This window comes from Streptomyces sp. NPDC002306 (genome assembly GCF_053593435.1).
In genome coordinates this window covers 112,405-226,288 of sequence record NZ_JBSFCK010000010.1, presented here as the reverse complement: position 1 = coordinate 226,288, position 113,884 = coordinate 112,405, and the positions used below count along the sequence as shown (strand labels likewise).

The 113,884-nt window shown below is 71.2% G+C and carries 101 protein-coding genes, 2 tRNA genes and 1 riboswitch (2 of these 104 running past the window's edge); of the genes, 60 read left to right on the top strand and 43 right to left on the bottom strand.

The features are described 5' to 3' along the window. The 7 genes from ACWCQK_RS21870 to moeZ all read left to right on the top strand — a co-directional run. Positions 1-766 carry the final stretch of a dipeptide ABC transporter ATP-binding protein gene (locus ACWCQK_RS21870; protein ID WP_451157240.1) on the top strand. The gene continues 1,154 nt to the left of window position 1, outside the view, so the window shows 766 of its 1,920 coding nt (coding positions 1,155-1,920); its start codon lies off the left edge, out of view; it ends in the stop codon at positions 764-766. 201 nt (positions 767-967) lie between these two features. Next, positions 968-2,761 (top strand): DUF3492 domain-containing protein, encoded by a 1,794-nt coding sequence (locus ACWCQK_RS21865; protein WP_451157238.1) that lies wholly within the window; start codon positions 968-970, stop codon positions 2,759-2,761. Next, on the top strand, positions 2,758-4,020 hold the full coding sequence (locus ACWCQK_RS21860; protein WP_451157237.1) for a hypothetical protein: 1,263 nt from the start codon (positions 2,758-2,760) through the stop codon (positions 4,018-4,020). Before ACWCQK_RS21865 ends, ACWCQK_RS21860 begins: the two co-directional genes overlap by 4 nt. Positions 4,021-4,152: 132 nt before the next feature. Beyond that, positions 4,153-4,332, top strand: coding sequence for a hypothetical protein (locus tag ACWCQK_RS21855; RefSeq protein ID WP_451157235.1), 180 nt, complete (start codon positions 4,153-4,155; stop codon positions 4,330-4,332). A 219-nt stretch (positions 4,333-4,551) separates the two neighbouring features. Continuing rightward, complete coding sequence (locus ACWCQK_RS21850) at positions 4,552-5,517, top strand: NAD-dependent epimerase/dehydratase family protein (RefSeq protein ID WP_451157233.1); 966 nt, start codon at positions 4,552-4,554, stop codon at positions 5,515-5,517. Continuing rightward, on the top strand, positions 5,505-6,254 hold the full coding sequence (locus ACWCQK_RS21845) for a spherulation-specific family 4 protein (RefSeq protein ID WP_451157231.1): 750 nt from the start codon (positions 5,505-5,507) through the stop codon (positions 6,252-6,254). The genes ACWCQK_RS21850 and ACWCQK_RS21845 overlap by 13 nt, the downstream gene beginning before the upstream one ends. A gap of 63 nt (positions 6,255-6,317) precedes the next feature. Further along, the gene (moeZ, locus tag ACWCQK_RS21840) at positions 6,318-7,496 is read left to right on the top strand and encodes an adenylyltransferase/sulfurtransferase MoeZ (protein ID WP_451157229.1); all 1,179 of its coding nucleotides are present in this window, start codon (positions 6,318-6,320) and stop codon (positions 7,494-7,496) included. A 131-nt stretch (positions 7,497-7,627) separates the two neighbouring features. On the opposite strand, the gene ACWCQK_RS21835 is transcribed toward moeZ, so the two are convergent. From ACWCQK_RS21835 to ACWCQK_RS21825, 3 genes are all read right to left on the bottom strand, one after another. Then, on the bottom strand, positions 7,628-9,184 hold the full coding sequence (locus ACWCQK_RS21835) for an alpha/beta fold hydrolase (RefSeq protein WP_451157227.1): 1,557 nt from the start codon (positions 9,182-9,184) through the stop codon (positions 7,628-7,630). Positions 9,185-9,321: 137 nt separating this feature from the next. Continuing rightward, positions 9,322-10,869 (bottom strand): alpha/beta hydrolase, encoded by a 1,548-nt coding sequence (locus ACWCQK_RS21830; RefSeq protein ID WP_451157225.1) that lies wholly within the window; start codon positions 10,867-10,869, stop codon positions 9,322-9,324. Between the two features lie 72 nt (positions 10,870-10,941). Beyond that, complete coding sequence (locus tag ACWCQK_RS21825) at positions 10,942-13,698, bottom strand: lysylphosphatidylglycerol synthase domain-containing protein (RefSeq protein ID WP_451157223.1); 2,757 nt, start codon at positions 13,696-13,698, stop codon at positions 10,942-10,944. Positions 13,699-13,885: 187 nt separating this feature from the next. On the opposite strand from ACWCQK_RS21825, the gene ACWCQK_RS21820 reads away from it, so the two are divergent. From ACWCQK_RS21820 to nudC, 5 genes are all read left to right on the top strand, one after another. Then, positions 13,886-14,272, top strand: coding sequence for an MGMT family protein (locus ACWCQK_RS21820; protein WP_451157221.1), 387 nt, complete (start codon positions 13,886-13,888; stop codon positions 14,270-14,272). Between the two features lie 419 nt (positions 14,273-14,691). Continuing rightward, on the top strand, positions 14,692-18,255 hold the full coding sequence (locus tag ACWCQK_RS21815; protein ID WP_451157219.1) for an ATP-dependent helicase: 3,564 nt from the start codon (positions 14,692-14,694) through the stop codon (positions 18,253-18,255). Positions 18,256-18,375: 120 nt separating this feature from the next. Then, a complete protein-coding gene (locus ACWCQK_RS21810; protein WP_451157218.1) occupies positions 18,376-22,047 on the top strand; it encodes a UvrD-helicase domain-containing protein in 3,672 nt (1,223 codons plus the stop codon). A gap of 10 nt (positions 22,048-22,057) precedes the next feature. Next, positions 22,058-23,461, top strand: coding sequence for a dipeptidase (locus ACWCQK_RS21805; protein WP_451157216.1), 1,404 nt, complete (start codon positions 22,058-22,060; stop codon positions 23,459-23,461). Positions 23,462-23,605: 144 nt separating this feature from the next. Then, a complete protein-coding gene (gene nudC, locus ACWCQK_RS21800) occupies positions 23,606-24,562 on the top strand; it encodes an NAD(+) diphosphatase (protein ID WP_451157214.1) in 957 nt (318 codons plus the stop codon). Positions 24,563-24,702: 140 nt separating this feature from the next. Here the strand turns inward: nudC and ACWCQK_RS21795 are convergent, their stop codons facing one another. After that, positions 24,703-24,945 (bottom strand): mycoredoxin, encoded by a 243-nt coding sequence (locus tag ACWCQK_RS21795; RefSeq protein ID WP_451157212.1) that lies wholly within the window; start codon positions 24,943-24,945, stop codon positions 24,703-24,705. 200 nt (positions 24,946-25,145) lie between these two features. Here ACWCQK_RS21795 and ACWCQK_RS21790 point away from each other — a divergent pair, with 200 nt between their 5' ends. The 5 genes from ACWCQK_RS21790 (at position 25,146) to ACWCQK_RS21770 (ending at position 29,072) form a co-directional block, all read left to right on the top strand. Beyond that, positions 25,146-27,344: an ATP-dependent DNA helicase UvrD2 gene (locus ACWCQK_RS21790; RefSeq protein ID WP_451157210.1), complete on the top strand. Its 2,199-nt coding sequence runs from the start codon at positions 25,146-25,148 to the stop codon at positions 27,342-27,344. A gap of 167 nt (positions 27,345-27,511) precedes the next feature. Continuing rightward, positions 27,512-27,847 (top strand): hypothetical protein, encoded by a 336-nt coding sequence (locus ACWCQK_RS21785; RefSeq protein WP_451157208.1) that lies wholly within the window; start codon positions 27,512-27,514, stop codon positions 27,845-27,847. A 178-nt stretch (positions 27,848-28,025) separates the two neighbouring features. Further along, the gene (locus tag ACWCQK_RS21780; protein WP_451157206.1) at positions 28,026-28,394 is read left to right on the top strand and encodes a WhiB family transcriptional regulator; all 369 of its coding nucleotides are present in this window, start codon (positions 28,026-28,028) and stop codon (positions 28,392-28,394) included. Next, positions 28,391-28,714 (top strand): hypothetical protein, encoded by a 324-nt coding sequence (locus ACWCQK_RS21775; RefSeq protein ID WP_385786101.1) that lies wholly within the window; start codon positions 28,391-28,393, stop codon positions 28,712-28,714. The genes ACWCQK_RS21780 and ACWCQK_RS21775 overlap by 4 nt, the downstream gene beginning before the upstream one ends. A gap of 136 nt (positions 28,715-28,850) precedes the next feature. Beyond that, positions 28,851-29,072, top strand: coding sequence for a hypothetical protein (locus ACWCQK_RS21770; RefSeq protein WP_451157203.1), 222 nt, complete (start codon positions 28,851-28,853; stop codon positions 29,070-29,072). 12 nt (positions 29,073-29,084) lie between these two features. Here the strand turns inward: ACWCQK_RS21770 and ACWCQK_RS21765 are convergent, their stop codons facing one another. Further along, positions 29,085-30,452: an ABC1 kinase family protein gene (locus ACWCQK_RS21765; protein WP_451157201.1), complete on the bottom strand. Its 1,368-nt coding sequence runs from the start codon at positions 30,450-30,452 to the stop codon at positions 29,085-29,087. Continuing rightward, positions 30,445-31,659: a ThiF family adenylyltransferase gene (locus ACWCQK_RS21760; protein WP_451157199.1), complete on the bottom strand. Its 1,215-nt coding sequence runs from the start codon at positions 31,657-31,659 to the stop codon at positions 30,445-30,447. Before ACWCQK_RS21760 ends, ACWCQK_RS21765 begins: the two co-directional genes overlap by 8 nt. Positions 31,660-31,919: 260 nt before the next feature. On the opposite strand from ACWCQK_RS21760, the gene ACWCQK_RS21755 reads away from it, so the two are divergent. The 4 genes from ACWCQK_RS21755 (at position 31,920) to ACWCQK_RS21740 (ending at position 35,797) form a co-directional block, all read left to right on the top strand. Then, entirely contained in the window at positions 31,920-32,516 is a 597-nt protein-coding gene (locus ACWCQK_RS21755) for a M48 metallopeptidase family protein (RefSeq protein WP_451157197.1), read from the top strand. Positions 32,517-32,654: 138 nt separating this feature from the next. After that, positions 32,655-34,331 (top strand): TerD family protein, encoded by a 1,677-nt coding sequence (locus tag ACWCQK_RS21750; protein WP_451157195.1) that lies wholly within the window; start codon positions 32,655-32,657, stop codon positions 34,329-34,331. An 11-nt stretch (positions 34,332-34,342) separates the two neighbouring features. Next, entirely contained in the window at positions 34,343-35,023 is a 681-nt protein-coding gene (locus tag ACWCQK_RS21745) for an AIM24 family protein (RefSeq protein ID WP_451157193.1), read from the top strand. 18 nt (positions 35,024-35,041) lie between these two features. Beyond that, positions 35,042-35,797 (top strand): AIM24 family protein, encoded by a 756-nt coding sequence (locus ACWCQK_RS21740; protein WP_451157191.1) that lies wholly within the window; start codon positions 35,042-35,044, stop codon positions 35,795-35,797. Between the two features lie 55 nt (positions 35,798-35,852). On the opposite strand, the gene ACWCQK_RS21735 is transcribed toward ACWCQK_RS21740, so the two are convergent. Then, positions 35,853-36,374 carry an NUDIX hydrolase gene (locus tag ACWCQK_RS21735; protein ID WP_451157189.1) on the bottom strand — a complete coding sequence of 174 codons (522 nt, stop codon included), beginning with the start codon at positions 36,372-36,374 and terminating at the stop codon, positions 35,853-35,855. After that, complete coding sequence (locus tag ACWCQK_RS21730; protein WP_451157188.1) at positions 36,371-37,816, bottom strand: zinc-dependent metalloprotease; 1,446 nt, start codon at positions 37,814-37,816, stop codon at positions 36,371-36,373. The genes ACWCQK_RS21735 and ACWCQK_RS21730 overlap by 4 nt, the downstream gene beginning before the upstream one ends. A 191-nt stretch (positions 37,817-38,007) precedes the next feature. Here ACWCQK_RS21730 and ACWCQK_RS21725 point away from each other — a divergent pair, with 191 nt between their 5' ends. The 4 genes from ACWCQK_RS21725 to ACWCQK_RS21710 all read left to right on the top strand — a co-directional run bounded on the left by ACWCQK_RS21725 (position 38,008) and on the right by ACWCQK_RS21710 (position 41,202). Then, positions 38,008-39,120 (top strand): SDR family oxidoreductase, encoded by a 1,113-nt coding sequence (locus ACWCQK_RS21725; protein ID WP_451157186.1) that lies wholly within the window; start codon positions 38,008-38,010, stop codon positions 39,118-39,120. A 190-nt stretch (positions 39,121-39,310) separates the two neighbouring features. Then, positions 39,311-39,772: a molybdenum cofactor biosynthesis protein MoaE gene (locus ACWCQK_RS21720; protein WP_451157184.1), complete on the top strand. Its 462-nt coding sequence runs from the start codon at positions 39,311-39,313 to the stop codon at positions 39,770-39,772. A 60-nt stretch (positions 39,773-39,832) separates the two neighbouring features. Continuing rightward, a complete protein-coding gene (locus ACWCQK_RS21715; protein WP_451157377.1) occupies positions 39,833-40,054 on the top strand; it encodes a hypothetical protein in 222 nt (73 codons plus the stop codon). 50 nt (positions 40,055-40,104) lie between these two features. Next, entirely contained in the window at positions 40,105-41,202 is a 1,098-nt protein-coding gene (locus tag ACWCQK_RS21710; RefSeq protein ID WP_451157182.1) for a YlbL family protein, read from the top strand. Positions 41,203-41,274: 72 nt separating this feature from the next. Here ACWCQK_RS21710 and ACWCQK_RS21705 read toward each other — a convergent pair whose 3' ends face one another. After that, complete coding sequence (locus tag ACWCQK_RS21705; RefSeq protein WP_451157180.1) at positions 41,275-41,817, bottom strand: PPA1309 family protein; 543 nt, start codon at positions 41,815-41,817, stop codon at positions 41,275-41,277. Positions 41,818-41,981: 164 nt separating this feature from the next. Between ACWCQK_RS21705 and ACWCQK_RS21700 the strand changes: the two genes are divergently transcribed. From ACWCQK_RS21700 to ACWCQK_RS21685, 4 genes are all read left to right on the top strand, one after another. Beyond that, on the top strand, positions 41,982-44,939 hold the full coding sequence (locus ACWCQK_RS21700) for a UPF0182 family membrane protein (RefSeq protein ID WP_451157370.1): 2,958 nt from the start codon (positions 41,982-41,984) through the stop codon (positions 44,937-44,939). Positions 44,940-45,015: 76 nt separating this feature from the next. Beyond that, positions 45,016-45,089, top strand: a tRNA-Met gene (locus ACWCQK_RS21695). Between the two features lie 206 nt (positions 45,090-45,295). Beyond that, a complete protein-coding gene (locus ACWCQK_RS21690) occupies positions 45,296-47,179 on the top strand; it encodes a sel1 repeat family protein (protein WP_451157178.1) in 1,884 nt (627 codons plus the stop codon). 399 nt (positions 47,180-47,578) lie between these two features. Then, positions 47,579-47,652, top strand: a tRNA-Met gene (locus tag ACWCQK_RS21685). Between the two features lie 160 nt (positions 47,653-47,812). Here ACWCQK_RS21685 and ACWCQK_RS21680 read toward each other — a convergent pair. Beyond that, on the bottom strand, positions 47,813-48,229 hold the full coding sequence (locus ACWCQK_RS21680; protein WP_451157176.1) for a Fur family transcriptional regulator: 417 nt from the start codon (positions 48,227-48,229) through the stop codon (positions 47,813-47,815). A gap of 145 nt (positions 48,230-48,374) precedes the next feature. Here ACWCQK_RS21680 and ACWCQK_RS21675 point away from each other — a divergent pair, with 145 nt between their 5' ends. Further along, positions 48,375-49,847, top strand: coding sequence for a catalase (locus ACWCQK_RS21675; protein ID WP_451157174.1), 1,473 nt, complete (start codon positions 48,375-48,377; stop codon positions 49,845-49,847). A 187-nt stretch (positions 49,848-50,034) separates the two neighbouring features. Here the strand turns inward: ACWCQK_RS21675 and ACWCQK_RS21670 are convergent, their stop codons facing one another. Both ACWCQK_RS21670 and hisN read right to left on the bottom strand, forming a co-directional pair. After that, positions 50,035-50,427: a CBS domain-containing protein gene (locus ACWCQK_RS21670; protein ID WP_451157172.1), complete on the bottom strand. Its 393-nt coding sequence runs from the start codon at positions 50,425-50,427 to the stop codon at positions 50,035-50,037. A 174-nt stretch (positions 50,428-50,601) separates the two neighbouring features. Then, positions 50,602-51,402 (bottom strand): histidinol-phosphatase, encoded by an 801-nt coding sequence (hisN, locus tag ACWCQK_RS21665; RefSeq protein ID WP_451157170.1) that lies wholly within the window; start codon positions 51,400-51,402, stop codon positions 50,602-50,604. Between the two features lie 188 nt (positions 51,403-51,590). On the opposite strand from hisN, the gene ACWCQK_RS21660 reads away from it, so the two are divergent. After that, entirely contained in the window at positions 51,591-52,205 is a 615-nt protein-coding gene (locus tag ACWCQK_RS21660; RefSeq protein WP_451157168.1) for a TetR/AcrR family transcriptional regulator, read from the top strand. A 4-nt stretch (positions 52,206-52,209) separates the two neighbouring features. Here the strand turns inward: ACWCQK_RS21660 and ACWCQK_RS21655 are convergent, their stop codons facing one another. From ACWCQK_RS21655 to ACWCQK_RS21640, 4 genes are all read right to left on the bottom strand, one after another. Then, a complete protein-coding gene (locus ACWCQK_RS21655) occupies positions 52,210-52,533 on the bottom strand; it encodes a DMT family transporter (RefSeq protein WP_451157166.1) in 324 nt (107 codons plus the stop codon). A gap of 308 nt (positions 52,534-52,841) precedes the next feature. Then, positions 52,842-53,855 carry a ribosome small subunit-dependent GTPase A gene (gene rsgA, locus ACWCQK_RS21650; protein WP_451157164.1) on the bottom strand — a complete coding sequence of 338 codons (1,014 nt, stop codon included), beginning with the start codon at positions 53,853-53,855 and terminating at the stop codon, positions 52,842-52,844. A 10-nt stretch (positions 53,856-53,865) separates the two neighbouring features. Further along, the gene (gene aroA, locus ACWCQK_RS21645; RefSeq protein ID WP_451157162.1) at positions 53,866-55,197 is read right to left on the bottom strand and encodes a 3-phosphoshikimate 1-carboxyvinyltransferase; all 1,332 of its coding nucleotides are present in this window, start codon (positions 55,195-55,197) and stop codon (positions 53,866-53,868) included. A gap of 135 nt (positions 55,198-55,332) precedes the next feature. Continuing rightward, a complete protein-coding gene (locus tag ACWCQK_RS21640; protein WP_451157160.1) occupies positions 55,333-56,055 on the bottom strand; it encodes a M50 family metallopeptidase in 723 nt (240 codons plus the stop codon). 49 nt (positions 56,056-56,104) lie between these two features. Between ACWCQK_RS21640 and ACWCQK_RS21635 the strand changes: the two genes are divergently transcribed. The 10 genes from ACWCQK_RS21635 (at position 56,105) to ACWCQK_RS21590 (ending at position 66,418) form a co-directional block, all read left to right on the top strand. After that, complete coding sequence (locus ACWCQK_RS21635; RefSeq protein ID WP_451157158.1) at positions 56,105-56,920, top strand: SOS response-associated peptidase; 816 nt, start codon at positions 56,105-56,107, stop codon at positions 56,918-56,920. A 13-nt stretch (positions 56,921-56,933) separates the two neighbouring features. Next, positions 56,934-57,587, top strand: a complete 654-nt coding sequence (locus ACWCQK_RS21630) for an alpha/beta hydrolase family protein (RefSeq protein ID WP_451157368.1) — start codon at positions 56,934-56,936, stop codon at positions 57,585-57,587. A gap of 310 nt (positions 57,588-57,897) precedes the next feature. Continuing rightward, complete coding sequence (gene sigR / locus ACWCQK_RS21625) at positions 57,898-58,581, top strand: RNA polymerase sigma factor SigR (protein ID WP_451157156.1); 684 nt, start codon at positions 57,898-57,900, stop codon at positions 58,579-58,581. After that, a complete protein-coding gene (gene rsrA / locus ACWCQK_RS21620) occupies positions 58,578-58,889 on the top strand; it encodes a mycothiol system anti-sigma-R factor (RefSeq protein WP_451157154.1) in 312 nt (103 codons plus the stop codon). The genes sigR and rsrA overlap by 4 nt, the downstream gene beginning before the upstream one ends. A 211-nt stretch (positions 58,890-59,100) precedes the next feature. Further along, positions 59,101-60,579, top strand: a complete 1,479-nt coding sequence (locus tag ACWCQK_RS21615; protein ID WP_451157152.1) for an HD-GYP domain-containing protein — start codon at positions 59,101-59,103, stop codon at positions 60,577-60,579. Positions 60,580-60,617: 38 nt separating this feature from the next. After that, positions 60,618-61,832, top strand: coding sequence for an HD-GYP domain-containing protein (locus ACWCQK_RS21610; protein ID WP_451157366.1), 1,215 nt, complete (start codon positions 60,618-60,620; stop codon positions 61,830-61,832). A 111-nt stretch (positions 61,833-61,943) separates the two neighbouring features. Continuing rightward, positions 61,944-62,924: a tetratricopeptide repeat protein gene (locus ACWCQK_RS21605; RefSeq protein WP_451157150.1), complete on the top strand. Its 981-nt coding sequence runs from the start codon at positions 61,944-61,946 to the stop codon at positions 62,922-62,924. A gap of 86 nt (positions 62,925-63,010) precedes the next feature. Continuing rightward, complete coding sequence (gene def / locus ACWCQK_RS21600; protein ID WP_451157148.1) at positions 63,011-63,661, top strand: peptide deformylase; 651 nt, start codon at positions 63,011-63,013, stop codon at positions 63,659-63,661. A gap of 274 nt (positions 63,662-63,935) precedes the next feature. Beyond that, the gene (gene cyc1, locus ACWCQK_RS21595; protein WP_451157146.1) at positions 63,936-65,051 is read left to right on the top strand and encodes an epi-isozizaene synthase; all 1,116 of its coding nucleotides are present in this window, start codon (positions 63,936-63,938) and stop codon (positions 65,049-65,051) included. Next, positions 65,048-66,418 (top strand): bifunctional albaflavenone monooxygenase/terpene synthase, encoded by a 1,371-nt coding sequence (locus ACWCQK_RS21590; RefSeq protein WP_451157144.1) that lies wholly within the window; start codon positions 65,048-65,050, stop codon positions 66,416-66,418. Before cyc1 ends, ACWCQK_RS21590 begins: the two co-directional genes overlap by 4 nt. A gap of 13 nt (positions 66,419-66,431) precedes the next feature. Here ACWCQK_RS21590 and ACWCQK_RS21585 read toward each other — a convergent pair whose 3' ends face one another. The 6 genes from ACWCQK_RS21585 to ACWCQK_RS21560 form a co-directional block, all read right to left on the bottom strand. Further along, positions 66,432-67,397 carry a GlxA family transcriptional regulator gene (locus tag ACWCQK_RS21585; protein ID WP_451157142.1) on the bottom strand — a complete coding sequence of 322 codons (966 nt, stop codon included), beginning with the start codon at positions 67,395-67,397 and terminating at the stop codon, positions 66,432-66,434. A 247-nt stretch (positions 67,398-67,644) separates the two neighbouring features. After that, positions 67,645-68,661, bottom strand: a complete 1,017-nt coding sequence (locus ACWCQK_RS21580; protein ID WP_451157140.1) for a ribonucleotide-diphosphate reductase subunit beta — start codon at positions 68,659-68,661, stop codon at positions 67,645-67,647. Then, a complete protein-coding gene (locus ACWCQK_RS21575; protein ID WP_451157138.1) occupies positions 68,661-71,021 on the bottom strand; it encodes a ribonucleoside-diphosphate reductase subunit alpha in 2,361 nt (786 codons plus the stop codon). The genes ACWCQK_RS21580 and ACWCQK_RS21575 overlap by 1 nt, the downstream gene beginning before the upstream one ends. A 126-nt stretch (positions 71,022-71,147) precedes the next feature. Next, positions 71,148-71,286, bottom strand: a riboswitch (cobalamin riboswitch). Positions 71,287-71,509: 223 nt separating this feature from the next. Continuing rightward, positions 71,510-73,120 carry a monocarboxylate uptake permease MctP gene (gene mctP / locus ACWCQK_RS21570; protein WP_451157136.1) on the bottom strand — a complete coding sequence of 537 codons (1,611 nt, stop codon included), beginning with the start codon at positions 73,118-73,120 and terminating at the stop codon, positions 71,510-71,512. Beyond that, a complete protein-coding gene (locus ACWCQK_RS21565) occupies positions 73,117-73,383 on the bottom strand; it encodes a DUF3311 domain-containing protein (protein ID WP_451157134.1) in 267 nt (88 codons plus the stop codon). Before ACWCQK_RS21565 ends, mctP begins: the two co-directional genes overlap by 4 nt. A gap of 118 nt (positions 73,384-73,501) precedes the next feature. Beyond that, positions 73,502-74,266, bottom strand: a complete 765-nt coding sequence (locus ACWCQK_RS21560) for a GntR family transcriptional regulator (protein ID WP_451157132.1) — start codon at positions 74,264-74,266, stop codon at positions 73,502-73,504. A gap of 420 nt (positions 74,267-74,686) precedes the next feature. On the opposite strand from ACWCQK_RS21560, the gene ACWCQK_RS21555 reads away from it, so the two are divergent. The 4 genes from ACWCQK_RS21555 to ACWCQK_RS21540 all read left to right on the top strand — a co-directional run bounded on the left by ACWCQK_RS21555 (position 74,687) and on the right by ACWCQK_RS21540 (position 79,375). After that, positions 74,687-75,967 carry an extracellular solute-binding protein gene (locus ACWCQK_RS21555; RefSeq protein ID WP_451157130.1) on the top strand — a complete coding sequence of 427 codons (1,281 nt, stop codon included), beginning with the start codon at positions 74,687-74,689 and terminating at the stop codon, positions 75,965-75,967. Between the two features lie 79 nt (positions 75,968-76,046). Beyond that, entirely contained in the window at positions 76,047-77,042 is a 996-nt protein-coding gene (locus tag ACWCQK_RS21550) for a carbohydrate ABC transporter permease (protein WP_451157128.1), read from the top strand. Beyond that, a complete protein-coding gene (locus ACWCQK_RS21545) occupies positions 77,039-77,869 on the top strand; it encodes a carbohydrate ABC transporter permease (protein ID WP_451157126.1) in 831 nt (276 codons plus the stop codon). Before ACWCQK_RS21550 ends, ACWCQK_RS21545 begins: the two co-directional genes overlap by 4 nt. A 9-nt stretch (positions 77,870-77,878) precedes the next feature. Continuing rightward, a complete protein-coding gene (locus tag ACWCQK_RS21540) occupies positions 77,879-79,375 on the top strand; it encodes a glycoside hydrolase family 3 protein (RefSeq protein WP_451157124.1) in 1,497 nt (498 codons plus the stop codon). A gap of 109 nt (positions 79,376-79,484) precedes the next feature. On the opposite strand, the gene nagB is transcribed toward ACWCQK_RS21540, so the two are convergent. Next, the gene (nagB, locus tag ACWCQK_RS21535; RefSeq protein ID WP_451157122.1) at positions 79,485-80,270 is read right to left on the bottom strand and encodes a glucosamine-6-phosphate deaminase; all 786 of its coding nucleotides are present in this window, start codon (positions 80,268-80,270) and stop codon (positions 79,485-79,487) included. 190 nt (positions 80,271-80,460) lie between these two features. On the opposite strand from nagB, the gene ACWCQK_RS21530 reads away from it, so the two are divergent. Together ACWCQK_RS21530 and ACWCQK_RS21525 are read left to right on the top strand one after the other, a co-directional pair. Then, on the top strand, positions 80,461-81,108 hold the full coding sequence (locus ACWCQK_RS21530) for a TetR/AcrR family transcriptional regulator (RefSeq protein WP_451157120.1): 648 nt from the start codon (positions 80,461-80,463) through the stop codon (positions 81,106-81,108). Positions 81,109-81,461: 353 nt separating this feature from the next. Further along, the gene (locus tag ACWCQK_RS21525) at positions 81,462-82,928 is read left to right on the top strand and encodes a sensor histidine kinase (RefSeq protein WP_451157364.1); all 1,467 of its coding nucleotides are present in this window, start codon (positions 81,462-81,464) and stop codon (positions 82,926-82,928) included. A 249-nt stretch (positions 82,929-83,177) separates the two neighbouring features. Here ACWCQK_RS21525 and ACWCQK_RS21520 read toward each other — a convergent pair whose 3' ends face one another. Then, positions 83,178-83,435 (bottom strand): WhiB family transcriptional regulator, encoded by a 258-nt coding sequence (locus tag ACWCQK_RS21520; RefSeq protein ID WP_006142322.1) that lies wholly within the window; start codon positions 83,433-83,435, stop codon positions 83,178-83,180. A gap of 319 nt (positions 83,436-83,754) precedes the next feature. Further along, positions 83,755-84,723, bottom strand: coding sequence for a diacylglycerol/lipid kinase family protein (locus ACWCQK_RS21515; protein WP_451157118.1), 969 nt, complete (start codon positions 84,721-84,723; stop codon positions 83,755-83,757). A 116-nt stretch (positions 84,724-84,839) separates the two neighbouring features. Here ACWCQK_RS21515 and ACWCQK_RS21510 point away from each other — a divergent pair, with 116 nt between their 5' ends. Further along, on the top strand, positions 84,840-85,340 hold the full coding sequence (locus ACWCQK_RS21510; RefSeq protein WP_451157116.1) for a hypothetical protein: 501 nt from the start codon (positions 84,840-84,842) through the stop codon (positions 85,338-85,340). Between the two features lie 3 nt (positions 85,341-85,343). Here the strand turns inward: ACWCQK_RS21510 and ACWCQK_RS21505 are convergent, their stop codons facing one another. From ACWCQK_RS21505 to ACWCQK_RS21495, 3 genes are all read right to left on the bottom strand, one after another. Next, positions 85,344-86,453 (bottom strand): RNA polymerase sigma factor SigF, encoded by a 1,110-nt coding sequence (locus tag ACWCQK_RS21505; protein WP_451157114.1) that lies wholly within the window; start codon positions 86,451-86,453, stop codon positions 85,344-85,346. Beyond that, positions 86,450-86,863: an ATP-binding protein gene (locus ACWCQK_RS21500; RefSeq protein WP_004925829.1), complete on the bottom strand. Its 414-nt coding sequence runs from the start codon at positions 86,861-86,863 to the stop codon at positions 86,450-86,452. Before ACWCQK_RS21500 ends, ACWCQK_RS21505 begins: the two co-directional genes overlap by 4 nt. A gap of 272 nt (positions 86,864-87,135) precedes the next feature. Continuing rightward, positions 87,136-87,396, bottom strand: coding sequence for a UBP-type zinc finger domain-containing protein (locus tag ACWCQK_RS21495; RefSeq protein WP_451157112.1), 261 nt, complete (start codon positions 87,394-87,396; stop codon positions 87,136-87,138). Between the two features lie 61 nt (positions 87,397-87,457). On the opposite strand from ACWCQK_RS21495, the gene ACWCQK_RS21490 reads away from it, so the two are divergent. Further along, on the top strand, positions 87,458-89,056 hold the full coding sequence (locus ACWCQK_RS21490) for a Na+/H+ antiporter (protein WP_451157110.1): 1,599 nt from the start codon (positions 87,458-87,460) through the stop codon (positions 89,054-89,056). A 9-nt stretch (positions 89,057-89,065) separates the two neighbouring features. Here the strand turns inward: ACWCQK_RS21490 and ACWCQK_RS21485 are convergent, their stop codons facing one another. Beyond that, positions 89,066-89,962, bottom strand: coding sequence for a 1-aminocyclopropane-1-carboxylate deaminase/D-cysteine desulfhydrase (locus tag ACWCQK_RS21485; RefSeq protein WP_451157108.1), 897 nt, complete (start codon positions 89,960-89,962; stop codon positions 89,066-89,068). Positions 89,963-90,235: 273 nt separating this feature from the next. On the opposite strand from ACWCQK_RS21485, the gene ACWCQK_RS21480 reads away from it, so the two are divergent. From ACWCQK_RS21480 to ACWCQK_RS21465, 4 genes are all read left to right on the top strand, one after another. Beyond that, complete coding sequence (locus ACWCQK_RS21480; RefSeq protein ID WP_451157106.1) at positions 90,236-91,642, top strand: family 2B encapsulin nanocompartment shell protein; 1,407 nt, start codon at positions 90,236-90,238, stop codon at positions 91,640-91,642. A gap of 112 nt (positions 91,643-91,754) precedes the next feature. Beyond that, positions 91,755-92,867 (top strand): family 2 encapsulin nanocompartment cargo protein polyprenyl transferase, encoded by a 1,113-nt coding sequence (locus tag ACWCQK_RS21475; RefSeq protein WP_451157104.1) that lies wholly within the window; start codon positions 91,755-91,757, stop codon positions 92,865-92,867. Positions 92,868-93,036: 169 nt separating this feature from the next. After that, the gene (locus ACWCQK_RS21470; protein ID WP_451157102.1) at positions 93,037-93,270 is read left to right on the top strand and encodes a hypothetical protein; all 234 of its coding nucleotides are present in this window, start codon (positions 93,037-93,039) and stop codon (positions 93,268-93,270) included. A gap of 45 nt (positions 93,271-93,315) precedes the next feature. After that, a complete protein-coding gene (locus tag ACWCQK_RS21465; RefSeq protein ID WP_451157100.1) occupies positions 93,316-93,648 on the top strand; it encodes a DUF952 domain-containing protein in 333 nt (110 codons plus the stop codon). Positions 93,649-93,712: 64 nt separating this feature from the next. Here ACWCQK_RS21465 and ACWCQK_RS21460 read toward each other — a convergent pair whose 3' ends face one another. The 4 genes from ACWCQK_RS21460 to sodN all read right to left on the bottom strand — a co-directional run bounded on the left by ACWCQK_RS21460 (position 93,713) and on the right by sodN (position 95,924). Then, complete coding sequence (locus ACWCQK_RS21460) at positions 93,713-94,459, bottom strand: VOC family protein (RefSeq protein ID WP_451157362.1); 747 nt, start codon at positions 94,457-94,459, stop codon at positions 93,713-93,715. A 41-nt stretch (positions 94,460-94,500) separates the two neighbouring features. Then, positions 94,501-94,917 (bottom strand): VOC family protein, encoded by a 417-nt coding sequence (locus ACWCQK_RS21455; RefSeq protein WP_451157098.1) that lies wholly within the window; start codon positions 94,915-94,917, stop codon positions 94,501-94,503. Positions 94,918-94,927: 10 nt separating this feature from the next. Further along, complete coding sequence (locus tag ACWCQK_RS21450) at positions 94,928-95,320, bottom strand: helix-turn-helix transcriptional regulator (protein WP_451157096.1); 393 nt, start codon at positions 95,318-95,320, stop codon at positions 94,928-94,930. Positions 95,321-95,528: 208 nt separating this feature from the next. After that, on the bottom strand, positions 95,529-95,924 hold the full coding sequence (gene sodN, locus ACWCQK_RS21445) for a superoxide dismutase, Ni (protein ID WP_020130742.1): 396 nt from the start codon (positions 95,922-95,924) through the stop codon (positions 95,529-95,531). A 145-nt stretch (positions 95,925-96,069) separates the two neighbouring features. Here sodN and sodX point away from each other — a divergent pair, with 145 nt between their 5' ends. Next, positions 96,070-96,504 (top strand): nickel-type superoxide dismutase maturation protease, encoded by a 435-nt coding sequence (gene sodX, locus ACWCQK_RS21440; protein WP_451157094.1) that lies wholly within the window; start codon positions 96,070-96,072, stop codon positions 96,502-96,504. On the opposite strand, the gene ACWCQK_RS21435 is transcribed toward sodX, so the two are convergent. After that, complete coding sequence (locus ACWCQK_RS21435) at positions 96,408-97,037, bottom strand: CGNR zinc finger domain-containing protein (RefSeq protein WP_451157092.1); 630 nt, start codon at positions 97,035-97,037, stop codon at positions 96,408-96,410. The genes sodX and ACWCQK_RS21435 overlap by 97 nt on opposite strands. A gap of 100 nt (positions 97,038-97,137) precedes the next feature. Between ACWCQK_RS21435 and ACWCQK_RS21430 the strand changes: the two genes are divergently transcribed. Beyond that, on the top strand, positions 97,138-97,908 hold the full coding sequence (locus tag ACWCQK_RS21430) for a class I SAM-dependent methyltransferase (protein WP_451157090.1): 771 nt from the start codon (positions 97,138-97,140) through the stop codon (positions 97,906-97,908). A 123-nt stretch (positions 97,909-98,031) separates the two neighbouring features. Here ACWCQK_RS21430 and ACWCQK_RS21425 read toward each other — a convergent pair whose 3' ends face one another. From ACWCQK_RS21425 to ACWCQK_RS21415, 3 genes are read right to left on the bottom strand one after another with little or no spacing between them, the layout of a single operon-like run. Then, positions 98,032-98,784: an amino acid ABC transporter ATP-binding protein gene (locus tag ACWCQK_RS21425; RefSeq protein WP_451157360.1), complete on the bottom strand. Its 753-nt coding sequence runs from the start codon at positions 98,782-98,784 to the stop codon at positions 98,032-98,034. Positions 98,785-98,834: 50 nt separating this feature from the next. Then, complete coding sequence (locus ACWCQK_RS21420) at positions 98,835-99,770, bottom strand: amino acid ABC transporter permease (RefSeq protein WP_451157088.1); 936 nt, start codon at positions 99,768-99,770, stop codon at positions 98,835-98,837. A 29-nt stretch (positions 99,771-99,799) separates the two neighbouring features. After that, the gene (locus tag ACWCQK_RS21415) at positions 99,800-100,762 is read right to left on the bottom strand and encodes an ABC transporter substrate-binding protein (RefSeq protein WP_451157086.1); all 963 of its coding nucleotides are present in this window, start codon (positions 100,760-100,762) and stop codon (positions 99,800-99,802) included. A gap of 560 nt (positions 100,763-101,322) precedes the next feature. On the opposite strand from ACWCQK_RS21415, the gene ACWCQK_RS21410 reads away from it, so the two are divergent. The 4 genes from ACWCQK_RS21410 (at position 101,323) to ACWCQK_RS21395 (ending at position 104,677) form a co-directional block, all read left to right on the top strand. Then, the gene (locus tag ACWCQK_RS21410; protein ID WP_451157084.1) at positions 101,323-102,546 is read left to right on the top strand and encodes an NAD(P)-dependent malic enzyme; all 1,224 of its coding nucleotides are present in this window, start codon (positions 101,323-101,325) and stop codon (positions 102,544-102,546) included. A 162-nt stretch (positions 102,547-102,708) separates the two neighbouring features. After that, the gene (locus tag ACWCQK_RS21405) at positions 102,709-103,674 is read left to right on the top strand and encodes a zinc-binding dehydrogenase (RefSeq protein ID WP_451157082.1); all 966 of its coding nucleotides are present in this window, start codon (positions 102,709-102,711) and stop codon (positions 103,672-103,674) included. 170 nt (positions 103,675-103,844) lie between these two features. Further along, the gene (locus ACWCQK_RS21400; protein ID WP_451157080.1) at positions 103,845-104,054 is read left to right on the top strand and encodes a helix-turn-helix domain-containing protein; all 210 of its coding nucleotides are present in this window, start codon (positions 103,845-103,847) and stop codon (positions 104,052-104,054) included. Continuing rightward, positions 104,054-104,677 carry a Clp protease N-terminal domain-containing protein gene (locus ACWCQK_RS21395; protein ID WP_451157078.1) on the top strand — a complete coding sequence of 208 codons (624 nt, stop codon included), beginning with the start codon at positions 104,054-104,056 and terminating at the stop codon, positions 104,675-104,677. The genes ACWCQK_RS21400 and ACWCQK_RS21395 overlap by 1 nt, the downstream gene beginning before the upstream one ends. A gap of 54 nt (positions 104,678-104,731) precedes the next feature. Here ACWCQK_RS21395 and ACWCQK_RS21390 read toward each other — a convergent pair whose 3' ends face one another. Beyond that, positions 104,732-105,817 (bottom strand): helix-turn-helix transcriptional regulator, encoded by a 1,086-nt coding sequence (locus ACWCQK_RS21390; RefSeq protein ID WP_451157076.1) that lies wholly within the window; start codon positions 105,815-105,817, stop codon positions 104,732-104,734. A gap of 1 nt (position 105,818) precedes the next feature. After that, complete coding sequence (locus tag ACWCQK_RS21385) at positions 105,819-106,778, bottom strand: DUF4097 family beta strand repeat-containing protein (RefSeq protein WP_451157074.1); 960 nt, start codon at positions 106,776-106,778, stop codon at positions 105,819-105,821. A gap of 251 nt (positions 106,779-107,029) precedes the next feature. On the opposite strand from ACWCQK_RS21385, the gene ACWCQK_RS21380 reads away from it, so the two are divergent. Then, entirely contained in the window at positions 107,030-107,881 is an 852-nt protein-coding gene (locus ACWCQK_RS21380; protein WP_451157072.1) for a hypothetical protein, read from the top strand. 194 nt (positions 107,882-108,075) lie between these two features. On the opposite strand, the gene ACWCQK_RS21375 is transcribed toward ACWCQK_RS21380, so the two are convergent. The 4 genes from ACWCQK_RS21375 to ACWCQK_RS21360 all read right to left on the bottom strand — a co-directional run. After that, positions 108,076-108,261, bottom strand: a complete 186-nt coding sequence (locus tag ACWCQK_RS21375) for a DUF6104 family protein (RefSeq protein ID WP_010061466.1) — start codon at positions 108,259-108,261, stop codon at positions 108,076-108,078. A 138-nt stretch (positions 108,262-108,399) separates the two neighbouring features. Further along, entirely contained in the window at positions 108,400-112,224 is a 3,825-nt protein-coding gene (locus tag ACWCQK_RS21370; protein ID WP_451157070.1) for a multifunctional oxoglutarate decarboxylase/oxoglutarate dehydrogenase thiamine pyrophosphate-binding subunit/dihydrolipoyllysine-residue succinyltransferase subunit, read from the bottom strand. A gap of 281 nt (positions 112,225-112,505) precedes the next feature. Then, positions 112,506-113,615 (bottom strand): HAMP domain-containing sensor histidine kinase, encoded by a 1,110-nt coding sequence (locus tag ACWCQK_RS21365; protein ID WP_451157068.1) that lies wholly within the window; start codon positions 113,613-113,615, stop codon positions 112,506-112,508. Further along, positions 113,612-113,884: the final stretch of a response regulator transcription factor gene (locus tag ACWCQK_RS21360; protein ID WP_451157066.1), read on the bottom strand. The gene runs 468 nt beyond the window's last position; the window shows 273 of its 741 coding nt (coding positions 469-741); its start codon lies beyond the right edge, outside the window; its stop codon occupies positions 113,612-113,614. Before ACWCQK_RS21360 ends, ACWCQK_RS21365 begins: the two co-directional genes overlap by 4 nt.

Here is a 113,884-nt window from a genome sequence, read left to right as displayed (position 1 = left end):
GAGGCGTGAGTTCGGGCGGGGGAAGCGGGTGTTCGCGGCCGTCGACGCCGTGTCGCTCACCCTCCACCGGGGCGAGACCCTCGGCATCGTGGGCGAGAGCGGCAGCGGCAAGACGACCCTGGGCCGGATGCTGGTCGGACTGCTGAAGCCGACAGCCGGTGAGATCCGGTACGCGGGCGCCGCGCACACCGGCGTGAACCCGGCCGTGCAGATGGTCTTCCAGGACCCCGCCTCCTCCCTCAACCCGCGCCGCAGCGTCGGCGAGTCGATCGCCGACCCGCTGCGGGCGCGCGGAGAACGGGACGAGAAGCGCATCCAGAAGCGCGTGGGTGAACTGCTGGAGCGCGTGGGGCTCGAAGGGGCGCACTACAACCGCTACCCGCACGAGTTCAGCGGCGGTCAGCGCCAGCGCGTGGGCATCGCGCGGGCGCTCGCGGCCGACCCGAGCGTCATCGTGTGCGACGAACCCGTCTCCGCGCTCGACGTCACCACCCAGGCCCAGGTCGTCGCCCTGCTCGGCGCGTTGCAGCGCGACCTCGGAATCGCCCTGGTCTTCGTCGCGCACGACCTCGCCGTGGTGCGCCAGGTCAGCGACCGGGTCGCGGTGATGCGCAACGGCCGGGTCGTCGAGACCGGCCCCGCCGAGCAGGTCTACGGCTCCCCGCGCGATCCGTACACCCGGCAGCTGCTGGCCGCCGTACCCGCCCTCGACCCGCAGGTCGCGGCCCGGCGCCGGGCCGCGAGACGGGAGCCGGCCCGCACCTGACACCGGCGTGACGTCGCGCGTCCGGATGATTCCCTAGCGCGACGGAACGCCACCCGCACGGGAAAGTTACGACCGTTCACCCCTTTTGGTGGCGCGATGGACAACCGTCCATCGCGCCACCGCCTTGTCCGCATACGTTCTTCCCGCTGTGAGCCGCCGGGTCGACGGCGGCTCCCCAGACGGGAGATCGGGGGTGCACTCGTGCGCATCGGACTGCTTACGGAGGGTGGCTATCCGTATGTGAGCGGTGACGCCAGGCTCTGGTGCGACCGGCTCGTGCGCGGGCTCGGGCAGCACGAGTTCGACATCTACGCGCTCAGTCGCACCGAGCGCCAGGAGGGCGAGGGCTGGATCGAGCTTCCGCCGCAGGTCGGCCGGGTGCGTACGGCGCCGCTGTGGAAAGCGGCGGACGACGGGGTGGTGTACGGGCGGCGCGCGCGCCGGCGGTTCGCCGAGTGCTACGGGGAACTCGTCTCCGCGTTATGCGCGGGCGGGCCCGGGGGAGCGGGCGGATCCGGAGGAGCGGGGGGCGCGCAGCCGCCGACGGGGGAGCCCTCCGGTGAGTCCGGGGAGATCTGCGCCTCAGAGGCGGACCGTTTCAGCAGTGCGCTGTACGGACTCGCCGAACTCGCCCGCGACCAGGGCGGCCTGGTGGGAGCGCTCCGCTCCGAGCGCGCAGTACGCGCTCTGGAGCGCGCCTGTCGTGCGCCCGGCGCGCTCCGCACGGCGCGCGAGGCGCGCGTACCCGATCTGCTCGCCGTCGCCGCGCACCTGGAACAGGCCCTGCGCCCCCTCTCGCTCGACTGGTACGGGGACGACGGGCTCGGCTCGGCCGACCTCTGCCACGCGGCGTCCGGCGGGGTGGCGGCCCTGCCCGGACTCGTCGCCCGGCACTTCTTCGGCGTGCCCCTGCTGGTCACCGAGTACGGGGTCCGGCTGCGCACCCACTATCTGGCCTCCGGCGCTGGCCCGACCGCCGGTGCCGCCCCCGCCGTACGGGCCCTGCTCGCCGCCTTCCACGGTCGCCTCGCCACCGAGGTCTACCGGCAGGCCGCGTGCGTCACCCCCGGCAACGCGCACGCCCGCCGCTGGCAGGAGCGCTGCGGCGCCGACCGCGACAAGCTCCGCACCGTCTACCCGGGCATGGAGGCCGCGCACTTCGCGGAGGTGGGGGAGGCACCCGAGTACACGGACCCCGACACGCTGGTGTGGGTCGGCCGGGTCGAACCGGCCAAGGACCTCGTGTCCCTGCTGCACGCCTTCGCCGAGGTCCGCAAGGAGGAACCGAAGACGCGCCTGCGTGTCGTCGGCTCCGCGGCCGGCGCCGAGGGCGAGGCGTATCTCGGCCACTGCAAGGCGCTGGCCGCGCAGCTCTTCCCCGACGAGGCGGACGGCCCGCACACCGTGGGCGACAACCCGGTGTCCTTCGAGGAGATCGGCGGCCCGGAGCTGCCGACGGCCGCGGAGGCGTACGCCTCGGGCACGGTGATCGTCCTGTCGAGCGTGGTCGAGGGCTTTCCCGTCAGCCTCGTCGAGGCCATGTTCTGCGGCCGGGCCACGGTGTCCACCGACGTCGGCGCGGTCGTCGAGGTCATCGGCGGCACCGGTCTCGTTGTGCCCCCGCGCAATCCACGGGCGCTCGCCGACGCGAGCGTGACACTGCTGCGCGATCCCGAGCGCCGGGCGCGCCTGGGCGCCGCGGCGCGCGCCCGGGCGCTCGAACTGTTCACCGTCGAGCAGAACATCACGGCATTTCACGGCATTTACCTGGAGATCGTCTCGCACTGCCCGGTCCATCGCGTCGTCCTCGACCGCTCGGGCGAGCCGATGCCGTTCGCCGTCCCCGCCGAGGCCCATGTGCCCGGCCGCTGGACAGGACCGCTCACCCGCGTCGCCGCCCGCGGCATCCCGGGCTGGGCGGCGGGACCACCGGTGCGGGCCACGGCGCCGACGACCGGGACGGTCGCGACGGTCGCGACGGAGGGGGCCCGATGAGCGGCCTCGGCGAACTGGACCTCCCCGGCCCGCCGGGCAGCCCCGCTCAGTGGGGCACGCAGTCGCAGGACTGGCTCGCGGGGGCGAGCGAGGCGGCGGCGGGTCAGGCGGCCGACCAGGCGGCCCGGCTCCCCGCCGACCGCACGACCGCGGCCTCCCGCCGGGGCGCGGCCGACCCCGTCAAGGCCCTGATGCACCGTCACCGTGAACTGTGCGAACGAGCCGTGGACCCCCTGGAGATCGCGGCTGGCCTGGAGGCGCACGGAGTCACCGACCGGACGGCGGTGCGCTTCCGCCACCGGGACGTCTTCTCACTCGCGGAGGAGATGTACGCGCGCGTCCCCCGCACCGGCGAGGAGCCGCCGCGCCCGGCAGCCCCCGTCACCACCACCACCCGGCCACGCGTGGACCGGGCCCTGCTCGCCCTGTTGCCCGGGGCCCTGTGCGCCGCCACCGTGGTCGGCCTGCGTCTCACCACGGGACGATCCCGCCTGTGCATCGCCGCCGTGGGCGTCCTCGCCCTCGCCCTCGGCCTGCGGGCCCTGCTCCGCCGCGGCCCGCTGAGCACCGGCCGCCGCACCGGCCCGCACCCCACCGGCACCGGCACCTGGACGTGGTGGCTCCTCGGCTACGCGGCGCTCGGCGACGGCCTGCTCCGCGGCGCCGTCGCCGGCGGTCCCGACGGCCTGCCGACCGGCCTCGCCGACGGCCCCTGGCCGCTCGCCGCGGCCCCCGTCCTGGCCCTCGCCCTGGGCTGCGCACCGGCCGTCTGGTCCGCCCACCTCCTCACCGCCCGCGCCCGCCGCAAACTGACGGCCAGCCGTGGCCTGGAGGAGTTCGCGGCCTCCGTGCAACCGCTGCTCCTCGGCACGTTCGCCCTGTTCCTGGGCGCGCTGACCGCACTGCTGGCCCTGAGCGCCGCGGCCCTGGGCGAGCCGGCCGGCTACGCCCAGGTCCTCACCCTCGGCGCGCTCCTGCTGCTCGCCCGCCTCCTCACCGTGCACGGCTTCACCCACGCCCCCGTGATCGCCCTCGGCGCCACGGCCCTGGGCGAAGCCGCCGCCGTGAGTGCCGTCTTCGCGGGCCGGCTCCCCGGCTGCGCCGTCCTGTCCGCCCCCGTCGACGCCCTGGTGGACACCTGGGGGCCCGGCAGCGTCCCCGCCCTCCTCTGCGGGGCGGCGGCCCTGGCCCTGCTGATCCACGCCACCCGCACCCTGACCCGCGCCTCGGCCCACGCCCGACCACAGGGCTCGCCGTGACCGGCCGTCCCCGCTCGGGCGCGCCCCCGCCCCCGACTTCGCCCCCGACTTCGACTCCGCCTCCGCGACGACGACCGGCGACGCGCGCTGCGGACCTCGTGACGACGACCGACGACCAGCGTCCCCGGCTCCGTGGCGACGACCGGCGGTGCGCGTCCCGACCCCGTGACGACGACCGGCGGCGCGCGCTCCGACTCCGTGGCGACGACCGGCGGTGTGCGTCCCGACCCCGTGACGACGCGTACCTCCGCCGTCGCCGCCACGACGACGTCCGTCGCGGACCCCATCACGACGTGCGTCCCCGGTCCGTGACGACGTGCGTCCGCGACCCCATGACCACCGGCGAGGCGCGCCCCTGGCGACCGGGTGCGCGCCGTACCCCCCGATCTGCCGTCCGCACTGGGAGAACCGGCCTGCGCGCCGGAGGCAACCGCATCACCCCCGCGAAGGAGAACACGAGATGACCACCTCCCGACCCGGAGCGTCCGGAGCCACCGGAACATCCGGAACGCACACCCCGGGAGCCGCGCGATGAGAGTCCTGCTGACCGGAGCCAACGGCTACCTCGGCCGCTTCGTCGCCGACCGGCTGCTCGCCGACCCGGCCGTCCAGCTCACCGCGCTCGGCCGCGGTGACGACGCCGACGTCCGCTTCGACCTCGCGTCCGGCAGCCCCGGCGCGCTCACCCGCTTCCTCGACGCGGTCCACCCCCAGGTCGTCGTCAACTGCGCCGGCGCCACCCGTGGCGGCGCCCGCGACCTCACCCGGCACAACACCGTCGCCGTCGCCACCGTCTGCGAGGCACTGCGCCGCAGCGGCTGCGGCGCCCGGCTGGTGCAGATCGGCTGCGGCGCCGAGTACGGCCCCAGCCAGCCCGGCTCCTCCACGGCCGAGGACGCCGTCCCGCGCCCCGGCGGCCCCTACGGCGTCAGCAAGCTCGCCGCCACCGAACTCGTCCTCGGCTCCGGCCTCGACGCCGTCGTCCTGCGGGTCTTCTCGCCCGCCGGACCCGGCACCCCCGCGGGCTCCCCGCTCGGCCGCCTCGCCGAGGCCATGCGCCGTGCCATGCAGTCCGGCGACGGCGAGCTCAAACTCGGCGGTCTCGGCGCCCAACGCGACTTCATCGACGTACGCGACGTGGCCCGTGCCGTCCACGCGGCCTCGCTGTCCGCCGCGCAGGGCGTCATCAACATCGGCTCGGGCCGCGCCGTGCGACTGCGGGACGCCGCCGCGATCCTCGCCCGCGTGGCCGGCTACAGCGGCAGCCTGCACGAACTCGACGGGCCGTCCGGCGGCCATCACCTGCGGGCGACCATCGGCCACCCGCGCACCGACCCGGACCACGCCGCCCCGGTCGCCTACCCGTACCCCGACGGCTGTGGCAGCTGGCAGCAGGCCGATGTGCGCACCGCGCGCGACCGGCTCGGCTGGCGGCCCCGCATCAACCTCGAAGAGTCCCTCGCCGACATCTGGATGGAGGCGGCGTGCCGCATCTGACCAGCTCGACGACCGGCACCGCGAGCACCGACGTCCGCACCGGCTTCGGCGTCCCGGGCTACGCCCACCCCCTCCTCGCGCCGACCGAGTGGGGCGAACTCACCCGTCCCGGAACACCCCTGGACTGGGTGGTCCTGAACGTCGCCGACGGCCCCGGCGTCCGCCCCGACCCGCACTGCCTGGAGGCGGCCGGCCGGGTGCGCAACGCGGGCGTGCGGGTCCTCGGCCACCTCGACACCGCCCACGGGACCCGCCCCTTCGCCGACGTGATCGCCGAAGCGCACCGCTATCGCGACTGGTACCGCGTCGACGGCTTCCTGCTGGACCGCTGCCCGAGCGAACGCACCGCGCTCCCCGGGGCGCGCCGCACGGTGGCCGCGCTGCGCGCCCTGCACGACGACATCCACATCGTCCTCGGCCACGGCACCCACCCGTATCCCGGCTACGCGGAGAACGCCGACCAACTCGTCACGTTCTCCGGCCCCTGGAGCGACTACCGCTGGTCGCAAGTGGCCGAGTGGACCGCCGACTATCCGCCCGAGCGCTTCTGCCACCTGGTGCACGGTGTCCCGCGCGGTCACCTCGACGAGGCGCTGCGCATCGCCCGCTGGCAGGGCGCCGCGACGATCTACTTCACCGACCGGACGGACCGCGGCGGCCGCGTCGACCCCTGGGAGACCCTGCCCGGCTACTGGGACGAGATCGTCTCGCGGGTCGGAACGGGTGTCTCGGAATGAAGAAGGCCGTGGCAGTGTTGCGAGGAGAACTACTGTAGTGATTGACCGACCAACGGAGTCCCCGTGTCGTTGCCACCCCTGGTCGAGCCGGCTGCCGAGCTCACCGTAGACGAGGTTCGCAGGTACTCCCGCCACCTGATCATCCCCGACGTCGGGATGGACGGGCAGAAGCGGCTGAAGAACGCCAAGGTGCTCTGTGTGGGCGCCGGCGGCCTGGGCTCGCCGGCGCTGATGTACCTGGCCGCGGCGGGCGTGGGCACGCTCGGCATCGTGGAGTTCGACGAGGTCGACGAGTCGAACCTGCAGCGGCAGATCATTCACAGCCAGGCGGACATCGGCCGCTCCAAGGCCGAGTCCGCACGCGACTCCGTCCTCGGCATCAATCCGTACGTGAACGTGGTCCTTCACGAGGAACGGCTCGAAGCCGAGAACGTGATGGACATCTTCAGCCAGTACGACCTGATCGTCGACGGCACGGACAACTTCGCCACCCGCTACCTGGTCAACGACGCCTGCGTGCTGCTGAACAAGCCGTACGTGTGGGGTTCGATCTACCGCTTCGACGGCCAGGCCTCCGTCTTCTGGTCCGAGCACGGGCCCTGCTACCGCTGCCTCTACCCGGAGCCCCCGCCGCCCGGCATGGTCCCCTCCTGCGCCGAGGGCGGCGTCCTCGGCGTGCTGTGCGCGTCCATCGGTTCCATCCAGGTCACCGAGGCGATCAAGGTCCTCACCGGCACCGGCGAACCGCTGGTCGGCCGCCTGATGATCTACGACGCCCTGGAGATGCAGTACCGCCAGGTCAAGGTCCGCAAGGACCCCGACTGCGCGGTCTGCGGCGACAACCCGACCGTCACCGAGCTCATCGACTACGAGGCCTTCTGCGGCGTCGTGTCCGAGGAGGCCCAGCAGGCGGCCGCCGGCTCGACGATCACTCCCAAGCAGCTCAAGGAGTGGATCGACGACGGCGAGAACATCGAGATCATCGACGTCCGCGAGATCAACGAGTACGAGATCGTCTCGATTCCCGGCGCCAAGCTGATCCCGAAGAACGAGTTCCTCATGGGCACCGCGCTGGAGTCCCTCCCGCAGGACAAGAAGATCGTCCTGCACTGCAAGACGGGCGTCCGCAGCGCGGAAGTCCTCGCCGTCCTAAAGTCCGCGGGCTTCGCGGACGCCGTGCACGTCGGCGGCGGCGTGATCGGCTGGGTCAACCAGATCGAACCGGACAAGCCGGTCTACTAGCCGCCGGTCCCACCGACCAGCAGGCGCAGGCCAGAGGAAGCCCACGGCCCCGACCCCGTCGGACGCCGTGGGCTTCGGCCGTCACCGCCCGACGTCGTGCCCGGGCCGACGAGCCGCCCCCGCGGCCCCCGTCACGAGCAGACCTTGCCGTCCTTCGGCACCGTCCCCCGCAGCAGGTACGCGTTGACCGTGGAGTCGACGCAGTCGCTTCCGCTGCCGTACGCCCCGTGCCCCTCGCCCTTCCAGGTGAGCACCACGCCGACGCCCTTGCCCAGTTCGTCCGCCATCCTGCGGGCACCCTCGTACGGGGTCGCGGGGTCGCCCGTGTTGCCGACCGTCAGGATCGGCGCCGCCCCGGGCGCGCTCACCTCCGGAGTGTCGTGCTGACCGGCCACCGGCCAGTCGTGGCACCAGCCGACCGTGTCCCAGCCGAGGAAGTCCCCGAACACGGGCGAGAGCCTCTCGAACTCCGGCAGGCGCTTCTTCGTCTCCTCCAGCGTGGGCCGCTGCTTGTCGTCCAGGCACGATATGACCCGCTGCGAGTGGGTCGTCGTGCCGTAGTGCCCGGAGCCGTCCCGCTCGTTGTAGCCGTCGGCGAGCGTCAGCAGCTCCGAGCCGTCACCCTGCTCCGCCTCCTTCAGGGCGCTGGTCAGGCTCGGCCAGCCGGCCTCGCTGTACAACGGCAGGACGATGCCGATGACCGCCAGCGTCTGCGTCAGCTCGCGCCCCGACGACGTGGGCAGCGGCTCGGCGTCGATCCGCTTCAACAGGTCGGCTATCTTCCGCGTGCCCTGCTTCGGGTCCTGGCCGGTGGACTTGAGGTAGTCGTTCAGCGCGCGCTGGAAGCCTCTCGTCTGGTTCTGGGCGTGTCCCACCGTGTCGGCGCTCGGGTCGACGACCGCGTCGAGGATCAGCCGCCCGACGTTCTGCGGGAACAAGTGGGCGTAGACGCCACCGAGTTCGGTGCCGTAGGAGATGCCGAAGTAGTGGAGCCTGTCGTCGCCGAGAACCTGGCGCATCAGGTCCATGTCCCGGGCGGTGTCGGTGGTCGACACGTGCGCCATCAGGTCTCCGGCGGCCTTCTGGCAGCCGCGGCCGAAGTCGGCGGCGTCCTGGAAGTACGCCTGTTCCTCGGCCGGGGTGTCGGGTGTCGCGTCGATCGCCTCGGCGGCCTGGATCTGCCGGTCACCGCGACAGCGCACGCCGCCGCTGGCGGAGACCCCGCGCGGGTCCCAGCTCACCAGGTCGTACCGCTCGCGCAGCACGGACACGGTGGACCCGTACGAGGGCATCATGGACACGCCCGAGCCGCCGGGGCCGCCGAAGTTGAACAGGAGCGAGCCGATGCGGTCCCCGCCGCGCGCCTTGGCCCGGATCATCGCCAGATCTGTCGTGCGCCCCTCGGGCTTCGCCCAGTCCAGCGGCGCCTCGAGCGTCGCGCACTGCCAGTCGCCGCCCGGTGCGGGGGAGTCGGCGGTCGCCTCGCACCGCCCCCAGTCGAGCTTCTGGTTCGTCAGCTTCGCGGGCAGCGCGGGCGCCGTGGCGGCGGCCCGGGGCGAGGACGCCGAAGGCTTCGCGCTGCCCGTCCCCTCGCCGTTCTTTCCGTTGTCGGACGACGAGCCGCCGCCACAGCCCGCCACCAGCAGTGCGGCCGCGCCCAGCGCCGTCCATCGTGCCCATCGCGCCATCCGAGTGTTCCCCCCTCGCAGGCCGTCCGCGTCGAGCAGCGGTTCGGCGGTCAGGCCATACTAGGCGGCGCGAGCCGAGCCCGCCGAGACCTGTGGATAACCGCCTGACCTGCTGCTTTGGCCGACCTGAGGGGGATTCAGGAGCACACGGTCCCGTCCTTCGGCACCTTCCCGTCCAGCAGGTAGCCGTTCACCGCGCTCTGCACGCACTTGTTCTTGCTGTCGTACGCGCCGTGCCCCTGCCCCTTGTACGTCAGCTCCACCCCGACACCCTTGCCCAGCGCGTCCACCATCTTCCGCGCGCCCTCGTACGGCGTGGCCGGGTCGCCGGTGTTGCCCACCACGAGGATCGGCGCCGCGCCGGGCGCGTGGACGTCGGGATGGTCGGCGGCGCCGGCCACCGCCCAGTCGGTGCAGCTCAGCATGCCCCAGGCCAGGAAATCGCCGAACAGCGGTGAGGCGGCCCGGAACTCGGGCACCTTCTCCAGCACGTGGTCCTCGGTGTAGCGGGGCTTGTCGTCGGCGCAGTTGATGGAGACGTTGGCCGCGACGATGTTGCTGTACTCGCCGTTCGCGCTGCGCCCGTTCAGCGAGTCGGACAGCAGCATCAGGATCCTGCCGTCACCGTCGTACGCCTCCTCCAGACCCTCGGTGAGGTACTGCCAGAAGTCCTTCGAGTACAGGGCCTGCGCGATGCCGTTGGTCGCGGCCGTCTGGGTCAGTTCGCGCGGAAGGATGCCGGGGATCGGCTTCTTGGAGAGGTCCCCGAGCAGGGTCGCGATGCGGTCCTTGACGTCCTCGGGTGTGTCGCCGACCGGGCAGTCCTCGACCTTGGAGGTGCAGTCCTCGGCGAAGTTGTCGAGGGCGAGCTGGAAACCCTTGGCCTGACCGAGCGCACCCTCCTCCGACGTCTGCGTCGGATCGACGACCCCGTCGAAGACGGCCCGTCCCACGTTCTTCGGGAACAAGTGGGCGTAGACACCGCCCAGTTCGGTGCCGTAGGAGATGCCGAAGTAGTGGAGCCTGGCGTCACCGAGGACGTGGCGCAGCAGGTCCATGTCGCGGGCCGCGTCGGTGGTGCGCACATGCGGCAGCATCTTCTTGGAGTTCTTCTCGCAGGCGGCGTTGAACTGCTTGGTGTTGCGCACGAACGCGGCCTGTTCGGTGGCGTCGCCGGGGATGGCGTCCTGCTGGAAGTAGTGGTCGAGCTGCTGGTCGTCCAGGCACTGCACGGGGGCGCTGCGGCCCACTCCGCGCGGGTCGAAGCTCACCAGGTCGTAGCGCGTGCGCAGGGCCCCGTAGTCCGTGGCGAAGGCGGGCAGTGTGCTGACGCCCGAGCCGCCGGGACCACCGAAGTTGAACACCAGCGACCCGATGCGCTTGTTCTTCGGACCGCTCGCCTTGGCCCGGATGAGCTCGATGCCGATGGTGGCGCCCTTGGGGTGGGCCCAGTCGAGGGGCGTTCTCATCGTGGCGCACTGCCACTCGGCGCCACCCGGAAGAGGTGACGGGGCCTCACCGCCGCCCTCCGCGGGGGACGGGGCCGGACAGTCCTTCCAGCCGAGCTTCTGGGCCGAGAGGTCCTCGTCCTTCGTGGAGTCGTCGCCGCAGCCCGCCAGCACTGAGGACAGCAGTACGGCGGTGGCGGTCAGGGCGGCGGCGCGCAGCCGGGAGGGGATGGGCATGATCCCATCGTGGGGTGGCGCGCGTCCGCGCGCGCGGGACACGGGCCGTACGAGGTACGGCTGTCCTACTTGTCAGAGCGCTCCCTTGCGCGACAGATGGTTGAAGGCCAGCCACCCCGGCAGCACCGGCAGCCACAGGGTGAGCAGCCGGAACAGCAGCACGGCGGGCGCGGCGACCTCCTTGGGCAGGCCCACGGCGATCAGACCGACCGTCAGCGTCGCCTCGACCGCGCCCACGCCGCCGGGCGTCGGCGCCGCGGACCCGAGCGCGTTGCCGGCCAGGAAGACGACGGCGACGCTGGCGATGCTGAGCGAGGTCGACTGGTCGCCGAAGGCGCGGATCGACGCGTCCAGGCACATCACGAAGCAGGCGGTCAGCAGCAGCATGCCGCCGATGCCGGTGATCAGCTTCTGCGGCCGTTGCAGCACGTCGAGCATGCGCGGCACGACACCCGCGAACAGCGACCTCACGCGCGTGACGACGAACTTGCGCAGGAACGGCACGGAGGTCACCACGAGCACGAGCACCGCCACCGTCAGCAGACCCGCGATGACCGTCCGGGACGGCGACAGCGACGGCGTCTTCTCGGTGCCGGTCAGATAGCCGAAGGACAGCAGCATCAGGATGTGGCAGCCCAGCCCGAACAACTGCGACGCGCCCACACTGGCCACCGCGAGCCCGGGACGCACGCCCGCGCGCTGGAGGAAGCGTGTGTTGAGGGCGACACCGCCCACCGCGGCCGGCGCCACGATCTTCACGAACGACCCGGCGACCTGCGCCCCCACGGTGCGTACGAACGGCACCCGTTCCGGCACGAAGCCGAGCAGGCTCATCGCCGCGGCGACGTAGCTGAGCGCCGAGAACAGCACCGCCGCGACGACCCAGCCCCACTGGGCGTTGGAGAACACGGTCGCGAACTCGATGTGGGTGAGCTGCGTCAGCAGGAAGTACGCGCCGATGGCACCGGCGATGAAGCTGATCAGGGTGCGCGGCCGGACCCGTTCCAGGCGGGCCGGCTCGACCGGCGCCTGCGGTCTGATCCGCAGCACCTGGTGCCGGATCTGGGTGAGCAGATCCTCTTCGCGCGCCTCCTCCACGGCCTCGTCGATGGCCCGCTTCTCGGCCCGCTGCTCCGCGCGTACGGCCTTCTTGCCCGGCTTGTCGGGTGCGGCGGCGGGCACGGCCTCGTCCTCGGCCGCCTCCAGGCGCGCCTGCTTGGCCTGCCGGGACGCCTCCAGGACCGCCTCGCGTTCGCGCTGCGCGCGCTCTCGGGCGAGCTTGCGCAGCGTCGCGCGCGTGGAGCGGGTCAGGGCGATGGGCTGGAGCATCGGCAGGCAGTCGGCGACGGCGTCGGGGCCGAGGACGCCCACCGCGGAGGCCACCGCGCGCTCCGCTCCCGCCCGCAGCCCCAGCGTCGTCACGAGCTGTGCGACATCCATGCGCAGCAGCAGGTCACCGGCCGCGATCTCGCCGCCGCGCAGATCGGTGAGGATCACCTTGCCGGAACGATCCACCAGAATCGCGTCGCCGGACAGCCGGCGGTGCGCGATGCGCCGGGACTGCAGCGCGTGCACCTGGCGCCAGGTGTTGTGCAGCAGTTCGTCGGTGATGTCCTCGTCGGCCAGCGAGTCGAGGGTGCGGCCGCCGGTGTGCTCGTAGACGAGCATCACGGCGTCGGGTCCGAGCTCGGAGGTCGCGATGAGCTTGGGGGCGTGGGCACCGGCCGCGATGGCCGCGTACGCGAGCAGCGCCTCCTGCTCCAGGGCCTGGCGCAGCGACTGGAGGCTGCTGCGGGTGGCGAAGCCGCGCAGCGTCAGGTTGCGCCAGGCACGGTAGAAGAAGCCCTGCGCCTGCTGCTCCCGGTCGACCACGGTGACGTCCAGTGGCGGACCGTCCTCCAGGGTGACGAAATAACGCCGTCCGCGGTCGCCGTTCTCCGATGTCTCGGAGGCGTCCTCACGGGCCGCACTCACGGGGTGGAAGCCGACGGTCCGCAGACCCGCCATCAGCGTCCGCCCGGTGGGTCTGACGTTCGGTGAGCCGACCGCGTACAGCGTGCCGTAGGCCACGGTCCAGCCGATCAGCACCGTCAGGATGATCGAGAAGGGGGTGGTGTAACCGGTGACCAGCATGGAGAACGCGTCGAGGAGCAGCACGATCCACAGCACGGAGCGCCAGCGGGGTCTGCGGGACATGCCGACGGCCGTCATGTAGGCGATGACGGGAGCGAGGTAGCCGTGCACCGGGTCGGTCAGAGCGTGGATGTCACCGGGGGACGGCTGGGTCAGCGCCTCCTGGATCGAGCCCGGGGCGGCTTTGGCGACCCACAGGTCGGTGGCGAGGGTCACTCCGTGGGCGAGGACCGCCGCGAGCACGCCGTCGGCGATGCGCAGCCCGTCCCGTTTGATCAGCCGTTCGATCGCGAAGGCGACCGGCACGAGCAGGATCGCGATGCTCGACGCCAGCCCCGCGATCTTGATCAGGAGATCGGGCGCCTGACCGGTGCCCTTGTTGATGTCCTGTTCGAGTCCGGAGGTCGTTCCGTGCGCGAACGCGGCGATCGCGAGCAGCACGGCCACGGCGAGCACGCCCACCAGCAGCCGCATCAGGTCCGACGGCCGGTGCACGCGCGCGGGGAGGAGTGGTTCGTCACCCTCGACCTCGTCGGCGTACACCTCCTCGGCGCAGTCCGAGGGCGGAGGGGGCGGCTTCCCGGCCGTCTTTCCGCCGTGGTCGGAGCCCTTGCCGGGCGCGTCGTCGGTGTCCGGGCGCGACGCAGCGTCAGAGGTACCCTCCGCGTCCTCGGGGTGTACACCCTGCTGCTTCATCGTCTCTTCTTGGTCTCGTATCACCGGTTCACCGCCCGCATGATGGTGGCATGCCCCACCGACACACGGGGGCATCAGGGTGCAAATGCGGGGGCGCACAGTCTGCCCCAAGCCTCGCCCCAGGGCGAGGGTCACGCACGGTCGCGGGGCCGTCGCGCTGTCGGTGGGGTGGGGCAGGATGGGGCGAATGAGCGAGCAGAGCCTTCCGGACGACGCCCACCCGGAGCACGGGGACGCGCTGCCGGAGTACGCCGAGCGGGTCCTGGACGTCGCCGAGCTGATCCCGCCGGGGCGCGTCATGACGTACGGGGACGTCGCCGAATGGCTGGACGAGGGCGGTCCGCGCCAGGTCGGCCGCGTGATGGCCCTCTACGGAGGAGCCGCCCCGTGGTGGCGTGTGGTGCGCGCCGACGGCGTCCTGCTGCCCGGTCACGAACTGCGGGCGATGGACCACTACCGCGCGGAGGGCACACCGCTGAAGGAGGCGAGCAGGGCCGCCGAGGGCCATGTGCCGCGCCTCGACATGAAGCGGGCGCGCTGGGACGGCGGCGAACGCACGGAGGGTCACACCTGACAGCTTCCGCCACCGTGCGGGCCGAGGGGAAACCTGTGGCCCGTACGGGGGAAACGGGGCACTGCCGTGGCATGCCGTACGTTCGTGGGTCGAGGGACGTGGACACGCGAGGCGGACGGGTCGCACGGGCCGGGCGGGTTGTACGCGCCGGGCGGGCACGAGCGGTGCGGGCCGTGCGGGTCGTACAGATCGTGCGGGTCGTGCCGGTCGTGTGGACCGTGCGGGAAGGAGGGGAAGCCCTGCTTCCGCGCCGTCGGTCGGCGTAGCGTCGGCTGCACTCGTCCCCCGCACCCCGCGGTCACCTTCCTTCCGTCTGCGGGCCGCCCGTGACCCGACGACCACCTCTACGACCACGACGACCGGCGCCCCGCGTCGGCAGCGACAGCCCCCCGTTACACCCACCAGGACCGGCGAACCACGTGAGCTCCGCTTTCTCCACCAGACGCCTCCCGCACCCCCAGGTGCGGGAGGGGAACAGTGGTGCTTACCGACTGGTGCGTACCCCGCCGGCCCGACCGGTCCCTCCTCGTCTGGACGCCGCACAGCGCGCCGTGGTTGACCACACGACCGGGCCGCTGCTCGTCCTCGCGGGTCCGGGCACCGGCAAGACCACCACCCTCGTCGAGTCCGTGGCGGCCCGTATCGACCAGGGCTGCGACCCGGCACGGATCCTGGTGCTCACGTTCAGCCGCAAGGCCGCCGTCGAACTGCGCGACCGCATGGCGCTGCGCACCGGCGCGGCCCACGCGCCGCAGGCGACCACCTTCCACTCGTTCTGCTACGCCCTGATCCGCGCCCACCAGGAAAGCGAACTCTTCGCGGAGCCGCTGCGCCTGCTGTCCGGCCCGGAGCAGGACGTCGCCGTCCGTGAACTGCTGGCCGGCCAGCTCGACCTGGAGCGTCTCGGCCTCGCCCATGTGCGCTGGCCGGACGAACTGCGCGCCTGCCTGACCACCCGGGGCTTCGCCGACGAGGTCCGCGCGGTCCTCGCCCGCAGCCGCGAGCTGGGGCTGGGCCCGGAGGCTCTCGCGGCCTTCGCCCGCCGCATCGGCCGACCCGACTGGCGGGCCGCGGCCGTGTTCCTCGCCGAGTACCTCGACGTCCTCGACCTCCAGGGCGTGCTCGACTACGCGGAACTGGTCCACCGCGCGGTGCTTCTCGCCCACCGTCCCGAGACCGCCCGCCGACTCGCCGCCCAGTACGACGCCGTCTTCGTCGACGAGTACCAGGACACCGATCCCGCCCAGGTGCGCCTGCTGCACGCCCTCGCCGGCGGTGGCCGCACCCTTGTCGCCTTCGGCGACCCCGATCAGTCGATCTACGCCTTCCGGGGCGCGGACCTGAACGGCATCCTCGACTTCCCCCAGGCCTTTCCCCGCTCCGACGGCCGCCCGGCCCCCGTCGAGGTCCTGCGCACCTCGCGCCGCTCGGGGAGCACCCTGCTGGCCGCTAGCAGGCTGCTGACCCGGCGTATGCCGCTGACCCGCCTCCCGGCGGAAAAGGTCCGGGCCCACCGCGAGCTCACCGCGGTCCACGACGGCGGGGCCGTCGAGGTGTTCACGTACCCGACGGCCGGAACCGAGCTGGACAACATCGCCGACATCCTCCGCAGGGCCCATCTGGAGGACGGTGTCCCGTGGGGCGAGATGGCGGTCCTGGTGCGTGCCGGGGCACGCGTCATCCCGTCCGTCCGCCGAGCCCTCACGGCCGCCGGCGTCCCGCTCGACATAGACGGCGACGACCTTCCGCTGCGACACGAACCTTCGGTGGCACCCCTGCTGACGGCGCTGCGCGCGGTGGCGACGGCGGAGGCCGGCGGACGCGGCGGAGACGGACGTACGGACACTCTTGAGGACCCGACGGCAGAGCCGGCGTCGGGGTCCGAGCCGGAACCGGAGTCCGAGCCGCAGTCGCAGTCGGACGCGGAACCGGCGTCCGAGCCGCAGCCTGGCTCGGAGCCGGAGCCGGAGCCGGAGCCGGAGCCGGAGCCGGAGCCGGAGCCGGAGCCGGAGCCGGAGCGGAACCCGAACCCGGATCCGGATCCGCAGCCTGAGTCCGATCCAGAGCCCCACACCGGACCTCAGCCCGTCGCCGACGCCTGCTGGCTCGGCACCGAAGTCGCGCTGACCCTGCTCACCTCCCCCCTCGCCGGCATGGACGCCGCCGACCTGCGCCGCCTCGGCCGCGCCCTGCGGGAGGAGGAGCGGGCGGCGGGCAACCCCGTGCCGCCTCCCTCCGACGAACTGCTCGCGCGTGCGCTCGCCGAGCCCGAGCGTCTGGTGGCGCACGACCCGGCGTACGCCCGCGGCGCCCAGCGCCTCGGCGCGCTGCTCAGGAAGGCGCGCGAGCGCCTCGCGGGCGGCGGCAGCGCCGAGGAGGCGCTGTGGGATCTGTGGGCGGGCACGCCGTGGCCCGGCCGCCTGGAGCGCTCCGCGCGGCGCGGCGGCGCGGCGGGCCGTAACGCCGATCGTGACCTCGACGCCGTGTGCGCGCTGTTCGCGACCGCCACGCGTGCGGAGCAGCGCACCGGAGGCCGGGGCGCGCTGAACTTCCTGGAGGAGATCGAGGCCGAGGACATCGCCGCCGACACGCTCACCCGCCGTGTCGTGCGCCCCGACGCCGTCCGCCTGATGACCGCGCATCGCTCCAAGGGCCTGCAATGGCGCCTGGTCGTCGTGGCCGGTGTCCAGGAGGGCCTGTGGCCCGATCTGCGCCGCCGCGGCTCCCTGCTGGAGGCCGACCGCATCGGCCGCGACGGACTCGCCGAACCGCTCATCCCGGGCGCCCTGCTCGCCGAGGAGCGACGCCTGTTCTACGTGGCCGCCACACGCGCGCGTGAACGCCTCGTCGTCACCGCCGTGAAGGCCCCCGCCGAGGACGGCGACCAGCCCTCCCGCTTCCTCACCGAACTCGGCGTGGAGCCCAGGGACGTCACCGGCCGCCCCCGCCGTCCGCTGTCGGTCGCCGCGCTCGTCGCCGAACTGCGCGCCACGACGGTCGACCCGCGCGTCTCGCAGGGTCTCAGGGAGGCCGCCGCCCGCAGGCTGGCCCGGCTCGCCGCGCTCGCCGACGAGGACGGCCGTCCGCTGGTGCCGTCCGCGCACCCCTACCGCTGGTGGGGCATGTTCGAGCCGACCGAGAGCAAGGTGCCGCTGCGCGACCGCGACCAGCCCGTCGTGCTGTCCGGCAGCGCCCTCGACCAGCTCGCCAACACCTGTTCCCTCCAGTGGTTCCTGGGCCGGGAGGTGAAGGCCGACACGCCCGCGACGGCCGCGCAGGGCTTCGGCAACGTCGTGCACGTCCTCGCCGACGAGGTCGCCTCCGGCCACACCCCGGCCGACCTCGCCGTCCTCATGGAGCGCCTCGACTCCGTGTGGAACGCGCTCGCCTTCGACGCGCCCTGGAAGTCGGCGCAGGAGAAGGAGAACGCGCGCGTGGCACTCGAACGCTTCCTGAAGTGGCACGTCATGGACCGCGCCGGGCGTACGTCCGTGGCGAGTGAGCGGGACTTCGACGTCACCCTCGGAGCGGGCGACTACGAAGTGCGCATCCGCGGCCAGATGGACCGCGTGGAGACCGACTCCGAGGGCCGCGCCTACGTCGTCGACTTCAAGACCGGCAAACAGGCACCCACCTCGGCCGAGGTGGCCCGCCATCCCCAGCTCGCCGTCTACCAGCTCGCCGTCCGCGAGGGCGCCGTCGACGACGCCTTCGACGGAGCGCGGCCCGAGGCGGCCGGCGCCGAACTCGTCCAGCTGCGGCAGGGCGCCGCGATGCGCGACGGCGGCGAGACCCTTCCCAAGGTGCAGGCGCAGCAGCCCCTGGACGGACCGGAGGGCGAATGGGTCGGCGACCTGCTGGCGACCGCCGCGGGCAAGGTCCTCGACGAACGGTTCACCCCGACCACGGGCCAGCACTGCACCCACTGCTCCTTCCGGGCCTCGTGCAGCGCGCGCCCCGAGGGGCGTCACGTGGTCGAGTGACCCGAGCGCCCGTCCGCGGCCGCTGTGACCCACCACACCACCGGTGCTGACCTGCTTCTCTTCCCTCCCCGAGCGGCGATCGGGCCCCCGCTGTCAGTGGCCACGGCTAGCCTCTCTGACGTGCCCGCCCGTATCACCGACCCCGAGCAGCTCAAAGAGCTCCTCGGCATCCCGTTCACCCCGGAGCAGACGGCTTGCATCACCGCACCGCCCGCCCCGCAGGTCATCGTGGCCGGAGCCGGTTCGGGGAAGACGACGGTGATGGCCGCCCGCGTGGTGTGGCTGGTCGGCACCGGCCAGGTCGCCCCCGAGCAGGTCCTCGGCCTGACCTTCACCAACAAGGCCGCCGGCGAACTCGCCGAACGCGTCCGCAAGGCACTGATCAAGGCAGGCGTCACCGATCCCGACGTCATCGACCCGGACAACCCCCCGGGCGAGCCCGTGATCTCCACCTACCACTCCTTCGCCGGCCGCCTCCTGACCGACCACGGTCTGCGCATCGGGCTCGAACCGACCGCGCGCCTCCTCGCCGACGCCACCCGCTACCAGCTCGCCGCGCGCGTGCTGCGCGAAGCCCCCGGCTCCTACCCGGCGCTCACCCGGTCCTTCGCCGATCTGGTCAGCGACCTCCTCACCCTCGACGGCGAACTCTCCGAACACCTCGTAGGGCCCGAGGACCTGCGCGCCTGGGACGCCGGCCTGCTGCGCGCCCTGGAGAACGCGAAACTCTCCAACGCCGAGCTGCGCAAGGTCCCCGAGACGGCCGCCGCCCGCCGCGAGCTCGCCGGCCTGGTCCTGCGCTACCGGACCGCCAAACGCGAGCGCGACCTGCTCGACTTCGGCGACCAGATCGCCCTCGCGGCGCGGCTCGCCCAGCTCCCCGAGGTGGGCCGCAGCCTGCGCGACGAGTTCCGTGTGGTGCTCCTCGACGAGTACCAGGACACCTCGGTCGCCCAGCGCATCCTCCTCGCGGGCCTGTTCGGCGGTGACACGGGCCACCCGGTGACCGCCGTCGGCGACCCCTGCCAGGCGATCTACGGCTGGCGCGGTGCCTCCGTCGCCAACCTCGACGACTTCCCCCAGCACTTCGCCCACACCGACGGCAGCCCCGCCACCCGCCAGTCACTCAGCGAGAACCGGCGCAGCGGCGGACGCCTCCTCGACCTCGCCAACGGACTCGCCGAACCCCTGCGCGCGATGCACGCGGGCGTGGAGGCGCTGCGCCCGGCACCCGGCGCCGAACGTGACGGCATCGTCCGCTGCGCCCTCCTGGACACGCACTCCGAGGAGATCGACTGGATCGCCGACTCCGTCGCCCACCTCGTACGGACCGGAACGGCACCCGGTGAGATCGCCGTCCTGTGCCGTACGGCCACCGACTTCGCCGAGATTCAGGGCGCCCTCGTCGCCCGGGACGTGCCCGTCGAGGTGGTCGGTCTCTCCGGACTGCTGCACCTGCCCGAGGTCGCGGACCTGGTGGCCGTCTGCGAGGTCCTCCAGGACCCCGGAGCCAACGCGTCGCTGGTCCGGCTGCTGACCGGTCCGCGCTGGCGCATCGGTCCACGCGACCTCGCCCTTCTCGGCCGCCGGGCCCGACTCCTCGTCTCGCACGCACGCGTGGACGCCGACGACGACCCCGACCGCAGGCTCGCCGAGGCCGTCGAGGGGGTCGACCCGTTCGAGGTGACCTCGCTCGCGGACGCCCTCGACACGTTCCTGGAGACGCCGCTGAACGGGGCGGGGGACGACGACGGGCTGCCCTTCTCGTCCGACGCGCGCGTGCGCTTCGCCCGGCTCGCCGCCGAACTGCGCGATCTGCGCCGCTCCCTGTCCGACCCGCTCATGGACGTCCTGCACCGCGTCCTCGCCGTCACCGGTCTGGAGGTGGAGCTGTCGGCGTCCCCGCACGCCCTGGCCGCCCGCCGCCGCGAGACCCTGTCGAACTTCCTCGACGTCGCCGCCTCCTTCGCCGCCGGGGACGGCGAGGCCGGCCTGCTGGCCTTCCTCGGCTTCCTGCGCACCGCCGCCCAGTACGAGAAGGGCCTCGACAACGCCCTCCCGGGCGGCGAGAACACCGTCAAGGTGCTCACCGCGCACCGGTCCAAGGGCCTGGAGTGGGACGTCGTCGTCGTCCCCGGTCTGGTCACGGGCACCTTCCCCAGCGCCCAGGGCCGTGAGAAGTGGACCGCCCAGGGCAAGGTGCTGCCGCATGAGCTGCGCGGCGACGCCGACACCCTGCCCGACATCGGGTCCTGGGACTCCCGCGGCATGAAGGCCTTCCACGAGGCCATGAAGGAACACCAGCACACGGAGGAACTCCGCCTCGGCTATGTCACCTTCACCCGCCCCCGCTCGCTGCTCCTCGGCTCCGGGCACTGGTGGGGCCCCACCCAGAAGAAGCCCCGCGGACCCTCCGACTTCCTGCGGGTCCTGTACGACCACTGCGTGGCAGGACACGGCGAGATCGAGGCATGGGCGGACGAGCCGGAGGAGGGCCAGGAGAACCCTGCCCTGCACCGGGCGGACGCCGACCAGGTGTGGCCCCTGCCCCTCGACGCCGACGCCCTGGCCCGCCGCCGCGCCGCCGCCGAGACGGTCCTCGCCCACCTGGAGACCCTCGCCTCCCACGAGGACGGCCACCCGTCGGCCGCGCACGCCCCCCACACCATCGACGACCCGGACTGGCCCCCGCCGCCGGAGGACGACGAACCCCCGTACGACGGGAACGACGGGGACGATGCCTTCGGCGAGACGGACCCCTTCGGCGAGAGCGATCCCTTCGGCGAAGGCGACGCCTTCGGCGAGAAGGACCCCTTCGACGACCGCACTCCCTTCGAATTCGACAACAGCACTCCCTTCGACGAGGAAGCCCCCGACCGCAAGCCGTCGAACCCGGACCGCCCGACACACCCGCACCGCCCCACGGTGCCGCACCAGGCCGCCGCCCCGGAGACCGCGCGGCCCGCGCACCCGCACCCGGGCGGCGCTCGCCCGCACCCCGCGCCGGCCGGGCACCGCCGGCTCCCCGAGCGCGACCGCACCCCCGAGGACGGCCCCCTCACACCGGAGGAGGCCCGTACCGTCGCCTCTTGGGACCGCGACCTCGGTGCCCTCACGGGTGAGCTCCTGCGCGCCCGGCAGAGCGTGCGGGACGTGCCGCTGCCCATGACGCTGACCGCCACCGAACTGCTGCGCCTCGCCGACGACCCGGACGGGTTCGCCCAGGAACTCGCGCGCCCCATGCCGCGCCCCCCGCAAGCGGCCGCGCGCCGGGGCACCCGTTTCCACGCCTGGGTGGAAGCGCGCTTCGAAGAGTTGACGTTGCCCATGCTGGAACCGGAGGAGCTGCCCGGCGGCGATGCCGAGATCGCCGACGAACGCGACCTCCAGGACCTCAAGGACGCCTTCGAGCGCACCGTGTACGCGCACCGCACGCCCTACCGCGTCGAGACCCCCGTCCAGGTCACCATCGGGGGGCGCTTGGTCCGGGGCCGCATCGACGCCGTCTACCGACACGACGACGGCGACGGGACGACGTACGAGATCGTCGACTGGAAGACCAGCCGCACCCGCACCGCCGACCCCCTCCAGCTGGCCCTGTACCGGCTGGCCTGGGCCGAGCAGCAGGGCGTTCCCCTGGACTCGGTCACGGCCGCGTTCCTGTACGTGCGCGACGGCGAGGTCGTACGGCCGGACGACCTGCCCGACCGGGCCGCACTGGAGCGGCTGCTGCCGGCGCAGGAGCCGTCGTGTGACGAACCGCCCAACGAGGATGTCACTGAGTGCCGATAGGCTCGTAAGCATGAGCCAGACCCCGGACAGCGCCGTCCGCACGTACATCGAGCACCACCGCGCAGCCTTCCTCGACTCACTCGCCGAATGGCTGCGCATCCCGTCCGTGTCGGCTCAGCCGGACCACGCACCCGATGTACGGCGCAGTGCCGACTGGCTCGCCGCCAAGCTCCAGGAGACCGGCTTCCCGACCGCCGAGGTCTGGGAGACGCCGGGCGCCCCGGCCGTCTACGCCGAGTGGCCCTCCGAGGATCCCGAGGCACCGACCGTCCTCGTCTACGGTCACCACGACGTGCAGCCCGCCGCCCGCGAGGACGGCTGGGACAGCGACCCCTTCGAGCCCGTCGTACGCGACGACCGGCTCTACGCGCGCGGGGCTGCCGACGACAAGGGCCAGGTGTTCTTCCACACACTCGGTGTCCGTGCCCACCTCGCGGCCACCGGCCGCACCAGCCCGGCCGTCCACCTCAAGCTGCTCATCGAGGGCGAGGAGGAGTCCGGGTCGCCGCACTTCCGTGCCCTCGTGGAGGAACACGCGGACCGGCTCGCCGCCGACGCCGTGATCGTCTCCGACACCGGCATGTGGGCCGAGGACACCCCCACCGTGTGCACCGGCATGCGCGGCCTCGCCGAGTGCGAGATCCAGTTGCACGGACCCGACCAGGACATCCACTCGGGCTCCTTCGGCGGCGCCGTGCCCAACCCGGCCACCGCTGTCGCCCGCCTGGTCGCCGCCCTGCACGACGAGCACGCACGCGTGGCGGTCCCCGGCTTCTACGACGGCATCGTCGAACTCACCGACCGCGAGCGGGAGCTCTTCGCCGAGCTGCCCTTCGACGAGCAGCAGTGGCTGAGCACCGCCAGGTCGCACGCCCTGCACGGCGAGGCGGGGCACACCACGCTGGAACGCATCTGGGCCCGCCCCACCGCCGAGGTCAACGGCATCGGCGGCGGCTACCAGGGCGCGGGCAGCAAGACGATCATCCCGTCCTCCGCGCTGGTGAAGCTCTCGTTCCGGCTGGTCGCGGGCCAGGACCCGGACCACATCGAGAAGGCCGTCCGCGGCTGGGTCGCCGAGCGGGTCCCGGCCGGTCTCCGGCACGAGATCACGTTCGGCGCGGCCACGCGCCCGTGTCTGACCCCGCTGGACCACCCGGCCCTGCGGTCCGTGGCGCGCGCCATGGGCCGTGCCTTCGACAAGCCCGTCCGCTTCACCCGCGAGGGCGGCTCAGGACCGGCCGCCGACCTTCAGGACGTCCTCGGCGCCCCCGTGCTGTTCCTGGGCATCTCCGTCCCGTCCGACGGCTGGCACGCCCCGAACGAGAAGGTCGAGCTCGATCTGCTCCTCAAGGGCGTCGAGACCAGTGCCTATCTCTGGAGCGACCTCGCCGAGAACTGGCGCCGTGCCCCCTGACCACCGCACACCGTCCGGAACGGCCCCGCGCGCGGGGCACACTGGAAGGACCGCCCCGTAGCGAAAGACCCCGCCGTACCCGGTCGCCTCTCGCCGTACGTCCCGCTGAACCACCCGCCGAAACGAACCGTTCCACCGGGGGAGATGGAAGCACCTGTGACCACCTGGACCGACCACACCGCCGACCGACCCATCTCGCTCACCGCGCCCAGCGGCATCGACCGCGCCGCTCACCACCGCCTCGACGAGGCGTGGCTGGCGGCGGCATGGAGCCACCCCACGACCCGCTGCTTCGTGGTCTCCGGCGGCCAGGTCCTCATCGACGAGACGTCCGACGGCCGGACCGAACTCGTCATGACGCCCTCCTTCGAGGCCCCGCTGACCGAGGCGCACCGCTATTTCCTGGGCACCGACGAGGACGGCGTCAGCTACTTCGCCCTCCAGAAGGACGCCCTGCCCGGCCGGATCGACCAGTCCGCGCGGCCCGCGGGCCTGCGGGAGGCGGGCCTGCTGCTCTCACCCCGTGACACGGGCCTGATGGTGCACGCGGTCGCCCTGGAGAACTGGCAGCGCCTGCACCGGTTCTGCTCCCGCTGCGGCGAGCGCACGATGATCGCCGCGGCCGGCCACATCCGCCGCTGCCCGGCCTGCGGCGCCGAGCACTACCCACGCACCGACCCCGCCGTGATCATGGCGGTCACCGACGAGGACGACCGCATCCTTCTCGGCCGCCAGGTCCACTGGCCCGAGGGCCGCTTCTCGACGCTGGCCGGCTTCGTGGAGCCCGGGGAGTCCATCGAGCAGTCCGTACGCCGCGAGGTCCAGGAGGAGGCCGGCATCACCGTCGGCCAGGTCGAGTACGTGGCCAGCCAGCCCTGGCCCTTCCCCTCCAGCCTCATGCTCGGCTTCATGGCGCACGCCACGTCGACGGAGATCGAGGTAGACGGTGACGAGATCCACGAGGCCCGCTGGTTCTCCCGCGACGAACTGACCGCCGCCTTCGAGTCCGGCGAGGTACTGCCCCCGTACGGCATCTCGATCGCGGCCCGTCTCATCGAGCTCTGGTACGGAAAGCCGCTGCCGACGCGCACCTTCGCGTGAGCCGGAGCACAACGGCGCGGCACAGGACGGAACGGAAGAGGGACAGCGCAGAAGAGGGACAGAGCGGGAGCGGGACGGAACAGAAGAGGGGCGGTCCCTGAGACATCTCAGGGACCGCCCCTCCGACAGCGGTGGAGCGACTACGCGCCGATCTTCTGCTTCACCTGCGCCAGCGACGGGTTCGTGAGAGTCGAACCGTCCGGGAACAGTACGGTCGGCACCGTCTGGTTTCCGCCATTCGCCTTCTCCACGAACGCGGCGGAGTCCGGGTCGTGCTCGATGTTGATCTCGTTGTACGTGATGCCCGCGCGGTCCATCTGGCCCTTCAGTCGCGTGCAGTAACCGCACCACGTGGTGCTGTACATCGTCACAGTGCCCGGCATGTCTCTCGTGCTCCTTCGCGTTCGGGGGACGGGTGTCGCAGGGGGTGAACGTACGTGAAAGGGCCGCCATTCCCGCCCGGCGGCCCGCGGCACGTGACGTCTGCCGCATCGGCGTGACGCCTGCCGCATTAGTACGACCGCGAGTGCCTTCCTGTGGACAACCGGCTCACCCGTCCCGGGCGACCTGGCAGCATGGCTGTGTGACAGCAGCAACGCACTCCACGCTCTTCCCGCGGGTACCGGACTCGGCCGACGCGGTGCTCGAAGGGCTCGACCCCGAGCAGCGCGAGGTGGCCACCGCCCTGCACGGTCCGGTGTGCGTACTGGCCGGTGCGGGCACGGGCAAGACCCGGGCCATCACCCATCGCATCGCCTTCGGGGTGCGCGCGGGCATCCTCCAGCCCTCCAGCGTGCTCGCCGTCACCTTCACCAACCGGGCCGCCGGAGAGATGCGCGGCCGACTGCGCCTCCTCGGTGCCGCCGGGGTCCAGGCCCGCACCTTCCACTCCGCCGCCCTGCGTCAGCTCCAGTACTTCTGGCCGAAAGCGATCGGTGGCTCCATGCCCCGGATCGTCGACCGCAAGGTCCAGCTCGTCGCCGAGGCGGCCGCCGCCTGCCGGATCCGTCTCGACCGGGGCGAGCTGCGGGACACCACCGCCGAGATCGAGTGGTCCAAGGTCACCCAGACCGTCCCCGCCGACTACGCCGCCGCGGCGGCCAAGGCCGGCCGTGAGGCCCCCCGCGACCCGGCCGAGATCGCCCAGCTCTACGCCGCCTACGAGGACCTCAAGCGCGACCGGTCCGTCATCGACTTCGAGGACGTCCTGCTGCTGACCGTCGCCGTCCTCCAGGACCGGCGCGATGTCGCCGAGCAGGTCCGCAGCCAGTACCAGCACTTCGTCGTCGACGAGTACCAGGACGTCAGCCCCCTCCAGCAGCGGCTGCTGGAGCTGTGGCTCGGCGACCGGGACAGCCTCTGCGTGGTCGGCGACGCCAGCCAGACGATCTACTCCTTCACCGGGGCGACCCCCGACCACCTCCTGGACTTCCGCATCCGTCACCCCGGCGCCACCGTCGTGAAACTGGTGCGCGACTACCGCTCCACACCCCAGGTCGTCCATCTCGCCAACGGCCTGCTCGCCCAGGCCCGTGGCCGTGCCGCCGACCACCGCCTCGAACTGATCTCGCAACGCGCCCCGGGCCCGGAACCCCTCTACACCGAGTACACCGACGAGCCCGCCGAGGCCGAGGGCGCCGCCCGCCGCATCCGCGACCTCGTCGCCGCCGGCGTCCCGGCGGGCGAGATCGCCGTCCTGTTCCGTACGAACTCCCAGTCGGAGACGTACGAACAGGCCCTCGCCGACGCCGGCGTGCCCTACCAGCTGCGTGGCGCCGAGCGGTTCTTCGACCGTCCCGAGGTCCGCAAGGCGGGCATCGCCCTGCGCGGCGCCGCCCGCTTCGGCGGCAACGACTCCCTCCTGGACGACGCCGTGGACCTGCCCTCGCAGGTGCGTGCCGTGCTGTCGGGCGAGGGCTGGAGCCCTCGGCCCCCGGCCGGCTCCGGCGCCGTCAGGGAGCGCTGGGAGTCGCTCGCCGCCCTGGTGAACCTCGCCCAGGACTTCGCCGCGGCCAAACCGGGCGCCAGCCTCGGCGACCTCGTCGCCGAACTCGACGAGCGCGCGAACACCCAGCACGCCCCCACGGTCCAAGGCGTCACCCTCGCCTCGCTGCACTCGGCCAAGGGCCTCGAGTGGGATGTCGTCTTCCTGGTCGGCGTCGCCGAGGGCATGATGCCGATCACCTACGCCAGAACCGACGAACAGATCGAGGAGGAGCGCCGGCTGCTCTACGTCGGCGTCACCCGCGCCCGCGAGCACCTGCACGTCTCCTGGGCGCTGTCCCGCTCGCCGGGCGGCCGCGCCAGCCGCCGCCCCAGCCGCTTCCTGGACGGGCTGCGTCCCGGCTCGGTCGCCACCGCCGGACGTACCGGCTCGGGCGGCGCGGGCGGCATCGAACGCGGCTTCACCATCGGGGGACAGACCGCCGTCCCGCGTCGCACCCAGCGCACCCCGGCGCGCTGCCGGGTCTGCGGGCGGACCCTGACCGACGCCGGCGAGATGAAACTGATGCGCTGTGAGGACTGTCCCTCGGACATGGATGAGGGACTCTACGAGCGGCTGCGCGAGTGGCGTGCGGTGCAGGCGGGCAACAGCGGACAGCCCGCGTTCTGCGTCTTCACCGACAAGACCCTGATGGCGATCGCCGAGGCCGCTCCCGACGAGCCGGGCGACCTGGCGCGGATCCCGGGCGTCGGGACGCGCAAGCTCAACCGCTACGGGGCCGACGTCCTGGCCATCTGCGCAGGCCGCGAGCCCGACGCGGCCGCCGACGGTGACTGATGCGAACTCGTCGAAAAAATAGTTTGCGCATGCCCCAGGGATCCCCATAGGTTCTTAGGCACGGGGACGGAGGCCTTCTCGAAGGCCCCGAATCCGTGCTGTACTTACATATCCGTCGGACTGGGCTCACCCCCGGTCCCCCAAGACGCCGAGAGGAGGCGATTCCAGTGATCAGCATCTACACCAGCTCCGCCAGCACCGTGAAAATGACCGATCCCGCGGTCGTCTCTCTGTGCATGCTCGGCGTCTCGAACCTCGGCACCGGTCTGTCCGGCATTTCCGCCGCCCGCCCGGCGTCCTCGTCCTCCCTGTCTCTCGCGGGTCTTCCCATCCGTGAGCGCAATGAGCGACCGACTCAGGCACTGGAAGCAGCAGTAGTGGAACAGGCCAAGGCCAAGGCCTATGCCTTTACCGCGACCGGTGCCGGATTCCGGAAGCAGACGACGCACCACCACCTGATGTGGGCCTTCCGTGGGCCAGAACCCTGGAGTGATCCAGCCTGATCGTCGATCAGGCCGGCGCCTTCAGGGCCGCGGAACCCCACCCGGGATCCGCGGCCCTTCTGTTTGTCCCCGAACGGGGGCGACGGTGCGAAGGGGCCTCGGGACAAGAAAAGAACCCGGTACCAAAGCCGACAGCCGGTCCCACCGGACCGGACCGACCAGACGAGGAAAACCAACCGTGCAACTCGAAGCGCACGCCCCGTCCGTACCGCCTTCCGACGCGATCCCCAAGCCCGGCCTCACGGAGGACTCCACCTTGACCCCGCTCACCGCGCTCACCGCGCTCGACGACGCCATCGAGAACCTCGGCGTTCCCGTCCCCTGCCGGTCCTACGACCCGGAGGTCTTCTTCGCCGAGTCGCCGGCGGACGTCGAATACGCCAAGTCCCTCTGCCGTACCTGCCCGCTGGTCGAGGCCTGCCTCGCCGGTGCCAAGGAGCGGCGTGAGCCCTGGGGTGTCTGGGGTGGCGAGCTGTTCGTCCAGGGTGTCGTCGTCGCCCGGAAGCGGCCGCGTGGCCGCCCGCGCAAGAACCCGGTCACGGCATGAACATCGCAGGAACGATCGATCGCCCCCTCACGAACGACCCCAAGAAGCAGGCCCCGATGAAGCCGTCCACCAGCGAGCCCACCGGCTCCGCGACTCCAGACTTCACCACCAGTGGCGCGAACGACTCGCGTCAGAACAGGACCCGAGAGATGCAACTCATTCCAGAAGCCTTGGCTCGTGCGCATATGCACGACCGGCTGCACGAGGCTGAGCGGGAACGCCGGGCCATGCGCCTGGTGACCGCTCGTCGGATGCAGCGCCGGGCCGAGCGCGCCTCGCTGCGCGCCCGCCGGGCGCTCGCCATGGCCGTCATGCAGTAACGGCATCCATCTGAAGTGCCGGCCTCCCGATCCCGGGAGGCGATGGTTCCCCGCGGGGGCCGGTCCGTGCGAACGGACCGGCCCCCGCGGTGCGTGGTGAGCGGGCATCCACCGGGTCCGGCGCTATCGTCACCGGGTGACGAGTCTTCCCGGAGGCAGTGACAAGGCGGGCGACAACGGCGGCCCCGCGACGGCGCCACGCCCCCTCGGGTGCGCGCGCTGTGGCAGACCGGCCGACGGAGCGCCGCCCACGTGGACCTGTTCCGTGGAGCACGGCAGCCGCCGGTACTTCTGCGACACCTGCTCCCGCGACCACCTCAGGGCGATCGAGGGGCGGCTGGACTCGGCCTGGTGGTGACGGGTGTGCCGCTCAGGCCTCCGCGACCGCCTCCCGCACCTCCTCCAGCTCCGGCATGAAACCCGGGAGCCACTCCTCCAGCTCCTGCCGCAGGCGCACCGTCGAGCCCAGCTGGCACAGGACGCCGATCGTGCTGAGGGTCACCCGGTGGATCAGGAGGTAGGCCGGCGGGAGGTTCAGCCGCTTGCCGAGCTGGTAGGCGGGGGACCGGGGGTCGGCGACACGGGCCGCCTGGCCGCGCATCCAACCGCGGGTGAAGGTGAACTCCTCGACCCTGGCCGGCTCGATGATCGGCAGGAGGTAGTCGAGGACGGCGTCGGGGTCCAGCTCTATGGAGTCCTTGACGAACCCCTCCGCGCACAGCAGTTCGTAGACGGCCTCGGCCTGGCCGTCGAGAGTCATCCGGAGCGAGTCGCCGATGGGCGTCGGCAGTCCTCCGGGGAGGCGGTCGACCGTGCCGAAGTCCAGGACGCCCAGGCGCCAGTCGTCCTCGCCGCCCGGACCGCCGGGCAGCAGACGGAAGTTGCCCGGGTGCGGGTCGGCGTGCAGCAGGCCGGTGCGGGCCGGACCGGAGAAGAGGAAACGGGCCAGCAGTTGGCCGGCGCGGTCGCGCTGGGCCCGCGTACCGTCGGCGATCACCTCGGACAGCGGGACTCCGTCGATCCACTCGGTGATCAGAACCTGGTCGCACTGGTGGACCACCGACGGCACCACCACGTCAGGGTCGCCCGCGAACTCCTCCGCGTGCGCCTGCTGGGCCTGCGCCTCCAGTCCGTAGTCCAGCTCCTCGGAGACACGGTCGCGGAGCTCGGTGATCAGGGGCTTGATGTCCATGCCGGGAATCAGGGGCCCCAACAGGCGGGCGAAGCGGCTGAGTTGGGTCAGATCGGAGAGCAGGGCCTCGCCCGCTCCGGGGTACTGCACCTTGACCGCGACCTCGCGGCCGTCGCGCCACACCGCCCGGTGCACCTGGCCGATCGAGGCCGCCGCGGACGGCTTGTCCTCGAACTCCGCGAACAGATCGGGCCAGTCCTCGCCGAGCCGCTCCCGCAGGACCGTGTGCACGGTCCGGGTCGGCATCGGCGGCGCGGCCTCCTGAAGCTTGGTCAGCGCGGCCCGGTAGGGCCCGGCGACCTCCTCGGGCAGCGCCGACTCGAAGACGGACAGGGCCTGCCCGAATTTCATCGCCCCGCCCTTGAGCTCGCCGAGGACCTTGAACAGCTGCTCCGCCGTGCGCTGCTGCAGTTCGCGGCCGACGATCTCGGCGGACTCGCCCACGATGCGCTTCCCGAGTCCCCAGGTGGCCCGCCCGGCGAAGCCGAGCGGGAGCGCGGCGAGCTTGGCGGTCCGGGTGACCGCCTTGCGGGGAAGATCAGACATGCGCCCTCCAAGTCCCAGCCGGTCGCGCAGCGCCTGCCGTACGGCATAACTCCGTTGACGACCGTAGCTCTTGCATTGTCTCGTGCGAGCGCCCGTCCTTGGAGGTGTGTTCCCCCTTACCTTTCTCCGCGGCCCGGCACGGGCATGCGCCGTGGGCCCAGATCGGCCGGGCGTGCCATTGGAGGCCGGGCAACGAGACCTCCCAGCGTGCGCCCGCGGTCGAGGGGAGCCGGCCGTCCAGGAAAGCGAGCGCGTGGGCCGCGGCCAGCCCGGCGACGGTCGTGGCCAAGGTCAGGTCGCAGGCGCGGACCTGCCGGGACCTCCCGGAGCGCCACTGGGCGACCAGGCGCGGCCAGTGCGGATCACGCTCGCTGCGCTCCTCGTGCAGGCAGCCGGCGCAGGCCGTCTCGCCGGGCAGGACCAGGGGGCCGACGACACCGGTCGCCTCCACCACCCCGGCGTACAGATGGGGTGTGCCGGAGGCGATGAGGGGTTCGGCGGCGGAGGGCACGGGCGCGTGCACGTCGACGTCGTCCCGGGGCGCGAGGATCACCAGGGTGTATCCGGGGTCGCCGGTGTCCTCGGGTGGCCCGGCGGTGCGGCGCGGCGGGCGGCCGGGTGCCATCCGGCGTGCGGCGCGGCGAGCCGCTTCGTCCCGGCGCTCCCCGACCGCCTCGGCGGCGAGCCCGCCCGGCGCCACATCCCAGGGCTCGACGCGGCCGCCGTCGCGCACGTCGACCTCACCGACGCCCGCGCCGGAGAGCAGTCCGGCCAGGACGGCGCCGACCCGGCCGGCGCCCCTGACCTGGACCCGCAGGGAGCGGCGGGCGGCCAGTCGGCCGATCGCCTCGCCCGGTTCGGAGGTCGTCAGGGACAGGGAGGCCAGATCCGGGCGCAGCCGGTCGAGGACCTCTTTCCTGCCCCGCAGGGTGTCGGCGGGTGGGCCGCCCCCTGTCGCGTCGTCGAGGAGTCCGGCGCGGGCCAGTCGCTCCACCAGCGTGTCGACATGCCCGTCGGGCAGGTCCATGCGGTGGCCCTCCTCGCGCAGGAGGGCCAGGCCGCGTGTGCCGTTGAGCAGATCGAGAAAGCTGCCCGTCGCCGTGTCCAGCGGGCCGAGCGTCATCGCGTGCGCCGGGGTCATCCCGAACTGCACGGTGTTGAGGTCACGCCAGCCGCGCCGCAGCGCGGGCTTCACGATCGGATGCATGACAGGCCCCCGTAGCCGAGAGAACAGTGCCCTGAGGGCGTGAGGGAAGTCACAGAACGTGACAGTACGCCCCCTTTGCCGGTGGGGATCGGTGCATGCCCCGCCGACGAGAGCCAGCATGCCCGGACCCGCTCCGAGGCGCGGAAAGTTATCCACAGGCAGGGGATATCCGTCGTACAAATCAAACGCATGGTGGGGGATCACAACCGAACCGTCCCGGACTCGGGACTTCCCCCGTGTGCAGCGGGTAACGTCGGGGCGTGCCCGCCGACCCACTGCACCGCGCCGGAACTCCACAGCGCAGCACGATGAGCCAGCCGCCGAGCGGCTCGGTGGCGAGCGCGATCGAGGTGCGCAGGAGTGCCCGACGACGCAGGACGGTCTCGGCGTACCGCGAGGGCGATCGCACCGTCGTGCTCATCCCCGCCCGGATGTCCGAGGCGGAGGAACAGCGCTGGGTGACGGTCATGCTCGACAAGCTGGCGGCCCAGGAGAGCAAGCGGGTGCTCGGTGACACCGAGCTGGCCGAGCGCGCCGAACGGCTGTCTGCCCAGTACTTCGACGGCCGCGCCCGGCCCGCCTCGGTGCGCTGGGTCACCAACCAGAACACGCGCTGGGGCTCGTGCACACCGGCCGAGGGCAGTATCCGGCTGTCGCACCGCTTGCAGGGCATGCCCGAGTACGTCGTCGACTACGTGCTCCTGCACGAGCTGGCCCACCTGCTCGTTCCCGGACACGGGCCCCGGTTCTGGCGGCTGCTGGAGGACTACCCGCGCACCGAACGGGCCCGGGGCTATCTGGAGGGCGTGGTCGCCGCCGACCGACTGCCCCACGCGCCCGGTGGGCGCGCCGACTGACCGCGTTCGGGGCCGCAATCCCCGCTCGCGCCGAGCGCGTGTTGTGTACCGGGACTGTACCGACTTCCTCCGGTGTCCGAATTTGCCGTTAGCCTGGCGCGACGCACTCGCATTCGGGATGGGGGACGGTCGTTACGCATGGCCAGGGAATTCCAACGCGGCCACAAGGCCAAGATCAGTGACCTCACGGCGGGCACCGATCTGTACGTAGGCGTGCAGATCGCCGGCTCCGGACTGGGCTTCGACATCAGCTGCTTCGGCCTCGACGCCGACGAGCGGCTCTCGGACGACCGGTACTTCATCTTCTTCAACCAGCCGAAGTCCCCCGAGGAGGCCGTTCAGCTCCTGGGCGCCCAGGCGGGCGACACGGAGTCCTTCCGGGTCACGCTCGACCGGATCCCGCCACAGATCCAGAAGCTGTCCTTCACGGCGACGCTCGACGGCGCCGGGCAGATGTCGCAGGTCGGCCCCGGATACATTCGTATCGTCGCCGGTGGCGAGGAGGTGGCCCGGTACTCCTTCGACGGCTCCGAGTTCACCACCGAACGTGCCGTGATGCTCGGCGACTTCTACCTGAAGGACGTGTGGCGGTTCGCCGCCGTCGGGCAGGGCTTCGACGGCGGGCTCGACGCGCTGCTGAAGAACTTCGGCGGCGAGGTCGCCGAGGAGGAGGCGCCCGCCGCCCCGCAGCAGCCGCAGGCCGGTGCCGCTCCGGGCTTCGCTCCGCCCGCGTTCGGAGCTCCCGCCGCTCCGGCTCCCGCGCCGCAGCAGCCGGTCGCGCAGGGCTTCGCGCCCCCTCCCGGTGCCACCTCGCCGCCCCCGGCGCCCGCCCCCTCGGTGCATGCCGCGCCGACCATCATCGCGCCCCTGACCCCGCCAGGCGGCACCGTACCGCCCCCGGCGCCCGCGCCCGCCCCCTACGGCAGGCCGCCGCAGCCGTCGTACGGCCAGCAGGCCCCGAGCGCTCCGACGCCCTCCGGCTACCCGCAGCCCCAGGCTCCGACTCCGCCGCCGGGCTACGCTCAGCCGCCCGCGCCTCCCGGCTACGGCCAGCCGGCTCCGCCTCCGGGCTACGGCCAGCAACCGCCGTTCGGACAGGTGCCCGGCCAGCAGACCGCGTCCTACGGAGTGCCGCAGGGCGCGCCCCAGGGCGGTGCCGGTGTGACCGCCGCGCTCCAGCGGTTCAAGGAGACACCCACCGGACAGCGCTGGACGCAGCAGAACAAGAAACTCATCCGCGTCGACCTCGGCATCGGCGGCCAGCCCGTGCTGGCGCGCCAGGGCAGCATGGTGCTCTACCAGGGCAAGGTCGACTTCAGTTACAAGGGCGCCGGGTTCGCCGGCCGGATCGTCGGCAACGCGACCGGCCAGGAGATGCAGCTGATGCGCTGCACCGGCCAGGGGCAGGTCTTCCTCGCCGACAGCTCGACCCATCTCCACCCGATCGAACTCCAGGGCGACGCGATCTGTGTCTCCGCCGAGAACGTCCTCGCCTTCGACGAGACCCTCCAGTACGAGGTCCGCCGGGTCGAGGGACACGGCATTCCCGGAGGCGCCCTGTTCACGATGCAGTTCCAGGGCACCGGCACCATCGTCGTGAAGACCCACGGCACGCCCGTCGTGCTGCCGGTCACCCCGACCACGTTCGCCGACTGCAACGCGGTGGTCGCCTGGTCGGCGGCCTCCCAGGTGATCGTCTCCAGCCAGGTCCGGATGCGGCGCAACGCCTACCCGGGCGACACCGGGGAGAGCGTCAACCTCCAGTTCCGGGGCGCTCCCGGCAACTTCATCGTCGTCCAGCCGTACGAGGTCTGAGGGAGCCCGTCATGAACCAGCCGCTCGCGGGCTACGCCCCCGCACCCGTCACGGCCCGCATGGAGAACCACGGCAACCACATGCTGAAGGTCGCCATGCAGACCGGGAACGACCTCCTCGCGCGCGTGGGGTCGATGGTCGCCTACGAAGGCTTCGTCCAGTACGAGCCCAATCCGCCGGCCGTGCGCCAGATCGCCCGTGACTGGGTCACCGGCGAGGGCGCGCCCCTGATGAAGGCCTCCGGCGACGGACTGCTCTACCTCGCCGACTACGGCGCGGACGTCGTCGTGATCAACCTCAACGGCGACGGCATCTCCGTCAACGCCACCAACCTGCTGGCCTTCGACGCCCATCTGACGTGGGGCGTCGAGCGGGTCAAGGGACTGGCGAAGTTCGCCGGGCAGGGCCTGTGGAACACCAAGATCTCCGGGCAGGGCTGGGTCGCGCTGACCTCCCGGGGCAAGCCGATCGTCGTCGACTGCGGCGGCGGCGAGGACGAGACGTACGTCGACCCGGACGCGCTCGTCGCCTGGTCCCCGAACCTGAAGGTGAAGGGCAAGCGCAGCTTCAAGGCGCAGTCACTGATCGGCCGGGGCAGCGGCGAGGCGTACCAGATGGCCTTCTCCGGCCAGGGAATCGTCGTCGTCCAGCCCAGCGAGGACAGCACCGACCGCCTGCGGTTCCGGGGCTGAGGGGGAGCCAGAGTCATCATGCAGAGCCCGCTTTTCGCCCATAACGACCAGCAGACCCAGGAACGCTGGAGCCTCCAGAACAAGCAGATGCTGCGCGTCGTCATGGAGGGCCACGACGACATCCTGGCCCGCAAGGGCACCATGGTCGCCTATCAGGGCCTCGTCGAGTTCGACGCGGAGTACCGGAGCAACAACCAGTCACGCACGCGTGCGCACACCGGTGAGGGCCTGGACCTGATGCGCTGCCATGGGCAGGGCACGGTGTTCTTCGCCAACCTCGCCCAGCACATCCACGTCGTCGAGGTGGAGCAGGACGGTCTGACCGTCGACAGCAGCTACGTGCTCGCCATGGACTCGTCGCTGCACCACGAGGTCATCGCCGTCGACAGCCTGTACGGCATCTCCGGCTCGGGGAAGTACCAGCTCAACATCACCGGCCGCGGCAAGGTCGCGCTGATGACCTCGGGCGCGCCGCTGATGATGCAGGTCACGCCCGACAAGTACGTCAACTGCGACGCCGACGCGATCGTCGCCTGGTCCACCGGTCTGCGCGTGCAGATGCAGGCCCAGACGCACTCCTCCGGGGTGTGGCGGCGCCGGGGCAGCACCGGCGAGGGCTGGGAGCTCAGCTTCATGGGCAGCGGCTTCGCGCTCGTCCAGCCGAGTGAGCTGCTGCCGCCGCAGAACGCTCAGATCGGGCAGGGCGTCGCCGCGCAGTTCGGCATGGGCCAGCACGGGGCGCGGGGCCAGAACCAGGGCAACGTCTGGAGCTAGCCGACCGCACTGGTGAACGAGGGGTGATCGCGCGGACGGTCACCCCTCCGTGCGTTCACAGCCGGGCGCGGGTCGCCTCCAGCAGCCGTACGACGGAGTCGTCGGCCACGTCCGCCACCTCGTCGTAGGCGAACCAGCGCACGTCGAGCGACTCGTCGCTGATCGCGTGCCGTGCGTCCGACGGGGCCACGACCGCGTACTGGACGTCGAAGTGGCAGTGGCACGGTGGCGGGATCGCGTGCCGGTCCAGCCGCACGGGGCCGCCCGCCAGCACCGTCAGACCCGCGATGCCGGACTCCTCGGTCGCCTCGCGCAGCGCCGCCGCCTCCAGAGTGACGTCGCCGGGCTCGCAGTGGCCGCCCATCTGGAGCCACATCCGCAGCTTCCTGTGCAGGGTCAGCAGCACCCGACCGTGCTCGGGGTCGATCACCAGGGCGCTCGCGGTGATGTGTCCGGAGTGGCAGGCCTTCCACAGACCGTCCGGGTGGGACGCCAGATGGTCCAGGTAGTCCTGGCGCAGCTCTTCCTGGCCCTCGTGACCCTTCAGCACGAGGACCACGTCGTCGTACAGGCTCACTCGGTGCCGTCGCCCTTGGTGTCGTCGTCGTTCCCGGTCTCGTCCTTCTTCAGATCCGGCTTCGCGCCGGAGCCGCCGCTCGCCGCCTCGCCCAGCATCTTGTCCAGCTCGGAGAAGTCCAGCTGCTCGCGGTGCACGAAACCGTCCGGGTCGTCCAGGTCGGTCGCCGTCGGCAGCATGTCCGGGTGGGCCCACAGAGCGTCCCGGCCGTCGACGCCGCGCGCGTCCGTGAGGGACGCCCACAGCCGGGACGCGTCGCGCAGACGGCGCGGGCGCAGCTCCAGACCGATCAGGGTGGCGAACGTCTGCTCGGCCGGACCGCCCGTGGCGCGCCGCCGGCGCAGGGTCTCGCGCAGCGCGTCGGCCGACGACAGACGGGGCTTCGCGGCCGCGTGGACCACCGCGTCCACCCAGCCCTCGACCAGTGCCAGAGCCGTCTCCAGCCGGGCCAGGGCCGCCTTCTGCTGCGGCGTGTCCTCCGGCTGGAACATGCCCTGCTGAAGGGCGTCCTGAAGCTGCTCCGGGTTCTGCGGGTCGAACTGGCCGACCACGTCCTCCAGCTTGGCGGTGTCGACCTTGATCCCGCGCGCGTATCCGTCGACCGCGCCGAACAGGTGCGAGCGCAGCCACGGCACGTGCGCGAACAGGCGCTGGTGGGCGGCCTCGCGCAGGGCCAGGTACAGCCGGACCTCGTCCTTCGGCACGCCCAGGTCCTTGCCGAACGACTCGATGTTCATCGGCAGCAGCGCGGCCTTGCCCGCCGGGCCCAGCGGCAGGCCGATGTCGGTCGAACCGACGACCTCGCCCGCGAGCACGCCGACGGCCTGCCCGATCTGCGTACCGAACATGGCACCGCCCATCGAGCGCATCATGCCGATCAGCGGGCCGGCCATGGCCTGCATCTCCTCCGGCAGGACATCGCCCATGGCGGTGCCGACACGCTCGGCCACCGGGTCGACGAGCTCCTTCCACGCGGGCAGGGTCGCCTCGACCCACTCCGCGCGCGACCAGGCGATCGCGGTGCCGGCGCCGGACGGCAGGGAGGTCGCGTCGTCCAGCCACAGGTCGGCCAGACGGACGGCCTCCTGGACCGCGGTCCGCTCGGCGGGACCGACGCTCGCGTCCTTGGTGCCGTCAGAGGTGCCCTGGGCGACCGTCTGACGGGCGATCTGCTTGGCCATGTCCCAGTTCACCGGGCCGCCCTCGTACGAGAGCATCTGGCCCAGCTGCTGGAACGCGGCGCCCAGATCGTTGGGGTTCAGGGAACCGAACATGGCAGCGAGCGGATTGTCCGCGCCGGGGCCGCCAAGGCCTCCGGGTCCGAAACCGAACGGGTTGGCCGGTCCCTGACCACCACCGCTCTCCTGGTCCTTCTTCTTGCCCTCGTCGCCGTTCTCCGGCTCCTCCGGCGGAAGGCCGAATCCGAATGGGGTGTCACTCACGGGAATCCTCGGCTGATAAGGCCACCGTTTCTTTCCGGCGGCACGACTGCCCGACAACACCACCCAGCCTAGACACCACGGGTCGATCGGGCCTCGGTGCTTCGCCGACCGGGGGCCTGCGGCAGGATGGATGCCACCTGGTACGTACGCGTCACTCGCGCTCGTACGAAGACAACCGCTGGAGACACCTGGTGAGTTCCCCAGATCCGCAGGTTCGCGCAGCGCGAAACCGCTCAACCCCGGCCCCTGCCCGCGGCCCCGTCGTCGCGGTCACCGGCGCCGCGTCCGGGGTGGGCGCGCTGCTCACCGAGCGGCTCGCCGCATCGGACGAGGTCAGGCAGGTCATCGCCATCGACGAGCGGCGGGGGGAGTGCGAGCAAGCCCAGTGGCACATCCTCGATGTCCGCGATCCGGCCATCGCGGACAAGCTGCGGGGCGCGGACGCGGTGGTGCACCTGGCGCTCGACCTGGACCTGGGCAGCGATACGGCCGCACGTACGGCTTACAACGTCCGGGGGACACAGACCGTGCTGACCGCGGCCGCGGCCGCCGGAGTGCACCGCGTGGTGCTGTGCACGTCCGCGATGGTCTACGGGGCGCTGCCGGACAACGAGCTGCCCCTGTCGGAGGACGCGGAGCTGCGCGCGACCGCCGAGGCCACGGGCGTCGGGGACCTGCTGGAGATCGAACGGCTCGCGCGGCGAGCTCCGCGGGCGCATCCGGGGCTCAACGTCACCGTGGTGCGGCCCGCCGTACTCGTCGGCGAGACGGACACCGCGCTGACCAGGTACTTCGAGTCGCCTCGACTCCTCGTCGTCGCCGGGTCGCGGCCCGCGTGGCAGTTCTGCCACGTCGAGGATCTGTGCAGCGCGCTCGAGTACGCCGTCCTGGAGAAGGTCGACGGGGAACTCACCGTCGGCTGCGACGGATGGCTGGAGCAGGAGGAGGTCGAGGAGCTGAGCGGGATCCGGCGCATGGAGCTGCCGTCGGCGGTCGCGCTCGGCGCGGCGGCCCGGCTGCACCGGATCGGGCTCACGCCGTCCCCGGCGGGGGACCTGGCGTACACGATGTACCCCTGGGTGGTGAGCGGGAGTCGGCTGCACGACGCGGGCTGGCGGCCGCGGTGGACCAACGAGGAGGTGCTCGCGGAGCTCCTGGAGGAGGTCGCCGGCAGACACACGGTCGCCGGGCGGCGGCTGGGGCGCAAGGACGCGACCGCCGCGGGCGCGGCGGGCGCGACGGTGGCGCTGCTCGGTGCCGCGGCCGTCGTGCGGCGGGCGCGCAAGGCCCGGCGGCGGATCTGACGGTCCGAGGAGCCGATGGTCCGATATCCGATGATCCGAGCGCGGGGAGGGCCCGAGAGGGCGCGTCCGCGCGGGAGTGTCGTCGTGGGTGTCGTCGAGGACGTCCTGGAGGAGCGTCCGAACGCGTACCCGCGAGTGCCGGGTGAAAGCGGTATTCCGTGTGGTCCCCGGCGTGCGGCACGATGGGGGCATGGCATCCACGAACGGTCACCCCGGTGAGCAGGCGGCGCAGGACCCCATCAGGCTGATCGCCGTCCGCGACAGCGCGCTCTCCGTGGACGAGGTCTTCCGGGCCGTGGGGGACGACGCCGCCGGGGGGACGGCGCTGTTCGTGGGCACGGTGCGCGACCACGACGGCGGCACGGACGTCGAGGGGCTCGGCTACTCGTGCCATCCCAGTGCCGAGGCGGAGATGCGGCGGATCGCGGAGAAGGTCGTCGCCGAGTACCCGGTGCGGGCGCTGGCCGCGGTGCACCGCGTCGGCGACCTCGGGATCGGGGACCTCGCCGTCGTCGTGGCCGTGTCCTGCCCGCACCGCGGCGAGGCGTTCAGCGCCTGCCGCAAGCTGATCGACGACCTCAAGCACGAGGTGCCCATCTGGAAGCACCAGAGGTTCTCCGACGGCACCGAGGAGTGGGTCGGCGCCTGCTGAACGCCATGTCCCTCTTCCGGTTGCGTAACCCCACCCCGGGCGTGAGCGTTGTCAGTGCGGATGGTTAATCTGCTGATCAGTCAGTTGCGGTTGCTCACATGGGGTTGGGAGGTCGGCATGGGGGTTCTCGTCTGGCTGCTGATTCCGTTCGCGGCTGCCGTCGGCGCCGGTCTGTGGGGCAGTTGGGCCAATCGGACGAGAAAGACGCGTGGCGACGGTCCCGAGCTGGACGGTTATGCCCGCTTTTGTGCGGCGATGGAGAAGACACACACCGGCACCTGACGGGGTGGCCCTGACGGTGCGCTGACAGAGGCGTCCCGTAATGTCGAGTCATGCCACGCCGCACCGCGACGATGCTCGCCTCCACCCTGATGCTGATCGCGCTCCTGTGTGCGGGAGTGTTCATCCCCGTGCCGTACTCGGAGATGTCCCCGGGGCCCACGGTGAACACCCTCGGCGAGCACGGCGGCGAACCGGTGCTCCAGATCTCCGGGCACAAGACGTATCCGACCAGCGGCAACCTGAACATGACCACCGTGCGGGTCACCAGCGCCGACTACCGGATGAACCTCGTCGAGGCCGTCTACGGGTGGCTGGCGCACGACAACAAGATCGTGCCGCACGACACGCTCTACCCGGACGGCAAGACCGAGGAGCAGTCCACCCAGGAGAACGCCGAGGAGTTCAGCCAGTCCCAGGAGAGCGCCAAGGTCGCCGCCCTGAAGGAACTCGGCGTCCCGGTGAAGGCGTGGGTGATCGTCTCGACGGTCGTCAAGGATTCCCCGGCCGAGGGCCAACTGCACGCCGGTGACGTGATCAAGGCCGTCGACGGCACGACGGTCAAGGAGCCAACCGACGTCGCGAAGCTGGTGACCAAGCACAAGCCCGGCGACGACGTCGTCTTCACGATCGTGCCCGCGAAGGAGCAGGCCGCCGCCGAGAAGGCGAACCGGACGGCGACCACGACCGAGAAGGTCACGATCACCACCAGGGCGTCCGACGACCAGGGCGAGAAGCGGGCCATCGTCGGGATCTCCGCCGGGACCGATCACACGTTCCCGTTCAGCATCGACATCAAGCTCGCCGACGTCGGCGGACCGAGCGCCGGTCTGATGTTCGCGCTGGGCATCTACGACAAGCTCACTCCGGGCAGCCTCACCGGCGGCACGTTCGTCGCCGGCACCGGGACCATCGACGACGAGGGCACGGTCGGGCCCATCGGCGGCATCGAGATGAAGACCGTCGGCGCCCGCGACAAGGGTGCCCAGTACTTCCTGACGCCCGCCGACAACTGCGCGGCCGCCGCCGAGGACACCCCCTCGGGACTGCGCCTGGTCAAGGTGAGGACCATCGCCGACGCGCTCGACGCCCTCAAGGACATTCGTTCCGGCGACACCGCCGACCTGCCGAAGTGCACCACCAAGGGCTGACACACCGCATGCCGCGCACGGCTGGGGGCGCCCCCGAAGCGGAGGGCGCCCCCAGTGCCGTACGCCGGAACCTCAGTCCTCGAACGTCGCCGTCAGTGCCTCCGCCAGACCCGGGACCAGGTCCGCGCCCGTGAGGACCTCCGTCGGGGAGTCCTTCTCGCGCAGCCGCAGGGCCGAATCGCGGGTGCCGTCGCGCAGGACCGCGACCGTCATGCGGACCTCCTGACGCTCCGGGTGCTCGGCCACCCACGTGGCCAGCTTCGCCTCGCTCAGGCCCTGCGGGACCTGCGCCTCGGCGGACGGCGGGAGCATCAGCCGCTCGACGGTGAGCGCGCAGCCGACCACCGCGTCCGGCCAGGCGATCGTGGCCAGGAACTCGTCGAGCGCCTTGTCCGTTGGAATCTCGTCCTGCTCGATCGGGGTGAGACCGGTGGTCTCCTGTTCCTCACTCAGGCCGAGCTGGGCCGCGAGTGAGGGTTCCTGGGTCCGCAGTCGTGCGGTGTCGACGAGGGCGAAGAGGCGGGCGGGCTGGTCCCAGCCGAGGCCGGAGGCGTACTCGTCGATCTCGAGTACGGCCCGGGTGAGCGGGCTCGCTGCCATGGGAGTGTTGGACATGGTCACAATCCTGCCTCGTTCCCCGCCGGAATCGGGAACCGAGTAAAGCGTGAGTAAGTTGCATAGGTGTGGGCCTGCGATCACCAGGCCCCGGGGAGGGCCCGCAACAATGCGGACCTGACGTTTCGACAGCGAACTTCGAGGTGCGCACCTTGGCTTTCCAGATGCCGGACCGCGGCGGAGGCCCGACAGGGCCGCGGATCAGAGTGGGCCGCCCGTCCCGGCGCGTCCGGACCCTGCTCATGACGCTGGGCGTCCTTGCCGTTCTCGGTATGGCGTTCACCATGTTCGCGGGCTTCTGGACGGACTGGCTCTGGTACCGGTCGGTGAACTACTCGTCCGTGTTCACGACGACGCTGTGGACCAAGATCGGGCTCTTCTCCGTCTTCGGCCTGCTGATGGCCCTCGCGGTCGGCTTCAACATCTGGCTCGCCCACCGGCTGCGCCCGCCGCTGAGCGCCATGTCGATGGAACAGCAGAGCCTGGACCGTTACCGGATGGGCATCGCGCCCTACAAGAAGTGGCTGCTGTTCGGCATCACCGCCCTGGTCGGCCTCATCGCGGGCGCGTCCGCGTCGAGCCAGTGGCGGACCTGGCTGATGTGGGTCAACGGCGTGCCCTTCCACCAGAAGGACTCGCAGTTCCACCTCGACGTCTCCTTCTACGCCTTCGATCTGCCCTGGTACCGGTTCCTGCTCGGCTTCGGCTTCGCCGCCGCGATCCTGTCCCTGATCGCCGCCGCGCTCACCCACTACCTGTACGGCGGACTGCGCATCACCAGCCCGGGCGCGCGTGCCACGGCCGCGGCCACCGGGCACCTGTCGGTGCTCCTCGGTATCTTCGTCGCCCTGAAGGCGGTCGCGTACTGGCTCGACCGGTACGGCCTCGCGGTCAAGTCCAGCGACTTCAAGGCGACCGACAACTGGACGGGCCTCAGGTACGTCGACGCGAACGCCTATCTGCCGGCGAAGACGATCCTGTTCTGCATCGCCGTCATCTGCGCCCTGTTGTTCTTCGCCACGCTGTGGCGGCGCACCTGGCAGCTGCCCGTGATCGGCTTCGGCCTGATGGTGCTCTCCGCGATCCTCATCGGCGGCCTGTACCCGGCGATCGTCCAGAAGTTCCAGGTCCAGCCGAACGAGCAGGCCAAGGAAGCGCCGTACGTCGAGAAGAACCTCAAGGCGACGCGCGAGGCCTACGGCATCGACGGCACCCAGGTCACCGAGTACTCGGGCAAGAGCGACACCACGGACAAGACCAAGCTGCGGGACGACGTCGACGGCACGGCGAGCATCCGCATCCTGGACCCGAACATCGTCTCGCCCACGTTCCAGCAGCTCCAGCAGATCAGGAACTACTACGCGTTCCCGACCAACCTGGATGTGGACCGCTACTCCAAGGACGGCAAGGACCAGGACACCGTCCTCGGTCTGCGTGAGCTGAACCTCGGCGGCATCCCGAAGAACAACTGGATCAACGACCACTTCCGCTACACCCACGGCTACGGTGTGGTCGCCGCCAAGGGCACGGAGGCCGACGCGGAGGGCCGCCCGGTCTTCACCGAGTCCGACCTGCCGTCCACCGGTGACCTCGGGACGTATCAGCAGCGGGTCTACTACGGCGAGAAGACCACCACGTACTCGATCGTCGGCGGTCCCCAGAAGGAGATCGACTACTCCGACGACAACGGTGAGAAGACCACCAGTTACCGGGGCAAGAGCGGGGTCAACCTCGCCAACCCGATCAACCGGGCCGCGTACGCGGTGGCCTTCGGCGAGCCGCAGATCCTGTACTCCGGTGCCATCGGCGAGGGCTCGCGGATCCTGTACAACCGCACGCCCAAGGAGCGCGTCGAGGCGGTCGCCCCGTGGCTGACCATCGACGGCGACGCCTACCCGGCGGTCGTGGGCGGCAAGATCCAGTGGATCGTCGACGCGTACACGACCACCAACGGGTATCCGTACGCCTCTCGTACGACCCTCGGTGACACGACGGCGGACTCGCTGACCGCGACGAACAACTCGCGTGCGGTGGTGGCCCAGCAGAACCAGGTCAACTACATCCGCAACTCGGTGAAGGCGACCGTCGACGCGTACACCGGTGACGTCAAGCTCTACCAGTGGGACACCGAGGACCCGGTCCTGAAGACCTGGATGAAGGCGTTCCCGGGCACGGTGAAGGCCAGGACGGACATCCCGGACGCCCTGATGGATCACCTGCGGTACCCGCAGGACCTGTTCAAGGTCCAGCGCGAGCTGCTCACCCGCTACCACGTGAAGGACGCGCAGACGTTCCTCAGCGGCAGCGAGGTGTGGCAGGTGCCGGACGAGCCGACGAACAAGTCGGGCGACGCGGTGCCGCCGTACTACCTGAGCATGAAGATGCCCGACCAGGCGGCGCAGGCGTTCTCCCTGACGACGACGTTCACGCCCAACGGCCGTGACAACCTGAGCGCGTTCATGGCGGTGGACTCCGAACCGGGCACCACCGACTACGGCAAGATCAGAATCCTGAAACTGCCGACCAACACGACGGTCAACGGGCCCAAACAGGTGCAGAGCCAGTTCAACTCCGAACAGGACATCGCGGAGTCGATCAAGTTGCTCAAGGGCGGCGACTCCGATGTCGAGTACGGCAACCTGCTGACGGTGCCGCTCGACGGGGGCCTGCTCTACGTGGAACCCGTCTACGTGCGCGGTGGCGGACTCAAGTACCCGCTGCTGCGCAAGGTCTTGGTGACCTACGGAGGCAACACCGCCTTCGAGGACACGCTCGACGAGGCCCTCGACAAGGTCTTCGGGGCGGAGGGCTCGACCACGCCGCCACCGGACGACGGCACCAAGAACCCGCCGACGTCGTCCAACCCGACGGTCCAAGAGGCGCTGGACGACGCCCAGAAGGCCTTCGACGCCGGCCAGGAGGCTCTGAAGAAGGGCGACTGGCAGGCGTACGGCGAGGCGCAGAAGGATCTCGAGGACGCGCTGCGGCGGGCCGAGGACGCGCAGAGCGAGGGCGGCAAAGCCGGCGGGAGCGGCGCCAGTCCGACTCCGGGCAGCAGCCCCAGCGGTGGTCCCAGCGCCAGCCCCAGCGGTAGCCCGAGCAGCAGTCCGAGCAGTGGCTAGGTGCCGCTGAGCAGCCGCTGAGCGGCATCTGAGTGAAGGGCTCCCCTCGCGCCGTGGTACGGTTGGGACACAACGGCGCGGGGTGGAGCAGCTCGGTAGCTCGCTGGGCTCATAACCCAGAGGTCGCAGGTTCAAATCCTGTCCCCGCTACTGAACGCGAAGGCCCGGATCCTCCAAGGATCCGGGCCTTCGTGGTGTGCGAACGCATGTGCCGACCCTCTGGACGGCCGCGCCGACGGGGGGAGTTGGGGAGAACCGTGTTTGACTTGTCTCTCTGTGGGCATGTCGACAAAACGCTGAAGTGACCTCACTCACTGCGGTATACCAGGTGTACCCGGGTTGCAGGTGGTGCGACGATGGACGTTATGGGGGACAAGGCAACTCTGTTGGAGACAGGGCGGTTTGTGCAGTCTGCTGATTTTGCACGGTCTGCTGACCTTGTGCAGCAGCGGGCCGGCCTGGTGCAGCCGACGGACCTTGTGCAGTCTTCCGACCGGGACGAGACCGGCGAGGCCGCCGAGGAGGCGCGCCTGCGGCTCGCCGTGGAAGCCGGTGACGCCGAGGCGATGAGCGTCCTCGGGGCCATGCTGCTGCGCCGCGGCGATCTCGACGCGGCCGAGCCCCATCTGCGGGGCGCCACCGCCGCCGGCGACCGTGCCGCCGCCAACAACCTGGGCGTCCTTCTGCATCAGCGCGGGTACGCCGACGACGCCGCGGGCTGGTGGCGGATCGCCGCGGTGGCCGGTTCCGCGGCGGCCGCGCACGCGCTCGGCCGCTACCACCGCGAGCGCGGGGACGAGCCCGCCGCCGAGTACTGGCTGCGCCAGTCCGCCGAGCAGGGGCACGCCCTGGGCGCGTACGCCCTCGCCGACCTGCTGGAGCACCGCGCCGACGCCGGGGCCGCGCAGTGGATGCGGGCGGCCGCCGAGCGGGGACACCGGGAGGCGGCGTACCGGCTCGCCAGGTCGCTGGACCGGCGAGCCGTGGAGGAGGCCGACGGTGACAACGGTGTCGAGGGGCCGGTGGACGCCGAGGCCGAGCAGTGGTACCGGCAGGCCGCCGCGCGCGGACACCGCCGGGCGGCGCTGCACCTCGGGGCGATCCTCGAACGGCGCGGCGAGCTGAGGGAGGCGGGCCGCTGGTACCTGACGTCCGCCAAGGACGGGGAGGCGCGGGCCGCCTGCGCCCTCGGCTTCCTGCTGCGGGACGCCGGTGACACCGAGAGCGCCGCCGTGTGGTGGCTGCGGGCCGCCCAGGACGGGGACGGCAACGCGGCGAACGCGCTGGGCGCGCTGCACGCCGAGCGCGGCGAGACGCAGACCGCCGAACGCTGGTACCGGGCCGCGATGGACGCCGGTGACGACAACGGCGCGTACAACCTCGGGCTGCTCTGCGCGGAGCAGGGGAGGACCGCGCAGGCCGAGCAGTGGTACCGGCGCGCCGCGTACGCCGGGCACCGGGAGGCCGCGAACGCGCTGGCGATCCTGCTGCTCCAGGGCGGCGACACGACCGGGGCCGAGCCGTGGTTCTCCAAGGCGGCGGAGGCCGGGAGCGTGGACGCCGCGTTCAACCTGGGCATCCTGTACGCGGGGCGGGGCACGGAGCGCGAGGACGAGGCCGCGCTGCGGTGGTACGAGCGGGCGGCGGCGGCCGGGCACACGGAAGCCGCGCTCCAGGTCGGGATCGCCCGGCTGCGGGACGGCGACGAACGGGAGGCGGAGCGGCATCTGCGGTGCGCGGCGGGCGGCGGCAGCGCCGAGGCCGCGTACCGGCTGGCCGCGGTGCTGGACGCCCGGCGCCCCGCGACGTCCGCGCACGAGCTCGGCGAGCATGTGCACGAGAAGACCGAGTGCGAGGAGTGGTACGAGCGGGCGGCCACCCAGGGGCACAGGCGGGCGCAGGTGCGGGTCGGGATGCTCGCGGCCGACCGCGGCGATGTGGTGGAGGCGGCCCGGTGGTACCGGGCGGCGGCCGAGGCCGGGTCGCGGAACGGGGCGTTCAACCTGGGTCTGCTGCTGGCCCGGGAGGGGAGCGAGCCCGAGGCGGCCGTGTGGTGGACGCGTGCCGCCGACGCGGGGCACGGGCGGGCGGCGCTGCGGCTGGCCCTCGTCTACGCGCGTCGTGGGGAGCTCGCGGAGGGGCAGCGGTGGGCCGACCGGGCGGTCTCGCTGGGACCGGCGGAGGTGTCCGAACGGGCGGCCCGGCTGCGGGACGCGCTGCGGGAAGAGCTGTCGGCCTGAGCGGTGGTGTGTGTGGGGGGCGTTCCGGAGGGCGGGGCGCTTGTCGGTGCGGCGGGGTGCCGCTGCGCGGGCCTCGGGCGGCCGGTGGCGGCAGAGCTGCGTCCGCCTCGGGCTGGCGTCGACACTGTGTCTGCCTGAGCAGCCATCGCCCGGCAGAGCTGCGTCGGCCTCGGTTCGCCACCGGGAGGGAGTGGGACTGCCTCCGCCTGAGGCCGCCACCAGCGGTGAGAGTGCGTCCGTCTCGGGCCTTCGCCAGCGGCTGGCTGTGTCCGGCCGGGCCGTCGCGGGGTTCGCGTGCGCTCGCGCGTGCCGTCCGCGGCGGCATGTGGGCCCCACGCCGCGAGCGCGAGAAGTGATTTGCTTCTGTCCGCATGCTTGACGTAACGTTGCATTCATCGACGCGGGGTGGAGCAGCTCGGTAGCTCGCTGGGCTCATAACCCAGAGGTCGCAGGTTCAAATCCTGTCCCCGCTACTGAAGCCGAGGGCCGGAATCCGAAAGGGTTCCGGCCCTCGGTGTTTCCGGGGCCTCGGTGTTTCCGTTCGCGCCGTCAGAGCCGGCGAGTGCGGCCAGGTCGCGCGGGAGCGAGTCGCCGCGGGGCCGCCGCGTCAGGCGAGGGGTGTGGCTGCCGCTGTCATGCCGCCGCGCAGTCCGGGCACACGCCGCGGTACATCACCTCGACCTCCGACACCGTGAAGCCGAAGCGCTCCGTGTCGGGGAGGTCGGCCAGCGGGTTGCCGCCGGGGTGGACGTCGCGGATCGCGCCGCACCGGGCGCACACCAGGTGGTGGTGGGGGCGGTGGGCGTTGGGGTCGTACCTCTTGGCGCGCTTGTCGGTCGCGACCTCGAGCACCTCGCCGAGGGAGACCAGCTCGCCCAGCGTGTTGTAGACGGTCGCCCGGGAGATCTCGGGCAGCTTGACGACAGCCCTCGCGTGCACCTCGTCGGCCGTCAGATGGACGTGATCGCCGTCGAGGACCTCGGCCACGACGCGCCGCTGCGCGGTCATACGCCATCCGCGTCCGCGCAGCCGTTCCAGTAGGTCACTCATACGAATCAGCGTAACAGCAGGGGGACCAGGTCCCGAATGGGTGTGACTTTGGAGCCCTGCTTGATTTAGATAATGTCCATTGTAGGATCGGGTTCGACATTGCTCAGAGGGGCAGGACCGGCCGGGAATGACGCAGGAGGCGCACATGACGCAGGAGACGCGGGGGACGCAGGGTCCGCTCACGACGGAGGCCGGTGCTCCGGTGGCCGACAACCAGAACAGCGAGACCGCGGGTGTCGGCGGCCCGGTCCTCGTCCAGGACCAGCTGCTGCTGGAGAAGCTCGCCCACTTCAACCGGGAGCGCATCCCGGAGCGGGTCGTGCACGCGCGCGGCGCCGGTGCCTACGGCACCTTCACGGTCACCGCCGATGTCAGCGCGTACACGCGTGCCGCGTTCCTTTCCGAGGTGGGCAAGCAGACCGAGACGTTCCTGCGCTTCTCGACGGTGGCGGGCAACCTCGGCGCGGCCGACGCCGTCCGTGATCCTCGCGGCTGGGCGCTGAAGTTCTACACCGAGGAGGGCAACTACGACCTCGTCGGCAACAACACCCCGGTCTTCTTCATCAGGGACGCCATCAAGTTCCCCGACTTCATCCACACCCAGAAGCGCGACCCGTACACGGGCAGCCAGGAGGCGGACAACGTCTGGGACTTCTGGGGGCTCAGCCCGGAGAGCACCCACCAGGTGACCTGGCTGTTCGGTGACCGCGGCATCCCGGCCTCGTACCGCCACATGAACGGCTACGGCTCGCACACCTACCAGTGGAACAACGAGGCCGGCGAGGTCTTCTGGGTCAAGTACCACTTCAAGACCGACCAGGGCATCAAGAACCTCACCCAGGCCGAGGCCAACCGGCTCGCCGGTGAGGACCCGGACTCGCACCAGCGTGACCTGCGTGAGTCCATCGAGCGCGGCGACTTCCCGACCTGGACGGTCCAGGTCCAGATCATGCCGGCGGCCGATGCGGCGACGTACCGCTTCAACCCGTTCGACCTCACCAAGGTGTGGCCGCACGAGGACTACCCGCCGGTGGAGATCGGCCGGCTGGAGCTCAACCGCAACCCGGAGAACGTCTTCGCCGAGGTCGAGCAGTCGATCTTCAGCCCCGCGCACTTCGTGCCGGGCATCGGGCCGTCGCCCGACAAGATGCTCCAGGGCCGCCTCTTCGCGTACGGCGACGCCCACCGCTACCGCGTCGGCATCAACGCCGACCACCTGCCGGTGAACCGTCCGCACGCCACCGAGGCGCGCACCCACTCGCGTGACGGCTTCCTCTACGACGGCCGTCACAAGGGCGCGAAGAACTACGAGCCGAACAGCTTCGGCGGCCCCTTCCAGACGGACCGTCCGCTGTGGCAGCCCTTCGGCGGTTTCACGGCCGGCACCGGCAACCACGAGACCCCGGTGCACGCCGAAGACAACGACTTCGTGCAGGCCGGCGACCTCTACCGGCTGATGTCGGAGGAGGAGCGGACCCGGCTGATCGACAACCTCGCCGGCTTCATCGCCAAGGTCTCCCGGGACGACATCGCCGAGCGGGCCGTGGACAACTTCCGCCGGGCGGACGGCGACTTCGGCAAGCGCCTGGCGGCCGCTGTCCAGGAACGGCGCGGCTGACGCGGAGGCCGGACCGCGTGACGCCGGGGTCGGACCGCGTGCGCTGACGTCGCCGTCGGATCACGTGTGCTGACGTCGCCGCAGCTCCAGGTGTCCTGACGGCTTCGGCAGGTCGTGACGGCGGAGCGCCTTTCTCCGTGAGGGCGGGCCGGGTTCCCCGAGGTGGGGGCCCGGCCCGTTTCGCGTGTCAGGCGGGGGCGTGCTGCCGGGCCGGTGCCCAGCAGCGGATGATGTCGCGCACCGAGACGATGCCTGCGGGCTCGCCGCGATCGAGGACGACGAGATGGCGGAAGCCGCCGTGAGCCATGGCCCCGGCCGCCTCCTCCAGGGTCCATGTCGTGGTGGCGAAGACGACGTTGTTCGTGGTGTGGGCGTGGGTGCGTTCGGTGTCCGGGTTCTGGCCGAGGCCCACCGAGTTGAGGATGTCGCGCTCGGTGAGGATGCCGATGCCGCCGGCGTCCGGGTCGAGGACCAGGGCGGCGCCGACGCGGCGCGCGGACATCAGGGCGGCCGCCTGGCGGAGGGTGTGGTCGGGGCCGATGGTGAGGACCACCGTGCTCATGGCGTCGCGGACGAGCATGGGACGGAGCCACCTCCTAGAAATCCCCCCGATGGTTCGGGCCCGGCGCCGAAGGCGCCTATGAGGTGCTGCACAAGTTCACAAGTGGGGGTGCTCACAGCGTGACAGGTAAAGCGGAGGTCAACAAGGGGGCGTGCGCCGCCAATTGAGGGCGCACACGCTCATTTGTGCCGATCAGTAGCGCTGGTTGAGATACCCCAGTAGTTCGTCGTGCAGCAGGCCGTTCGACGCGGCCGCGCTGCCGCTGTGCGGGCCCGGGCGGCCGTCGAGGCCGGTGAAGGTGCCGCCGGCCTCCGTCACGACGATCGAGGGGGCGGCCATGTCCCAGAGGGAGAGTTCGGGCTCCGCGCACAGGTCGACCGAGCCCTCGGCGACCATCATGTAGGGCCAGAAGTCGCCGTACGCGCGCGTGCGCCACACCTCGCGGGTGAGGTCCAGGAAGCCGTTCAGCCGCCCCTGTTCCTCCCAGCCGCCCAGCGAGGAGTACGCGAAGGAGGCGTCGCTCAGCTTCGAGACCTGGGAGACGCGCAGCCGGGACGCCGAGGACAGGCTGCGGCCGGTGAACGCGCCGTGGCCCTTCGCCGCCCACCAGCGGCGGCCCAGGGCGGGGGCGGAGACGACACCGACGACGGGCTGGTAGCCGCCCTCCGCCGCCTCCGTCAGGGAGATGAGAGTGGCCCAGACGGGCACGCCCCGTACGTAGTTCTTGGTGCCGTCGATCGGGTCGACCACCCAGCGGCGGGGGCCGGTGCCCTCGATGCCGTACTCCTCGCCGAGGATCGCGTCCCGGGGGCGGGCGCGCTGGAGCTGGCCGCGGATGAGTTCCTCGGCTGCCTTGTCGGCCTCGCTCACCGGCGTCATGTCCGGCTTCGTCTCGACCTTGAGGTCGAGCGCCTTGAAGCGGGCCATCGTCCCCGCGTCGGCCGCGTCGGCGAGGACGTGGGCGAGGCGGAGGTCGTCCAGGTAGTCCGGCATGTAACGAACCGTATCTGCCGAGGTGGGTGCGGGGCTACAGGGGGTCGGCGGGTGCGGGGCCGCGACTCGTGTCCCGGCGTCGCCCGCGTACGGGGGGCCGCGGGCGCCCCTCGGTGCCGTCGCGAACCCTTGACAGTGCCTTCCCGCGCGTCAAATCTGGGCGCAGAGCCGCTCGCCCCAGGGAGGCGATGATGCCTGCAGCGCGGGAATCCCTACTGGACGCCGCCTATACGGCGCTGGCCCGCCGGCCGTGGTCCGCGGTGCGGATGGTGGACGTCGCGGCGGTGGCCGGGGTGTCCCGGCAGACGCTGTACAACGAGTTCGGCAGCAAGGAGGGGCTGGCCCGGGCGCTCGTCAGGCGCGAGGCCGACGGATATCTCGCGGGCGTCGAACGCGCGCTGGCCGCGCACGCCGACGCCCGCGAACGGCTCACCGCCACCGCCGAGTGGACGGCGTCGGCCGCCCGCGAGAACGTGCTCGTACGGGCCATGCTCACCGGCTGCTGGAGCGAACGGCTGCCCTCCCCGACGCTGACCGCGGTGCCGTCCTCCTCGGCCGTACCGGCGCAGCGGCGCGCGGACGGACCGTTGCCCTCGCCCGGTGACTTCGTGGCGATGGTCCGCGACCGGGCCGTGGCCGCCCTCTCCGGTCCCGGCGCCGGCCGGCCGGAGACCGTGGAACTGGCCCGTTCCTGTGAACTCGCCGTCCGTATCGCCCTGTCCTGCGTGTCCGCGCCGCCGCCGGGGGAGGGCGGGATCGGGGAACTGGTGCGGGGCGCCTTACCCCGTCAGCCCGCCGTGTGACGCCTCAGTGCGCCGAGCCGGACAGCTGGAGGCCGATCACGCCGGCGATCACCAGGCTGATCGAGATGATCTTCAGCGTCGAGACCAGGTCGCCGAGGAAGATCATGCCGTAGATCGCGGTGCCCGCCGCGCCGATGCCGGTCCACACCGCGTAGGCGGGACCCACGTCGAGTTTCCTCAGGGCCAGCGTCAGCAGGCCGAAGCTGCCGAGGGCGAAGCAGGCGAAGGCGACGGTCGGCCAGAGTCTGGTGAAGCCGTGCGAGAGTTTCAGGCACACGGCGAAGCCGGTCTCGAGCAACCCCGCGACGATGACCAGCAGCCACGCCATGTGCTGTCCTCCCGTGTGTCAGCGCTTGTCAGCGTTACGTGACCGCTTCGTCAGGCTCGGATCCGGCTCGGTGCGATTATGCACTTACCGGACTCGGGCTCCGACAAACAACGCGGAGGTCAGTCGCCTTTCCCCGGCGCGGGTCGCACGCTCGCCCGGTCGCTCTGCGTGCGTTCCGCCAGTCGCCGCGCGCGTGCGCTCCGCCGGCGGCCGCGCCCGCCCCCTCGACCGCTCCCCGCCCGCCCCCGCTCGGCGCTTGCCTTCTCAACCGTCCCGTCCGCCCCCTCCGTCGCTTCCCGTCCGCCCTCTCAGTCGCCCTCCGTGCGTTCCCGGGTCGACAGGAGCCGGCGCAGGGAGTACAGGCGGGCCGGGTCGGCGTGGCCCTCGGCGACCCAGGCGTCCAGCGCGCAGTCCGGCTCGTCGTGGCTGCACGCGCGCGGGCAGCCCTCCGTGCCCGGCTCCAGGTCGGGGAAGGCGTGGATCACGCGGGACGGATCCACGTGGTGCAGGCCGAACGACCGTACGCCCGGGGTGTCGACCACCCAGCCGTCGTCGCTGTCCGCCAGCGGCAGCGCCAGCGCGGAGGTGGTGGTGTGCCGGCCGCGGCCCGTCACCGCGTTCACGTGCCCGGTCGTACGCCGCTGCTCCACCGGCACCAGCGCGTTCACCAGCGTCGTCTTGCCGACGCCGGAGTGTCCGACGAACGCCGTGATCTTCCCGTCGAGCTGCTCGCGCACCCGGGCGACAGCCGTGCCGTTCTCCAGCTCCTCGCGGCTGGTGACGACGTACGGGATGTCGAGGTCGCCGTACAGCTCCAGGAGCTTGTCCGGCGGGGCCAGGTCGGACTTGGTCAGCACCAGGAGGGGGGTCAGGCCGCCGTCGAACGCCGCCACCAGGCAGCGGTCGATCAGCCGCGGGCGGGGCTCGGGGTCGGCCAGGGCCGTGACGATGGCCAGCTGGTCGGCGTTGGCCACGACCACGCGCTCGTAGGGGTCGTCGTCGTCCGCGGTGCGGCGCAGCACCGAACTCCGGCCCTCGATGCGGACGATGCGCGCGAGGGTGTCCTTCTTGCCCGAGAGATCACCGACCAGGGCCACCCGGTCGCCGACCACGGCCGCCTTGCGGCCCAGTTCGCGGGCCTTCATCGCCATCACGACCCGGTCCTCGACGAGGACGGTCAGCCGTCCCCGGTCGACGGTGAGGATCATGCCCTCGGCGGCGTCCTCGTGCTTGGGACGGATGTGCGTGCGGGGTCGGTTGCCCTTGCGGTTCGGGCGGGAGCGGATGTCGTCCTCGTCGGTGTGCTTGCCGTAGCGGCGCATGGCGTGGTTCCTAGGCCCCGAGCATCCCGGTCCACAGTTCCGGGAAGTCCGGAAGCGTCTTCGCCGTCGTCGCCACGTTCTCGATCTGCACGCCGTCCACCGCCAGGCCGAGGATCGCGCCGGCCGTCGCCATGCGGTGGTCCTCGTAGGTGTGGAAGATCCCGCCGTGCAGGCGGCGGGGCCGGATGTGCAGCCCGTCGGCCGTCTCGGTGACATCGCCGCCGAGTTCGTTGATCTCCTTGGTGAGCGCGGCCAGGCGGTCCGTCTCGTGCAACCGCAGATGGGCCACGCCCCGCAGGTGCGAGGGGGAGTCCGCCAGGGCGGCGACGGCCGCGACGCCCGGGGTCAGCTCGCCGACCTCGCCGAGGTCCACGTCGATGCCGTGGATGCCGCCTGACCCGGTGAACACGAGTCCGTACTCGGTCAGTTCGCAGCTGCCGCCCATCTCGGTGAAGATCTCGCGCAGCCGGTCACCGGGCTGGGTGGTGCGGGCCGGCCAGTCCGGGACGACGACCCGGCCGCCCGTCACCAGCGCCGCCGCCAGGAACGGCTGCGCGTTGGACAGGTCCGGCTCGATGGTCAGGTCGCGGCCGAGCAGCGCGCCCGGGGTGACCCGCCAGACGTTCGGCTCGCCGCCCGACTCCGGGGTGTCGACCTGGGCGCCGACCGCGCGCAGCATGTCCACCGTCATCCGGATGTGGGGCATCGACGGCAGGGTGGCTCCGGTGTGACGGACCTCCACGCCCTGGTTGTAGCGCGGCCCGGACAGCAGCAGGGCGCTGACGAACTGGGACGAGGACGAGGCGTCGATGGCGACCGGGCCGCCGTCCAGGGCTCCGCCGCCGTGCACCGTCAGCGGCAGCGCGCCCCGGCCGTCGTCGTCGATCCGGGCGCCGAGGGCGCGCAGGGCGTCGATCACGCCGTTGAGGGGACGCTCGTACGACCGGGGGTCGCCGTCGAAGCGGATGGGGCCGTCGGCCAGCGCGGCGACCGGCGGCAGGAAGCGCATCACCGTGCCCGCGTTGCCGACGTCGACCGTGGCCGGGCCGTGCAGGCCCGCGGGGATCACCCGCCAGGCCTCGCCCGTACCGCCCGCCACCGTGGAACTGGAGGACACCGTCTCCTCGATGCCGACGCCCATCGCGCGCAGGGCGCCGGCCATCAGCAGGGTGTCGCGGGAGCGCAGCGGGCGGCGCAGCCAGCCCGGCTCCGAGGCGAGGGCGGCGAGCACCAGGGCCCGGTTGGTGACCGACTTGGACCCGGGCACGTGGACCGTCGCGTCGACGGCTCCGCTCGCGTGCGGGGCGGGCCAGAGGGCGGTGTGGGCGGGGTTCTCGGTCATGCGCCCCACTTTAGTGGCTGTCGGTGACCGGAGATCTTGATCAAAAGCGGCGAAAGCGGAGCGAAAAAGCGACAGGGGAATTGCCGTGCATATATGCGCGGCCAAGGTCCGCGCACCTGCCGCAACCGCCCGCGCTCACACCTCCAGCAGCCACCTGCCCCCGCCGATCAGCGAGCACAGGGACACCGCGTGGAACAGGAACAGCCACAGCCCCGCCGGGACGTGCGTCAGCCGTGACAACTGGTCCGCGTCCGAGTCGCCGGCACCCCCGCGTGAGCGCTTGGCCTGGAGCTCGAAGGCCGGGCGCACCCCGCCGAGCAGCAGGAACCACACCACCGCGTAGGCGAACGCCGCCTGCACCTGGGGCCCGGCCAGCCAGGACACCAGCAGGAACGCCCCGCCGGTGAGCACCACGGTCAGCGCTCCGTAGGCGTTGCGGATCATCACCAGCATCACGAGCAGCAGAGCGGTGGCCAGCCACAGCAGCAGGGTGATGTGACCGGCGCCGAGCAGTGCGGCGCCGCCGAGGCCGAGCAGCGGGGGAGCGGTGTAGCCCGCGGCCGCGGTGAGGATCATGCCCAAGCCGTACGGCTTGCCCCGGCTCACGGTGAGACCGCTGGTGTCGGAGTGCAGCCGGATACCGGTGAGGGTGCGGCCGGTCACCAGTGCCACCAGCCCGTGGCCGCCCTCGTGCGCGATGGTGATCGCGTTGCGCGAGACCCGCCACAGAGTGTGCGGCAGGACTATGGCGAGCGCCGCGACCATGGTGGCGAGCACCACCCACAGGTCGGGGTCGGGCTGGGTGCCGAAGACCCGGTCCCAGAGGTCGGGCAGCGCGATCGCGGCGATGCTGTCCATGTAGGCGGAGACTCCCTCTGGTCGTACCGGGTCTGGCAGTGTGGCACGTATGTGCGGACGGTATGCATCGAGTCGTAGGCCCGAGGATCTCGCGGGAACCTTTGAGGTCGAGCGGTGGGAGCCCGAGGAGGCTCTGGCCCCCGACTACAACGTGGCCCCGACCAAAGAGGTCTACGCGATCCTCGACCGTCCCGTGAAGGACGCCGACGACCCCCGTCCGGTTCGCCAGCTGCGCCGGCTCAAGTGGGGTCTCGTGCCGTCCTGGGCCAAGTCGCCCGAGGGCGCCGCCCGGATGATCAACGCGCGCGCGGAGACCGTCCACGAGAAGCCGTCCTTCCGCCGTCCCTTCGCCGCCCGGCGCTGCATCCTGCCCGCCGACGGCTACTACGAGTGGGTCACCGGCACGCAGGAGCGCGACCTGGAGGTCGAGGGGAAGAAGAAGCGGCCGCGCAAGCAGCCGTACTTCGTGCTCCCGGCCGACGGCTCGGTCTTCGCGATGGCCGGGCTGTACGAGTTCTGGCGGGACCGGACGCTTCCCGACGAGCACCCGCTGGCCTGGTGGGTCACCTGCTCGGTGATCACCACCGAGGCCGAGACCACCCCGCTGGCCGTGACCCCCGCCGAAGGCCCGTACACCCTGGCCGACATCCACCCCCGGATGCCGCTCATGCTGACGCCGGACCGCTGGGACGCCTGGCTCGACCCGGCCCGCACGGACGTCGAGGAACTGCGCGCGCTGCTGACCCCGCCGCCCGCCGGGCTGATGCGCGCCTACCCGGTGTCCACGGCCGTCAGCAACGTCCGCAACAACGGCGCGGAGCTGCTCAAGGAGCTGGAGGGGCCCGTGGAGGGCACACTCTTCTGACGTGACGAACGCGATGAATGTGACGAACGAGACAGGTGAGACCAGCCAGCTCGTCGAGACGGACGCCGGGGACGCCCGTCTCACCTGGCACCGCGCCGACGAGCCCCGGCTGCTGCTCGCCGTCAGCCACGGCGCGGGGGGCGGCGTCGAGGCGCGCGACCTCCAGGCGCTGGCGGCGGCGCTCCCCGGGCACGGAGTGAGCGTCGTACTCGTCGAGCAGCCCTGGCGGGTGGCCGGCAAGAAGGTCGCCCCCGCGCCGAAGACGCTGGACGTCGGCTGGCGCGGGATCTGGCCCGCGGTGTCCGGCCCGGGGCTGCCGGTGATCTCCGGCGGCCGCAGCGCGGGCGCCCGGGTGGCCTGCCGTACGGCCGTGGAACTGGGCGCCGCCGCCGTGCTCGCGCTCAGCTTCCCGTTGCACCCGCCGGGCCGCCCGGAGAAGTCCCGGGCCGGCGAACTGCTCGGCGCCGGGGTGGCGACCCTGGTCGTGCAGGGCGGCAACGACCCGTTCGGGAAGCCGGCGGAGTTCCCCGCGGGCGACCACGAACTGGTCGAGGTCCCGTCCGCCGACCACGGCTTCGCCGTCCCCCGACGCGCGGAGATCACACCGGAGCGGGTCCTCGGGATCATCACCGACGCGGTCCTGACGTGGGCGGGGAGGCTCGGGTAAAGAACGGGAATGTTGTGTGCCCGATCACTGTTGAGGCGGACACAAGTGCTGGGGCACCAGTGCCGACGTCGAAGGAGAGGAAGTCCGCCGCATGGGTTCGACCATCTGCCCGCCGGTCACCCGCCACCACGGGGTGGACGGGCTGCGTTCGGCAGAGTCCGATCAGAGCCACAGCAGCCGCGCTGACCTGGACTGGACGGTGCTGCACGTGGCCAAGACCGCGCCCATTCGAGGGGCGGCGGGGACGGGTCGTCGTCTATCCTCCGAGACGAGTGGGATCGGTTTCGGTCCTGCCCAGGAACTTGAGGAGGTGGGTCCGGTCACTGGGACCGACGCAGGGACCGACAACGGCCAGGCGGAGCAGCCCGAGGGCCAGGGCATCAGCGCGGAGTCCGCCACGGAGCGCACCGCGCGCTTCGAGCGTGACGCGCTCGAATTCCTCGACCAGATGTACTCGGCCGCCCTGCGCATGACGCGCAACCCGGCCGACGCCGAGGACCTGGTGCAGGAGACGTACGCCAAGGCGTACGCGTCCTTCCACCAGTTCCGTGAGGGCACCAACCTCAAGGCGTGGCTGTACCGCATCCTCACCAACACGTTCATCAACTCGTACCGCAAGAAGCAGCGCGAACCTCAGCGCAGCGCGGCCGAGGAGATCGAGGACTGGCAGCTCGCTCGTGCCGAGTCGCACATGTCGACGGGTCTGCGCTCCGCCGAGTCGCAGGCGCTCGACCACCTGCCGGACTCGGACGTGAAAGCGGCGTTGCAGGCGATCCCCGAAGAGTTCCGCATCGCCGTCTATCTCGCGGACGTAGAGGGCTTTGCGTACAAGGAGATCGCGGACATCATGGGGACACCCATCGGTACGGTGATGTCCCGGCTGCACCGGGGCCGTCGTCAACTGCGCGGCATGCTCGAGGACTACGCCCGTGAGCGCGGACTGGTCCCGGCCGGTGCCGGAGAGTCGAACGAAGCGAAAGGTTCGGGCTCATGAGCTGCGGAGAGCCGCACGAGACGGACTGCAGTGAGGTACTCGACCACCTCTACGAGTTCCTCGACAGCGAGATGCCGGATCTTGATCGCGACAAGTTCCAGACCCACTTCGAGGAATGCTCGCCGTGCCTGGAGAAGTACGGTCTGGAGCAGGCCGTGAAGAAGCTGGTCAAGCGGTGCTGCGGGCATGACGACGTGCCCAGCGACCTGCGTGCCAAGGTCATGGGCCGGCTCGATCTGATCCGTTCCGGACAGGTCGTGCCCGATCACGACGTGACCGCGGCCCCGGTCACCCCGCAGGAGTCCTGAACCGGCGCGAGGGTCGTCACCCTCGCGAGACCGGCGACCCGCGCGAAGTCCGCCGGTCCTGAAAAGGGACCGAGCGAGGCTCGCCCGGGAACAGGCTCGCCGTCACCCGAACGTGCTAATCCGCGGCTGATCCGCCCGCGGGCCCTCCCGTGACCGCCCTAGGCTCCGAAGCCTGGACAGGCACGGTCACGGCCGGGGAGGGGCGGACGTCATGGAGGCGGCGGTACCGGGGCGGGCACGTGCGTACGTCGTCTGCGTCGCCCTCGGCGCCGTGCTCTGTCTGCGCCCGCTGCCGTCCGTGCGCGCGCCCTGGTGGGCCCTCGTGCTGCTCGCCGCCCTGTACGCCGGGGGCGAGCGGATCCTGCGCGGGCGCATCGCCGGAACGTTCCACCCCCTGCTGCTCACCGCGGCCTTCCTGCTGCCCCCGCCGGCCGCCGCACTGGTCGCGCTGCCGGGGGCGCTGCTGTCCCGGGCCGGCCGGCCCGTGCTGCTGCGACGCGTCTGGCGGGCCGCGCAGCTGACGCTCGCCGTGTGGACCGCGGCCCGGGTGCACGGGGCGCTCGGCGGGCGCGCGGCGGTGGCGGGGGCCGACTTCCCTTCCGTGCTGGTGCCCGCGGGCGCGGCCGTCCTGGTCTTCTGCCTGGTGCTGACCGCGCTCGACGGCGGAATTCTGGTGCTGGCCGAGCGGGTGTCGCCGCGGCGGGCCTGGCGCGGGCTGTTCCCGCGCTCCCTGGCGCCGGCCGCGGTGCACGGACTCGCCGGGCTGATGATGGCCGTGCTGTGGCGCAGCCCGTACGGGCCGGTCGCCGCGCTGCTCGTGCTGCTGCCCATGTGCGTGTCGTGGTGGGTGTTCGCGCAGTACCACCGGGAACGGGCCGCCCACCAGGCGACCATCCGCGCGCTGGTGCAGGCCGTCGACATCAAGGACGGGTACACCCGCGGGCACAGCGAGCGGGTCGGGCAGGCGTCCATGATGATCGCGCGGGAGCTGGGCATGGACGACGAGCGGGTCGAGGTGCTCCGCTTCGCCGGGATCCTGCACGACGTGGGGAAGCTGGGCGTGCCCACCCGGCTGCTGCGCAAGGACGGGCCGCTGACCCCCGAGGAGCGGCGGGTGATCGAGCTGCATCCCGAGTACGGGCACGAGATCGTGCGGGGCATCGGCTTCCTGGGGGAGGCCCGGTCGGCGATCCTGCACCATCACGAGCGGCTGGACGGCAGCGGCTATCCGTACGGGCTGGTCGGCGGCCAGATCCCGGAGTTCGCGCGCGTCGTCGCGGTCGCCGACGCGTTCGACGCGATGACGTCCACCCGGTCCTACCGCAGGGCCCGGCCGGTGCCGGCGGCGCTGGAGGAGCTGGAGCGATGCGCGGGCGCGCAGTTCGACCCGCTGATGGTCACGGCGCTGACACGCGCGCTCGACCGGAGCGGCTGGCATCCGGCGGTCACCGCCGAGGAGACCCGGGCATCCGCGCCGCTCCCGCCCCCTTGCGAGACGCCCGTTTCCCCTTCCGAGGCGCCCACCTCGTCTGCCGCTTCCGAGGCGCCGCCTTCCTCTGCCGCTTCCCCGCCCGCCCCCGCTGCCTCCCCGCCTTCCTCCGCCCCCTCGGCTCCCTCCGCCGCCTCGTCCCCCTCCGCCCCCGCCCCCCGGCCCCCCTCCGTCTCCGGTGGGCCCGGAGTGGCCCGGTGACGGCGGGGCGGTATTCGGCGTCGGGGCTCGGGCTCTCGCTGATCCGGGTCCTGGCCGGCTGTGTGGCCGTCGGCTCCCTCGGGGTCACCCTGTGGACCGGCATCGACGACCGCGCGGCGGCCCTCGCCTTCGGGATCCTCGTCGCGGTCGGCGAGCTGACCCGGTGGAGCGGGCCCGAGGGCCGGCAGACCGCGCCCCTCGCCGCCGCCGGAGCGCTCTCGTACGCGCTGCTCGGCGAGAACGGGGGCCACCCCGCCCACCACGGTGTCGCACAGATCGTCGCCGTGGTGCTCGCCGCGTCCCTGCTGGGCAGCGTGCCGCACATCGCGCGCGGGCACGGGCCGGTGCTCGACCCGCTGGCGCGCCGGGTGCTCACCGTCGGCTTCGCCGCCGTGTGCTTCCAACCCCCGTACAACAGAGGGATGTTCGACGGCTGGGGCGGGCACGCCTACGCGCTGCTGCTGGTCGCGCTGCTCGCGCTCACCGCGCTGTGCGACGCCGTGCTGGCCGCCGCGGCGGCTCACTCCCGGACCGGATGGCCGTTCGGTCCGCTGCTGCGCGACGAGTTGCGGTCCCTGCTCGGGATCGGGTCGGCCGTGTGCGCGACGGGGGCGGTGATGGCGCTCGCGGTCGCCGTGGCGGGGCTGTGGGCGCTGCCCGTGTTCTGTCTGCCGCTGCTGCTCGCCCAGGTGTCGCTGCGCCGGTACACGGCGGTGCGGGCCACCTACCGGCAGACCATCGCCTCGCTCGCCCGGGCCACCGAGATCGCGGGCTGCACCCCCGCCGGGCACGCGCGGCGCGTCGCCGGGCTCAGCCGGGCCGTCGGCCGCGACCTGGGACTGTCGGAGGCCGAACTGAACGTTCTGGAGTACGCGGCCCTCATGCACGACATCGGGCAGCTGAGCCTCGTGGACCCGGTGCCGGCCGGGGCCACCGCCGTACTGACCGCCGCCGAGCAGCGGCGGATCGCGCTGCTCGGCGGGGCCGTCGTACGGCAGACGGGGGTGGAAGGGGCCGTCGCGGTCGTGGTGGAGCGGCAGGCCGACCCCTACCGGGAGCAGCCGATGGCGGCCCGGATCGTGCGGGCCGTGAACGCGTACGAGGAGAAGGCGCGCGACGCCGGGCCCGGCGGCCCCCTCACCGCACTGGAGGAACTGCGGCTCGGGACGGCCGGGGAGTACGCCCCCGAGGTCGTGGAGGCGCTGGCACGGGTCCTGTCCCGGGGCTGTCTGACCTTGCCCTCAGTGGGGTAACCCATGGGTAATGAGCGCCTCTCCAGCCCTACGTGGTTGGATGCGAGGGAGAGGGTGTCCGGGGGCACAAGCCAGCCCACTCCACGGAACTGGAACTGGCAGGCGGGAATCGTGAGGATCTTCGGAAAGGGACGGCACCGGCCCTCCGCCTCCTGGCGGCAGGCCACCGACCGGGCGTTCACGCTGATCGGCGACGGCCGGTACGAGGACGCGGGCGCGCTGCTGACGCGGGCCGCCGACCTGGAGCCCTGGCTGTCCGAGTCCTGGTTCAACCTCGCGCTGCTGCACAAGTTCCGGCACGACTGGGAGCAGGCGCGCACGGCCGGGCTCAGGGCCGTCGCCCTGCTCGACCGGGAGAACGGGGCCCCCGACTGGTGGAACGTCGGCATCGCCGCCACCGCCCTCCAGGACTGGCCGCTGGCCCGCCGGGCCTGGCAGGCGTACGGGCTGCACGTGCCCGGCGGGTCCACGACGGCCGGGGAGCCGGTCGGCATGGACCTGGGCAGCGCGGCCGTGCGGCTGTCGCCCGAGGGCGAGGCCGAGGTCGTGTGGGGGCGCCGGCTGGACCCCGCCCGGATCGAGGTGCTGTCCATTCCGCTGCCGTCCTCGGGGCGGCGCTGGGGCGAGGTCGTCCTGCACGACGGCGTGCCCCACGGGGAGCGGACCACGTCGGCCGGGCACTCCTACCCGGTGTTCGACGAGATCGAGCTGTGGGCGCCGTCGCCCGTGCCCACCTGGGTGGTCCTTCTGGAGGCCGCCACCGAGGCCGACCGGGACGCGCTGGAGCGGCTCGCCGCCGACGCGGGGTTCGCGGCCGAGGACTGGTCGTCATCCGTTCGGCTGCTGTGCCGGATGTGCTCGGAGTCGCGCATGCCGTCCGACGAGGGCGACGGCGTGCACCTCGATCCGCACGACCACAGCGAGCCCGGTCACCCCGGCCCGCTCGGCCACCGCACCGACGGGCAGCTCTGGATGCCCGAACGGGAGTGCGGGGTGGCCGCGCCGGCCTCGCTGGTGCGGGGGCTGCTGGACGGCTGGGTCGCGGACAGCCCGGACTCACGGGACTGGCGGGACCTCGAAGAGGTCTGCTGAGCCGTCCGTCCGCCGGGCGTCCCCGACGACAGGCCCTAGGCTGTACCCGCAGAAATCTCAGGCTTGCAGGAAGGCGTACGTCGGTCATGGCGCAGCAGGACACCGATCAGCAGCACACGGGGGTGCTCCCCGTGGACGACGAGGGCTTCGTCATCGACACCGAGGAGGCGGAGCAGCGCGAGGCCGCCTGGCACGCGCGCGGCACCTCGCGGCCGATCACGGTCGTCGGCAACCCGGTGCTGCACAAGGAGTGCAAGGACGTCACCGACTTCGGCGAGGAGCTCCAGCAGCTGGTCGCCGACATGTTCGCCAGCCAGCGCACCGCCGAGGGCGTGGGCCTGGCCGCCAACCAGATCGGTGTCGACCTGAAGGTCTTCGTCTACGACTGCCCCGACGACGAGGGCGTGCGTCACGTGGGCGTGGTCTGCAACCCCAAGGTCGTCGAACTGCCGGCGGACCGGCGCCGGCTGGACGACAGCAACGAGGGCTGCCTGTCGGTGCCGACCGCGTACATGCCGCTCGCGCGCCCCGACTACGCCGAGGTGACCGGGCAGGACGAGCAGGGCAACCCCGTCAGGGTGCGGGGCACGGGCTACTTCGCCCGGTGTTTGCAGCACGAGACCGACCACCTCTACGGCTACCTCTACATCGACCGGCTCTCCAAGCGGGACCGCAAGGACGCGCTGCGACAGATGGCCGAGAGCGAGCCGCGCTACCCCGTGGTGGCCAACGGCTGAGCCCCCCGACGACCGCCGCGACGCCTGGTCAGGTTCTTCCTGACCAGGCGTCGTTCGTCTGTCCCTCGTACGTCCGATCCTGTACGCACCCGTAGTAATCCGTAACCAGTCACGCTAGGGGGGATTCTCGGCACGTTGGGGTAGTGAATGAAGCAAATCCATTCCCAGAACGGTCAGTCGTGGTGCTGAATAGGAAGTGCGGGGATACGCAACGGCGCACGCCCGGCACGACGGGAGGGGTGTCGCGCTCAACGGCGGCCGAGAGGGGTAGTTCGTGCCTGCTTTCTCATACAGCACCACGTACAGCACCACGTACGGCACCACATGGACATCCACTGCGACAGCGTTCGCGGTCCCGCCCTCGCTCTCTCTCCCAGTGATCGAGGCCGCGTTTCCCCGGCAACTCCATCAGTATTGGCCAAAGCTTCAGGAGAAGACGCGTACCTGGCTGCTGGAAAAGCGGCTCATGCCGGCGGACAAGGTGGCGGAATATGCCGACGGACTGTGCTACACGGACCTCATGGCGGGGTACTACATTGGCGCCCCCGACGAGGTCCTCCAGGCCATAGCCGACTACAGCGCGTGGTTCTTCGTCTGGGACGACCGCCATGACCGTGACATCGTGCACCACCGGGCGGCGGCCTGGCGGCGGCTGAGGTTCCGGTTGCATGCGGCACTGGTCTCCCCCGAGAAGCATCTGCACCACCAGGACCCCCTGGTCGCGGGCTTCGCGGACAGTGTGCGGCGGCTGTACTCGTTCCTGCCCGGTACGTGGAACGCGCGGTTCGCCCGGCACTTCCACGAGGTGATCGAGGCGTACGACCGGGAATTCCGCAACCGCACCCAGGGAATCGTCCCGGCGGTCGAGGAATATCTCGCACTGAGGCGCCTGACCTTCGCCCACTGGATATGGACTGACCTGCTGGAGCCGAGCGCGGGATGTGAACTTCCGGACCCTGTGCGGAAACACCCCGCATATCGGCGGGCGGCGCTGCTCAGTCAGGAATTTGCCGCCTGGTACAACGATCTCTGTTCGCTCCCGAAGGAAATAGCGGGAGAAGAGGTGCACAATCTCGGAATCAGTCTCATCACCCATGAGGGGCTGACCCTGGAAGAGGCGGTCGAGAATCTGCGCGGACGCATCGAGGAATGCATAGCGGAATTCCTCACCGTCGAACGGGAAGCCTTACGTTTCGCGGACCGGCTCGACGACGGCACGGTGCGGGGAAAAGAACTCGGCGCCGCCGTACGGGCCTGCCTCGGAAACATGCGGAACTGGTTCAGCTCCGTCTACTGGTTCCACCACGAGTCCGGCCGGTACATGGTCGACAGCTGGGACGACCGGTCCACGCCCCCGTACGTCAACAACGAAGCGGCAGGTGAGAAATGACCGTCGAGTCTGTGAAACCCGCGGGACTCCAGGTGCCGGAACCGACCGAGCCGCCGCTGGCCGGAGGCGGGCTCCCGCTCCTCGGCCACGGCTGGAAGCTGGCCCGCGACCCGCTGGCGTTCATGTCGCGACTGCGCGACCACGGCGATGTCGTACGCCTGAAACTGGGCCCGAAGACGGTCTACGCCGTCACCGCCCCCGCGCTCACCGGCGCGCTGGCGCTCAGCCCCGACTACAAGATCGACGGCCCGCTGTGGGAGTCGCTGGAAGGCCTGCTCGGCAAGGAGGGCGTGGCCACCGCGAACGGCCCGACGCACCGGCGCCAGCGGCGCACCATCCAGCCGGCCTTCCGGCTCGACGCCATCCCCGCGTACGGCTCGATCATGGAGGAGGAGGCGCACGCGCTGACCGAGCGCTGGCAGCCCGGCGACACCGTCGACTGCACCTCCGAGTCCTTCCGGGTCGCCGTGCGGATCGCCGCCCGCTGTCTGCTGCGCGGCGACTTCATGGACGAGCGGGCCGAGCGGCTGTGCGTCGCGCTCGCCACCGTCTTCCGCGGTATGTACCGCAGGATGGTGGTTCCGCTCGGACCGCTCTACCGGCTGCCGCTCCCGGCCAACCGTGAATTCAACCGCGCGCTGGCCGATTTGCATCTCCTGGTCGACGAGATCGTGGCCGAGCGCCGGGCATCCGGTCAAAAGCCGGACGATTTGCTGACGGCCTTGCTGGAAGCGAAGGACGAGAATGGCGACCCCATCGGGGAACAGGAGATCCACGACCAGGTCGTCGCGATACTCACGCCCGGCAGCGAAACCGTCGCTTCCACGATCATGTGGCTGCTCCAGGTCCTCGCCGAACACCCGGAACACGCCGACAGGGTGCGGGCGGAGGTCGAATCCGTGACCGGTGGCCGGCCCGTCGGATTCGAGGACGTCCGCAAGCTCGCGCACACCAACAATGTCGTCGTCGAGGCCATGCGTTTGCGCCCCGCCGTATGGATATTGACGCGGCGGGCGGTGACCGAAACCGAACTCGGCGGGTACCGCATTCCGGCCGGTGCGGACATCGTGTACAGCCCGTACGCGATCCAGCGCGACGCGCGTTCCTACGCGGACAACCTGGAGTTCGACCCCGACCGCTGGCTGCCCGAGCGGGTCAAGGACGTACCGAAGTACGCCATGAGCCCGTTCAGCGTGGGCAACCGCAAGTGCCCCAGCGACCACTTCTCGATGGCACAACTGACGCTGATCACGGCGGCGGTGGCGACGAGGTACCGCTTCGAGCAGGTGGACGGTTCGAACGACACGACCCGGGTGGGCATCACGCTGCGTCCGCACAGGCTGCTGCTGAGGCCGGTGGCGAGGTGACGTCCGCGGACGTTCAGGCGGCCTCCGGGCCCCTGAACGTCCGCCGGTAGGCGTGCGGGGTGGTCCCCAGCGCCCGGTCGAACTGATGGCGCAGCGCGGCCGCCGTACCGAACCCGGTACGCCAGGCGATCGCGTCCACCGTCTCGTCCGTCACCTCCAGCAACCGCTGTGCCAGCAAGACGCGTTGGCGCAGGATCCAGCGGTAGGGGGTCGTCCCCGTCTCCTGCTGGAAGCGGCGGGCGAAGGTGCGCGGGGACATGTGCGCGCGGTCGGCGAGCTGCTCGACGGTGACCTCCTCGTCGAGGTGGTTCTCCATCCACACCAGCACCTCGCCGACCGTGTCGCACGCGGCCCTGGGCAACGGCCGCTCGATGTACTGCGCCTGCCCGCCGTCCCGGTGCGGCGGCACCACCATCCGGCGGGCGATCCTGTTGGCGACCTCGGGACCCTGTTCCTTGCGCACGATGTGCAGACAGGCGTCGATCCCGGCCGCGGTGCCGGCGGAGGTGATCACCGGGTCCTCGTCGACGTAGAGCACGTCCGGCTCGATGATCGCCCGTGGATTGCGCCGGGCCAGGTCCTCGGCCTGTCGCCAGTGCACGCTGCACCGCCGGCCGTCGAGCAGCCCGGCCGCGCCGAGCACGAACACCCCCGAGCACACGCTCAGCACCCGGGCCCCGCGGGCCACGGCCCGCACCAGGGCGTCGAGCAGCTCGGGGGGATAGGCGCGGTTGACGTAGTCGCTGCCGGCCGGCACGGCGATCAGATCGGCTTCCTCCAGCCGGTCCAGGCCGTACGGCGTCGAGACGCTGAGCCCGCCGACATGGGTGTCGAGCCGGGGGCCCTCGGCGGAGACCACGGCGAAGTCGTACACCGGCAGGCCCTCGTCGCTGCGGTCGATGCCGAACACTTCGCAGACGACGCCGAGTTCGAAGGGATGCACGCCGTCGAGGAGGACGGCCGCCACGTTCTTCAGCATGCTGCCAGTGTGCCTCGGAAGTGGCAGCAATTCGAGGGTGCACGGCAGTACTGCCACTGTTTGTAAGGAGTGTTCGGCGTGACAGTGGTGTCATGACTACAGCGCAGACAGAAGCCCTGACCGCGATGGCCGCCGTCCTCGGGATCCTGGTTCTCCTGGTCCTCCCCTCACTGGTCGGCATCGTGCGCGAGGCGCGCGTCGACCGACAGCTCAGGGAGGCCCAGGAGCTCCGGGAGACCGGACGGGGTCAGAAGTCCTCGTCCAGGTCGACGGTGCCCTCCACCGCGACCTGGTACGCCGACGGACGCCGCTCGAAGAAGTTGGTCAGTTCCTGAACCCCCTGGAGCTCCATGAAGGAGAAGGGGTTCTCGGAGCCGAAGACCGGGGCGAAGCCGAGACGGCTCAGCCGCTGGTCGGCGACGCACTCGAGGTACTGGCGCATCGAGTCGGTGTTCATGCCCGGCAGGCCGTCACCGCACAGGTCGCGCGCGAACTGGAGCTCGGCCTCGACGGCCTCCCGGAGCATGTCGGTGACCTGCTGCTGGAGTGCGTCGTCGAAGAGCTCCGGCTCCTCCTTGCGGACGGTGTCGACCACGTCGAACGCGAAGCTCATGTGCATCGTCTCGTCGCGGAACACCCAGTTGGTGCCGGTGGCCAGGCCGTGCAGCAGGCCGCGGCTGCGGAACCAGTAGACGTACGCGAAGGCGCCGTAGAAGAACAGGCCCTCGATGCACGCGGCGAAGCAGATGAGGTTGAGCAGGAAACGGCGGCGGTCGGCCTCGGTCTCCAGACGGTCCAGCTTCTCGACCTCGTTGATCCACCTGAAGCAGAACTCGGCCTTCTCGCGGATGGAGGGGATGCTCTCCACGGCGTCGAAGGCGGCCGTCCGGTCCTCCGGGTCGGGGAGGTAGGTGTCCAGCAGCGTCAGATAGAACTGGACGTGCACGGCCTCCTCGAACAGCTGGCGCGACAGGTACAGCCGCGCCTCCGGGGAGTTGATGTGCTTGTAGAGCGTGAGCACCAGGTTGTTCGCCACGATCGAGTCGCCGGTCGCGAAGAACGCGACCAGGCGGCCGATCAGATGCTGTTCGGCCGGGGTCATCTTCGCGAGGTCGGCCACGTCGGAGTGGAGGTCGACCTCCTCCACGGTCCAGGTGTTCTTGATCGCGTCCCGGTAGCGCTCGTAGAAGTCGGGGTAGCGCATCGGGCGCAGCGTCAGCTCGAAGCCCGGGTCGAGGAGGTTCTGGTTACGGGTGGAGCTCATTACTGGCAGGCCTCGCAGGACTCGGGGTTTTCGAGGGAGCAGGCGACGGCGTCGGGGTCGGCCGCCTGCTGGACGGGGATGGTGGCCTGCGCCTGGGCCGCCCGCGCGATGCGGGTCGCCGGGCGCGAGCGCAGGTAGTACGTCGTCTTCAGGCCCGACTTCCAGGCGTACGCGTACATCGAGGAGAGCTTGCCGATGGTCGGCGTCTCCAGGAACAGGTTCAGGGACTGGGCCTGGTCCAGGAACGGCGTCCGGGCCGCGGCCATGTCGATCAGACCGCGCTGCGGGATCTCCCACGCCGTGCGGTACAGCGCCCGTACGTCGGCCGGGATCCACGCGAAGTCCTGCACCGAGCCGTTGGCGTCGCGCAGCGCCTCACGGGTGCGGGCGTCCCACACGCCGAGCGCCTTCAGGTCCCGCACCAGGTAGGAGTTGACCTGGAGGAACTCGCCCGACAGGGTCTCGCGCTTGAACAGGTTGGAGACCTGCGGCTCGATGCACTCGTACACGCCCGCGATGGACGCGATGGTGGCGGTCGGCGCGATCGCCAGCAGCAGCGAGTTGCGCATCCCGGTGACGGCGATACGTTCCCGCAGGGCCGCCCAGCGCTCCGGCCAGGTGAGCTCGACGTCGTAGTGGTCGGGGTGCAGCACGCCCCGCGCGGTCCGGGTCTTCTCCCAGGCCGGCAGCGGGCCGTTGCGCTCGGCCAGTTCGGCGGAGGCCTCGTACGCGGCGAGCATGATGCGCTCGGCGATCCGGGTGGAGAGCCGCTTGGCCTCCGGGGAGTCGAACGGCATCCGCAGCTTGAAGAAGACGTCCTGGAGCCCCATCGCGCCCAGGCCCACCGGACGCCACTTCGCGTTGGAGCGGCCCGCCTGCTCGGTCGGGTAGAAGTTGATGTCGACCACCCGGTCGAGGAAGGTGACCGCGGTGCGGACGGTCTCGTCCAGCCGCTCCCAGTCGAGGTCACCGTCGACGACGAACGCGCCCACGTTGACCGACCCCAGGTTGCAGACCGCCGTCTCCCCGTCGTCCGTGACCTCCAGGATCTCGGTGCAGAGGTTGGAGGAGTGGACCACGTGGCCCGGCAGGGCCGTCTGGTTGGCGGTGCGGTTGGCGGCGTCCTTGAAGGTCATCCAGCCGTTGCCGGTCTGCGCGAGGGTGCGCATCATCCGGCCGTACAGATCGCGGGCGGGGATCGTCTTCTTCGCCAGGCCCGCCGCCTCCGCCTTGTGGTAGGCCGCGTCGAACTCCTCGCCCCACAGGTCGACCAGCTCGGGCACGTCGGCGGGGGAGAAGAGGGACCACGGGGCGTCGGCGTTCACCCGGCGCATGAACTCGTCCGGGATCCAGTGCGCGAGGTTGAGGTTGTGCGTACGACGGGCGTCCTCACCGGTGTTGTCGCGCAGCTCCAGGAACTCCTCGATGTCGGAGTGCCAGGTCTCCAGGTACACCGCGGCCGCGCCCTTGCGCCGGCCGCCCTGGTTCACCGCGGCGACCGAGGCGTCGAGGGTCTTCAGGAACGGGACGATGCCGTTGGAGTGCCCGTTCGTGCCGCGGATGAGGGAACCCCGCGAGCGGATCCGGGAGTACGACAGACCGATGCCGCCGGCGTGCTTGGAGAGCCGGGCGACCTGGTGGTAGCGGTCGTAGATGGAGTCCAGCTCGTCCAGCGGCGAGTCGAGGAGATAGCAGGACGACATCTGGGGGTGGCGCGTACCGGAGTTGAAGAGCGTGGGCGAGGACGGGAGGTAGTCGAGGCGGCTCATCAGCCGGTAGAGCGAGGCCACCTGGTCCAGGGCGCGGACGGTGTCGTCCTCGGCCAGGCCGCACGCCACGCGCAGCATGAAGTGCTGGGGCGTCTCGATCACGCTGCGGGTGATCGGGTGCCGCAGCAGATAGCGGCTGTGCAGGGTGCGCAGGCCGAAGTAGCCGAACCGGTCGTCGCCGTCCGGGTCGACGAGCGCGTCGAGACGGGCCGCGTGGAGGCGCGCGAACTCCGCCGTACGGTCGGCGATGAGCCCCTCGCGGTGCCCGACGGCGACGGACTCGGTGAACGTCGTCACGCCCTGCGAGGCGGCCTCGGCGGCGATGCTGACGGTCAACAGCCGGGCGGCGAGCCGTGAGTAGGCGGGGTCCTCGGAGATGAGCCCCGCGGCCGCCTCCGTGGCCAGCTCGCGCAACTCCGTCTCGTCCGCGCGCGCGGACCGGCCGCGCAGCGCGGCGGCGGCGACCCGGCCGGGGTCGGCGTCGGGGAGGTCGGCGGTCAGCGCGGTCAGGGTCCGCAGCAGCGCGGTACCGGGACCGTCGATCTCCTTCGCCGGGGTCGCTGAAGCCGGATCGGCTGGCGCGATGGTCACGTGGGGGCTCTCCCTCGCTCGGCACGGGGACCTCGCGGAGGGCAGCGGGCAGCACACGAGCGCACGGGGGCGTCGCGTCCACCGGCCCATTCCACGAGGCCCGGACGTCAGGGCACCCGGACCGGACGGCCGGGCGCGCTGTCGGCAGGTCCTCGGACTGACGCGAGTGCGTGTCCGTTCTGGGACGGACATGCACAAGTACACCGTTGCGGGACAGTTCCGGATTCGCACCGGATTCCCCTGCGGCGACAGCGAGCATGAGCATACATCTTGTGCCGGGCTGCGGTGGCACCACCAGATGTTGTGTCGTGTCGGCTTCGGAGCGTGTCAGAGCGTCAGCTCGCGGGCCGGTGGCGGGCATGGCGAAGGGCGGCCGGGCCCGTCGGCCCAGCCGCCCCATGGCTCACTTCCACCACACCGAAGGAGCCGGATCTCCGCCCGGGCGCCTTCGGTCCCTCCGCCGGGCGACGCCCAGGCGGTGTTGCGCCCTAGTGCGCCGAACCCGCGGTCGCCGGCGGCAGCTCCACCTGTACGCCGGGATCGCCCGCGTCCGCCGTGTAGTCCTGCGGACTGGTCTCGTCGACGCCGTCCGGGGCCTTCAGGGCCCGCAGCACGAAGGTGAGGAACACGGTCACCACCGCGTTCAGCACGAACGCCGTGAGGCCGATGTAGCCGATCTCGCCGATGCCCGGGATCTCCTTCGCCGAGCCGCCGAAGTGCTTCTGCGTGGGCGAGGCGACGCCGTACGCGGCGAGCGTCCCGTAGAGCATGCCGACCGCCCAGCCCGCGAGCAGCGCCCAGCGGTGGAACCAGCGCGTGAACAGGCCGCCGACCAGGGACGGGAAGGTCTGCAGGATCCAGATCCCGCCCAGGAGCTGGAAGTTGATGGCGACCGTCTTGTCCATCGTGAGGACGAAGACCAGGGCTCCCACCTTCACCAGCAGCGAGACCAGCTTGGAGACCTTCGTCTCCTGCTGGGGTGTCGCGTCGGGCTTGATGAAGTCCTTGTAGATGTTGCGCGTGAAAAGATTCGCGGCGGCGATCGACATGATCGCGGCCGGGACGAGCGCCCCGATGCCGATCGCCGCGAAGGCCACCCCCGCGAACCAGTCCGGGAACATGTTCTCGAACAGCTGCGGGATGGCCAGCTGGCCGTTGGTGACCTTGACGCCGGCCGCGATCGCCATGAAACCGAGCAGCGCGAGCAGGCCCAGCATCAGGGAGTACAGCGGCAGGATCGTGGTGTTGCGGCGGATCACCTCACGGCTGCGGCTGGACAGCGTCGCCGTGATCGAGTGCGGGTACATGAACAGGGCCAGCGCCGAGCCGAGGGCCAGGGTGGCGTACGTCCACTGGCCCGCCTGGGCCGGGACGAGGCCGCCCGCGCCGGCCGCGGTGTACTTGTCGCTCGCCGCCGAGAAGATCTCGTCGAAGCCGCCGAGCTTGATCGGGATGTAGATGATGGCCACCGCGATCACGAGGTAGATCAGCGTGTCCTTCACGAACGCGATCAGGGCGGGGGCGCGCAGCCCCGAGGAGTAGGTGTACGCGGCCAGCACGCCGAACGCGATGAGCAGCGGGAGGTCCTTGACGAACCAGTTGGTGTTCTCGCCGCCGCCCACGCCCATCACGTCCAGCACGGCCTGGATGCCGACCAGCTGGAGCGCGATGTACGGCATGGTCGCGAGGATGCCGGTGACGGCCACGGCGAGGGACAGGCCCTTGGAGCCGAAGCGGCCGCGCACGAAGTCCGACGTCGTCACGTATCCGTGCTTGTGGGAGACCGACCACAGGCGGGGCAGGAACGTGAAGATCAGCGGGTAGACCAGGATCGTGTACGGCACGGCGAAGAAGCCGGCCGCGCCCGCCGCGTAGATCGCCGCCGGTACGGCGACGAAGGTGTACGCCGTGTAGAGGTCGCCGCCGAGCAGGAACCAGGTGACCCAGGTGCCGAACGAGCGCCCGCCCAGGCCCCATTCGTCCAGGCTGTGCTCGTTGTCCGGCCTGCGCCAGCGTGCGGCGAGGAAGCCCATGACCGTGACGGCCACGAAGAAGAAGATGAAGACGGCGAGTGCCACGCCGTTCACGCCGTCGTTCACGCGTCGACACCGCCCTTCGCGGTGGTGCGGGCGCGCTGGTCACGCCGCCACAGCTGGTGGGCGATCACGGTGAGCGCGGTCGAGACGAGCACCCACAGCATCTGGTACCAGTAGAAGAACGGGATGCCGATGAAAGTCGGATCCGTCTTCGCGTACGACCCGACCCACAGCATCGCCACGAAGGGCGTGACGAGACAGAGGCCGATGACGACGCGCACCGGCGTCACCACCGGCCCTCTGTTCGCTTCTGGGGCAATTGACATCTGGCGACTCCGTCCCCTCGCTGATCACCGCTGACGCGCAGGCAATCTAGGTCACGGTGTTGCGTGAACGGAACCCCTCGTCCGTATGACGGGTGCAGAGCGTGTGAAGAAAGCCGGCTCAGTCCTGAGGGCGCTTGAGCCTGGCCACGAACTTGTACCGGTCGCCCCGGTACACCGACCGCACCCACTCCACCGGCTGGCCGTCCTTGTCCAGCGAGTGCCGGGACAGCATCAGCATGGGCAGGCCGACGTCGGTGCCGAGCAGGCCCGCCTCGCGCGGGGTGGCCAGCGAGGTCTCGATGGTCTCCTCGGCCTCGGCGAGGTGGACGTCGTAGACCTCGGCCAGGGCGGTGTAGAGGGACGTGTACTTCACCAGCGACCTGCGCAGCGCGGGGAAGCGCTTCGCCGACAGGTGGGTGGTCTCGATGGCCATCGGCTCGGCGTTGGCCATGCGCAGCCGCTCGATGCGCAGTACGCGCCCGCCGGCGGTGATGTGGAGCAGGCCGGCGAGGGTGTCGTCGGCGGTGATGTAGCCGATGTCCAGGAGCTGCGAGGTGGGTTCGAGGCCCTGGGCGCGCATGTCCTCGGTGTACGAGGTGAGTTGCAGCGCCTGGGAGACCTTTGGCTTGGCGACGAACGTGCCCTTGCCCTGGATGCGTTCGAGGCGGCCCTCGACGACGAGTTCCTGGAGCGCCTGACGGACCGTGGTGCGCGAGGTGTCGAACTCGGCGGCCAGCGTCCGCTCGGGCGGGACCGGGGTGCCGGGCGCCTGCGTCTCCGTCATCTCCAACAGGTGCTTCTTCAGGCGGTAGTACTTGGGCACGCGCGCGGTACGGACGGTCGCCCCACCCTCGTTCTCCGCACTGCTGACGTCGGTGCTCATGCTCTGCCTTCCCGGCTCCGGGTGCCGAAGCGACCGACGTACCGTCGGCCGCGGCTCACATCGTGGCACGGCTTCGTGTACGGGGTGTCCCCCGCGGTGACCACGCACGCTCCGTGATCCCCTCTGTATACCGTTGGCCCTCGCTTTGGTCTAGTCCAGAGGGCCGGGCGAGTGAGTGCGGTACGCGTGAACTGGCCCGTCCGTTCTGGTCGCTTGGAAATGAAAAGTCCCTGCATATCGCGGTCCCGTAACGGACGACTCGACCCCCTTCGAACACCCTTGACAGCCCTATTGGTCTGGGCCAAGCTCCCCCCTACTGGTCTACACCATTGGTCCAGTCCCGGCCCCACGGGCGGTACGGCGCGTTGACGGTCACCGCGGGGAGCAGGGGGGTTTGTGGGCATCCCTGAGGAGGGTGGCGTGAAGCGCAAGCTGACAGTCGCGATCGGTATCGCGGGAATGATGGTCTCCATCGCGGCGTGCGGGGGCAGCGGCGACGACGGCGGCGAGAGCAAGGCCGGGGCGGACGGCTACAAGGGCCAGACGCTCACCGTGTGGGTCATGGACGGCTCTTCGCCGGACCAGTGGCAGAAGGACGTGACCGCCGCCTTCGAGAAGAAGACCAAGGCGAAGGTCAAGTTCGAGGTCCAGCAGTGGAACGGCATCCAGCAGAAGCTGACCACCGCCCTGTCCGAGGAGAACCCGCCGGACGTCTTCGAGATCGGCAACACCCAGACCCCGGCCTACGCCAAGACCGGCGGCCTGGCCGACCTCGCCGCCCTGAAGGGCTCCCTCGGCGCCGACTGGACCCAGTCCCTCAACAACTCCTCCGTCTTCGACGGAAAGCAGTACGCGGCGCCCTGGTACTTCGCCAACCGCGTCGTCATCTACAACAAGAAGGTCTGGGCCGACGCCGGCATCAAGGACCTGCCCAAGACGCGCGACGAGTTCTACGCCGACCTCAAGCAGATCGGCACCAAGACCAAGAACGAGCCGATCTACCTGCCGGGCCAGAACTGGTACCACTTCGTCGGCCTGACGGTCGGTGAGGGCGCCGAGCTGGTCAAGAAGGACGGCGACAAGTACGTCTCCAACCTGGCCGACCCGAAGGTCGCCGCCGCGATGGAGACCTACAAGAAGTTCCAGGCGCTGTCCAAGGCGCCGAAGGACAAGGACGAGGCCACCCCGCAGCAGGGCGAGGTCTTCGCCAAGGGCAACGTCGGCGCCATCATCGGCATGGGCTGGGAATCCGGCATCGCCATCAAGGCCAACCCGGCCATCGAGAAGGAGATCGGCTACTTCACCATCCCCGGTGCCGCGGCCGACAAGCCCGAGGGCGTCTTCCTCGGCGGCTCCAACCTCGCCGTCGCCGCGGGCAGCAAGAAGCAGGCGCTCGCCGACGAGTTCCTGAAGATCGCCCTGTCCGACCAGTACGAGGGCGAGCTGGCCAAGCTCAACGGCGTCATCCCGAACAAGGAGTCGCTCCAGACCAACCTGACGGGCAACGCCGCCGCCGAGGCGGCCGCGCCGGCCGCCGCGGGCGGTGGCACCACGCCGCTGATCCCGGAGTGGGCCGCCGTCGAGAACGCGCCCAACCCGATCAAGACGTACATGACCGCCGTGCTGAACGGCAAGTCCCCGGCCGAGGCCGCCAAGCAGGTCGAGGACGAGTTCAACAAGCGCCTGTCGCAGCAGCAGTAGCGCCCGCAGGAGGCGGGGGCCGCCCACCCGGCGGCCCCCGCCCCCAGCGTCGAACCGGTCGAGAGAAGAGATGGCGAGCATGACCGTGCAGACCGAACGGCCGCCCTCCGGCCCGGCGGACGTCCGCAAGTCGGACGACGGAGGACCCGGCAGGCCACCACCGCGAGCCGCGTCGCGCGCCGGCGCGCTCGCCCCGTACCTCCTGCTGCTGCCGGCCTGCGCGGCCACCGTGCTGCTGCTCGGCTGGCCGCTGCTGAAGGACCTGCTGCTGTCGTTCCAGAACCTCAACATGGGACAGCTGATCCAGCATGTCACCGAGTGGAACGGCTTCGACAACTACGAACAGGCCCTCACCGGCGAGGACTTCTGGCGCGTCACCCTGCGGTCGCTGCTGTTCACGGCCGTCAACGTCGTCCTGATCATGATCGTGGGCACCCTGGTCGGCCTGCTGCTGGCCCGCCTCGGCCGGCGGATGCGCGTGACGCTGATGATCGGGCTGGTACTGGCCTGGGCGATGCCCGTGGTCGCCGCCACCACCGTCTACCAGTGGCTGTTCGCCCAGCGCTTCGGTGTCGTCAACTGGGTCCTGGACAAGTTCGGCCTGCACTCCATGGCCGACTACAGCTGGACCAGCAGCCAGCTGTCGACGTTCTTCGTCGTCACCCTGCTGATCGTCTGGATGTCGATCCCCTTCGTCGCGATCAACCTGTACGCGGCCACCACCACCATCCCCGGCGAGCTGTACGAGGCGGCGGCCCTCGACGGCGCCGGCGTCTGGAAGAGCTTCACCACGGTCACGCTGCCGTTCCTGCGGCCCTTCCTCTACGCCACCACGTTCCTGGAGATCATCTGGGTCTTCAAGTCGTTCGTGCAGGTCTTCACCATCAACGGCGGCGGTCCCGACCGCCTCACCGAGACCCTGCCCGTCTACGCCTACATCGAGGGTGTCGGCAACCAGCACTACGGCATGGGCGCGGCGATCGCCGTGCTGACCATCCTGATCCTGCTCGGCGTCACCGCCTACTACCTGCGGATCGTGCTCAAGCAGGAGAACGAAGAGGAGGCCGAGCTGTGAAGCGCTCGCTCTGCAGCCGCGCATGGCCCAACGTCACGGCCGCCGTGCTGTTCGTCGGCTTCGTCTTTCCCGTCTACTGGATGTTCGCCACGGCCCTCAAGCCGACCGGCGACATCATCGCGGACGACCCGGTCTGGTTCCCGACCGACGTCACCTTCGAGCACTTCAAGAAGGCGACCGGCGTCGACCACTTCTGGACGTACGTCGGCAACTCGCTGATCGTCACGGTCCTCGCGGTCGTCTTCTCGCTGGTCGTCGCGCTCGCCGGGTCCTTCGCGCTGGCGCGGATGCGCTTCCGCGGGCGGCGCGGCTTCGTCATCGGCTTCATGCTGGCCCAGATGGCGCCCTGGGAAGTCATGGTCATCGCGATGTACATGATCGTGCGGGACGCGTCGCTGCTCAACAGCCTCGTCCCGCTGACCGTCTTCTACATGATGATGATCCTGCCCTTCACCATCCTGACGCTGCGTGGCTTCGTGGCCGCCGTGCCGAAGGAACTGGAGGAGGCCGCGCTGGTCGACGGCTGCACGCGCGGCCAGGCGTTCCGCAGGGTCATCCTGCCGCTGCTCGCGCCGGGCCTGATGTCCACCTCGCTGTTCGGCTTCATCACCGCCTGGAACGAGTTCCCGCTCGTCCTGGTCCTCAACAAGGAGGCCGAGGCACAGACACTCCCGCTGTGGCTGTCCAGCTTCCAGACCGCCTTCGGCAACGACTGGGGCGCGACCATGGCGGCGTCCTCGCTCTTCGCCGTCCCGATCCTGATCCTCTTCGTCTTCCTCCAGCGCAGGGCCGTCAGCGGTCTGACCGCCGGCGCCGTGAAGGGATAACGCCATCCGATGACGACATTCGCCAGCGGCACCGACACGCTCACCCGCGACGCCCTGACGGTGCTCCAGCCCGGCTTCCCCGGCACCACGGCCCCCGACTGGCTGCTGCGCCGCCTCGGTGAGGGCCTCGCCTCGGTCGGTCTGTTCGGCCGCAACATCGCCTCGCCCGAGCAACTGGCCACCCTGACCGCGCAACTGCGCGCCGAGCGGGACGACGTGCTGGTCGCGATCGACGAGGAGGGCGGCGACGTCACGCGCCTGGAGGTGCGCACCGGTTCCAGCTTCCCCGGCAACCACGCGCTCGGCGCGGTGGACGACGTCGAACTGACCCGCGCGGTCGCCTCCGAACTGGGACGACGGCTCGCGGCCTGCGGCGTCAACCTGAACTGGGCGCCCTCCGCGGACGTCAACTCCAACCCCGTCAACCCGGTCATCGGCGTCCGCTCGTTCGGCGCCGACACCGCGCTGGCCGCCCGGCACACCGCCGCCTACGTCACCGGGCTCCAGTCGGCGGGCGTCGCCGCCTGCACCAAGCACTTCCCGGGTCACGGCGACACGGCCGTGGACTCCCACCACGCGCTGCCCCGCATCGACGTCGACGCCGAGGTGCTCGCGGAACGCGAACTGGTCCCCTTCCGCGCGGCGATCGCCGCCGGCACCCGGGCCGTCATGAGCGCGCACATCCTGGTGCCCGCCCTGGACCCCGATCACCCCGCGACACTGTCCCGCCGCATCCTCACCGGCCTGCTGCGCGGTGAACTCGGCTACGACGGCCTGATCGTCACCGACGGCATGGAGATGCGGGCCATCGCGGCCACCTACGGCATCGAGCGCGGCAGCGTCCTCGCCGTCGCGGCCGGCGCCGACGCGATCTGCGTGGGCGGCGGTCTGGCCGACGACGAGACCGTACGACGCCTGCGCGACGCCCTCGTCACGGCCGTACGCTCGGGCGAGCTGCCCGAGGAGCGACTGGCCGACGCGGCGGAACGGGTGCGCGCGCTGGCCCGCTGGACGGCGACCGCCGCTCCCGCGCGGGAGACACGGGAGACGCGTGAGACCGGTGCCGACGTGGGGCTCGTCGCCGCCAGGCGCGCGCTCACGGTGACGGCCGCGCTGCCGTACGCGCCGCCCGCCGTACCCCCCTACGTCGCCGCGCTCACCCCGGTCGCGAACATCGCCGTCGGCGACGACACCCCCTGGGGCGTCGCCGCCGAGCTGGCCCGTCTGCTGCCGGGCACGGAGACGGGCAGCTTCGCGGGCGAGGACGCGGGGCGGGCGGTGCTGGTGTCGGCGGGAGAGCGGCGGATCGTCGCCGTCGTCCGCGACGAGCACCGGCATCCGTGGATGGCGGCGGCCCTCGACATCCTGCTCGCGGCCCGCCCCGACACCGTCGTGGTGGAGATGGGCGTCCCGCAGGCCACGCCCCGCGGCGCCCTGCACATCGCCACCCACGGCGCGGCCCGCGTGTGCGGCCGGGCGGCGGCGGAGGTCATCGCGGGCCGGTAGCCGCCGCGCCGACACGGACGCGGAGCGGGTACGACACAGGCGCCGGGCTCTCACGGGGGGAGTGCGGCGCCTGTGTGCCTACCCGGGGGTCCCGGACCCGAGGGGTGGCTCAGATCCCTTGCCAGTCCGGCTTGGCGGCGTAGGTGTGCCGGAAGTAGTCCGCGAGCTTCAGCTTGGACGCGGCGGCCTCGTCGACCACGACCGTCGCGTGCGGGTGGAGCTGGAGCGCCGAGGCCGGGCACACCGCCGCGACCGGGCCCTCGACGGTCGCGGCGACCGCGTCCGCCTTGCCCTCACCGGTCGCGAGCAGCACCAGGTGCCGCGCCTCCAGGATGGTGCCGATGCCCTGGGTGATGACGTGATGCGGCACCTGTTCGATGTCGCCGTCGAAGAAGCGCGCGTTGTCCACGCGGGTCTGCTCGGTCAGCGTCTTGATCCGGGTGCGCGAGGCGAGCGAGGAACAGGGCTCGTTGAACCCGATGTGCCCGTCGGTCCCGATGCCGAGCAGTTGGAGGTCCACACCGCCGGCCCCGGCCAGCGACCGGTCGTACGCCTCGCACGCTCCCTGCACGTCCGTGGCCGTGCCGTCGGGCCCCAGGAACGCGCTCATCCCGATCCCGAGCGGCTCCAGCACCTCGCGGCGCAGCACCGAGCGATAGGACTCCGGATGGTCGGCGGGCAGCCCCACGTACTCGTCGAGCTGGGCTATCCGCGCCCGGGAGGTGTCCGCGGCGCCGGAGCGGACTTTCGCCCTCAGCGCCTGGTAGACGGGCAGTGGCGTCGAGCCGGTGGCCACACCGAGCAGCGCGTCGGGCTTGCGCCGCAGGAGCTGCGCCATGGCCTCGGCGATGAGCTCGCCGCCCGACTCGGCGTCCGGAACGATGACAACTTCCACGCTGGGCCTGCCGTTCTGGAGAGAGCTGAAGAGAGGGCTTCGAAGATCTCTGAAGGTCTATGTGGTTTAGACCAATCTAACAGAGTCGGGCCCTCCCTCCCAGGCGGGATCTTTCACTAGCGGCCACTACAGAACGGACGGTACAGCAGATCGTCCACATTTCTCTAGCGTGCGCTATAAAATGCACCCCATGGTGAACGGCGAGGAGACGAAGACGCAGTCCGGGACGGTGCTCAAGCCGCGCGGCCGCCCCCGCTCCTTCGACCGCGCGACCGCCCTGGAGAAGGCGGTCATGGCCTTCTGGGAGCACGGCTACGAGGCGACCTCCGTCTCGGACCTCACCCGCGTCATGGGCATCGGCGCCCCGAGTCTGTACGCGGCCTTCGGTGACAAGCGGACGCTGTTCGCCGAGGCCGTGGACGTGTACGCGACGCGCTACGGCTCCTTCGGCGACCGCGCCCTCGCCGAGGAACCCACCGCACGGGCCGCCGTCGCGCGGATCCTGCGTGAGGCCGCCGTCGCCTACACGCTGCCCGGCCGCCCGCGCGGCTGCCTGGTCCGCCACGCGGCCGCCAACTGCGCGAGCCCCGAGGTGGCGGAGTCGCTGCGCGTCCGGCGCGACGCCGACATCGCCGCCGTGGAGGGCCGGATCAGGCAGGACATCGCGGTGGGGGAGCTGCCGGCGGACGTCGACGCCGCGGCCCTCGCCCGGTACACCGGCGCCGTCGTCCAGGGCATGTCCCAGCAGGCCCGGGACGGGGCGAGCCGGGAGGAGCTGGCGGCGGTCGCGGAAATTGCCCTGGCCGTCTGGTCCCGCGGGTGGACCCGGGCGGGCTAGGCTTCCAAGGGTCGACCGCACATCGCAGAAACAAGTCGACCGCACATCGCAGGAACAAACAGTCTCCGACGCATGGACACACCTAGTGGTCTAGTCCAGAATGCGTAGAGACGGTTGACAACACAACGAGCCTCCGCCCTCCCCGCACAGGAGAGCGGACCGAGGATCCGGTGCTCTCTGCCCTGACTGCTCCGGCATCCTCATCCTTCGGCCGAACGGGACCGCACACCCCGTGGTCGATGTTGCTCCGGGCTGCGGTGCCGGGAGGGTTGAGGGTCCCTCCCAGGCGCCGCGGCCCGCGGGTGTCTTAGGACCCGTACAAACCGCCGGGTACGCTCGCACACGTGCCCTCCATGAACGAACTCGTACGCCAGCACACAGCCCTCGACGACTCCGACCTCGAGTGGCTCCACCTGCTGGTCTCGGAGTGGCAGCTGCTCTCCGACCTCTCCTTCGCCGACCTGGTCCTGTGGGTTCCCACCCGCGACGGCACCCGGTACGTCTCGGTCGCCCAGATGCGGCCGAACACCGGTCCCACCTCGTACCAGGACGACATGGTCGGCCACCTCGTCCCGCGCGGGCGCCGTCCCATGCTGGACATCGCCCTCGACGAGGGCCGGATCGTGCGCGAGGGCGACCCGGAGTGGCGCGAGGAGGTCCCCGTCCGGGTCGAGTCGATCCCGGTACGACGGGACGGGCGCGTCCTCGGGGTGATCGCCCGCAACACCAACCTGCTCACCGTGCGGACCCCGAGCCGCCTGGAGCTCACCTATCTGCAGAGCGCCTCGGACCTGGCGCAGATGATCGCGGCCGGCTCGTTCCCGTTCCCGAACCAGCAGGTCGACATGGACGCCTCGCCGCGCGTCGGCGACGGCCTGATCCGCCTCGACGCCGACGGCATCGTGCAGTACGCGTCCCCGAACGCGCTGTCGGCCTTCCACCGGATGGGCCTCGCCGCCGACCTCGTCGGCCAGCACCTCGGGCAGATCACCTCCGAACTCGCCCCGACCCGGGGTCCGGTGGACGAGGCGCTGGCCAAGGTCGCCAGCGGCTGGGCGCCGCGCGAGTTCGAGATCGAGGCCCACGACGGCGAGATCCAGTTCCGCGCGATCCCGCTCAAGCCCAAGGGAACCCGTATCGGTTCGCTGGTCCTGCTCCGTGACGTCACCGAACTGCGTCGCCGAGAGCGCGAGTTGATCACCAAGGACGCGACCATCCGGGAGATCCACCACCGGGTGAAGAACAACCTCCAGACCGTGGCCGCCCTGCTCCGGCTCCAGGCCCGGCGCATCGAGTCCGAGCGCGGCCGTGAGGCGCTGGAGGAGGCCGTGCGCCGGGTCGGCTCGATCGCGATCGTGCATGAGACGCTGTCTCAGAACCTGGACGAGAAGGTGGAGTTCGACGAGATCGCCGACCGCGTCCTCGCGATGGTCGCCGAGATCTCCCCGGGCAAGGTGGCCGGCCGGCGCACCGGCCGCTTCGGCATCCTGGACGCGGAGGTCGCCACCCCGCTGTCGATGGTGCTGACCGAAATCCTCCAGAACGCCCTCGAACACGGCTTCCGTGAAGGCGAAACCGGCACGGTCGAGGTCTCCGCGGTCCGCGGCGGCACGACGAGGGAGGCCCGGCTGCTCGTCACCGTCCAGGACGACGGCGTCGGTCTGCCCGAGGGCTTCGACCCGCACACGTCCGGCAACCTCGGCCTCCAGATCGTACGGACGCTGGTGGAGGGGGAGTTGGGGGGCAGCTTCGACATGGTCCCGGCTCCGGAGCGTGGCACTCGGGTGATCCTGGACATTCCGGTGCGGGGGCAGAAGTAGGCGCGACGCCGGGCCGGCCACCCGGCGCGGCGACGGTCACCGCTGTACCGGACCGGCCACTTCGTACAACACCGCCGCCCCGTACGGCATTGAACCGCTACAGCATTGAGCCCCGGACCACTGGGTGGTCCGGGGCTGAAAGCTCGTTGCTAAGCGCATCGGGGGTACTGCGCGCTGCGGCTCGGGGGCGGGAGATGCGTACGCGCTGTACGCGCCGCCAAGCTCAGGCTGTTAGCGGGGTGGGTGTTGTCAGGCGGAAGCCTGACGAGCCCGGTTGCGGGCGGCGCGGCGCTTCATGGCGCGACGCTCGTCCTCGCTGAGACCACCCCAGACGCCGGAGTCCTGACCGGACTCGAGCGCCCACTGCAGACACTGATCCATAACGGGGCAGCGACGGCAGACGGCCTTGGCTTCCTCGATCTGCAGCAGCGCAGGACCGGTGTTGCCGATGGGGAAGAAGAGCTCGGGGTCTTCCTCGCGGCAAACGGCGTTGTGACGCCAGTCCATGGCTGCTACCTCTCCTTGGTATTACGTGCGGGTTGCTTGTGAATGTGAACGCTTTCACGAATCCCTCAACAAGTGAAGGGCCACCCGCCAGGTTCGCTGGCGTGGTCCTTGGAAGTGAAGAGGGGTTCCGGTGATCTGTGGAGGCCGATGTAGCGGGCCGTCCCGATCGCCAGATAGAGACTCGCAAACCTCGACGGCGGATACAACCCCTTCCGGAAAGTTTTTTTTGATTCCTCGGTGTCGACTAGGTCACAGCCGTACTTCCATGGGGTGGATCCTGGCCTAAACGTTCGAGTGAAAGGACTTTCGCCCGTTCCACTCACACAATCACACGCAGTGCCCGGCGTACGCCTGTGAACGTCACGCTCGTACGCAGTCCCAGGTGGTCGCCGTCCATCTGGAGGGGCAGTGGGACCTTCGAATGCAAGGTGAACTGGTCCAGGTCGTGCAGTGAGGTCGCATGCTTTCCATAGGGCCCCCGCTCCGGGGACGAAGTGAGCAACTGCGTGCCATACCGGGCAACCGCGGCCGTGGACAGACGACTGAGACCGAGTACGTCGAGCCCCTTATCGAACGAGGCCTTAGGCGACGTGTACATAGGGCGATTGCCGAGATACGTCCACGGCGACGTGTTCGAGACTATGGCGACCACCAGATCGGCGACCGGGTCCGCGCCGGGCCGTTCCACCGTGACCGTGCCGTGCCGCCGGTTGTGGTCCCCGAAGAACTGCCGGACGACCTGACGCACGTACAACGCGTGCGTCGACTTCCTGCCCTGCTCGCGCTGCTGCTCGACCCGGCCGACCACGCCCGCGTCGAAGCCGAGCCCCGCGTTGAAGGTGAACCAGCGGGACGGGACGGACTCGTCGTCGGTGCCGGGCGTACCGGAGGTCAGGCCCAGGCCGACCGTGCGCTCGCGGCCCTCGCGCAGCGCGTCCAGCAGGGCACCGGTCGCCTCGACGGCGTCGTTCGGCAGGCCCAGGGCGCGGGCGAAGACGTTCGTCGAACCGCCGGGGACCACGGCGAGGCCGGGCAGGCGGTCCGGGTCGGGGCCGGCGTGCAGCAGACCGTTGACGACCTCGTTGACCGTGCCGTCGCCGCCGAGGGCCACGACCAGGTCGATGTCCTCGCTCTCCGCCGCCTGCCGGCCGAGGTCTCTCGCGTGGCCGCGGTACTCGGTGGTGACCGCCTCGAGCTTCATCTCGCTCGCGAGAGCGTGGATCAGCACATCGCGCGTACGTGCGCTTGTGGTGGTTGCCGCCGGATTGACCACGAGAAGTGCACGCATGAGTTGCAGCGTACCTACTGGGTGGTACCGGACCCATACCGAGTTGGGGATCGGGTAAGAGATCGGGACGTGAGGCTCGACACGGAGGCCCGGAATGTGCGGGCTACCCTTCTCGGGTGAGCAGCCAGACTCCCGCCGGTTCCGAGACCGCCGCCGCCCCGGAGACCGCAGGTCCCCGCCCGCGGCGCCTGACGTACGCCGCCGCGCTCGCGGCCCTGGAAGGGCTCGCCCTGCTCGTCGGGGGCGGCTGGATCCTGGTCCTCGGCCTCACCGGCGCCCCGGACGACCGTCGGCAGGCCGTCACCGGCGGGGTCACCCTGATCGTGCTCGCGCTGCTGCCGCTGCTCGCCGCCCGCGGGCTGCTCGGCCGGCGCGGCTGGAGCCGGGGCCCGGCCGTCATCACGCAGATCATGGCGCTGCCGGTGGCCTACAACCTGCTCCGGTCCGACAGCGTGGCGATCCCGGCCGGGATCGCGCTGGGGGCCGTCGCCGTCACCGCGCTCGTCCTGCTGGTCAACGCCGAGACGACCCGGGCCCTCGGGATCCGGGGGCCCGGAAACGCGCGTCGGCAGGAGACGGGAGAGCGGGACACGCGACAGCGGGACGCGGGGAAGTAGCCGCTACTCCTCCACCAGCAGCTTCTCCCGCAACTGAGCCAGCGTGCGCGCGAGCAGCCGGGAGACGTGCATCTGGGAGATGCCCACCTCCTGCGCGATCTGCGACTGGGTCATGTTGCCGAAGAAGCGCAGCAGCAGGATCCGCTTCTCGCGCGGCGGGAGGTCCTCCAGCAGCGGCTTGAGCGACTCCCGGTACTCGACCCCCTCCAGCGCCTCGTCCTCCGCGCCGAGCGTGTCGGCGACCGCCGGGGACTCGTCGTCGGTGTCGGGCACGTCCAGCGACAGCGTGGAGTACGCGTTCGCGGACTCCAGGCCCTCGAGGACCTCCTCCTCCGAGATGGCCAGCTTCTCGGCGAGTTCGTGGACCGTGGGGGAGCGGCCGTGCTGCTGGGAGAGTTCCGCGGTCGCCGTGGTGAGGGCGAGCCGCAGCTCCTGGAGCCGGCGCGGCACACGCACCGCCCAGCCCTTGTCGCGGAAGTGCCGCTTGATCTCACCGACGACCGTCGGGGTCGCGTACGTCGAGAACTCGACCCCGCGCTCCGGGTCGAAGCGGTCGACCGACTTGATCAGGCCGATGGTGGCGACCTGGGTGAGGTCGTCCAGCGGCTCCCCGCGGTTGCGGAAGCGCCGTGCGAGGTGCTCGACGAGCGGCAGGTGCATACGGACCAGCCGGTTGCGCAGCTCCGCGTACTCGGCGCTGCCCTCCTTGAGTCCGCGCAGTTCGACGAACAGGGCCCGAGCTCCGCTGCGGTCCTGTGGGTCGTGATGCGTGGCCCGTGGCGCGGCCTGCGCCTCCGGCTTCTCGTCTCGCTCGTGCTCGCTCATCGTCCCGCCCGTTGCCCTTCCCCGAGCCGTCGCCTCGGCCCGGACGGGGATGGCCCCGGTCCGCCGCGTCCGAGGCGCGCCCTGCACGGCACCTTCCCGATCCCGCTGCCCGTCGTCGTCCAGGAATCCGGCCTCCGAGGTGTGGTCCTCCGGATGCGGCCGGGCCTGGTCGGGGATTCCGTCGATGCCGTCCGCCATGCGTCGGGAGCCGTCCGGAGCAGCGCTCTCGGACGGCGGCTCCCGTGTGCCGCGCTCTTCGTCCCGCACCGGCCCGTCCCCGTCCCTCACGCCGGCCCGGGTCCCGCGCCGCGCTGTTTGTAGAGGCTGATCGACACGGTCTTGTCTTCGTCGACGGCGGAGGAGACCTTGCCCGCGAGAGCGGACAGCACGGTCCAGGCGAAGGTGTCTCGTGACGGAGCGTGACCGTCGGTGGTCGGCGCGGAGACGGTGACCTCGAGTGAGTCGTCGACGAGCCGGAAGACACAGCTGAGCACGGAGCCCGGCACGGCCTGCTGGAGCAGGATCGCGCACGCCTCGTCCACCGCGATGCGCAGGTCCTCGATCTCGTCCAGGGTGAAGTCCAAACGGGCTGCGAGGCCGGCCGTGGCCGTCCGCAGCACCGACAGGTAGGCACCCGCAGCCGGCAGCCGGACTTCCACGAAGTCCTGGGTCGCGGGCTCGCCTGCGATCTGGGACACCCTCACCTCCAAGGTGGTACAAGCTTTTCGGGGCCGAGGGTCGCCCCTCGGGGTAACGCGAAGTGTGGTTCAGCGGTGACGCTATCGCGCTCTCGACTTTGCTGTCCCCGGGACCCCAACCCCTTGCTGTCACTCATAGTAAACCTACGGATACGCTCCGTGGCTAGGGGTCTGCGGGCCCAAATGGGAAGAGCGCGCGCCGGGTTGACGTACCCAGACGTCAGACGGTCGAACCGTACCCGTCGGACGGTAGGGCACGTGCCCTATCAGGGTCACACGAGGACGTGATCCACGAAGCACCAACGCCAGTCCTCGCCGGGTTCGAAGGTCCGCATCACCGGATGTCCGGAGTCCTTGTGATGTCCTGTGGCGTGCCGGCCCGGTGACGAGTCGCAGCAGCCGATGTGGCCGCAGGTCAGGCACTGGCGCAGTTGTACCGGGTGCGTACCGTCCGCCAGACACTCCGGACACGTGACGCTGAGCGCGTCGGGTTCCGGGTGCGGCAGCGCGTCGGCGTGCGTGCACTGTTTCATGATTGCCAGATTACGACGGCTGCGCGGTCGAACGCGCGGAATTCGAGGGCGGGCGAGAACCATGGACGTGATGCCACTGCTGTTGCTGGTGGCCGGAAGCGCCGCGTTCGCCGCGGCCGCCCGGCGCACCCCGGTGCCGGCACCGCTGCTGCTGGTCGCGGTCGGCCTGCTGGTGTCGTATCTGCCGGGGGTGCCGGACTACACACTCGACCCCGACGTCGTCCTGCCGCTCCTGCTGCCGCCGCTGCTGTACACGTCGGCGACCGACAGCTCCTACCTCGGCCTGCGGGCGCAGTTGCGCCCCGTGGCCCTGCTGTCGGTGGGCTACGTGCTCTTCGCGACCTTCGTCGTCGGCTGGGCCGTCTACCAGATCGTGCCGGACATGCCGCTGACGGCGGCTCTGGTGCTGGGCGCGGTGGTGGCGCCGCCGGACGCGGTCGCGGCCACGGCGGTGGCCCGCCGGGTCGGACTGCCGTCCAAGGTCACCACGGTCCTGCAGGGCGAGTCGCTCCTGAACGACGCCACCGCGATCACCGCCTACAAGGTGGCCCTCGCGGCCGCCGTGGGCGAGGGCGCCACCTGGGCCGGGGGCTTCGGCGAGTTCCTGCTCGCGTCGGTCGGCGGGGTCGGGATCGGCCTGATCCTGATGGCGCCGCTGCACTGGCTGCGCACGCACCTGAAGGAGCCCCTCCTCCAGAACACGCTGTCCCTGCTGATCCCGTTCGTCGCGTACGCGGTCGCCGAGCAGTTCCACGCCTCCGGTGTCCTCGCCGTGGTCGTCGTCGCCCTCTACCTCGGGCACCGCGCGTGGGAGGTCGACTTCGCGACCCGCCTTCAGGAGGCGGCCGTGTGGAAGATGGTCGCCTTCGTCCTGGAGTCCGCGGTGTTCGCGCTGATCGGACTGCAACTGCCCGTCGTCCTGCGGGGACTCGGGGCGTACAAGGGCGGGGACGCCGCCTGGTACGCGATCGCCGTCTTCCTGGTGGTCGTCGGGACCCGGTTCGTGTGGGTGTACCCGGCGACCTTCGTACCCCGGCTGCTGTCGGCGCGGATCCGGGAGCGGGAGGCGAATCCCACCTGGAAGGGGGCCATGGTCACCGCCTGGGCCGGCATGCGGGGCGTCGTCTCCCTGGCCATCGCCTTCTCGATCCCGCTGACCATGCACGACGGCGACACCCCCTTCCCGCAGCGCAACCTGATCCTGTTCCTGACCTTCACCACGGTCATCGGCACGCTGGTGGTGCAGGGCCTGACCCTGCCCCCGCTGATCCGCGTGCTCAGGTTCCCCGCGCCCGACCCGCAGGCCGCCACCCTCGCCGAGGCCAACGCCCAGGCGCAGGCCTCCCGGGCCGCCGAACGGCACCTGGACGAACTCCTTGCCGACCAGCGCAACGAGCTCCCACCGCCGCTCGCCGACCGCCTGCGCATGGTCCTGGAGCGTCGCCGCAACTCCGTCTGGGAGCGGCTCGGCCAGGTCAACCCGGTCACCGGCGAGAGCGTCGACGACACCTACAGCCGCCTCTCCCGGGAGATGATCAGCGCCGAACGCGCGGTCTTCGTGAAGCTGCGCGACGGCCGCTACATCGACGACGAGATGCTGCGCACCCTGCTGCGCCGACTGGACCTGGAGGAGGCGGCGGCCTACCGGGAAGCGGCGTGAGCGCGCCCGTCACGGCCGCCCGGTGATCACCGCCGCGAGGGTGCTCCCGGCCGCGAGGCGCCCCTCTTCGACGAGGGCGACAAGTCCGTACAGCAACTTGGCGACATAGAGACGCTCCACGGGCAGGCCGTGGCGCTGTTCGAAGTCCTTGGCGAAGGCGTCGAGTTCGGGGGTGGTGCGGGCGTAGCCGCCGAAGTGGAAGCGGTCGTCGAGCGACCAGTCGCCGCGGGGGCCGCCGAAGGCGCGGTCCTGGAGCGTGCCCACCTCGGCGGTCAGGAAGCCGCCCCTGAGGACCGATACGCCAAGGGCACGCTGGTCGGGGGCGAGGCCGGCGGCCAGGCCCGCCAGGGTGCCTCCGGTACCGCAGGCGACGGCGACCACATCGGCCAGGCCGCGCAGTTCGGCGCCGAGGGGGACGCAGCCGCGGACGGCGACGGCGTTGCTGCCGCCCTCGGGGACGACGTACGCGTCCTCGGCGCCGGCCGCGCGCAGGATCGCGGCGAGGGTCCGCGGGTCGTTCTTGTGGCGATACGTCGACCTGTCGATGAAGTGCAGACGCATCCCGTCGGCGGCGCAGCGGGCCAGCGAGGGGTTGAGGGGGCGCTCGGCCAGCTCCTGACCCCGGACCACGCCGGTCGTGGACAGGCCGAGGAGCCGGCCGGCGGCGGCGGTGGCCCGCAGATGGTTGGAGTAGGCGCCCCCGAAGGTGACGATCGGGAGCCCGGCCGCCGCGTCGAGGTTCGGCGCCAGTTTGCGCCACTTGTTGCCGATCAGCTCCGGGTGGATGAGGTCGTCGCGCTTGAGGAGCAGCCGGACGCCGTGCCGGGCGAACCGGGCGTCCACGACCTCCCGCAACGGCGAGGGGAGCCGGGGGCGCAGCGAGGCGAGGACGTCGGGGCCGGTCACCCGGCCATTGTCGGACACGTGAGCGGGTCGGCTCGCTTCGGCCCGCCGCGTGCCGCCCCACCCCGCCGCCGGGCGGACCTCGGTCGGACTCGGTCGGAGTCGGGCGGACTCGCCCGGACCTCGGGCGGGACTGCTCCCTCTGCCCATCGCGACGGTGATCCATTCCCGCTCGTTCGTGTAATAGCACCGGCACGCTCCGTGATGGAAGGCTGATCCGCGAGATCGGTGCGCGGTGCGATCGGCACCGGTGCATGACCGGGAGGGCAATTCAGAATGTCGGTAGGCGAAGAGGTCCGCACGGATCAGGGCAAGCCGCAGCAGAGCCTCGGCACGGCCGCAGCGCGGAACCTGGCCACCACCACCAAGTCCGCTCCCCAGATGCAGGAGATCAGCTCCCGCTGGCTGCTGCGGATGCTGCCCTGGGTTGACGTACAGGGCGGTACGTACCGGGTGAACCGGCGACTGACCTACGCGGTCGGCGACGGACGTATCACGTTCGTGAAGACGGGCGACCGGGTCGAGGTCATCCCCGCCGAGCTGGGCGAACTGCCCGCCCTGCGGGACTACGAGGATGAGGAGGTGCTCGCCGAGCTCGCCCAGCGCTGCCGGCAACGGGAGTACGCGCCGGGTGAGTTGATCGCTTCGTTCGGCAGCCAGACCGACGAGGTGTACCTGCTGGCGCACGGCAGGGTGGAGAAGGTCGGCACGGGCCCGTACGGCGACGACGCCGTGCTGGGTGTGCTCGCCGACGGCTCGTACTTCGGCGAGGCGGCGCTGCTCGACCCGGACGCCATCTGGGAGTACACCGCCCGCGCGGACACCGCCTGCACGATGCTGATCCTGTCCCGGCAGGACGTCGACCAGGTGGCCGAGCGCGCCGACTCGCTGCGCGAGCACATCGGGCGGCTGCGCGCGGTCCCCGAGCAGCACACCAACAAGTACGGCGAGCGGGCCGTCGACCTCGCCGCGGGCCACTCCGGCGAAGCCGAGATCCCGCACACCTTCGTCGACTACGACGCCAGGCCGCGTGAGTACGAACTGAGCATCGCCCAGACCGTGCTGCGCATCCACACCCGTGTGGCCGACCTCTACAACCAGCCGATGAACCAGACCGAGCAGCAGTTGCGGCTCACCGTCGAGGCGCTGAAGGAGCGCCAGGAGCACGAGCTCGTCAACAACCGGCAGTTCGGACTGCTCCACAACTGCGAGTACGACCAGCGGCTCCAGCCGCACGACGGCGTGCCCGGCCCGGACGACATGGACGAGCTGCTCAGCAGGCGGCGCGGCACGAAACTGTTCCTCGCCCACCCGCGCGCGATCTCCGCCTTCGGACGCGAGCTCAACAAGCGCGGACTCGTTCCCGAGACGATCGACGTCGGCGGCAACCGCATCCCCACCTGGCGCGGCGTCCCGATCTACCCGTGCAACAAGATCCCGGTCACCGAGGCCCGGACCAGTTCCATCATCGCGATGCGTCTCGGCCAGGAGGAGCAGGGCGTCGTCGGTCTGCGGCAGGCCGGCATCCCGGACGAGATCGAGCCGAGTCTCTCGGTGCGGTTCATGGGCATCAACGAGCAGTCGATCATCAACTACCTGGTGACGGCGTACTACTCGGCCGCGGTCCTGGTGCCGGACGCGCTCGGCGTCCTGGAGAACGTCGAGATCGGCCGCTGGCGGTGACCCTCCCCGCCGGCCTGTCGTGTCCCCGCCCGTCAGGGCGGGTACACCCGAGGAGCAGGTGCCTCGACGGAGCGCAGGCGCCGCCGCCCGCCGACGCCGCGAGGGGGAGGCCATGACCGGGTCCAGGACGCAGGGGAGAACCAAGACGCTCGAAAGGCGGACACCCATCGCGATCTCCAGGGACATCCGGCCCGTCTCGTCCGACGGGCAGGAGGCGGCGGCGATCCTGGAGCGCGCGCGGTCCTCGGTCGACCCCGAACTGCGCGCGGCCCTCGACTCGCTGCCCGGCTCCATGCGCAGGATCGCGCTGTACCACTTCGGCTGGGAGCACGCGGACGGCACACCGTCGGCGGCCCACGCGGGCAAGGCGATACGCCCCGCGCTCGTGCTCACCGCGGCCGCCGCGCTCGGCGGACCGGCCGCACGGGCGAGAGCCGTACGGGCGGCCGCCGCGGTGGAGCTGATCCACAACTTCACGCTGCTGCACGACGACGTGATGGACCGCGACACCACGCGTCGGCACCGGCCCACCGCCTGGACGGTGTTCGGCGACGCCGACGCCATCCTCGCCGGGGACGCCCTCCAGGCACTGGCCCTCGGGCTGCTCGCCGAGGATCCGCACCCGGCGTCCCGGACGGCCGTCGCCCGCCTCACGGCCTGCGTGGTCGAACTGTGCGCGGGCCAGCAGTCGGACACCGCCCTGGAGCGGCGTGCCCCCGCCGAGGTCACCCTCGACGAGGTGCTCGCCATGGCCGAGGCCAAGACGGGCGCGCTCCTGGGATGCGCCTGCGCCATCGGCGCGCTCTACGCCGAGGCGGCCGACGACGATGTCGAGGCGCTGGACATGTTCGGCCGGGAGGCCGGGCTCGCCTTCCAGCTCATCGACGACGTGATCGGTATCTGGGGCGACCCGCACCGCACCGGCAAACCGGCCGGCGCGGACCTGGCCGCCCGCAAGAAGTCGCTGCCGGTGGTCGCCGCGCTGACCTCGGGCACACCGGCCGCCGCCGAACTGGCCGAGCTGTACGAGACGCCCTACGACAAGGAGGACACAGCGCGTACCGCGCTCGCCGTGGAGCGGGCCGGCGGGCGGGACTGGGCGCAGGCCCAGGCGGCCGACCGGATGTCCCGGGCGATGGGCGAACTGGCCCGTGCGATCCCCGAACCCGAGTCGGCGGGCGGCCTGCTCGCCCTGGCCGAGTACGTGACCCGGCGCAGCATGTGAGCGTCGGCCCGGAGAACCCCGGAGCACCGGGACCGTGCGGTTCCTGACCCCGCACGGTCACCGGGGGCTCCGGCCCGCGGGTCCCGCACTTCCCCACGGTGTGCGGGGCCCGCGGTCATGACCCGTCCGCGGCAAGCGCCGGGCGCGCACCCGCCCTACCCTTGAGGACATGGACAGCGACGCACACGTCTGTCCCGACTGTGGACAGGCCGTCGAGACCGTCGTCGTACGGCGGCACAAGACGCTGGGAGCCTGGGTGCCGGTGTGGGGCCCCGGATCGTGCCGGAACGCCGACTGCGGGGCGCACACCCCCGCTGACGGCCCGGTCGCGGTCGAGGAACCCCGGCCGCTGGTGACCGCCCCCGGCGAGAGCCCCCCGAATCCTCCGGCGGGTCGGACCTGAGCCCTGCGGCAAGGGCGTTGCCGGTCGGCGGGCTAGCGTGACCCCATGACCGCACACCCGTACCTCCTGCACCTCACCGAACGCCGCCTGTGGGACGCAGCCCGCGCGTCCGGCGCGTACGAGATGTCGACCCGTGGCCGCACCCTCGCCGAGGAGGGCTTCATCCACTGCTCGACCCGCGCCCAGCTCCCGCGGGTGGCGGACTTCCTGTACGGCGCACCCGACGCCCCCACCGACCTCGTGGTCCTGGTCGTGGACCCGGAGCGGCTCGGCGTACCGGTGAGGTACGAGGCGCCGCGACCGGGCGGCGAGGAGTTCCCGCACGTGTACGGGCCGATCCCGGTGGCCGCCGTGGTGGACGTGGAGGTCTGGCAGTGACGGAGCCGGGCGGGCCGGCGCGGTCGGTCACGGCGGTCTCCCCCGGCGATCCGGCGGCGGGGCGCTAACCGCCCGACTGCCGGGGCAGCCCGCCCGTCCACGGGTCGCGGCCCGTCAGGCAGTACGTGCCGCCCGCCGGGTCCCGCATCACCGTCCAGTGGCGGCCGTCGGACACGGTCACCGCGCCCAGCCGTTCGTGCTCGGCGCGGGTCGCCCCGATGTCCGCGCAGGCCAGGTCCAGATGCGCGGAGGCGGGGCGTTCCTCGTCGAGCCGCTGGAGGAGGACGCGCACCGGCAGCCCCGCCGGCGGCCTGACCACGTGGAACTCGGGGAGCGAGCCGGGCAGCGCGTCCCAGCCGGTCAGCAGGGCGCCCCAGAAGGCGACTTCGGCGTCGTACGCGGACGGCGGGACGTCGACGCAGACCTGGTCGAGGCGGCTGCCCCGCACCACGGGCGGCCGTACCGCCTCGCCGTGCCACGGCACGGCGCAGAACGGCTGGCCGCCGGGCGAGCGCAGCACGGCCCATCCCTCGTGCTCGGCCACCGCCCGCGCCCCGAGCCGCAGCGCCCCCCGCACGAACCCGGGCACGTCCTCGACGGCGAAGTCGAGATGCGCGCCGCCCTCGCCCGCGGTGACCCCCTGGACCTTCACGCACGCGTCGGCCCCGTCCGCCAGCAGGGTCACGAACTCGTCCCGGTCGCCCCGGAGTTCCGACGGCCGGGTGTCCGTGACGGCGGTCCAGAAGGCGCGGGCCCGTTCGAGACGCGCGGCGGGCCGGTCCACGAAGGCGTACGTCCAGCGGATGTTCATGCTCATGACGCGATCGTAGGCAACCGCCGTCCGGCCGGAGGTCAGTCCCGCGGCCGCTCGATGAACCGCAGCAGGTTGCCCGCCGGATCCCGGAACGCGCAGTCGCGCACGCCGTACGGCTGGTCCATCGGCTCCTGGAGCACCTCGACGCCCGCCTCCCGTACGCGCTCGCAGAGGGCCTCGCAGTCGACGGTGGTGAAGATGACCCCGCGCAGCATGCCCTTGGCCAGCAGCCGGGCCATGGCCTCCTTGTCGGCGGGGGAGGCGTCCGGACTCGCGCCCGGCGGCTCCAGCACGATCTCCACGTCCGGCTGGAGCGGCGAGCCGACGGTCACCCATCGCATGTTCTCGAAGCCGACGTCGTTGCGGACCTCCATGCCCAGGGCGTCACGGTAGAAGGCGAGCGCCTTGTCGTGGTCGTCGACGGCGATGAAGCACTGCTTGAGTTTCAGATCCATGGTCTCGAACCTAGGGCCGTCTGGGGCGGGTGAAGGAACGCGCCACGCACGGCGGGATCTGCGCGCCGCTCTCGTGCGAGCGGGCCCGGTACGCGCTCGGGGTCTCGCCGACCAGTTCGGTGAACCGGGAGCTGAAGGACCCCAGCGACGTACAGCCGACCGCGAGGCACACCTCGGTCACGGTGAGGTCGCCGCGGCGCAGCAGGGTCTTGGCGCGTTCGACGCGGCGGGTCATGAGGTAGGCGTAGGGCGTCTCGCCGTACGCCTCGCGGAAGCTGCGCTGGAAGTGTCCCGGGGACATCAGCGCGGTGCGGGCGAGCGCGCCCACGTCGAGCGGCTCGGCGTACTCACGGTCCATGCGGTCACGCGCCTGCCGCAGCCGTACCAGATCCTCCAGAGCCACCGGACCAGCATCGCACAGCCCCCGCCCCGACCGGCAGGACGCGGGGGACCGCACCGGTGGCCGTCCGGACGCCGGGACCGGGACACCGCCCGGACAGCACCGCACCCGGTCCGTCCCGGACACCGGGTGCGGTGTCCCGGGTGGACCGGGTGCGGTGCGGCGGACGCCGCGATCAAGGAGCTCGCGGGCCGAAGAGCCCGACCAGGGGTCAGGCCTTCTTCGTCTCCCAGAAGATCTTGTCGATCTCGGCGATGAGCTCGAGGGCCTTCTCGCCGGTCTTCGGGTCCGTCGAGGCCTTGGCGGCCGACAGAGCCTTCAGGGTGTCGTTGACCAGCTGGTGCAGCTGGGGGTACTTCTCGAAGTGCGGGGGCTTGAAGTAGTCGCTCCACAGCACGGACACGTGGTGCTTCGCGAGCTCGGCGCGCTGCTCCTTGATGACCGTGGCGCGGGCCTGGAAGTGCGGGTCGTCGTTGGCGGCCATCTTCTCCTGGACAGCCTTCACCGACTCCGCCTCGATGCGGGCCTGGGCCGGGTCGTACACGCCGCAGGGCAGGTCGCAGTGCGCGCTGACCTTCACCTTGGGGGCAAACAGGCGGGAAAGCATGGAGCGTTCCTTCCTCGTGATCGTCTTCTCAGGTGGGACATTACTCCCTGGCGGACGGGTTTTCGCGAGTGCCCCCATGGGCTTAGGACAAAAGTCCGGGGTCAGACTGAGACTGGTGGAGGATGAACCGGGGAGGTGCCGGGTGATGCCGGAGCTGTCGCAGGAGACCGAGCGCGGGAGGGCGGGCCAGCCCTTCGGGGTGGCCGAGGTGACCGGGCCGTCGATGGTGCCGACGCTGTATCACGGGGACGTGCTGGTGGTGCAGCACCGGGGCCGGATCCGGCCCGGCGACATCGTGGTGCTGCGTCATCCGTTCCAGCAGGATCTGCTCGTCGTCAAGCGCGCCACGGAGCGCCGCGAGGGCGGGTGGTGGGTACTGGGCGACAACCCGTACGCGGGCGGCGACAGCACCGACTACGGGGCCGTGCCCGACGACCTGGTCCTGGGCCGGGTCCGGCTGCGGTTCCGGCCGCGCAAGGCCGGTCAGCGTTCGCCGCTCGCGCTGGTGCGCTGGGCGCTCTCGGCGGCCAGGCCCGTCCTCTCGGACCGGTCGGCCTCCAGGCGTTTGCGGGCGCGGTAGGCGGCCACGTTGGCGCGGGTCGCGCAGCGGTCGGAGCAGTAGCGCCGGGAGCGGTTGGTCGAGGTGTCCAGATAGGCGTTGCGGCAGGGAACCGCCTCGCACAGGCCGAGGCGGTCGACGCCGTACTCGGTGAGGTGGAAGGCGAGCCCCATCGCGGCGATGGCGGCGTAGCCCGCGGTCGCGTTCGACGGGTGGTCCGCCAGGTGCATGTGCCACAGCGGGCGGCCGTCGTCGTCGCGGAAGTCGTGCCCGGAGATCTGCGGACTGACCGGGAACTCCAGGAGCAGGGAGTTCAGCAGGTCCACGGCCAGGGTCTCGTCGCCCGTGTCCGCCGCCTCGAAGACCGCGCGCAGCCGGCCCCGCACCGAGCGGAAGCGCGTCACGTCGGCGTCGGTGGCGCGGCGGCCCGCCGACTGGTTGCCGCCGAAGAGGTCGCGGACGACCTCGACCGAGGTCAGTGAGTCCTTGCCCCGGGCCGGTTCCTCGCTGTTGACGAGACGCACGGCGTAGTCCGAGTAATAGGCCAGTTCCACTTGTAGTCCTTACGAGGGCGCTCTATGGTCGTGTCGGCGATCGGGTAACAGCCGGTCAAGCTTTCAGGGTATTACGTTGCGGTGCGCGGTGGAGGGTGCGATGACGGACGCGGACACGACCACGACCGGTGCGGACTGGCCGGCCTGGCAGGAGAGCTGGGACCGGCAGCAGGAGTGGTACATGCCCGACCGGGAGGAACGCTTCCGGATCATGCTCGACATGGTCGAGGCGCTCGTCGGCACCACGCCGCGCGTACTCGACCTCGCCTGCGGCACGGGCAGCATCACCGCCCGGCTGCTCACCCGCCTCCCCGGCGCCACCAGCACCGGCGTCGACCTCGACCCGGCGCTCCTCGCCATCGCCGAGGGCACCTTCGCGGGCGACGAACGGGTCAGCCTCGTCACGGCCGACCTCAAGGACCCGGACTGGCCGGCGAGGCTGCCGTACGACTCGTACGACGCCGTCCTGACCGCCACCGCTCTCCACTGGCTGCACAGCGAACCCCTCGCGGACCTCTACGGTCAGGTCGCGGAACTCGTCCGCGACGGCGGTGTCTTCATGAACGCGGACCACATGATCGACGAGAGCACGCCCCGGATCAACGCGGCCGAGCGCGCCCGCCGTCACCTGCGCATGGATCAGGCCAGGAACTCGGGAGCCCTCGACTGGGCCGAGTGGTGGCAGCTGGCCGGCCGGGACCCGGTCCTCGCCGGGCCGACCGCCCGCCGCTTCGAGATCTACGGCGAACACGCCGACGGCGAGATGCCGTCCCCCGCGTGGCACGCGCGCGTACTGCGCGAGCGGGGCTTCGGCGAGGCCCGCCCGGTGTGGTGCTCCCCGTCGGACACCCTGCTGCTCGCGCTGAAGTAGAGCGCCGGCCGCGACCCCGTTCGCTCGCGGCGGCACATGCGTGAGGGGCGGCACATGCGTGAGGGGCGGCACATGCGTGAGGGGCGGTACGAGAATCTCGTACCGCCCCTCAACCGCGTACCGTCAGAGCACCTTGGACAGGAACGCCTGGGTCCTCTCGTGCTGCGGGTTCGTCAGCACCTCGCGCGGATTGCCGGACTCGACCACCACGCCGCCGTCCATGAAGACCAGGCTGTCGCCCACCTCACGGGCGAAGCCCATCTCGTGCGTGACGACGACCATCGTCATGCCGGACTCGGCGAGGTCGCGCATGACGTCCAGGACGTCGCCGACCAGCTCCGGGTCGAGAGCCGAGGTCGGCTCGTCGAAGAGCATCAGCTTCGGGTCCATCGCCAGTGCCCGGGCGATGGCCACCCGCTGCTGCTGGCCGCCGGAGAGCTGCGAGGGGTAGTTCCCGGCCTTGTCGGCCAGGCCCACCCGCTCCAGGAGCTGCGCGGCGCGTTCCCTGGCCTGGCCCTTGCCGACGCCCTTGACCTGGACGGGCGCCTCCATGACGTTCTCGAGGGCCGTCATGTGCGGGAACAGGTTGAAGCGCTGGAAGACCATGCCGATGTCCCGGCGCTTCAGTGCGACCTCGCTGTCCTTGAGCTCGTACAGCTTGTCGCCCTTCTGGCGGTAGCCGACCAGCTCGCCGTCGACGTACAGCCGCCCGGCGTTGACCTTCTCCAGGTGGTTGATGCACCGCAGGAAGGTCGACTTGCCGGAGCCGGAGGGGCCGATGAGGCAGAACACCTCGCCGGTCTTCACCTCCAGGTCGATGCCCTTGAGGACCTCGACGTGGCCGAAGGACTTGTGGACGCCCTCGGCCTTGACCATGGTGGCGTCGGCGGGCCGCACAGCGGTGTCCGCCTTGCTCGGGTTCCCGGTCATGCCGTGCCTCCCCTCGGCCGGCCCAGCGACAGCATGTTGGCCCGGACCTTCTGGAACACCGTCGGCGGCAGCTGACGGCTGGAGCCCCGGGCGTAGTAACGCTCCAGGTAGTACTGACCCACGCTGAAGACCGAGGTCAGCAGCAGGTACCAGGCCGCCGCCAGGAACAGCATCTCGGCGGGGGCACCGGAGGTCTGCCCGATGTCCTGGGCGACGCGGAACAACTCGGAGTACTGGACGACCGACACCAGCGAGGTCGTCTTCAGCATGTTGATGACCTCGTTGCCCGTCGGCGGCACGATCACGCGCATCGCCTGCGGGATGACGATCCGGCGCAGCGTCCGGGCGTGGCTCATGCCCAGCGCGTGCGCGGCCTCGGTCTGGCCCTCGTCGACCGCGAGCAGACCGGCGCGGCAGATCTCGGCCATGTACGCGGCCTCGTTCAGGCCCAGGCCGAGCAGCGCGGTCAGGAACGGGGTCATGAAGTCCGACCACTGGTCCTTGTAGACCGGACCGAGGTTGATGTACTCGAAGACCAGGCCCAGGTTGAACCAGACCACGAGCTGCACCAGGACCGGGGTGCCGCGGAAGAACCAGATGTAGAACCACGCGATCGACGAGGTCACCGGGTTCTTAGACAGGCGCATCACGGCCAGCAGGATGCCGCCGACGATGCCGATGGTCATCGAGAGGACCGTCAGCAGGAGCGTCTTGCCGACGCCGGTCAGGACCCGGTCGTCGAAGAAGTAGTCCGGGATCGCGTCCCAGTTGATCTTTCCCTGGGAGAACGCGTAGACGACGCCGCCCAGCAGGGCGAGCGCCACGACGGCGGAGACGTACCGCCCGTAGTGACGGACCGGGATGGCCTTGATGGCCTCCGGGCCGGCCGGCGGGGTGTCCGCCGGCCTGTCCGTCTTGTCTGTATCAGTCACGGGTGTTGCCTTTCAGTGGCCGCGCGCGGTCACTTGCCGCCGTTGACGGCGGCCGAGGTGACCGCGCCGTCCTCGACGCCCCACTTCTTGATGATCTTGCCGTACTCGCCGTTCTTGATGATGGCGTCCAGCGCGGCCTGCAGCGCGTCGCGCAGCTGGTTGTTGCTCTTGGCGACCGCGATGCCGTACGGGGCGGCCTCGACCTGCTCGCCCACGATCTGGAAGTCGTTGCCGCCGCCGGAGGTCTTCACGGCGTACGCGGCGACCGGGAAGTCGGACGAACCGGCGTCGGCGCCGCCCGCGCGCAGCCGGGTCTGGGCCTGCTGGTCGTTGTCGAAGGCCTGGATGGCGATCGTCTTGCCGCCCGAACACTTCTTCGACTCAGCCTTGGCGAGGTCCTCGGAGACCGTGCCGCGCTGCACCACGAGCTTCTTGCCGCACAGGTCCGACCAGGACTTGATGCCCTGGTCCTTGCCCTTCGGGGTGTAGATCGAGACACCGGCGGTGAAGTAGTCGACGAAGTCGACGCCCTCGCCGACCTTCTTGCCGGTGTCGGAGTCGACGCCGTCCTGACGGTCCTTGGTGTCCGTCATGGCCGACATCGCCATGTCGTAGCGCTTGGAGCGCAGACCCGTGATCAGGGTGTCGAACGTGCCGTTCTGGAAGTCGAACTTCACGCCGAGCTGCTTGCCCATCGCGTCGGCCAGGTCGGGGTCGATGCCGACCGTCTTGCCGGAGCTGTCCTTGAACTCGACCGGCGCGTACGCGATGTCCGAGCCGACCTTGATGACCCCGGCGTCGCGGACCGACTGGGGCAGCTTGTCCGCCAGCGGAGCCGACGTGGTGGAGGCGGACTCGCTGCTTCCGGAGCCGCTGTCCTTGGTCTGGTCACCGCAGCCGGTGAGCAGCAGGGTGCCTGCGACCGCGATCGCACCGACCGCTGCTAGCCGGGTGTGCGCGGCGGTCGTACGACGGGTGGAGCCTGCGGTCATGTGAGTGCCTCCGGCGGATGGATGGAGATGCCGATGGGTCGACGAGAACACACACCTTCGGGTGTCGCGACCTCGTGTGATTAGGGCATCCTGCCATTTGGACTCAGTCATTCAGGTGACTCGCTATGTCAAAATCGGATAACGGGCGGCCCCCGAACCCGAGCAGCCCGGACATCACGACCGGACCTTCTGCGGGAATCCCCCGTTCCGGCCGGAGGATCTCCGGTGCGGCCCGCGCCGCGGCGGGCTCCGGCGAAGCTGTTGCGAGGACTTGATCCTTCGTCGAGCCTTTGTCCAGGACTTGTCCTCATATCCGGTCATGAGTCATCTCACTGGCCTCTGACCGCATGTGACCTTCGCGGTATGGACTCGTCGCCGACCGCGTCCGTCCGGTAAGAAGGTTCTTTACACCCCTCATCCGGGGCTCAGGGCGCGTGTGCGGCGCGCCCGACGCGTATGTGCCCGTACGCATCACCTGTCTGGGCCGTGCGCGATGCCCGCCCACCCCTCACCAGGAGTGGCCACCCTCAGAATCATGAAGACTTAAGGGGTAAGACAAAGTGGCAGCGGAGATCGTCAATCCTCGCAGCGAGAACGGTGCGGACCCGGAGGGCGGTGCGGAGCCCCTCGATTCCTTCGACCCCGCGTTCGCCCTGCACCGCGGCGGCAAGATGGCCGTGCAGGCCACCGTGCCGATCCGGGACAAGGACGACCTGTCCCTCGCGTACACCCCCGGCGTCGCTCGCGTGTGCACCGCGATCGCGGGGAACCCGGAACTGGTCGACGACTACACCTGGAAGTCGTCCGTGGTCGCCGTCGTGACGGACGGTACGGCCGTGCTCGGCCTCGGGGACATCGGTCCCGAGGCGTCCCTCCCGGTGATGGAGGGCAAGGCGATCCTGTTCAAGCAGTTCGGCGGAGTCGACGCGGTTCCGATCGCGCTCGCCTGCACGGACGTGGACGAGATCGTCGAGACCGTGGTGCGCCTCGCGCCGTCGTTCGGCGGGGTCAACCTGGAGGACATCTCGGCGCCCCGGTGCTTCGAGATCGAACGCCGGCTCCAGGAGCGCCTGGACATCCCGGTCTTCCACGACGACCAGCACGGCACGGCCGTCGTCACGCTGGCCGCGCTGCGCAACGCGGCGCGGCTGAGCGGCCGGGCGGTCGGGGACCTGCGGGCCGTCATCTCCGGCGCGGGCGCGGCCGGTGTGGCCATCGCCCGGATGCTGGTCGAGGCGGGCATCGGAGACGTCGCGGTCACGGACCGCAAGGGCGTCGTCTCCCGGGACCGCGAGGACCTGACGCCGGTCAAGCGTGAGCTGTCCGAGTTCACCAACAAGGCCGGGATCTCCGGTCCGCTGGAGGCCGCGCTGGACGGCGCCGACGTCTTCATCGGCGTCTCCGGCGGTACGGTCCCGGAGGCCGCCGTGGCCTCGATGGCGAAGGGCGCCTTCGTCTTCGCCATGGCGAACCCGAACCCCGAGGTGCACCCCGAGGTGGCGCACAAGTACGCGGCGGTCGTCGCGACCGGGCGCTCGGACTTCCCGAACCAGATCAACAACGTGCTGGCGTTCCCGGGCATCTTCGCGGGCGCGCTCCAGGTGCGGGCCTCCCGGATCACCGAAGGCATGAAGATCGCGGCGGCCGAGGCGCTGGCGGCGGTCGTCGGGGACGACCTCGCCGCCGACTACGTCATCCCGTCGCCGTTCGACGAGCGGGTCGCCCCCGCGGTGACCGCCGCCGTCGCCGCCGCGGCGCGCGCGGAGGGCGTGGCCCGCCGCTGACGGGTCGGCTCGCCGCCCGGTTCCACCGAACGGCCCCGCCGCTTGCGGCGGGGCCGTACTTTCACTCGTTCGCCCCACGCGTGTGCCGTGTCCGCGCAAGAGGGCGTGTGTCACAAGGCCGCCCGGTTCCCCCGGCCGCCGCCGGAACCTATCGTCGGCTTCATGTTCGCTGCCTACGCCGCCCGAATCGACCGTGACCAGCCGCTCTCCGGCCTGGAGTTGGGGGAGCGTCCGGCCCCCGAGGCCCGCCCCGGCTGGAGCGTCGTCGACGTCCGGGCCGCCTCCCTCAACCACCACGACCTCTGGTCCCTGCGGGGCGTCGGCCTGTCCGAGGACCGGCTGCCCATGATCCTGGGCTGCGACGCCGCCGGGGTCGACAGCGACGGCAACGAGGTCGTCCTGCACTCCGTGATCGGCCAGACCGGCCACGGCGTCGGGCCCGGGGAACCCCGGTCCATCCTGACCGAGCGCTACCAGGGCACCTTCGCCGAACAGGTCGCCGTGCCCACCTGGAACGTCCTGCCCAAGCCCCGGGAACTCTCCTTCGCGGAGGCCGCCTGTCTGCCGACCGCCTGGCTGACGGCGTACCGGATGCTCTTCACGAACGCGGGCGTACGCCCCGGTGACTCGGTCCTCGTCCAGGGCGCGGGCGGCGGGGTCGCCACCGCCGCCATCGTGCTGGGCAGGGCGGCCGGACTGCGGGTCTTCGCGACCAGCCGTGACGAGGCCCGACGCAAGCGGGCCCTGGAACTGGGCGCCGTGGAGGCGGTGGAGCCGGGCGCGCGGCTGCCGCAGCGGGTGGACGCCGTGATCGAGACCGTGGGCGCCGCCACCTGGTCGCACTCGGTGAAGTCGCTGCGGCCCGGCGGCACGCTCGTCATCTCCGGTGCGACCAGCGGGGACCGGCCCTCGCACGCCGAGCTGACCCGGATCTTCTTCCTCGAACTCAAGGTCGTCGGCTCGACGATGGGCACCCGGGACGAGCTGGAGGACCTGCTCTCCTTCTGCGCCACCACCGGTGTACGCCCCGTCATCGACGAGGTGCTCCCGCTGGACCGGGCCCGGGAGGGCTTCGAACGGCTTGAGTCGGGCGACCAGTTCGGCAAGATCGTGCTGACGGCCTCCTGATCGCCCGGCCGCCCGGCTTCCCGCCCCCCTCTCCCTGTTTCCTGATCCGCGTATCTCCCCGCGTGTCTCCTCACGTGCGCGCCTCGACGGCCGGCCCGGTCCTCCCCGGGCCGGCCGTTCGCATGTCAACTTGAGTTGACGCCTCTCGGGTGTCAATGTAAGTTGACATCATGACCGAAGCAACGGATCTCGCCCAGCGAGCCGGCGACCGCGACCCGCGGATCGGACTGCGGGCCGTGGCCGCGCTGCGCAGGCTGCTGGAGCAGCTGGAGGCGGTACAGGTGCGCAGCGCACGCAACCAGGGATGGTCGTGGCAGGAGATCGCCGCGGAACTCGGAGTCAGCAGGCAGGCCGCGCACAAGAAGTACGGGAGGCAGTGATGTTCGAACGCTTCACCAAGGACGCCCGCGCGGTGGTGGAGGAGGCGGTGGCGCACGCGGAACGGACCGCTGCGGAGCGGGTCGAGGAGACCCACGTCCTGCTCGCGCTCCTCGACCGTGAGGGCAGTCGCGGCTCGTTCGCGCTGGCGGCGCTCGGCCTGCCGCCGGGGCGGCGCGAGGACGTCGTACGGGAGCTGGGTGAGGCCCGCCGCCGTGGCGGGCTCTCCCGCGCCGACGCCGACGCCCTGTCCGGGCTGGGGATCGACCTCACGGAGATCGTCTCCCGGATCGAGGAGGCGCACGGAGAGGGGGCGTTGGCGGAGGGGGCATTGGCGGAGGGTGGCCAGGCCGGGTCCTTCACCCGGCGGTCGGGGCGGCGGCTCTTCGACCGCGGGGCCAGGGAACTGCTCACCGAGTCGCTGCGCATGACGCTCGGCCGCCGTGACCGGTGCATCGGCGACGAGCACCTGCTGCTCGCCCTGACGGCCCGCCCCGGCGTGCCCGCGGAGGTCCTCGCCGATCACGGCGTGACCCATGAGTCGCTCAGCCGGGTGCTGTACGGCGCCGACGCCGGGACGGAGCCCGGGCGCGACTCCGGTTCCGGTGAGGCCAAGGCCGGCTGAAGGGGCGGGTGGGGACGGGCGCCCGGTCGGCGCCCGCCTCGCCCGCCGCTCCTGTCACGCCTTCGGCGTGCGCAGTATCGCTCCGATGTGGGCCGCCGCCGTCGACAACCGGCCGCGGGCGTCGCGGAGCTGTTCGGAGGTGACGCCGTGGTCGCGGGCCGCGTCCCGGATGTCGTCCCGGAAGCGGTCGAGCAGCCGGTCCAGATCCCGGGCCGGATCGCCGGTGAGGTCCCCATGGGCCCAGGACGGCTCGTACTCGGCCGGGAAGTCCTCCGGGGTGCGGGTGTACTCCGGCGAGGGCGCCGTCGCCTTCTCGGCGCTTGCGCCGCCACCGGCGCGGCCGAAGCCGAGATCCTTGCCGAACTCCTTCCCGAAGTCCTTCCCGAAATCGCCGAACTCCTTGGCGAGTTCGGTCAGCCCCTCCCGGACACCCGTCGGCCAGTCGCCCCGCGCGAAGTGGTCCTGCACCTGCTCCTGGACCCGCCGGGAGATGCGCTGCAACTCCTCCTGGGCCTGGGTGCGGGCCCGGTCCTGGGCCTCCTTGGCCTGACGCCTGGCCCGCTGGGCCTCGTCACGGGCCCGGCGGCTCTCGTCCTTGGCCCGCCGGGCCTGCTCCTTCCACTCCTGCTTGACGCGCCGCATCTCCTCCTTGGCGATGCGCCACGACTCCTTGTCGCCGAAGTCCCCGTGCTCCCCACGGCTCCCGTGGTCCGTGTGGTCGCCGTGGCTGCCCGCTCCCGTCGAGGTGTCGCGCCGGGCCTCCGAGGCCGCGGCCCGCATCTCGCGGCGCAGATCGCCCGCCGCGCCGCGCACGTCGGCCCGGATCTCCGCGGCCAGTTCCGCGACCGACTCCCGGATCTCCAGTTCCAGGTCGGCCAGTTCGCCGCTGCGGTCGGCCAACTCGTCACGGCCGGCGTCCGTGATGGAGTACACCTTGCGGCCGCCCTCGGTGGTGTGGGTGACCAGGCCCTCCGCCTCCAGCTTGGCGAGCCGGGGGTAGACGGTGCCCGCCGAAGGGGCGTACAGCCCCTGGAAGCGCTCTTCGAGGAGGCGGATCACCTCGTAGCCGTGGCGCGGGGCCTCGTCCAGCAGTTTCAGCAGGTACAGGCGCAGGCGGCCATGGGCGAAGACGGGAGGCATGTCAGAGCACCTTCTTGTCGGTCTGGCCGTCGGCCGGGTCGCTGGTGGCGCCGGAACTCGAATTGTCCCCCGCGGAGGCGGCCGGTCCGCTCGCCGGGCCGTCACCCGAAGGCGTGGGCCCCGCACCCGTGTTCGTGTCCCACGGTTCCTCCTCGACCGCCGGGCGGCGCAGCAGGGCGATGGATCCGGACACCGTCGTCGCCTTCAGCCGGCCGTTGCCCGCACCGAGCCGGCCGGTGATCCGCTTGGCGCCCCACTGGCCGCCGACCCGCAGATCCTCGAAGGCGTTGGAGACGGTGCCGCTCGCGGTGTTGGCCTCCACCTCCGCGTCCGCCGGGTGCGGCAGCCGGATGGCGATCTCGCCCGAGACACTGGTCAGGCTGATCTCGGAGGGACTGCTCGTGGCGTCGACGTCGACGATCATCGAGCCGCTCACCGACTCGGCCTTCACGGAGGATCCCGCGGCCTCGACCACGGTCAGGTCGCCCGAGACGGAGTGGAAGCGCAGGTCCCCGGTGAGGGCCTGGGCCTCCACGCTGCCCGAGACGGTGTCCGCCTGAACCGGGCCCGCGAGCCCCACCAGCGTGGTGTCCCCGGTGACTCCCTTGACCTCGACCCGCCCGTCGACGCCGGAGACCACGGCCGCGGCGCCGACGACACCCACCTCGACGCGCGTCCCCGCCGGCACCGCCAGCGAGACGACGGCGCTGCGCCGCCAGCCCTTGCGGTCGAGCCACTTCAGGAGACCCTTCCAGGGCAGGTCCTCGTACGCCACCGTCAGCGTGCCGTCCTGCCGGGTCACGATCAGGGGCGGTCCCTCGATCGAGGAGACTTCCAGGCGGGCGGAACCTTCGTCCGTCCCCACGACGTTCACCGTTCCGTTGACGATGCGCACGTGCAGCTCGCTCACCGGCTCGTCGAAGGTGAGCTTCCTCGGCTCTGCGACGGACCACTCGGACATGGTGCGGACCTCCAGGACAGATCGTGACGGGTCGGGACGGGTGCCGGCGGGTGACGACGGGGTGTGGGCGGGTGACGCGATGTGGGCGACGCGGTCTCCCCGACGCGACGTGGGCGACACATCGCGATCGAGAGGACGCGCCATATCGCGTCTTCTTCAAAACACGATATATCGCGGACGGGGAAAGTCAATACACCCGTTCTGGCGATCAGCGGTCACTCGGGGCTGACGCATGGTCCTAGCGTGTGACCATGTCGACGGAAGATCTCCGGCCGGGCCCCCGACCAGACGGCCGTGCCGCCCCCGGCGCCCTGCTGCTCTGCCGGGCCGGCCCCGACTCCGTCGCCCCCGACGCGTACCTGCTGCGTGAGCGGATGCTGCTCGCCGGGGCCGGCGCCGAGTGGAGCGTCCTCGTCCCCGAGGGCAGACCGTGGCGCCACGGCGGCGAACCGGTCGACCGGGCCGTCGACGGCTGGGCCGCCGCTCTCGCCGCCGGCGCCCCCTGGCCCGTACTGGCCCTGTGGTGGGACGCCGACCGGGCCGGCTGCACCCTCGCCTCCGGCTTCCGCCGCCCCGTCGGCCAGGTCTGGCTGGCGGACGGCAGCCCGGTCGGCGAGCACGGGGCCCTGCGCGCCTTCGCCGACCGGCTGGGCCTGGACCTCCGAGCCCTGGATGGCCTGACCAGGCCCGATCCCGCGGCCGACGCCCGCGCGCGGCTGCGTGGCCTGCTGGCGGTCCTCGCGCGCGAGGGAGTCGTCCTGCCGCCCGGTCTCACGCCCGGCGAGCCCACCGAACGCCTCCGTGAGGCCGTCCGGGCCCGCCCCGACGCACGGCGGACCGAGGTGCTGGACCCGCACGAGACGGCCCGCGTGCGACGCGATGCCCTGGAGACCGGGAGCGGGACCGGCCGGGTCGGCCCCTGGTTCCCCTGGGCGGGCACACCCCTCGCGCGCGTGCTGGCCGTCGCCCAGGTGACCGCCGGTCTCCCGGTCATGGTCTGGGGTGTACGGCGCCGCAGCGGCGGCTGGCTCGCGGCGGGAACGCTGCTCCTGGCGCACGGCGCGCTGGGCCTGCTCTACGACCTGGGCCGGCCACGCGACTGACTCCGACCGTCACCGACCGTCACGCGAGAGACGCGACCGACCGCACGCACGCACGCGATGAACGCGAAAAGGGGCGCCCTGGAGGGGCGCCCCGCGCACGGCCGGGACGATCCGGACGAACCGGTCGGCCAAACGGGACGAGCGGACGGCCTGCTCAAGACGGCCTGCTCTGGGAAGAAGCGGACGGCCTGCTCCTACTCGTCCTCGTCGTCCTCGTCGTCGAGCCGCGCCAGCCACGTCGCCAGCCGTTCGACCGGCACCTCGAAGTCCGGGTTGAGGTCGACGAACGTGCGCAGCTGCTCGGCGAGCCACTCGAAAGTGACCTCCTCCTCGCCGCGCCGCTTTTCGAGCTCCTCGATGCCGCGGTCGGTGAAGTACACGAATGCTCCGCAAAGAAGTGGGTGTCAACGAACCTCTCCAGGCTATCCCGCCTGGTCGGGCGACGAACGGGGCCCTGCCTCGAGCCATGGAGGCTCGGGACAGGGCCCCGAAGGCGAACGGAGTCCGCAGGCCCGGGCCTACGCCTCGAACACCTCACGCACCAGCTGCTCCTGCTCCGCCTGGTGCCGCTTCGCCGAGCCCACCGCCGGGGACGACGAGTGCGGGCGCGAGATGCGGCGCAGACGCTCGCCGTGCGGCACGTCCGCGCCGACGGCCAGGTCCAGGTGGTCGATCAGGTTCAGGGCGATGAACGGCCAGGCACCCTGGTTGGCCGGCTCCTCCTGGGCCCAGAGGTACTTCTCCGCGTTCGGGTACTTGGCGATCTCGGCCTGGAGCTCGGCACCCGGCAGCGGGTACAGGCGCTCGACGCGGATGATCGCCGTCTCGGCGGCGGCCGGGTCCGACGCGCCACGCTTCTGACGCTCGCCCTCGATGTCGTAGTACACCTTGCCGGCGCAGAAGACGACCTTCTTCACGGCGGCCGGGTCGGCCGTCGAGTCGCCGATGACCGGGCGGAACCCGCCGGTCGTGAACTCCTCGGCCTTCGAGGCCGCCGCCTTCAGACGCAGCATCGACTTCGGGGTGAAGACGACCAGCGGCTTGTGGTGCGGGTTGTGCACCTGCCACCGCAGGAGGTGGAAGTAGTTCGACGGGAGCGTCGGCATCGCGACCGTCATGTTGTTCTGGGCGCACAGCTGGAGGAAGCGCTCGACACGGGCCGAGGAGTGGTCCGGGCCCTGGCCCTCGAAGCCGTGCGGCAGGAGCAGGGCGACCCCGCTGGTCTGGCCCCACTTCTGCTCCGACGACGAGATGTACTCGTCGACGATCGTCTGGGCACCGTTGACGAAGTCGCCGAACTGGGCCTCCCACATCACGAGCGCGTCGGGACGGGCCAGCGAGTAGCCGTACTCGAAGCCCATCGCCGCGTACTCGGACAGGAGGGAGTTGTAGACGTTCAGCCGGGCCTGGTCCTCGGACAGGTACAGCAGCGGCGTGAAGTCCTCGCCCGTCGCGCGGTCGATGATCACCGCGTGGCGCTGGCCGAACGTACCGCGCTGCGAGTCCTGGCCGGCCAGACGGACGGGGACGCCCTCCAGGAGGAGGGAGCCGATGGCGAGGGTCTCGCCCATGCCCCAGTCGATCGTGCCGTCCTCGACCATGGCCGCCCGGCGCTGGAGCTGCGGCAGCAGACGCGGGTGGACCGTGACGTGGTCGGGGATGTTGACCTGGGACTCGGCGATGCGCTTGACGACCTCGGCGGACACCGCGGTGTTCACGGCGACCGGGAACTCGGCCTGCGGGTCGGGCACCGCGACGGCGGTCGGCTGGGCCGTGGCCTCACGGACCTCCGTGAAGACCTTCTCCAGCTGGCCCTGGTAGTCCTGGAGCGCCTGCTCGGCCTCTTCCAGGGTGATGTCGCCGCGACCGATGAGGGACTCGGTGTACAGCTTGCGCACCGAGCGCTTCTTGTCGATCAGGTCGTACATCAGCGGCTGGGTGAAGGCCGGGTTGTCCGACTCGTTGTGACCGCGGCGGCGGTAGCAGAGGAGGTCGATCACGACGTCCTTGTTGAACGCCTGGCGGAACTCGAAGGCGAGCCGCGCGACGCGGACCACGGCCTCCGGGTCGTCGCCGTTCACGTGGAAGATCGGGGCCTCGATCATGCGGGCCACGTCCGTCGCGTACATGGAGGAACGCGAGGACTCGGGGGCCGCGGTGAAGCCGACCTGGTTGTTGATGACGATGTGGACCGTGCCGCCGGTGCGGTAGCCGCGCAGCTGCGACATGTTCAGGGTCTCGGCCACCACGCCCTGGCCCGCGAAGGCCGCGTCGCCGTGGATCGCCACCGGCAGCACGGTGAAGTCCGTACCGCCCTTGTTGATGATGTCCTGCTTGGCGCGGGCGATGCCCTCGATGACCGGGTCGACCGTCTCCAGGTGGGACGGGTTGGCGGCCAGCGAGACGCGGATCTGCTCGCCGTCCAGGCCGGTGAAGGTGCCTTCGGCGCCCAGGTGGTACTTGACGTCACCGGAGCCGTGCATCGACTTCGGGTCGAGGTTGCCCTCGAACTCGCGGAAGATCTGCGCGTACGACTTGCCGACGATGTTGGCGAGGACGTTCAGGCGGCCGCGGTGGGCCATGCCGACGACGACCTCGTCGAGGCGGGACTCCGCCGCGCTGTCGAGGACCGCGTCCAGCAGCGGGATGACGGACTCGCCGCCCTCCAGGGAGAAGCGCTTCTGGCCGACGTACTTCGTCTGGAGGAAGGTCTCGAAGGCCTCCGCCGCGTTCAGCCGGCGCAGGATGCGCAGCTGCTCCTCGCGCTCCGGCTTGGCGTGCGGGCGCTCCACGCGGTCCTGGATCCACTTGCGCTGCTTCGGGTCCTGGATGTGCATGAACTCGATGCCGGTGGTGCGGCAGTACGAGTCGCGCAGCACGCCGAGGATGTCGCGCAGCTTCATCAGGGACTTGCCCGCGAAGCCGCCGACCGCGAACTCGCGCTCCAGGTCCCACAGGGTGAGGCCGTGCTCGTTCACGTCGAGGTCGGGGTGCTTGCGCTGGCGGTACTCCAGCGGGTCGGTGTCGGCCATGACGTGGCCGCGGACCCGGTAGGAGTGGATCAGCTCGAAGACGCGGGCGGCCTTCGTGACGTCGTCGTCGTGCGAGGCGTCGATGTCCTTGAGCCAGCGGACCGGCTCGTAGGGGATGCGCAGCGCCTCGAAGATGTCGTCGTAGAAGCCGTTCTCGCCGAGCAGGGAGTTCGCGACGACGCGCAGGAACTCGCCGGAGGCGGCGCCCTGGATGACCCGGTGGTCGTAGGTCGACGTGAGCGTCATGACCTTGGAGATGCCGAGCTTGTTCAGGGTGTCCTGGGAGGTGCCCTGGAACTCCGCGGGGTAGTCCATGGAGCCGACGCCCATGATGACCGACTGTCCGGGCATCAGGCGCGGGACCGAGTGGACGGTGCCGAGGCCGCCGGGGTTGGTCAGGGAGACCGTCACGCCGGTGAAGTCGTCCATCGTCAGCTTGCCGTCACGGGCGCGGCGGACGATGTCCTCGTAGGCCTGCCAGAACTCGAAGAAGTTCAGCGTCTCGGCCTTCTTGATGCCGGCGACGACGAGCTGGCGGTCACCGTTCGGCTTCACCAGGTCGATGGCGAGGCCGAAGTTGACGTGCGGCGGCTTGACGAGGGTGGGCTTCCCGTCCTTCTCCGCGTAGTGCCAGTTCATCGACGGCATGGCCTTGATGGCCTGCACCATCGCGAAGCCGATCAGGTGCGTGAAGGAGATCTTCCCGCCCCGGGCGCGCTTCAGATGGTTGTTGATGACGATGCGGTTGTCGAACAGCAGCTTCACCGGGACAGCGCGCACGGACGTGGCCGTGGGCAGCTCCAGGGAGGCGTTCATGTTCTTCGCGACCGCGGCGGAGGGACCGCGCAGCGTCACGAACTCGGGACCCTCCGCGGCCGGGGCGGCAGGCTCGGCCTTCGCCCGGGCGGCCGGAGCCGCGGCGGCGGGCTTCGCCTGCGCCGGGGCCGGCACCGCGGCGGGCGCCGGTGCGGCGGCCGCGGGCTTCGCGGGAGCGGCCGGCGCGGGAGCGGCCGGAGCCGGCGCGGCGGCGGCCGGTGCGGCCTGAACCGCGGCGGCGGGCGTCGGAGTGGTGGCCCCTGCGGCCCCCGCGGCCGCAGGTCCCGCCGGAGCCGGTGAGCTTGCCGCTCCCGACTTGTAGTCGGCGAAGAAGTCCCACCAGGCACGGTCTACCGAATTCGGGTCCTGGAGGTACTGCTGATAGATCTCGTCGACGAGCCACTCATTGGGGCCGAACGCCGCTGCGGGGTTCTTGCCCGCTTGGTCGGCTTCGGTCGAGATGCTCGATGCGTTACTGGGGGACTGTGGCGACACGGCGGCAACCGCCCTCTTCCGCTTCACAAGGTGATGGACAGCGGAAATAAAGGCTACGCCCCCATGGCCGGGAAGGTCAGGTCGGGCCGGTTCATCGTCGCGAAAGTCACACCGGAAAGCGTGTTTCGGGGGTGGAAATGGCGGGAAACAAGTGTGGTTCCGCTTCGCGGTGGGTGCGCCGATGCAGGCCCTGCACGTCGATGACGTGGGCCTATGCCTGATCACGCGGGTCCGACGGCGCGGCCGCTCGCGGATCTTGTGGCTCCGGTTCGAACTTTACGTCAACTTGGCACGGATGACAGTCCCGGAAGAGTGACGATGATCCTGCACCCGCGATCGGATTCGGCCACGCCGATCCGGCCGCCGTGCAGATCCACCGCCCACCGGGCGATCGCCAGTCCCAGTCCGGTGCCGCCGTCGCTGCCCGGCCCGTGCGGCCGGTTCACGGATCCCCGGTTGAACCGCTCGAAGACCCGGTGCCACTCCGAGCGCGGAATGCCGGGCCCCTCGTCCAGGACCTCCAGCGTCAGCGACTCCGGCCGCGCCCCGCGCCGCGCCTTGACCGTCACCCGGCCGTGCGGCGGACTGTGCTTGACCGCGTTGTCGATGAGGTTGGCGACGACCTGGTGGATCCGCTCCGGGTCCGCGTGCGCGGTCAGCTCCGGCGGGGACACGTCCAGGTGCAGATGGACGTCCGTGCGGGTGTGGCTGCCGGAGCCCGAGGCGATGCCCGGGCGCCCGGAGGCGACCATGTTGGCCTCCTTCAGCACACCGGACAGGTACGGCCACACCTCGAACCGCCTCAGGCGCAGCGGTACGACGCCGTTGTCCAGCCGGGACAGGTCGAGCAGCGTCTCCACCAGCCGCCCGAGCCGTTCCGTCTGCTTCAGGGCGGTGCGCATGGTCTCGGTGTCCGCCGCCGCGATCCCGTCCACGACGTTCTCCAGCACGGCGCGCAGACCCGCGATGGGCGTGCGCAGCTCGTGCGAGACGTTGGCCACCAGCTCCTTGCGCTGGAGGTCCTGTGCCTCCAGCTCGTCGGCCATGACGTTGATCGTCTGCGCCAGGTCGCCCAGCTCGTCCCGGCGGCTCTCCCGCACCCGGCGGGTGTAGTCGCCGTGCGAGATGGACCGGGCCACCTTGTTCATCTCGTCCAGCGGCGAGGTGAGCGAATGCGCCACGAACTGCGTGATCAGCAGTGTGGCGATCATCGAGAAGACCGTGATGAAGCGCAGCTCCGTCTTGGTGTGCACCGCGATCATCGACAGCCCGGTGGTGATGAGCACCGAGATGACGACCAGCGCACCCAGCTTGGTCTTGATCGAGAACGGGCGTACGCCGCCCCAGGGCTCCCCGGGGCTCCTCCGTGCGGCCGACCGCCCGTCGCTCATGGCGTCGGGGTCTCCAGCGCGTAGCCCACACCGTGCACGGTGCGGATCCGCTCGGCACCGATCTTCCGGCGCAGCGCCTTGATGTGGCTGTCGACGGTACGGGTGCCGGAGGCGTCCGCCCAGTCCCAGACCTCCGCCAGCAGCTGCTCCCGGGAGAGCACCGCGCGCGGGGTGTTCGCCAGGCACACCAGCAGGTCGAACTCGGTGGGCGTCAGGTGGACGTCCTCGCTGCGCACCCGCACCCGGCGCTGCGCGTGGTCGATCTCCAG

Bases quoted from the DNA above. Each gene is read 5' to 3' on its own strand.
- ACWCQK_RS21395 (WP_451157078.1), top strand. From the start codon at position 104,054: ATGTTCGAACGCTTCACCAAGGACGCCCGCGCGGTGGTGGAGGAGGCG.
- ACWCQK_RS21805 (WP_451157216.1), top strand. From the start codon at position 22,058: ATGAGCCAGACCCCGGACAGCGCCGTCCGCACGTACATCGAGCACCAC.
- rsgA (WP_451157164.1), bottom strand. From the start codon at position 53,855: ATGCGCCGCTACGGCAAGCACACCGACGAGGACGACATCCGCTCCCGC.
- ACWCQK_RS21365 (WP_451157068.1), bottom strand. From the start codon at position 113,615: ATGAGCGACGGGCGGTCGGCCGCACGGAGGAGCCCCGGGGAGCCCTGG.
- ACWCQK_RS21480 (WP_451157106.1), top strand. From the start codon at position 90,236: ATGTCGGTAGGCGAAGAGGTCCGCACGGATCAGGGCAAGCCGCAGCAG.
- ACWCQK_RS21820 (WP_451157221.1), top strand. From the start codon at position 13,886: ATGAGCGAGCAGAGCCTTCCGGACGACGCCCACCCGGAGCACGGGGAC.
- ACWCQK_RS21670 (WP_451157172.1), bottom strand. From the start codon at position 50,427: ATGCTCGTCCGCGACGCCATGAGCACGGTGGTCCTCACCATCGGCCCC.
- ACWCQK_RS21425 (WP_451157360.1), bottom strand. From the start codon at position 98,784: ATGGTCAAGGCCGAGGGCGTCCACAAGTCCTTCGGCCACGTCGAGGTC.
- ACWCQK_RS21390 (WP_451157076.1), bottom strand. From the start codon at position 105,817: ATGCCTCCCGTCTTCGCCCATGGCCGCCTGCGCCTGTACCTGCTGAAA.
- ACWCQK_RS21740 (WP_451157191.1), top strand. From the start codon at position 35,042: ATGCAGAGCCCGCTTTTCGCCCATAACGACCAGCAGACCCAGGAACGC.
- ACWCQK_RS21490 (WP_451157110.1), top strand. From the start codon at position 87,458: ATGGACGTGATGCCACTGCTGTTGCTGGTGGCCGGAAGCGCCGCGTTC.
- ACWCQK_RS21385 (WP_451157074.1), bottom strand. From the start codon at position 106,778: ATGTCCGAGTGGTCCGTCGCAGAGCCGAGGAAGCTCACCTTCGACGAG.
- ACWCQK_RS21515 (WP_451157118.1), bottom strand. From the start codon at position 84,723: ATGCGTGCACTTCTCGTGGTCAATCCGGCGGCAACCACCACAAGCGCA.
- ACWCQK_RS21850 (WP_451157233.1), top strand. From the start codon at position 4,552: ATGAGAGTCCTGCTGACCGGAGCCAACGGCTACCTCGGCCGCTTCGTC.
- ACWCQK_RS21590 (WP_451157144.1), top strand. From the start codon at position 65,048: ATGACCGTCGAGTCTGTGAAACCCGCGGGACTCCAGGTGCCGGAACCG.
- ACWCQK_RS21615 (WP_451157152.1), top strand. From the start codon at position 59,101: ATGGAGGCGGCGGTACCGGGGCGGGCACGTGCGTACGTCGTCTGCGTC.
- ACWCQK_RS21560 (WP_451157132.1), bottom strand. From the start codon at position 74,266: ATGAGCACCGACGTCAGCAGTGCGGAGAACGAGGGTGGGGCGACCGTC.
- ACWCQK_RS21465 (WP_451157100.1), top strand. From the start codon at position 93,316: ATGACCGCACACCCGTACCTCCTGCACCTCACCGAACGCCGCCTGTGG.
- ACWCQK_RS21550 (WP_451157128.1), top strand. From the start codon at position 76,047: ATGACCGTGCAGACCGAACGGCCGCCCTCCGGCCCGGCGGACGTCCGC.
- ACWCQK_RS21760 (WP_451157199.1), bottom strand. From the start codon at position 31,659: ATGCATCCGATCGTGAAGCCCGCGCTGCGGCGCGGCTGGCGTGACCTC.
- ACWCQK_RS21580 (WP_451157140.1), bottom strand. From the start codon at position 68,661: ATGAGCTCCACCCGTAACCAGAACCTCCTCGACCCGGGCTTCGAGCTG.
- hisN (WP_451157170.1), bottom strand. From the start codon at position 51,402: ATGCCGGACTACCTGGACGACCTCCGCCTCGCCCACGTCCTCGCCGAC.
- sodX (WP_451157094.1), top strand. From the start codon at position 96,070: ATGCCGGAGCTGTCGCAGGAGACCGAGCGCGGGAGGGCGGGCCAGCCC.
- ACWCQK_RS21635 (WP_451157158.1), top strand. From the start codon at position 56,105: ATGTGCGGACGGTATGCATCGAGTCGTAGGCCCGAGGATCTCGCGGGA.
- ACWCQK_RS21585 (WP_451157142.1), bottom strand. From the start codon at position 67,397: ATGCTGAAGAACGTGGCGGCCGTCCTCCTCGACGGCGTGCATCCCTTC.
- ACWCQK_RS21690 (WP_451157178.1), top strand. From the start codon at position 45,296: ATGGACGTTATGGGGGACAAGGCAACTCTGTTGGAGACAGGGCGGTTT.
- ACWCQK_RS21705 (WP_451157180.1), bottom strand. From the start codon at position 41,817: ATGTCCAACACTCCCATGGCAGCGAGCCCGCTCACCCGGGCCGTACTC.
- nudC (WP_451157214.1), top strand. From the start codon at position 23,606: ATGGAAGCACCTGTGACCACCTGGACCGACCACACCGCCGACCGACCC.
- ACWCQK_RS21745 (WP_451157193.1), top strand. From the start codon at position 34,343: ATGAACCAGCCGCTCGCGGGCTACGCCCCCGCACCCGTCACGGCCCGC.
- ACWCQK_RS21455 (WP_451157098.1), bottom strand. From the start codon at position 94,917: ATGGATCTGAAACTCAAGCAGTGCTTCATCGCCGTCGACGACCACGAC.
- ACWCQK_RS21720 (WP_451157184.1), top strand. From the start codon at position 39,311: ATGGCATCCACGAACGGTCACCCCGGTGAGCAGGCGGCGCAGGACCCC.
- ACWCQK_RS21430 (WP_451157090.1), top strand. From the start codon at position 97,138: ATGACGGACGCGGACACGACCACGACCGGTGCGGACTGGCCGGCCTGG.
- ACWCQK_RS21680 (WP_451157176.1), bottom strand. From the start codon at position 48,229: ATGAGTGACCTACTGGAACGGCTGCGCGGACGCGGATGGCGTATGACC.
- ACWCQK_RS21715 (WP_451157377.1), top strand. From the start codon at position 39,833: ATGGTTAATCTGCTGATCAGTCAGTTGCGGTTGCTCACATGGGGTTGG.
- ACWCQK_RS21830 (WP_451157225.1), bottom strand. From the start codon at position 10,869: ATGCCCATCCCCTCCCGGCTGCGCGCCGCCGCCCTGACCGCCACCGCC.
- ACWCQK_RS21520 (WP_006142322.1), bottom strand. From the start codon at position 83,435: ATGGACTGGCGTCACAACGCCGTTTGCCGCGAGGAAGACCCCGAGCTC.
- ACWCQK_RS21860 (WP_451157237.1), top strand. From the start codon at position 2,758: ATGAGCGGCCTCGGCGAACTGGACCTCCCCGGCCCGCCGGGCAGCCCC.
- ACWCQK_RS21660 (WP_451157168.1), top strand. From the start codon at position 51,591: ATGATGCCTGCAGCGCGGGAATCCCTACTGGACGCCGCCTATACGGCG.
- ACWCQK_RS21400 (WP_451157080.1), top strand. From the start codon at position 103,845: ATGACCGAAGCAACGGATCTCGCCCAGCGAGCCGGCGACCGCGACCCG.
- ACWCQK_RS21540 (WP_451157124.1), top strand. From the start codon at position 77,879: ATGACGACATTCGCCAGCGGCACCGACACGCTCACCCGCGACGCCCTG.
- ACWCQK_RS21630 (WP_451157368.1), top strand. From the start codon at position 56,934: ATGAATGTGACGAACGAGACAGGTGAGACCAGCCAGCTCGTCGAGACG.
- ACWCQK_RS21835 (WP_451157227.1), bottom strand. From the start codon at position 9,184: ATGGCGCGATGGGCACGATGGACGGCGCTGGGCGCGGCCGCACTGCTG.
- ACWCQK_RS21460 (WP_451157362.1), bottom strand. From the start codon at position 94,459: ATGAACATCCGCTGGACGTACGCCTTCGTGGACCGGCCCGCCGCGCGT.
- ACWCQK_RS21710 (WP_451157182.1), top strand. From the start codon at position 40,105: ATGCCACGCCGCACCGCGACGATGCTCGCCTCCACCCTGATGCTGATC.
- ACWCQK_RS21655 (WP_451157166.1), bottom strand. From the start codon at position 52,533: ATGGCGTGGCTGCTGGTCATCGTCGCGGGGTTGCTCGAGACCGGCTTC.
- ACWCQK_RS21750 (WP_451157195.1), top strand. From the start codon at position 32,655: ATGGCCAGGGAATTCCAACGCGGCCACAAGGCCAAGATCAGTGACCTC.
- ACWCQK_RS21765 (WP_451157201.1), bottom strand. From the start codon at position 30,452: ATGTCTGATCTTCCCCGCAAGGCGGTCACCCGGACCGCCAAGCTCGCC.
- ACWCQK_RS21530 (WP_451157120.1), top strand. From the start codon at position 80,461: ATGGTGAACGGCGAGGAGACGAAGACGCAGTCCGGGACGGTGCTCAAG.
- aroA (WP_451157162.1), bottom strand. From the start codon at position 55,197: ATGACCGAGAACCCCGCCCACACCGCCCTCTGGCCCGCCCCGCACGCG.
- rsrA (WP_451157154.1), top strand. From the start codon at position 58,578: ATGAGCTGCGGAGAGCCGCACGAGACGGACTGCAGTGAGGTACTCGAC.
- ACWCQK_RS21495 (WP_451157112.1), bottom strand. From the start codon at position 87,396: ATGAAACAGTGCACGCACGCCGACGCGCTGCCGCACCCGGAACCCGAC.
- ACWCQK_RS21380 (WP_451157072.1), top strand. From the start codon at position 107,030: ATGTCGACGGAAGATCTCCGGCCGGGCCCCCGACCAGACGGCCGTGCC.
- ACWCQK_RS21700 (WP_451157370.1), top strand. From the start codon at position 41,982: ATGCCGGACCGCGGCGGAGGCCCGACAGGGCCGCGGATCAGAGTGGGC.
- ACWCQK_RS21415 (WP_451157086.1), bottom strand. From the start codon at position 100,762: ATGACCGCAGGCTCCACCCGTCGTACGACCGCCGCGCACACCCGGCTA.
- sodN (WP_020130742.1), bottom strand. From the start codon at position 95,924: ATGCTTTCCCGCCTGTTTGCCCCCAAGGTGAAGGTCAGCGCGCACTGC.
- ACWCQK_RS21405 (WP_451157082.1), top strand. From the start codon at position 102,709: ATGTTCGCTGCCTACGCCGCCCGAATCGACCGTGACCAGCCGCTCTCC.
- ACWCQK_RS21775 (WP_385786101.1), top strand. From the start codon at position 28,391: ATGAACATCGCAGGAACGATCGATCGCCCCCTCACGAACGACCCCAAG.
- ACWCQK_RS21795 (WP_451157212.1), bottom strand. From the start codon at position 24,945: ATGCCGGGCACTGTGACGATGTACAGCACCACGTGGTGCGGTTACTGC.
- ACWCQK_RS21525 (WP_451157364.1), top strand. From the start codon at position 81,462: ATGAACGAACTCGTACGCCAGCACACAGCCCTCGACGACTCCGACCTC.
- def (WP_451157148.1), top strand. From the start codon at position 63,011: ATGGCGCAGCAGGACACCGATCAGCAGCACACGGGGGTGCTCCCCGTG.
- ACWCQK_RS21470 (WP_451157102.1), top strand. From the start codon at position 93,037: ATGGACAGCGACGCACACGTCTGTCCCGACTGTGGACAGGCCGTCGAG.
- ACWCQK_RS21825 (WP_451157223.1), bottom strand. From the start codon at position 13,698: ATGAAGCAGCAGGGTGTACACCCCGAGGACGCGGAGGGTACCTCTGAC.
- ACWCQK_RS21565 (WP_451157134.1), bottom strand. From the start codon at position 73,383: ATGTCAATTGCCCCAGAAGCGAACAGAGGGCCGGTGGTGACGCCGGTG.
- ACWCQK_RS21640 (WP_451157160.1), bottom strand. From the start codon at position 56,055: ATGGACAGCATCGCCGCGATCGCGCTGCCCGACCTCTGGGACCGGGTC.
- ACWCQK_RS21475 (WP_451157104.1), top strand. From the start codon at position 91,755: ATGACCGGGTCCAGGACGCAGGGGAGAACCAAGACGCTCGAAAGGCGG.
- ACWCQK_RS21675 (WP_451157174.1), top strand. From the start codon at position 48,375: ATGACGCAGGAGACGCGGGGGACGCAGGGTCCGCTCACGACGGAGGCC.